The sequence below is a fragment of the Pseudomonas sp. REB1044 genome (assembly GCF_038813925.1).
Lineage (GTDB): Bacteria > Pseudomonadota > Gammaproteobacteria > Pseudomonadales > Pseudomonadaceae > Aquipseudomonas > Aquipseudomonas boreofloridensis.
The window spans coordinates 113,938-228,936 of sequence record NZ_CP046139.1 but is presented as its reverse complement, the minus strand read 5'-3'; the positions used below and the strand labels follow the sequence as shown (position 1 = coordinate 228,936).

Genomic DNA, 114,999 nt, shown 5'->3' with positions numbered 1-114,999 from the left:
GTGGCGGTGCCGGTGAGATTCGCGGCGGCGGTGCCGTCGTAGGTCTTGTTCACTGCCGTGATACCGACGATGCCCAGCGTGGCCCTGGCAATGTCCGCAGTGAGATTTGCTGGCTGCATCAGGTTGTAATTGCCGGCATCGGCGCCGACCAGCGAGTAACCCGTGACGGAAACCGTCTTTCCAAGACCGGCCTGCTTGTCAGCGAAGTTGCCGCTTGCATTGCCGACAACAGACACGGCATCTGCCCCGAGCGCCGAGACACTGGCGATCCCGCTCAGCGTGGCGGCGGTGGTGCCGTCGTAGGTTTTGCCGTTGGCGCTCAACCCGGTCAACGCCAAGTTCGCCTTGTCGATCGTGGCGGTCAACGCCACAGGTTGAAGCAGGTTGTAGTTGCCAGCGTCGGCACCGGTGAGGGTGTAGCCGTTGACGAGGACCGCTTTGCCAACGCCCGCATTCTTGTCGCTGAACGCAGCCGAAGCCGCGCCATTGAGGCTCAGCACATCGCTGCCGAACCCGCTCACCGTAGCGATACCCGACAAGGTCGCGGCGCTGGTGCCGTCGTACGTCTTGTTGGCGGCGCTCACGCCTGTGACGCTGATGTCAGCTTTGCCGATGCTGGCAGAGAGGCCGCTGGGCTGGAGCACGTCATAGTTACCCGCGTCGGCGCCGGACAGGGTGAAGCCGGTTACGGTGACAGCCTTGGCCGCGCCGACGTTCTTGTCGGTGAAGGACGCCGTGACTGGGCCGCCCACCGACACCACATCGCTAGCAAAGGCATTGACCGTGGCGGTGCCGGTGAGATTCGCGGCGGTGGTACCGTCGTAGGTTTTGTTTGCTGCCGAAATACCCACGATGCCGAGCGTGGCCTTGCCGATATCGGCCGTCAGGTTGCTTGGCTGCACCAGGTTGTAGTTGCCGGCATCGGCGCCGACCAATGAATAACCTGTCACGGAAACCGCTTTTCCGACGCCTGCTTGCTTGCTGGCGAAATTGCCGCTTGCAGTCCCGGCAATCGACACGACATCCGACCCAAGCGCCGTGACACTGGCGGTTCCGCTCAACGTAGCGGCCGTGGTGCCGTCGTAGGTCTTGCTGCTGGCCGCAAGGCCAGACAAGGCCAGATCGGCCTTAGCGATGGTGGCCGTCAGCCCGGTGGGCTGGCGCAAAGTGTAGTTGCCAGCGTCAGCACCGCTGAGGGTGAAGCCGTTGACGAGCACCGACTTGCCAACGCCCGCGTTCTTGTCGCTGAATGCAGCCGAAGCCGCGCCATTGAGGCTCAGTACATCGCTGCCGAATGGGGTCAACGAAGCGCTACCCGACAAAGTCGCGGCGGTGGTGCCGTCGTAGGTCTTGTCAGCGACGCTCAGTCCGCTGACGGTGATATCGGCCTTGTTGATGGTGGCCGTAAGGCCGCTGGGCTGGATCGCGTTGTAGTTGCCTGCGTCGGCGCCGACCAAGGTGTATCCGGTCACGCTCACAGCCTTGCCCGAGCCGGCATTCTTGTCGGCGAACTCGGCAGTGCCGGTACCGCCTACCGACACCACATCACTGCCCAGCGCGGCCACAGAGGCCGTTCCGTTCAGCGTCGCGGCGGTACCGCCATCGTAGGTTTTGTCACCTGCGGTGATTCCAGAAACGACCAGGCTGGTTTTGCCGATGTTGGCCGTGAGATTGCTCGGCAACACCAGGTTGTAGTTGCCGGCGTCAGCACCGCTCAGGCCGTAGCCGGTCACCGACACCGTCTTGCCAGCACCCGCGTTCTTGTCGACGAATTGACCGCTGCCGCTACCCGATACGGAGACGACATCGGCGCCAATCGGCTGAACCACGGCGAACCCGCTGAGGGTGGCCGCGCGGGTGCCGTCGTAAGTTTTGTCGCTGGCAACGATGCCCGACAGCGCCAGGTCCGCTTTGCTGATGGATGCGGTCAGGCCTGAGGATGGCGCCAGTTGGTAGTTGCCAGCATCCGCGCCCGACAGCGCGTAGCCGAACACGCTGACCGCCTTGTTGGCGCCGACGTTCTTGTCGGCGAAGCTGGCGCTGCCTGAGCCTGTCACCGACACCACATCGCCGCCAATCGGCGCGACCGTTGCGCTGCCGGCCAGCGACGCAGCCGTAGTGCCATCGTAGACCTTGTCGGCCACAGCGATGCCCGAGACGGCCAGGTTGGCTTTGCTGATGGTCGCCGTCACGCCGGTGGGCTGAACGATGTTGTAGTTGCCTGCATCGGTGCCAACCAGGGTATACCCACCCACAGTCACCGCTTTGCCCGAACCTGCGTTCTTGTCAGCGAAAGTGCCCGTGCCCGTGCCGGACACGGCCACGACATCACTGCCCAGCGCTGACACGGCAGCCGTGCCAGACAGCGTAGCGCCCGTACCGCCATCGTAGGTTTTACTCTGTGCGCTGACGCCCGATACCGCCAGGTTGGCCCTGGTGACATTGGCAGTCAGCCCCGTTGGCATGACCAGGTTGTAGTTGCCTGCGGATGCGCCGGAAAGCGTGTAGCCATTGAGGGTAACGGCCTTCGCGGTGCCCACGTTCTTGCTGTCGAAGCTGCTGCCTGCGCCAGAGCCCACGACCGAAACCGCATCCCCGGCAATGATGCCGTTGCTTGATGCAGTACCGCTGAGCGTGGCGGCGGTGGTGCCGTCATAGGTCTTGCTGTTCGCGGTAACGCCAGTGAGGGTGAGCGTCGCCTTGTTGATCGTGGCGGTCTTGCTGTCCAAGCCGTTGAGCGCGTATTTGCTTGCACCAGGGCCGCTGAGGGTCACACCGCTGATCGTGACCGCTTTGTTGGCCCCTGCATTTTTGTCTGCGAAGGACGCCGTAGCAGCACTGAAATCGACCGTGGCATCGGACGGGCCGCTCCCCAGCACCGCGAGGCCGCTGACAACACCAGCCGTTGTGCCGTCGTAGGTCTTGTTGGCAGCACTACCCACGACGTTGACCAGCATGTAGGCATTGAAATTACTCGCGTTGACAAGGTTGTTGCCGTAGTCCGGATCGATCAGGCTTTCATACGCGGTCGGCGAGGTGTAGCTGGTGGGGTTGTAGTAGAACTTGACCGAGCCAGTGTTGGCGTAGACCGTGCCATTGCGGCCCATGTCGATGGTGCCGACTCCACTGGCCATGTTGTCGGCACGCAACACGATGCTGCCGTTGCCGCCGCTGGCGTCGATGCTCGCCGAGCCTCGGAAGCTGATGTTGCGCAGAGCGCTCAGGGTCAAGGTAGTCGAACCGGTCCAGTAACCACTGCCGATGGAAATACCGTCCAGCAGGATGATGTCGCCATTACCCGAGACACCCGCGCTGCAGCCGACGCCGGCACACGACACGCTTTGACCGGTCTTGATGGTGACGTTGTTGTTGGCCAGTGCCTGCGAGATCTGGTCGTAGTTGATGTCGTACGGATCAGGAGAGAAACCACCGATCCTCAGGTCCTGAGGATCGAGCAACCATTCGCCTGCCTGGCCTTTGGACGCCTGGGTGGTCACCGCAGCCGCAGCGCCGACGCTCAACTGCTTGCCTGACGTCTCCACGGAACCGCCGTCGCCACCGTTGCGCCCGGCCTGGGCACTGATGGCGCCGTTGAACGTGGTGCTGCCATCGGACCACACCGCGACCTTGCCGCCCTTGCCTTGGCTGATGGCGTCGGCCTTGATGCGGCTGCCGGCCGCCACGGTGACCGCCTTGGCATTGCGCTCAGGCCCGGCGCCAAGAAAGTTGCCACCCACCAGTGCGGTGCCGCCCGCCAGGTCGCCGCTCACGTCGATCGCACTCTGGGCGGCCAGCGCCACCGTCTCGCCCAGCACCTTCACCGTGCCCCCGGTCTGGCCGACCTGCGTGCCGGACGCATCGAGGGTGCCGCTGTTGCTGACGGTACTGTCAGCGCCGCCGCCCAGCACGATGGTGCCGTTGATGTTCTGCACGCTGCGCGCCTGAACGATGCCGGTGTTGTTGACCACGCTGGCCAACACGGCGTCCTTGGCCCCGGCCGACATCAGCACGGTACCGCCATCGGCCTGCACCAGCCCACCATTACTCGCCAGCCCTTGCAGGGTGCTCTTGTCCACCTGAAGGTTGACCAGCTTGTCGCCGGTGAACGACAGCGTGACCTCGCTGCCCGCGGCCAGCGCGGCCGTGCCGCCGGGCGTATTGATGGTTCCCTGGTTATCGACCTTGTTGCCGAGGAAAGCGACGTAGCCGCCCTGCGCGGTGGTGATGGTGCCCTGGTTGACGATGCTGCCCGCACCGTTGCCGCTGAACGTGCGGGCCGGATCGGACAGCGACCGGTCGCTGATATCGAGTGTGGAGGCCACCAGTCCACCGACGTTCACCTGCGACCCCGCGCCGAACACGATGCCGTTGGGGTTGACCAGATAGACCTTGCCATTGGCGTCCAACTGGCCGAAGAACTGCGTGGGGTTCACATCGCTGATACGGTTGACGGCGATGGCGCTGCTCGAAGGCTGCACGAACTTGACCGATTCGGCACTGCTGGTGTTGAACGACTGCCAGTTGACCGAGAGGTTCTGCGTGCCCTGAGTGATGGTCGTGGTAGTGCCCGCCTGGCTGATGCTACCGGCACCCGCCGTGATTTCACCGCCTTGTGGCCCCGCATGCGCCAGGGGAGTAGCCGCGCTCGCCATCACCATCACGGCAACGGACAGCTTGCGCAGGGGTTTCTTGCCAGGCCCGAGGGTGAGCTCGGAGACTGCGATCAGAGCCTGTTGCGCCGGGCTCCAGACAAGACGGTAGACGTGATTCATGGTCGACTTCCCATGCGGATGCATACGCTCGTTGTTATAGGCCGATGCTTACTGCGCGATCGCATCGGGTTTGCTGGCATTGGCTAGATGCTCCGCCACTCGGCGGTCCAGCTCGGGTTTCCACTGCTCGGGCATTACGGCCAGGACCAGCTTTTCTATGCGCTCGATCTCGGCCAGTTGCTGCTGATTGTGCGTCGCCGATTTCGCGGCGCTGTTCCACATGTAGATCTTCGCCAGGTCCTTGGGCGTCAGCACACCTGTCTGAGGATCGACGGGTGCGTTGGCATACAGGATGGCGGTGGCGAGGTAGGCCGGTGCGTAGCCCTCCATCGCCGCATGCTCCAGCCAGAACCGGGCGTTCTGCGGATCGGCCTCCCCGCCCTGCCCCTCGCTCAACATCAGGCCGAGCTGAAATTGCGCCTCATGAACATGCCGTTGTGCAGCCTGCTCGTACCAGAACCTGGCCAGAGGCAGGTTCTGCGGCACTTCACTGCCTTTCTGGTAATACGCCGCCAACGTCATCATCGCGGGCGTCGACTGCGCCTGGGCGGTCGAGGTACAGAGGGCCAGACCGCGCGGGATGTCCTTGTCCACCAGTCGCCCTTCGATGTACAACTGCCCGGCTGCGCAGGCTGCCGCGACCAGTCCACCGTTCACTGCCGCCTGATACCACTTCAGTGCCGCCTGACCATCCACCGCAAGACCGATGCCTTGGGCGTAGCAGTCACCGTAAAATTGCTGGGCCGTCGGGATCGAGGCGTGCGCGGCACGACCGAACCATCCACAGGCTGCCGTGGGGTCGGCAGGCCGGCCCCAGCCCCGCTGTTCGATAAGCCCCAGGGCAAATTGGGCCAGTCCATTGTTATCGGCGTGCAGGGAATACTCTTGATAGGCCACCCGATAGTCGGCCTCGGCCATGGCCTTGTCCGCACGCTCCAGGCCCACCCGCAAATCACGTACCGGGGACGGCGCCAGGGCCGCGCTCGCGCCCGTACTCAACAAAAGCAATAACCACAGGATTGGACGCACGACGACTCCTTGTCCGAATCATGCGCCGGGACGCGCGGAGTCGCGCGCCCGGCGCCGAACGCTGACTAATTGTTCGAGGGGAAGATGCCACTGACGGCGATGAAATAAGGCATGACTAGGTAGGGCGGCATCGTCGGTACATCGGCACCGCCACCAATGGAGCCGGTCGCGCCACTCACCTGGGCGCTGCCGCTCAGCGTCGTGGTGGCATTGCCTGTCACCGTGACCGGTGCGGTGATACCGTTATTCACCGTCATCGTCAGGTCACCTGAGATGGACGCGGCATTGAGGACCGCGTCAGGCGTACCAGCGGTGCTGTAGAGGTTGCCCTGTGCGCCGCCGCTCTTGCCCAGAAGGTTCCCACCAGGAGTCCCGGTCCCGCCCGAGGAAGAACCGTTCAGCTTCAGGCCGGTGGTCGGCCCGACCAGCTTCACGCCAGACAGGTTGGCAGTGGCGCTGAGGCTGGAGAGCGTGGTGGTCGCCGTCACGGTGCTCATCGACACCGGCAGGTTGTTCAGCGGCAGCGCGTGCGGGGGCAATTGCGCGATGCTCAGCTTGAGCGACACGGCGCCCCCCGTTTTCCCGATCGGCTGCGAAGTGTTGCGGCTGTCGAAACCGACGATGACCCTGCCGCGCAGGTCAGGCAACATGAAGTTGGTTCGCCCATCTCCGCCGTACGTCGTGCCAATGAGTGCGAACAGCGCGTTGTACTGACTGATGTTGAGCGTCTGGCCTGCGGCCTGAACGTACTGGTTGTTGCCGAAGCCTTGCAGTTGAGGGGTTCCATTGCCTAACGCCATGACGCACACACTGGCGATGTAAGGCTCCATGTTGCAGGCGGAACTGGAAGGGCTCCAGGCCATGAAGCCGAGAGCACAGGACAGCGCTAGCGCAGAAACGGATTTCTGTGAGGAGAGTTTCATCTTGCTCAGATTCCTTTAGGCAAGTTGGGAGGGCACCACGGTTTCAAAGCACAGTCGTCGAATATCGAAGCGGCTGTAAGTCCATTTCTAAGTTGTCGAAACTCAGGCTCACCTGTGCGCCGAGACGCGCGAATGAGCCTCGGAGTGAGTCATGCAGGGGTTAAATCGGAACGGTAGAAACGATTGGAAAGACAGGGGCGGCTGGAATCAGCACCCGCGGATCGAGCTGAGCAACCACTACGCGATGGGTAAGCATCCTGTGCTCCTGTCCGCCGATCTGTCGACGGATATCCTGTATGACCTTTGCCGGACAACCCGAATGCTGCGGGCTGGCAGATGATCTGAACGCGCAAGGGAGCGCTTCACGCAGGAGATTAGCGCTTTAGTGGCAAGCGTGCACTTTTTTCTGATGGCATTATGACCACGCCTCTTTTTCCGGAGTTTCCCCATGCCCCCAGAAGGCAGCCTGCTGCAGACCGCCGTCATCTTCCTGCTTGCCGCCGTGGTCGCCGTGCCCTTGGCCAAACGCCTGCAACTGGGCGCGGTAATCGGTTACCTGCTGGCGGGGGTCGCCATCGGCCCGCAGGCACTGGGCCTGATTCGCGACACCGAAAGCGTGGCGCACATCTCCGAGCTGGGCGTGGTCCTGCTGCTGTTCATCATCGGCCTCGAACTCTCGCCGCGGCGCCTGTGGCTGATGCGCAAGGCGGTATTCGGCGCAGGCCTGGCGCAGGTGCTGCTGACCGGCTGCCTGATCGGCGCCATCGCCTGGTTCGGCTTCGGCCAGACGCTGTCTGCTGCGGTGGTGCTGGGCCTCGGCCTGGCGCTGTCGTCCACCGCGCTGGGCCTGCAGAGCCTGGCCGAAAGCCGGCAATTAAACGCCCCGCATGGCCGTCTGGCCTTCGCCATCCTGCTGTTCCAGGACATCGCAGCCATTCCGTTGATCGCCTTGGTGCCGCTACTGGCCAGCGGAGCGGACAACAGCCACGGCGACAACCTCGAACATGGCCTGCGCATCGTCGGCAGCATCGCCATCGTTATCGTCGGCGGGCGCTACCTGCTGCGCCCGCTGTTTCGTATCGTCGCTCGCACCGGGCTGCCAGAAGTGTCCACCGCCACAGCGCTGCTGGTGGTGATCGGCACCGCCTGGTTGATGGAAGAGGCCGGCATTTCCATGGCCCTGGGCGCCTTCCTCGCCGGCCTGCTGCTGGCGGACTCGGAGTACCGGCACGAACTGGAGTCGCAGATCGAACCCTTCAAGGGGCTGCTGCTGGGGCTGTTCTTCATCAGCGTGGGCATGGGCGCCAACCTCGGTCTGCTGCTCGACGCACCTGTCCTGCTGCTGGGCCTGACGCTGTTGCTGGTAGCGGTGAAACTGCCGCTGCTGATGCTGGTGGGACGCGCGGTCGGCGGGCTGAGCCGAGTCAGCGCGCTACGCCTGGGACTGGTGCTGGCCGCTGGCGGCGAATTCGCCTTCGTGGTGTTCAAGCTGGGCAAGGACGAGGGCCTGTTCGACGCCTACACCTACGACCTGCTGCTGATGACCATCACCCTGTCGATGGCCCTCACGCCGCTGTTGCTGCTGGCCAGCGCGCGGCTGATCAAACGCCCGGCGCCGGCCCGCGAGGTGCCCGAGCATTACCGCAGCATCCAGGCCGATACGCCACGGGTGGTAATCATCGGCATGGGCCGCATGGGCCAGATCGTGGCGCGGATCCTGCGCGCGCAGAAGGTGCCGTTCATCGCGCTGGACACCTCGGTGGATGCGATCGAAATGACCCGCTCCTTCGAGCAGGCGCCGGTGTTCTATGGCGACCCGTTGCGCCCGGAGGTGCTGCATGCGGCCAAGGTCGGCCAGGCGGAGTATTTCGTGATCACCATCGACGATGCCGAGGCCGCCGTGCGCATCGCCGAACGGGTAAAACAGGAATACCCGCACCTGAAAGTCATCGCCCGGGCGCGTAACCGCCAGCATGTGCACAAGCTGGTGGACGTGGGTGCCGAGCCGATTCGCGAGACGTATTACTCGAGCCTGGAGATGACCCGCCTGACCCTGATCGGCCTGGGCCTGAGCGAGGCCCAGGCGGCCGATCGCATCCAGCGCTTCACCGAGCACGACCAGCAGGTGCTGGAGGCCCAGGGGCGTGTGCGCGACGACCGCGCCAAGGTGATGCAGACCGCGCAGGAAGCCCGGGTCGAGCTGCAGCGCTTGTTCGAGTCCGACAACGACTGAACCTCAGAGGGCTGCTCGGCAGCCCTCATGAGCGGCAAGCGGACTCAAACGTCCGTCACCTTCTGCCAGACCTTGGGCCGGAAGAACAACGTCTCGCCGCGCGCCAGACCGGTGAGGCTGTCATGGTCCTTGACCACTTCGGCCTCGATCAGCTCGCTCTGCCCTTCGACCTTCAAGGTCACCCGCGTGGTCGCGCCCAGCGGGCGGATGTCGCGCACCTCGGCGGCGTGATGGCCTTCGGTCTCGTGGCGCGACAGCGACACTTCGTGCGGACGGAACAGCACGTGGTTGCCTTCGCTCAGGGCCAGGCGATTGGAGTCGCCCAGGAAGTGATAGACGAAGTCGTTGGCCGGCTGCTCGTACACATCGCCCGGCGAACCGATCTGCTCGATCACGCCCTTGTTCATCACCACGATGCGGTCGGCCACTTCCATGGCCTCCTCCTGGTCGTGGGTGACGAACACCGAGGTCAGGTTGATGTCCTCGTGCAAACGCGCCAGCCAGCGGCGCAGCTCCTTGCGCACCTTGGCATCCAGGGCGCCGAACGGCTCGTCGAGCAGCAGCACCTTGGGCTCCACCGCCAGGGCGCGGGCCAGGGCGATGCGCTGACGCTGCCCGCCGGACAACTGCTCGGGGTAGCGGTCGGCGAGCCAGTCGAGCTGCACCATGTTCAGCAGCTCATGGACCTTCTCGGCGATGCGGCTTTCGCTCGGCCGCTCGCCCTTGGGCTTCATGCGCAGACCGAAGGCGACGTTGTCGAACACGCTCATGTGACGGAACAGGGCGTAGTGCTGGAACACGAAGCCGACGTTGCGATCGCGCACGTCGTGGCCGGACACATCCTCGCCATGGAACACGATGCTGCCATCGTCCGGGGTTTCCAGACCGGCGATGATGCGAAGCAGGGTGGTCTTGCCGCAGCCGGACGGGCCGAGCAACGCCACCAGCTCACCGCTGTGGATATCCAGGTTGATGGCGTTCAGGGCCTGGAAACTGTTGAAGCGCTTGCTGACGTTACGAACTTCGATCGACATGACTCATTCCTCCGCGGCGCTGTGGCGCAGGCGGTTAATTCGGTTCTCGCTCCACTGCTTGAGCAGCAGGATGAAGAGCGCCAGGATCAGCAGCAGGCTGGCCACGCTGAAGGCCGCCACGTGGTTGTACTCGTTGTAGAGAATCTCCACGTGCAGCGGCAAGGTGTTGGTGACGCCGCGAATGTGCCCGGACACCACCGACACCGCGCCGAATTCGCCCATGGCCCGGGCGGTGCACAGCACCACGCCGTAGATCAGGCCCCACTTGATGTTCGGCAAGGTGACGTGCCAGAACATCTGCCAGCCGTTGGCGCCCAGCAGGCGCGCGGCCTCCTCCTCCTGGGTGCCCTGCTCCTGCATCAGCGGGATCAGTTCGCGAGCGACGAAGGGCACGGTGACGAAGATGGTCGCCAGGACGATGCCCGGCAGGGCGAAGACGATCTGGATATCGTGGTCCTGCAACCACGGCCCGAACAGGCCCTGGGCGCCGAACATCAGCACGTAGACCAGGCCGGCGATCACCGGCGAGACCGAGAACGGCAGGTCGATCAGGGTGACCAGCACGCTCTTGCCACGGAAGCTGTACTTGCTCACGCACCACGCAGCGCTGACACCGAACACCAGGTTCAAGGGCACCGAGATCACCACGGCGAGCAACGTGAGTTCAAGCGCCGCCAGCGCGTCGGCCTCGAAGATCGCCTCGAAGAAGGTGCCGAAGCCGTTTTTCAGCGCCTGCGACACCACGATCACCAGCGGCAGCAGCAGGAACAGCGCGAACACCAGCCAAGCGAGGCCGATCAGCACGCGCCGTGAGGTGGCGCTGCCACGGCGGGCGGCATTGGCGGCAGCGCTTGCGTTCAGAGTGGATGAAGACATGAACGGGCCTCCTTCAAGGGGTTTCGATGCGCCGCTGAAGCAGGTTGATCAGCAGCAGCAGGATGAAGGAAACCACCAGCATCAGCACGCCGATGGCGGTGGCGCCGGTGTAGTCGTATTGGTCGAGCTTGACCATGATCAGCAGCGGCAGGATCTCGGTCTTCATCGGCATGTTGCCGGCGATGAAGATCACCGAACCGTACTCGCCCACGCCTCGGGCGAAGGCCAGGGCGAAACCGGTGAGCCAGGCCGGCAGCAGCGCCGGCGCCAGCACATGACGGAACACTTGCAGCGGTTTGGCGCCCAGGCACGCGGCGGCTTCCTCGACTTCACGCGGGATGTCGGCGAGCACCGGCTGTACCGTGCGCACCACGAACGGCAGGGTGACGAAGGTCAGCGCCAGGGTGATGCCCAGCGGCGTGTAGGCGATCTTCAGGCCCAGGTCGGTGGCGAACTGACCGATCCAGCCGGACGGCGCATACAGCGCGGTCAGGGCGATGCCGGCCACGGCGGTGGGCAGGGCGAACGGCAGGTCGATCATCGCGTCGATGATCTTGCGGCCGGGAAATGTGTAGCGCACCAGCACCCAGGCCAGCAGGGTGCCGATCACACCATTGATGAGCGCGGCGCACAGGGCAGTGCCGAAACTCAGCTTCAGCGCAGCGAGCACGCGCGGTGCGCTGACGATGGTCCAGAACTGCTCCCAGGTGAGCTGGGCGGCATGAATGAACATGGCGGCCAGCGGTATCAGCACGATCAGGCTGAGGTACACCAGTGTGTAGCCCAGCGTCAGCCCGAAGCCGGGTATGACGGGGGAAATGCGACGTGACATAGGAATCCCTGGTTGAACGCACGCAGCCCGGGAGCGCTCCCGGGCCGCTGCAGGCTACTGAAGGGTGTTGCATTCGGGGGCCGCAACGCAGCCCCTGTGATTCATTGCGCCTGGTAGATCTGGTCGAACACACCGCCATCGTTGAAGAACTTCGGCTGTGCAGTTTTCCAGCCGCCGAAGTCCTTGTCGATGGTCACCAGGTCCAGTTTCGGGAACTGCTTGCCAAACTCGGCAGCCACTTTCTCGTCACGCGGACGGTAGAAGTTCTCGGCAGCGATTTTCTGCCCGGCCGGGCTGTACAGGTACTTGAGGTATTCGGTAGCGATCGCGGTATTGCCTTTCTTCTCGGCGTTCTTGTCCACCACCGCCACCGGCGGCTCGGCCAGGATCGACAGCGACGGCACGACGATCTCGAACTTGTCGCTGCCACCGTCTTCCTTGAGCGCCAGGAAGGCTTCGTTTTCCCACGCCAGCAGCACGTCACCCTGACCGTTGTTGACGAAGGTGATGGTCGAGCCGCGCGCACCGGTATCGAGCACCGGCACATGCTTGAACAGCTCCTGCACGTAGGCCTTCGCCTTGTCCTCGCTGCCGCCGCTTTTCAGGCCGTAGGCCCAGGCGGCCAGGAAGTTCCAGCGGGCACCGCCGGAGGTTTTCGGGTTCGGGGTAATGACCGAAACGTCCTTCTTGATCAGGTCGCTCCAATCCTTGATGCCCTTGGGGTTGCCCTTGCGCACCAGGAACACGATGGTCGAGGTGTAGGGGGTGCTGGCGTCCGGCAGGCGGGTCTGCCAGTTCTCGGGCAAGGTCTTGCCGAGCTTGGCGATTTCGTCGATGTCGCCCGCCAGCGCCAAGGTGACCACGTCGGCGCGCAGGCCGTCGATCACTGCCCGGCCCTGCTTGCCGGAACCGCCATGGGACTGCTGGATCTTCACCTTGTCGTCCGGATGCGCCTGTTGCCAGTGCTTGATGAACTCGGCGTTGTACTGCTGGTACAGCTCGCGGGTCGGGTCGTAGGACACGTTGAGCAGTTCGTAGTCCTTGGCGATCGCGGAACCGGCAAACACAGCGCTGGCCAGGGCGGCGAGCGCGTAACGGCGGATGGACATGCTGAAGCTCCTAAAAAGGGTGTTTTCTAATTAGAGGTGTTGGCGATCAGCCGGACTTCTGCCCTGGCTGCTGCAGGCGAAACTTCTCCTTGCGCTCGATCTGCACCACCTGGGCGTTGTGCACGGTGATCTCCACCGCGCCATAGCGCAGGTCGCGCAGGGCGCTCTGGATCTCACGCAGAATGGTGGCTTCGTCCTGTCCGTCGATGCTGCGCAGCGATGCACTCATGCTCGTTCTCCGTTGAGTCGGGGTGCCGGGCAGAGGGAAAGAATTGCGCCTGGCTTGGGGGCAATAGTAGTGAGGGCGGGATATTCTTAAAAATAATGTTTAAGAATGTTTATATAACTTTTAGCAAGGTCACATTCAGGCCTGACCCTGCGATCCCTGTAGGCGCGGCGCCAGTGCGCCTACAGGAGCGTGCAGCCCGCGGCCTCAGTGTTTTTCCTGCGGCTCGCGGATCTTGTACCAGGCCACGTACAGCGCCGGCAGGAACAGCAGGGTCAACAGCGTTGCGCTGATGATGCCGCCGATCATGGCGTAGGCCATCGGGCCCCAGAACACCTCGCGGGCAATGGGGATCATGCCCAGGCTGGCCGCCGCGGCGGTGAGCAGGATCGGTCGGCGGCGGTGATTGGTAGCCTCCACCACGGCATCCCACGGCGAGTAGCCATCGGCCTCGAAGGCATCGATCTGGGTCACCAGGATCACCGAGTTGCGGATGATGATGCCGATCAGCGCGAGTATCCCCAGAATCGCCACGAAGCCCATCGGCGTACCGGTCGGTACCAGTGCCAGGACCACGCCGATCAACCCCAGCGGCGCCACGCTGGCCACCAGGAACAGCTTCTGCACGCTGTGCAACTGGATCATCAGGAAGGTCGCCATGAGGAACAGCATCAGCGGCAGCACTTTGGCGATCGGACCCTGGGCCTTGCCGCTTTCCTCCACCGTGCCGCCGGTGGCCACTTCGTAGCCGACCGGCAGGGAACCGGCGAACTCGTCGATCTTCGGCTTGAGCTGGGCCACCAGGTCGGTGGGCTGGATGTCGCCATTGACCGAGGCCTTGATGGTGATGGTCGGTTTGCGATCACGACGCCACACCAGCGGCTGCTCCAGCTCGTAGCGCACCGTGGCGAACGACAGCAGCGGAATCGACACGCCACTGGGGCTGACGATCTGCAGGTCCTGCAGGGTGTCCGGCGAGCCGCGCTCGCTGTCCTTGGCGCGCGCCACCACGTCGATCAAGTAGATCTCGTCGTTGACCTGGGTGACGGGCGCGCCGCTGACGATGCTGTTCATCACATTGGCCACGTCCTCGGACGACAGCCCCAACTGCCGCGCCTTGTCCTGGGCGATCTCCACACGCAGCACTTTGCCCGGCTCGTTCCAGTCGTACATCATCTCGCCGATGTTGGGATTCTTGTCGAGCAGGGTGGCCAGGTCGATGGCGTGCTTGCGCACCTCGTCGATGTCCTTGCCACTCACGCGGTACTGGATCGGCCGGCCTACCGGTGGCCCCATTTCCAGCGATTGCACGTTGGTGCCGATGCCGACGAAGTCCTTGCGCAGGCGCTCCTGCAACTTGGCGATCAGCGCGTTGCGCTGCTCCAGGCCCGTGCTGACGATCACCAACTGGGCGTAATACGGGTTCTGCAATTGCTGGTCGAGCGGCAGGTAGAAGCGCACCGCGCCCTGGCCGATGTAGGTGCTCCAGTGGTCGATGTCCGGATCGTCCTTGAGCGTGGCTTCGAGGCGATCGACCACGCGACGGGTTTCCTGGATCGAGGCATTCTGCGGCAGGTTCAGGTCGAGCAGGATTTCCGGCCGGTCCGAGGACGGGAAGAACTGGTTCTGCACGAAGCGCATGCTCAACAGCGCCAGGGCGAACAGCAGCACGGTGCCGATGATGGTCAGCCAGCGATGGCGCATGCACCACAGCAGGCTGCCCTCGAAGGCGCGGCCAATGCGCCCCGGTTCTTCGTCATGGGGTTTGACCTTGCTGCTGAGGATGTGCACCCCGAGCACCGGGGCGAAAAACACCGCCACGACCCAGGACACCAGCAGCGCCACCGCGATCACCGCGAACAAGGTGAAGGTGTATTCGCCCGCCGAGCTGGCGTTGAGGCCGATGGGCACGAAGCCGGCCACCGTGACCAAGGTGCCGGTGAGCATCGGGAAGGCGGTCGAGGTATAGGCGTACGTGGCCGCCTCCTGCTTGCTCTCGCCCATTTCCAGGCGCGTGACCATCATCTCCACGGTGATCATCGCATCGTCCACCAGCAGGCCCAGGGCGATGATCAGCGCGCCCAGGGAAATGCGCTGCATGGTGATGCCGCTGTACTCCATGAACACGAAGACCATCGCCAATACCAGCGGGATCGAGCAGGCCACCACCAGCCCGGCACGGATGCCCAGGCTGATGAAGCTGACCACCAGCACGATGATCACCGCCTCGAACAACGCGCTGGTGAAGCCGCCGACGGCGTCCTCGACCACCCGCGCCTGGTTCGACACGGTATGCACGCCCACCCCGACCGGCAGTTCGGCGGTGATGGCGTCCATCTTCTCGCGCAGGACCTTGCCGAATTCCTGAATGTTGCCGCCCTTCTTCATGCCAATCGCCAGGCCGATGGCGGTCTGGCCGTTGTAGCGGAACATCGGCGCCGGCGGATCCTGGAAGCCGCGCTCGATGTCGGCGATGTCGGCCAGGCGGAAGAAACGATCGTTGATGCGCAGGTTGACCACTTGCAGGTCTTTCTCCGAGGCGAACTGGCCCGTGGTGCGCACCGAGATGCGCTCGGGACCGGCCTCGATCACCCCAGCCGGGGTCACCGCGTTCTGCGCTTGCAGGGCCTGCATGACCTGGCGTTGATCGATGCCCAGCGCCGCCAGCTTGCGGGTGGAGAAGTTCAGGTAGAGCACCTCGTTCTGCACACCGATGGTCTCGACCTTGCCGATGTTCGGCACTTCGCGTACCTCGGCGCGCACCTGCTCGACATAGTCGCGCAACTGGCGCAGGTCCAAACCATCGGTGGTGAAGGCGTAGATCGACCCGAACACGTCGCCGAACTCGTCGTTGAAGGCCGGGCCCTGCAAGCCTTGCGGAAACTCGCCACGGATGTCCTGGATCTTCTTGCGCACCTGGTACCAGATCTGCGGAATGTCCTCGGCCTGGGTGGTGTCGCGCAGGTACACGAACACCGTCGACTCGCCGGGGCGGGTGTAGCTCTTGACGTAGTCGAGCGAATCCAGCTCCTCGAGCTTTTTCTCGATGCGGTCGGTGACCTGGTACAGGGTTTCGTCCTGGGTCGCGCCCGGCCAGCGGGTCTGGATGACCATGGTCTTGATGGTGAAGGACGGATCTTCTTCGCGTCCCAGGTTCATGTAGGAGAACACGCCCATCAGCAAGGCGACGAACATCAGGTACCACACGAAGGACTGGTGCTTGAGCGCCCAGTCCGACAGGTTGAAGCGTCCTTTCATCGTGCGTCCTCGTCGACTTTGACCGGCTGGCCCGGTTTGAGGCTGTTGACGCCCGCAGTGACCACGCGCTCGCCCGGCTGCAAGCCACTGGCGACCACGATGCGCTTGGCGTCGCGGTCGATGAGCGTGACCTCGCGGGTCGCTACGCTGTGCTGTTGCGGATCGACCACCCACACCAGGGTCTTGCCCTCGCGCTCGATTAGCGCGGTGGCCGGCAGCTCGCTGCGTGGGCTGATGGCCGAGCTGAGGGTGACACTCACCGCAGTACCCAGGTGGAAGGCCGGCGGCGTGCTGGCCAGAGTCAGCCGCGCGCGGCGGGTACGGGTGGCGGCATCGGCCTGGGGCTCGAGCTCGCGCAGGGTGGCGGTGGTGGCGATGCTCGGGTCCAGTTGCGAGGCGACGGTGAACACCAGCGATGGGCTGAGCTGTTCGGCAACCGGGATCGGCAGGTCGATCACCGCCTCCTTGACGTCGGGGCGCGCCAGCGTGACCACTTCCTGGCCGGCACTGACCGTTTGCCCGGCCTCGGCGCGCCAGGCGGTGACCACAGCGGCGTGATCGGCCTTGAGCGTGCTGTAGCCCAACTGGTCACGGGCCTGGCTGACCGACGCGCGCGCCTGCTCCAGCGAGGCGCTGCTGGTCTTCAGGTCGGTCTGGGCGATGTCCAGTTGAGCCTGGGCGCCGACGCCACGGTCATACAGTTGCTGCTGGCGGCGGGCGTTGGCCTGGGCATTGATCCACTGCGCCTGGACCCTGGCCAGGTCGCCCTCGGCAGCACGCAGTTGGTTCTGTTGATCGGTGGGGTCGAGGGTGGCGAGGGTCTGGCCTGCCTCGACCTGCGCGCCGACATCCACCCAGCGACGGGCGATGCGACCGGACACGCGAAAGCCCAGCGTGCTTTCATAACGCGCCTCGATGTTACCGGCGAAGCGGCCCAACTGCGCCTGGGACAAAGGCTGCACCACGGTGGACAGCACCGGCCGCACCGGCTCGGGCTTATCGTCGTCGCCCTTGCAGCCGCCCAACAACACCAGGGCGCCCAGCATCATCAGCAGCACCTTCATGGCTGTACCTCCGGGGCCTTGGCATCGACGGTCTCGACCTGCATGCCTGGATGCAGCAGTTGCCCGCCGCTGACCACCACGGCTTCGCCGCCTTTCAGGCCTTCGCCGATCACCACGCGCCCGGTGAGATAACGCGCCACCTGTACCTTGCGCAACTCGACCTTGTCGCCGTCACCGACCACCCACACCGCCGGCGCGTGCAGGGCCTTGGTCAGGCTCGACCAGGGCAGCTCGACGCTGGGCCGGGCCTGGGCACGGGCAGTGGCGGTGACCGGCGAGCCCAGCTGCATGGCCGGCGGCACCTCGCGCAGGGCGACCTTGACCTGCACCGTGCCGCTCTGGGCGGACACCGTGGGCGTGACTTCGCGGATGCGCCCCTGGGCTTCGATTTTGGGGTTGTCCAGCAAGCGCACCGTCATGCTTTCGTCGCTGGACGGCGCCACCAGCAGTGATTCATAGACGTTGAACACGGCATCGCGGTCGCCATCGGCGGCCAGGGAGAAGATTGGCATGGTGGCCTGCACCACCTGCCCGACCTCGGCCTGGCGCGCAGTGATCACCCCGTCCGCCTCGGACACGAGCCCGGTGTAGCCCAACTGCTCACGGGCCGTGGCCAGTTGCGCCTGGGCAGCCTTGAGCGCGCTCTGGCTGCTGCGCAGGGCGGCCTCGGCCGAGTCGTACTCGCTCTGGCTGGTGTAGCCCTTGGGCAGCAGTTTCTGCTGGCGCACGAACGCGGCGCGTGTCTGGGTGACCCGCGCCTGCTCGGCGAACACGGCAGCCTTGGCCGAGTCCACGTTGTTCTGCAGATCCTTGGGGTCCAGGCGCGCAAGCACTTGCCCGGCCTTGACGTGGTCGCCCACATCGACGCTGCGGGCAATGATCTTGCCGCCCACGCGGAACGACAGGTCGGTCTGCACCCGTGCCTGGATATCGCCGGTGAGGGTGACGTTGGCGGCGAAGTCGCGCGATTCCACGCGCGTCACACCGACACGCGGCAGCTCCGCGGCGGGCGGTTTTTCCTCGCAGCCTGAAAGCACGCTCATCGCCCCCAGAAAGACGATCGACAGCGCACGCGTAAACGACATGCCGGCTCCTTGCTTGCGCGCAAATGATTCGTGTGATGCGACTGCTCAGGGTAGTTCAGGGTTCCACAAACAGTAACGACGTACAGCGGCCAAGCTTGCCGATGGACCATACTGCGCCCTCGCACCCGCGTCGAGGACTGCACATGCTCACCACATTGGCCATCGCCAACTACCGCTCGATCAACGAACTGGTCATGCCCTTGGGACCACTGAATGTGATCACAGGTGCCAACGGCAGTGGCAAATCCAATTTGTACAAGGCCCTGCGCCTGCTGGCCGAAACCGGTCGCGGTGGGGTGATCAATGCCCTGGCCGCCGAGGGCGGTCTGGACTCCACGTTCTGGGCCGGGCCGGAACACATCACCCGGCGCATGCTGTCGGGCGAGGTCGCGGTCGAGGGTGGCCCGCGTCAGGAGGTCAAGCGCCTGAAAATGGGCTTCGCCGGGGACGACTTCGGCTATGCCATCAGCCTGGGCTTACCGCCACCGACCCGCTCCAAGTTCGCCCTCGATCCGCAGATCAAGCATGAGGCGTTATGGGCAGGACCGGTGTGCCGACCCGCCAGCCTGCTGGTGCAGCGCAAGGCCGCGTTGGTCAAGGCGCGCGACGGGCGTCAGTGGCAGGTCCTGCACCAGCACCTGAGCGAGTTCGACAGCCTGTTCGACCAAGTGGGCAGCCTGCACGGCTCGCCCGAGGCGCTGCACTTGCGTGAGCGCATCCGCAGTTGGCGCTTCTATGACCACTTCCGCACCGACCCCGACGCCCCGGCACGTCAGTCGCGCCTGGGCACCCGCACCCCGGTGCTGCATCACGACGGCCGCGACCTGGCGGCGGCGTTGCAGACCATCGACGAGATCGGCGACCTGCAGGCGCTGAACGCGGCGGTCAGCGACGCCTTTCCCGGCGCCCAGGTCAAGGTCGACGCCGAGGCCGGTGGGCTGTTCAGCCTGCGCTTCTACCAGCCCGGCCTGCTGCGCCCGCTCAGCGCTGCAGAGCTGTCGGACGGCACGCTGCGCTACCTGTTGCTGGTGGCGGCGCTGCTCACGCCCAGGCCGCCGAGCATGATGGTGCTCAACGAGCCGGAAACCAGTCTGCACCCGGACCTGCTGCCGGCGCTGGCGCGGCTGATCGTGCGGGCCTCGCGCGACTGCCAGGTATGGGTGGTGTCCCACGCGCCGCGTCTGGTGGCGGCGCTGGAACAGGATGAACGGTGCAATTCGATCCAACTGGACAAGGCCCTGGGCCAGACCGTGCTGGTGGGCCAAGGCATGCTGGATCGACCGATGTGGCACTGGCCCGATTAGCCGAAGGTGCACGATCGGGTGATCGTGCGGCGTGGAGCGGATCGGTCGGCGTTGGCAGGGAGAGGCGGTCTGGCGTGGAGGCGCGGGCGTGCCGGTCGCGGGTAGATCGCAGCAGCGACTTACCCGCGACAGGCCCGGTCAGGTCGACGCAGCCGTCTGCACCGGACGCCGGACCTGGGGCTGGCCGACGTTCGCCGCAGCCCCTTCCTCGATGGCCTGCTGGATGGCCTTGCGGCGGCGCTCTTCGGCGCGACGGCTGAAGTACCACACCAGGAAGGTCACCAACGACACCGAGAGCAGGATCAGGCTCGCCACGGCGTTGATCTCAGGCTTCACGCCCAGGCGCACCGCCGAGAACACTTCCATCGGCAAGGTGGTCGAGCCGGGGCCGGACACGAAGCTGGCCAGCACCAGGTCATCCAGCGACAGGGCGAAGGACATCATGCCACCGGCCGCCAGCGACGGCGCGATCATCGGGATGGTGATCAGGATGAACACCTTCCACGGCTTGGCACCCAGGTCCATCGCCGCTTCCTCGATCGACAGGTCCAGCTCGCGCAAGCGTGCCGACACCACCACCGCCACATAGGCCGCGCAGAACGTAGTGTGGGCGATCCAGATGGTGACGATGCCACGCTCCTGCGGCCAGCCGATCATCTGCGCCATGGCCACGAACAGCAGCAACAGCGACAGACCGGTGATCACCTCGGGCATCACCAACGGTGCGGTGACCAGGCCACCGAACAGGGTGCGGCCCTTGAAGCGGGTGACCCGGGTCAGCACGAAGGCGGCCAAGGTGCCCAGCGCCACCGCGGCCACCGCCGTGTAGCAGGCGATTTCCAGCGAGCGCATGACAGAACCCATCAACTGGGTGTTGTCGAGCAGGCCGACGTACCACTTCACCGACCAACCGCCCCACACCGTCACCAGCTTCGAGGCGTTGAACGAGTAGATCACCAGGATCAGCATCGGCAAGTAGATGAACAGCAAGCCGAGCACCAGCATCAGCTTGGAGAAACCGAAGCGCTTCATGCCCTGCCCTCCATTTCCTTGGCCTGGCTGCGGTTGAACAGCAGGATCGGCACGATCAGGATCGCCAGCATCACCACGGCCAATGCCGAGGCCACCGGCCAGTCGCGGTTGTTGAAGAATTCCTGCCAGAGCACTTTACCGATCATCAGGGTTTCCGGGCCGCCGAGCAGTTCGGGGATGACGAACTCGCCCACCACCGGGATGAACACCAGCATGCAGCCGGCGATGATGCCGTTCTTCGACAGCGGCACGGTGATCTTCCAGAAGCTGTTGAAGGTGCTCGAGCCCAGGTCGCTGGCCGCTTCCAGCAGGCTCTGGTCATGCTTCACCAGGTTCGCGTACAGCGGCAGAATCATGAACGGCAGGTACGAATAGACCACGCCGATGTACACCGCCAGGTTGGTGTTGAGGATCTGCAGCGGCTGGTCGATCAGCCCGGTCCACAGCAGGAAGCTGTTGAGCAGCCCGTTGTTGCTGAGGATACCCATCCAGGCATAGACGCGGATCAGGATCGCGGTCCAGGTCGGCATCATGATCAGCAGCAGCAGCACCGTCTGGTACTCCTTCTGCGCCTTGGAGATGGCGTAGGCCATGGGGTAGCCGATCAGCAGGCACAGCAGGGTGCTGAAGAAGGCGACCTTGAGCGAACCCAGGTAGGCCGAGATGTACAGGTCGTCTTCGCTGAGCAGGCCGTAGTTGGCCAGGTTCAACACCAGTTGGATCTTGTCCTCGACGTAGGTGTAGATCTCGGTGTACGGCGGAATGGCCACGTCGGCTTCGGCGAAGCTGATCTTCAGCACGATGAAGAACGGCAGCATGAAGAACAGGAACAGCCAGATGAACGGCACGCCGATCACCAGGTGGCGTCCCTCCGGGACGATGCGCTTGAGGGCTCGTTTGAGCTTTCGTGGTTTCATGAGCGCAGTACCACGCCGCTGTCGTCTTCCCACCAGACGAACACTTCGTCGTCCCAGGTCGGCCGTGCGCCTTGGCGCTCGGCGTTGGCGACGAAGGACTGGACGATCTTGCCGCTGGGCAGTTGCACGTAGAACACCGAGTGACCGCCCAGGTAGGCGATGTCATGGACTTTGCCACGCGACCAGTTGTGCTCGAAATCGGGCTGGGTGGTGGTGACCAGCAGCTTCTCGGGACGCAGTGCGTAGGTGATGTGCTTGTCCTCGACCGAGGTGCTGACGCCGTGTCCGACGTAGATCTTGCGCTCCAGCTCCGGCGAGGCGATCAGCGCGTGGCCTTCGGCGTCGTCGATCACTTCACCTTCGAACAGGTTGACGTTGCCGATGAACTCGCAGACCAGGCGGCTGGTGGGGGTCTCGTAGATATCCACAGGCGAGCCGATCTGGGCGATCCAGCCCAGGTGCATGATGGCGATGCGCTGGGCCATGGTCATGGCCTCTTCCTGGTCGTGGGTGACCATCACGCAGGTCACGCCGACCCGCTCGATGATCTCCACCAGTTCCAGTTGCATCTGCGAGCGCAGCTTCTTGTCCAGCGCGCCCATCGGTTCGTCGAGCAGCAGCAGCTTGGGACGCTTGGCCAGCGAACGGGCCAGGGCCACGCGCTGACGCTGGCCGCCGGAGAGCTGGTGCGGCTTGCGCTTGGCGTACTGGGTCATGTGCACCAGTTTGAGCATCTCGGTCACGCGGGCTTCGATATCGGCCTTGGGCATCTTGTCCTGCTGCAGGCCGAAGGCGATGTTCTGCGCCACGGTCATGTGCGGGAACAACGCGTAGGACTGGAACATCATGTTGATCGGCCGCTCGTAGGGCGGCATGTCGGTGATGTCCACGCCATCGAGGAAGATCCGCCCTTCGGTGGGACGTTCGAAGCCGGCGAGCATGCGCAGCAAAGTGGACTTACCCGATCCGGAACCGCCGAGCAGGGCGAAAATCTCGCCCTTGCGGATCTCCAGGGATACATCGTCCACGGCGACGGTTTCGTCGAACTTCTTCGTGACCCGGTCGATCTTGACCAGCACCTGCTTGGGTTGCTGGCCACCCTCGAGGGCTTTCTTATAGGCACCGGAGGCAACTGCCATGAGTGAAACTCCCAACAAGATTTTGATGCCCGGACGGCCTGTGTGCAGGGCCGCGCCGGGTCTGGATGGTTACTTGCCCGACTTGACCTTGGTCCAGCTGCGGGTCATCAGACGTTGCACCTTGGGGGGCAACTCCGCGTTGACGAACATCTTGTCCAGCACTTCCTGCGGTGGGTAGACCGCGGCGTCAGTTCTCACAGCCTGATCCATCAGGTCGCCAGCCTTGAGGTTGGGGTTGGCATAACCGACGTAGTCACTGACCTGGGCGATAACCTCAGGTTTCAGCAAATAGTTGATGAAGGCGTGGGCCTGCTCGACGTTCTTGGCGTCCTTGGGGATGGCCAGCACGTCGAACCAGAGATTGCCGCCTTCCTTGGGAATGGCGTAGGCCAGGTTCACGCCCTTCTTGGCCTCGGCGGCGCGCGCCTTGGCCTGGAATACATCGCCGGAGAAACCGGCGGCCACGCAGATGTCGCCGTTGGCCAGGTCGGTGATGTATTTGGAGGAGTGGAAGTAGGTCACGTAGGGACGCACGGCCAGCAGTTTCTGCTCGGCCTTCTGGTAGTCCTTGGGGTTGCTGCTGTTGGGGTCCAGCCCCAGGTAGTTGAGCACCGCTGGCAGCATTTCGTCCGCCGAGTCGAGGAAGGCGACGCCGCATTTGGAGAGCTTCTTCATGTTCTCCGGCTCGAACAGCACCGCCCAGGAGTCGATGCGTTCCACACCCAGCGCGGCCTTGACCTTGTCGACGTTGTAGCCGATGCCGTTGGTGCCCCACAGGTAAGGCACCGCGTACTGGTTGCCCGGATCATTCTTGGTCAGACGCTTCATCAGCGCCGGATCGAGATTGGAATAGTTGGGCAGCAGTTGCTTGTCGAGCGGCTGGAAAGCACCCGCCTTGATCTGCTTGCCGAGGAAATGGTTGGACGGCACCACCACGTCATAGCCGGTGTTGCCGGCCAGCAGTTTGCCTTCCAGGGTTTCGTTGGAATCGAACACGTCCAGCACCGGCTTGATGCCGGTTTCTTTCTCGAAATCGGCCAGCGTGTTGGGGCCGATATAGTCCGACCAGTTGTAGATATGCACCGTGGGCGCCGCTTGAACGCTGAGGGCCAGCGTCAGACCTGCTCCAGCCATCATGGCCTTGCGCACTACAGAGATAGACAAGGGGTGGGTCCTCACAATCAGAGCCTTCGGTGGCGTCGGGGTGTGGCCGTACACGCGAAACGGCCGCGCAACTTACCTGCGTGGCGTCGATGCCGCAATCGACAATCGCGCTAAAAGCGCTCTGGACCGCGCTTCGGCGGCCCAGAGGTGACGCATCGGCGTTACTTGCCCGACTTGATCTTGGTCCAGCTGCGGGTGATCACGCGCTGAACAGAAGCCTCAGGCGCGGCGATCGCGTAGAGCTTCTTCTTGACGTCAGCCGGCGGATAAATGCTCGGGTCGCTGGTGATGTCCTTGTTCACGTACTGGGTAGCGGCCTTGTTGCCGTTGGGGAAGCGCACGGCGTTGGTGATCTCGGCCATGATTTCCGGCTGCAGCAGGAAGTTCATGAACTGATAGGCCGCGTCTTTGTGATCCGCGTCCTTGGGCATGGCCACCATGTCGTAGAAGGTACCGGCGCCTTCTTTCGGAATGATGTAGTCCAGTTTCACCTTGTCGCCCGCCTCATGGGCACGGGCCTTGGACTGCTCCAGGTCACCGGAGTAGCCAACGGCCAGGCAGATGTTGCCGTTGGCCAGGTCACCGATGTACTTGGACGAGTGGAAGTAGGTGATCGACGGACGAATCTTGAGGAACAGGTCCTCGGCCGCCGCCAGGTCTTCCTTCTTGGTGCTGTCGGTGGGCAGGCCCAGGTAGTGCAGTGCGGCCGGCAGCATCTCGGTCGGCGCATCCAGGAAGCTCACGCCGCAGCTCTTGAGCTTGGCGATGTTCTCGGGCTTGAACACCACGTCCCACGAATCGATCTTGTCGATGCCCAGCGCCGCCTTGACCTTCTCAGGGTTGTAGCCGATACCGATGGAGCCCCACATATAGGGGAAGGCGTATTTGTTGCCCTTGTCGCTGGCATCGCCGACGGCCTTGAGCAGGTCTTCGTCGAGGTTTTTCCAGTTCGGCAGCTTGGAGCGGTCCAGCTCCTGGTAGACGCCCGCCTTGATCTGCTTGGCCAGGAAGTTGTTCGACGGCACTACGATGTCGTAGCCCGACTTGCCGGCCAGCAGCTTGGCCTCGAGGGTTTCGTTGCTGTCGAAGACGTCGTACTTGACCTTGATGCCGGTCTGCTTCTCGAACTTGGCGATGGTGTCCGGTGCGATGTAGTCCGACCAGTTGTAGACGTTCAGCACCTTGTCTTCAGCCTGAACAGCGGTGGCCATGGCGCCCATCAGAGCGGCAGCCAGCAGCGTCTTGCCCATTTTCTTCATGCGTTGTGCTCCAGAATGTTCTTAGTAGCCATCTGTTCAGCGGCCAGGTCCCCGTGGTGCAAGACGGGCGACTGAAACAGCCGCTAGTCTGGCAAGTTACCAGGCGCCGTTTCAACAACGGCAAGGCCTGGCGAGCACTTAATGTCACATCGCTAACCTAGCAAAGGGCTAGCGGATGGCTTCCAGCGTCAGGTCCAGGCACTTGCGCGCCTTTTCCACCAGTTCGTCCACTTCGGCGTGGCTGATCACCAGCGGCGGAGCGATGATCATGGTGTCGCCCACCGCGCGCATGATCAGGCCGTTGTCGAAGCAGAAGTTGCGGCAGATCATGCCCACGCCCTGCCCCTCGTAACGGCTGCGGGTCGCCTTGTCCTTGACCAGCTCGATCGCGCCGAGCAGACCCAGGCCGCGCACCTCGCCCACCAGGGGTGGTCCTGCAGCTCACGCAGTCGTTTTTGCAAGTACGGTGCCACCTCTTCGCGAGCACGCTCGACGATGCCTTCTTCGCGCAGGATGCGCAGGTTTTCCAGCCCCACCGCCGCTGCCACCGGGTGACCGGAATAGGTGAAGCCGTGGTTGAAGTCACCGCCTTCGCTGAGCACCTGGGCCACCTTGTCGCGCACGATCACGCCGCCCATAGGGATGTAGCCGGAGGTCAGGCCCTTGGCGATGGTCATCAGGTCCGGCGCCAGGTCGTAGTAGTCGCTGCCGAACCACTGGCCGGTGCGGCCGAAGCCGCAGATCACTTCGTCGGCGACGAACAGGATGTCGTAGCGGGCGAGGATCTCTTTGATCTTCGGCCAGTAGGTGTCAGGCGGGATGATCACCCCGCCAGCGCCCTGGATCGGCTCGGCGATGAAGGCCGCGACGTTGTCTTCGCCGACTTCGAGAATCTTCTTTTCCAACTGCTCGGCCGCCCACACACCGAAGGCGTCGGGCGTCATGTCACCGCCTTCGCCGAACCAGTAAGGCTGCGGGATGTGGACGATGCCCGGGATCGGCAAGCCGCCTTGTTCATGCATGCCGCTCATGCCGCCCAGGCTGGCGCCGGCCACGGTGGAGCCGTGATAGCCGTTGACCCGGCCGATGAGGGTCTGCTTATGCGGCTTGCCCTTGAGCGCCCAGTAATGACGCACCATGCGCAGCACGGTGTCGTTGCCCTCGGAGCCGGAGCCGGTGAAGAACACATGGCTCATGCCCGCTGGCGCCACGTCGGTGATCGCCTTGGCCAGCTCCAGCGCCGGTGGATGGGCAGTCTGGAAGAACAGGTTGTAGTAGGGCAGCTCGCGCATCTGCCGCTCGGCCGCCTGGACCAGTTCCTCACGGCCGTAGCCAACCGCCACGCACCACAGGCCGGCCATGCCGTCGAGGATCTGCTGGCCTTCGCTGTCCCACAGATGCACGCCCTTGGCCTTGGTGATGATGCGCGGGCCCTTTTCCTTCAACTGCTTGTAGTCGCTGAACGGGGCCAGGTGGTGCTCGCCGCTCAACTGCTGCCATTCACGGGTTTGCGGATTGTTGACGCTCATCGGTTTCTCCAGGGTCCGAGAGCCGCGCGCTGGCGGCCGCAGGGTTGATCACACGGCGAACAGCAGGAACTCACGTTCCCAGGAGCTGATCACGCGCTTGAAGTTTTCATGCTCGGCACGCTTGGTGGCGACATAGCCGGTGATGAACTTCTTGCCCAGGTACGGCTCCAGCGCCTGGCTGTTTTCCATGCGCTCCAGGGCGTCCTCGATGGTCAGCGGCAGGCGCAGGTTGCGGCGCTCGTAGCCTCGACCTTGCACCGGCGCACTGGCCTCGATGCCTTCGACCATGCCGATGTACCCGCACAGCAGGCTGGCGGCGATGGCAAGGTAGGGGTTGGCATCGGCGCCCGGTAGGCGGTTCTCCACGCGGCGGTTCTGCGGGCCGGCATCCGGCACGCGCAGGCCGACGGTGCGGTTCTCTTCGCCCCACTCCACGTTCACCGGCGCCGAGGTGTCCGGCAGGAAGCGGCGGAACGAGTTGACGTTCGGTGCGAACAGCGGCAGCGCTTCAGGAATGAGCTTTTGCAGGCCACCGATGTGGTGCAGGAACAGCGTGCTCATGCTGCCGTCTTCATGGGAGAAGATATTCTTGCCGGTGGCGATGTCGATCACGCTCTGGTGCAGGTGCATGGCACTGCCCGGTTCGCCGGTCATGGGCTTGGCCATGAAGGTGGCGGCCACGTTGTGCTTGAGGGCGGCCTCGCGCATGGTGCGCTTGAACACCAGGATCTGGTCGGCCAGATGCAGCGCGTCGCCGTGACGGAAGTTGATCTCCATCTGCGCAGTGCCGTCTTCGTGAATCAAGGTGTCGAGGTCGAGTTGCTGCAGTTCGCACCAGTCGTAGACGTCCTCGAACAACGGGTCGAATTCGTTGGCAGCTTCGATGGAGAACGACTGGCGACCGGTCTCCGGACGGCCCGAACGGCCCACCGGCGGCTGCAACGGGAAGTCCGGGTCTTCGCTGCGCTTGGTCAGGTAGAACTCCATCTCCGGCGCGACGATCGGCTGCCAGCCCTTGTCGGCGTAGAGTTTGAGCACTTTCTTCAGCACGTTGCGCGGCGACAGCTCGACCGGATTGCCCTTCTTGTCGTAGGTGTCGTGGATGACCTGGGCGGTGGGCTCGATGGCCCAGGGCACCAGATAGACCGCGTCCTGGTCAGGGCGGCAGATCATGTCGATGTCGGCCGGGTCGAGCAGGTCGTAATAGATGTCGTCGTCGACGTAGTCGCCAGTCACAGTTTGCAACAAAACGCTTTCGGGCAGGCGCATGCCCTTTTCAGCGATGAATTTGTTGGTGGGCGAGATCTTGCCGCGAGTGATGCCGGTCAGGTCGCTAATCAGGCATTCGACTTCGGTGATCTTGTGTTCTTTCAACCAATCGGTGAGCTGGTCGAGGTTGTTGCTCATAAATACCTCAGGAGGTCGTTTGACCCAGGCCCTACGGGCCGGGCGCTACTGGCGCCTGGCGCGGCCCGAAGGCGGCACGCACGGCGCGGCCGAGCCCGAACGGGCCCGTGCATTGATTCTGGATGCAGTACGTTACCAAAGCAAAACCCTGGCGCAGGCAGCCAAGCGGTGTAAACGGTAACGGGCAGGAAGCAGGAAAAGCGTGCAGTAAACTGCTACGGAGCGAGGGCCGAGCGTGCCGGTCGTCAATTATTGCGGCCAGTGCACGGCGGGTGCGGCACTGACGGGCAGGGACCGGGCGGCAAGCGTCGAAAAGACCTGGCTGCACCGTGCAGACAGCGCTTTCAGGTCGCGGCTGGCGGACCATGTGACCCTCGTATTATTACTGTTATGGGTTGCGATCGAGCTTAGCCTCGTTCATTTTTTTTCACAACACCCCCGTAAAAAATAAAATACGGCGACATCGCCGTAGCCCTTTCATACGGACTTGGCGGATAATGGCACGCCCTCCAATGCAGCAAAAATGCCGTTGACGTGCCATTTCAGGGCATCTGGAGCGCCGCTTGACATCAGTTTGGCTTTTCGATTGACTGGGTCTGCAAGCTCTCCTTGATTGATATTTTTAACAACAAAGGTGTTGCATCATGTCGGTACCCCCGCGTGCCGTTCAGCTTAACGAAGCGAACGCGTTCCTTAAGGAACATCCTGAGGTTCTCTACGTTGACCTTCTGATTGCAGATATGAATGGTGTGGTTCGTGGCAAGCGGATCGAACGCACGAGCCTTCACAAGGTTTACGAGAAAGGCATCAACCTGCCTGCCTCCCTCTTCGCCCTGGACATCAACGGTTCGACCGTCGAAAGCACAGGCCTGGGCCTGGACATCGGCGATGCCGACCGCATCTGCTATCCGATTCCGGACACCCTCTCCAACGAACCTTGGCAGAAGCGCCCGACTGCGCAACTGCTGATGACCATGCACGAACTCGAAGGCGAGCCGTTCTTCGCCGATCCACGGGAAGTGTTGCGCCAGGTGGTGAGCAAGTTCACCGACATGGGCCTGACCATCTGCGCGGCGTTCGAGCTGGAGTTCTACCTGATCGACCAGGAGAACGTGAATGGCCGTCCGCAGCCACCGCGCTCACCCATTTCCGGCAAGCGTCCGCAGTCGACTCAGGTCTACTTGATCGATGACCTGGACGAATACGCCGACTGCCTGCAGGACATCCTCGAAGGCGCGAAAGAGCAGGGCATCCCAGCCGACGCGATCGTCAAGGAAAGCGCCCCGGCGCAGTTCGAGGTCAACCTGCACCATGTGCCCGATCCGCTGAAGGCCTGCGACTATGCCGTGCTGCTCAAGCGCCTGATCAAGAACATCGCCTACGACCATGAAATGGACACCACCTTCATGGCCAAGCCCTACCCGGGCCAGGCGGGCAATGGCCTGCATGTGCACATTTCCGTGCTGGACAAGGATGGCAACAACATCTTCACCAGCGAGGATCCCGAGCAGAACGCCGCGCTTCGTCACGCGGTCGGCGGTGTGCTCGAGACCCTGCCCGCCTCCATGGCGTTCCTGTGCCCCAACGTCAACTCCTACCGCCGCTTCGGCGCACAGTTCTACGTGCCGAATGCGCCGAGCTGGGGCCTGGACAACCGCACCGTGGCCTTGCGCGTGCCGACCGGCTCGCCGGATGCGGTGCGCATCGAGCACCGCGTGGCCGGTGCTGACGCCAACCCGTACCTGATGATGGCCGCGGTCCTGGCCGGTGTGCACCACGGCCTGACCCACCAGATCGAACCGGGCCAACCGATCGAAGGCAACTCCTACGAGCAGTTGGAGCAAAGCCTGCCGAACAACCTGCGCGATGCCCTGCGCGAGCTGGACGACAGCGAGATCCTGAACAAGTACATCGATCCGAAGTACATCGACATCTTCGTCGCGTGCAAGGAGAGCGAGCTGGAGGAGTTCGAACACTCGATCTCCGACCTCGAGTACAACTGGTATCTGCACACCGTGTAACTGAAAACGCCGCCCTCTGGGGCGTAACGCGGTTCACTTAAGATCTGTATTGCTGGAATTGGGGCTGCTGCGCAGCCCATCGCGGCACAAGGCCGCTCCCACAGGAGCCGTATAAACCCATATTTTTGGGTTCACGCGGACGTTGTGGGAGCGGCCTTGTGCCGCGAAAGGGCCGCGAAGCGGCCCCAGCACTCTTTAAGTGAACCGCATTAGCCCTATGGGGCGGCGTTTTTTCAGGTTTACAACGCCTTCTCGAAAATCTTCGAATTGCGCTGGAAGTTGTACAGCGAAGCCCGCGCTGCCGGGAGCCGCTCCACCCCACTGGGCTGGAAGCCGCGTTCGCGGAACCAGTGCGCCGTGCGCGTCGTCAGCACGAACAAGGTTTTCAGACCTGCCTGCCGCGCCCGCGTCTCGATGCGTTCGAGCAGGTCGTCGCCGCGCCCGCCGTGGCGGTATTCGGGGTTCACCGCCAGACACGCCAGCTCCCCCGCGTCGGACTCGGCGATCGGGTACAGCGCCGCGCAGGCGATGATCATGCCGTCGCGCTCGACCACGCTGAACTGCTCGATCTCACGCTCCAGCACCTCGCGCGAGCGCCGCACCAGAATGCCCTGCTCCTCCAGTGGGCTGATCAGTTCCAGCAAACCGCCGACGTCCTCGATGCTCGCCTCGCGGACGATCTCGAATTGCTCCTTGGCCACCAGCGTGCCGCCGCCGTCACGGGTGAACAGCTCGGTGAGCAGCGCGCCGTTCTCGGCATAGCTGACGATATGGCTGCGCGCCACACCGCCCTTGCAGGCTTCGGCTGCGGCGTCGAGCAGCTCGCCCTGGTAGTCGCTGCCCAGCCGTTGCAGGTGCGCCGGCACCTGTTGCGGGCGCAGTTCGCGCACCAGCTTGCCGTGCTCGTCGAGCAGGCCCGGCTCGGCACCGAACAGCAGCAGCTTGTCGGCGCCCAGCTCGATGGCCGCGCGGGTGGCGACGTCTTCACAGGCCAGGTTGAAGATTTCTCCGGTCGGCGAATAGCCCAGCGGCGACAGCAGCACGATGGTGCGCTCGTCCAGCAGGCGGCTGATGCCCTTGCGGTCGATGCGTCGCACCTCGCCGGTGTGGTGGTAGTCCACGCCCTCGAGCACACCGATGGGCCGTGCGGTGACCAGGTTGCCGCTGGCCACGCGCAGGCGCGAGCCCTGCATGGGCGAGGCGGAGATGTCCATCGACAAGCGTGCCTCGATGGCCAGGCGCAGCGCGCCGACGGCATCGATCACACAGTCCAGGGTCGGTGCATCGGTGATGCGCAGGCCGCGGTGGTAATGCGGGGCCAGACCACGCTCGGCCAGGCGGCTTTCGATTTGCGGGCGCGAGCCGTGGACCAGCACCAGGCGCACGCCGAGGCTGTGCAGCAGCACCAGGTCGTGGACGATGTTGCCGAAGTTGGGGTGTTCGACGCCATCGCCCGGCAGCATGACCACGAAGGTGCAGTCGCGGTGGGCATTGATGTACGGGGATGCATGACGCAGCCAGGTGACGTATTCGGGCATGACAGGGCCTGTGGCTAAGTGAACGAGACGGGTGAAGGCACACAACGGTGGAAAGTCATCGTCGGAACAGGCTTGCGGTCACGCGCGGTCTCCTCTGGGCAGGACGAATCTGGGCGTTGGATATTCAGCTCAGGCAATAGTGCCGGATCAGGTCGCGCAATACACGCACGGTAGGCTCGATACGTGACATTTCAAGGTACTCGCCGGGCTGGTGGGCGCAGGCGATGTCGCCAGGGCCGAGCACGATGGTCTGGCACCCGAGCTGCTGAAGATACGGCGCTTCGGTGCCGAAGGCCACGGCCTCGGCACGGTGGCCGGTGAGGCGTTCGGCCAGTTGCACCAGTTCGGTGTCAGCGGCCTGCTCGAACGGCGGCACCTCGGGGAACAGCGGCGCGTAATCGATGCGCACCTCATGCCGCTCGGCCAGCGGCACCAGCTTTTCGCGAATGGCCGCGCGCAGTTGCTCGACGTCCATGCCCGGCAGCGGGCGCAGGTCGAACTCCAGGGCGCACTGGCCGCAGATGCGGTTGGGGTTGTCGCCGCCATGGATGCAGCCCAGGTTCAGGGTCGGGGTGGGCACGCTGAACTGAGGGTTGCGGAAGGTCTGCTGCCACTGCTGACGCAGACCCATCAGTTCGCCCATCACCGCGTGCATGGCCTCCAGCGCGCTATGACCCAGGCTGGGATCCGACGAATGGCCGCTGCGCCCGAGAATGTCGATGCGGTCCATGAGGATGCCCTTGTGCATGCGGATCGGTTTGAGCCCGGTGGGCTCGCCGATCACCGCCGCCCGCCCGAGCGGCTGGCCGGCGTCGGCCAGGGCGCGAGCGCCGGACATGGAGCTTTCCTCGTCGCAGGTGGCGAGAATCAGCAGCGGCTGCTTGAAGTCGTGCTCCAGCAACGGCAGCACCGCTTCGATGACCAGGGCGAAGAAGCCTTTCATGTCGCAACTGCCCAGCCCAACCCAACGCCCGTCCACTTCCGTGAGCGTGAGCGGATCGGTTTTCCACAGTTGCTCGTCGAACGGCACGGTATCGCTGTGCCCCGCCAGCACTAGGCCGCCCGGCCCGCTGCCGCGGCTGGCCAGCAGGTTGAACTTGCCTGGGGTGACCTGCTGGATCTCGCAGCGAAAGCCCAGGTCGCCCAGCCAACCGGCCAGCAGGTCGATGACCGGGCGGTTGGACTGATCCAGCGCCTCCTGGGTGCAACTCACCGATGGCGCGGCGATCAGCGCGGCGAACTGGTCTTTGAGCGATGGCAACGGCATGCGCGGAATCCTCGGAAGCATGGCGGCCATCATAGCAATGCCGTCCCTTGACAGGGCAACTCCTGTAGACTCTGCGCCAACCACGCCTTCCTTCGAGCCAGCGATGCACACAGAAACCGAACTCAAGCTCCGCGCCAGCCGCGAGACCCTTGCCGCCCTGCGCGAGCACCCCTTGCTGAAGAAGCGCAACAAGTCCGGCTGGCAGACCCGCGAGCTGCTCAACCAGTACTTCGACACCCCCGAGCGCGACCTGGCGGCCGCGCGCGTGGCCCTGCGCCTGCGCCGCGACGGCGAGGTCATCATCCAGACCCTCAAGTGCCGCGGCCAGAGCGTCGCGGGGTTGTCGGAGCGCAACGAGTACGAGTGGCACCTGGACAAGGTCAAGCTGGACCTGAAGAAACTCGACGCCACCTGCTGGCCCGAGCAATTGGCCGAGCTGGACAAGAAGACCATCAAGCCGCTGTTCACCACCGACTTCACCCGTGAATATGCAGAAATCTCCTGGGGTCGCGGCAAGGCCAAGGTGGTGATCGAAGCCTCCCTGGACCAAGGCTTCGTGATCGCCGGCAAGCGCAAGGAAGCCATCTGCGAGCTGGAGCTGGAACTGCGCGAAGGCGCCCCGCAGGCCCTGCTGGAGCTGGCGGCCGAGCTGTCCGCCAGCCTGCCGCTGATGCCTTGCGACATCAGCAAGGCCGAGCGCGGCTATCGCCTGATGGAGCCGGACAGCTACGAGCTGGGCCTGCCGCAGGTGGAACTGGATGCCGAGATGAGCGTGGACGACGCTTACGCCGCGCTGGCCTGGCAACTGCTGGGCAGCAGCCAGCGTCTGGCCGAGCAATACCGCCACAACGGCCACTGGCGCCTGCTGCAGGACTGGGTGCAGTGCCTGGCCGAACTGCGGGCGCTGACCAGCAGCCTGGGTCAGGCCGCACCCCGCGCCAGCACCCGCGACCTGCGCAGCCGCCTGGACGCCCTGCTGGAAGACTGGCGGCCGCTGGTACAGGCCGGCAATCACGACGAAGACATTCGTCGCGCCGCGCCCGAGCAGTTCGCCGAAGAGCTCGAAGACACCCGCTGGGGCCAGTTCTCCCTGGAAACCTCGCGCTGGCTGCTGGCCCGTGCCTGGACCAGCGAGCGCAAGGGCCGCGGCGAGCGTCAGGGTTTGGCGCAGTTGGCCAGCTGGCTGCAGCATGAGCTGGGCGAGGAAGGCCGCGCGCTGAAGCTGCCGCTGTACATCCAGCGCCCGGAAGACCTCGGCGAGCAGTTGCCGCGCCTGGAACAACTGCTGGCCTGGCTGCGCCATGCGCGGCAGGTGCTCGAAGCCCCGCAACTGGATCGCCTGTACGGCGACCTGAAGAAGCTGCACGAGCTGGCCGAACAGCCGCTGGGCGAAACGGAGCCCGAGGCGCAGGATCAAGCGGCCGAAGACGCGCCTGCCCTGACCCTGCTCGAAGCGCGCATCGAACAGGCCCGCGCCATCGAGCAGAGCCGCGCCTGGAAGCATCTGCTCAAGGCCTGAGCCCCCGCCTTCGGGGCAGATCCTTTACTGGATCTGCTCCGGCGTGACGATCACCCAGTTCTTGTCCGCCGTCACCGGCAACCCTTCCTTGGCCTGCGCCGCCGCGTTCTTGGCAATCATGCCGTTCAACTGATCCATGTACTTGGCCTTGCGGTTGATCCACAAGTGGATGCCGCCCTTGTCCACGTCAACGCCATGAAACTGCATGTAGCCATCGCTGGTCGGGGTATCGCCGCCCACCAGCACCGGGCGCTTCCACTCGTCGATGTAGGTGAGGATCGCCGCCTGTTTACCGGCCATCCAGGTCGCCGGGGTCCACAGGTACGGGGTCAACTCCAGTCCTTCGTTGGCCTTGGCGTCGTAGTGACCGGCGCTGATCTGCTTGCGCGCCGTGGTCAGTGCGCCGCTGGCGCGGTCCTTGAGTAGCAGGCTGACGCCGATGACATTCTGCGGTTTGACGTTGTAGCCGTACTGGGGATCGGAGGCGACCATGCGCACCAGCTCTTCGGACGCCGCCGAGATCACGTAGACCTCGATGCCGTTCTCCATCAGCTTGTTGTACAGCTCGGCCTGACCCGCGAACACCTTGGGCGGCTGCACCTCGGTGGTCTTGCGCTGATCGCCTTCGAAATAGGTGGCCGGGATCGGCGTCTTCGACGCCATCAGCTCGTCCACCTGGACCTTCAGCTCTTTGAGCGTGAAGCCAGAGAACACCTGCGCCACCCAGGGGTAGCAGACCATGTCGTCGATTTCGCACAGGCGGTAGTAGTAACTGAACAGGCTCTCCTTGTGCTCGGCGGTGTCCTTGAACGGAATCAGCTTCAAGGAGGGGTCGAGCGTGTCGCGGGTCAGCAGGCCCTTGTTCTCCATGAACGGCAGCAGCGCTTCTTCAAGATCGTAGCGGTAGCTGGTGTTGTCCATGTCGAACACCGCGTAGTTGCCCTGGTTGGCATTGGCGGCGATCATCGCGTCGAGCTGTTTGGCGGCCTCGGCAGGCCAGTGCTTGAGCTCGGTGGCGGCCCAAGTGCTGGCGCTGAGCAGCAGGGCGAGGCTACCGGTTAGTAGTCGGGATACGGTCATGAGCTACGTTCTCCTGAGACGGGACCGCCGAAGCCTAATGCGGATTGATGACAGGCAGGCGTCTGACACCGACCTTTGAAAGGCTGCAAACGCCACGTTGATTGTCCATGAGCGACACCGCGTTATTCCATACGCGACTATGCACATTACCTTTAGGTATAAATTCGTTTGTTTTCAGCCTGTTAGCATTTCCGTTCGCAATCGCTCACAGAGGCGATCCCTACTTGTGCTTCACGGAGCTTCGATGAACCTGCCGCTTTCTCTCAACCTGCTGGCATTCCTGGCCTTGCTGCTGGGTCTGGCGCAAACCCGCCGTACCGACTGGAGCCTGGCCAAGAAGGTCCTCCTCGGCCTGGTGCTGGGCGTGCTGTTCGGCCTGGTGCTGCATACGCTGTACGGCGCCGGGCACCCGGTGCTCAAGGCCACCCTCGGCTGGCTGGACCTGGTCGGCAACGGCTACGTCGGCCTGCTGCAGATGATCGTCATGCCGCTGATCTTCGCGTCGATTCTCAGCGCCGTGGCGCGCTTGCACAACGCCTCGGCGCTGGGGCGGATCAGCGTCCTGAGCATCGGCACGCTGCTGCTGACCACCGCCATCGCCGCGCTGATCGGCATCGCCCTGACCAACCTGTTCGGCCTGAGCGCCGAGGGCCTGGTGGCCGGCGTGCAGGAAACAGCGCGCTTGCAGACCATCAACAGCGACTATGCCGGCAAGGTCGCCGACCTCGACATCCCGCGCCTGCTGCTGTCGTTCATTCCCAGCAATCCGGTGGGCGACCTGGCGCGGGCCAAGCCCACGTCGATCATCAGCGTGGTGATCTTCGCCGTGTTCCTCGGCCTGGCAGCGTTGCAGCTGATCAAGGATGACCAAGACAAGGGCCAGCGCGCGCTGTCGGCCATCGACGTGCTGCAGGCCTGGGTCATGCGCCTGGTGCGCCTGGTGATGAAGCTCACGCCCTACGGCGTGCTGGCATTGATGACCAAGGTGGTGGCCAGCTCCAACCTGGAGGACATCCTCAAGCTGGGCAGCTTCGTGGTGGTGTCCTACCTGGGCCTGGGACTGATGTTCGTGGTGCACGGGGTGATCCTGGCGCTGACCGGCGTCAGCCCGCTGCGTTTCCTGCGCAAGGTCTGGCCGGTGCTCACCTTCGCCTTCACCAGCCGCTCCAGCGCCGCCAGCATTCCGCTGAACATCGAGGCGCAGACCCAGCGCCTGGGCGTGCCGCCGTCGATCGCCAGCTTCAGCGCCTCGTTCGGCGCCACCATCGGCCAGAACGGCTGCGCCGGGCTGTACCCGGCGATGCTGGCGGTGATGGTCGCGCCGGCGGTGGGCATCGACACCTTCGATCCGCTGTGGATCGCCACCCTGGTGGCCATCGTCACCCTGAGTTCGGCCGGTGTGGCCGGGGTCGGCGGCGGCGCCACCTTCGCCGCGCTGATCGTGTTGCCGGCAATGGGTCTGCCCGTCGAGCTGGTGGCGCTGCTGATTTCGGTCGAGCCGTTGATCGACATGGGCCGCACGGCATTGAACGTGAACGGTTCGATGACCGCTGGCGTGGTCACCAGTCAGTTGCTCAAGCAGACCGACAAAGCCGTGCTGGCGGACGATGAACACGCCGAACTGAGCCATTCCTGAGCGTGAGCCTAGGGACGGCCATGCGCCGTTCCTAGCGCTTGTCCCACACCTCGAAGTGGTACACCGGTTTGCCTTCCTCGACCTGCCGCGCGGTCGAGGCGAGCGTCCACTGCGCCGGCTCGAACGCCGGGAACCAGGCATCGCCTGGCGGCGCCAGCTCCACCCGGGTCAGGTACATGCGACTCACCAAACCCTTTTCCAGCGCCTGCCCGTACAACTGCGCCCCGCCGATCAGCATCAGCTCTTCGACGCCCTGCTCGCGCGCCCACTGCTCGGCCCGTTGCACGGCCGCTTCCAGCGAGGCGAACACCTCGGCGCCCGGCAAGGTCAGCCCCGGCTGACGACTGACCACAAGGTTCAGCCGGCCCGGCAGTGGTCGGCCCAGCGAGTCCCAGGTCTTGCGGCCCATGATGATCGGCTTGCCCAGCGTGGTGGCCTTGAAATACTTGAAATCCCCCGGCAGGTGCCAGGGCATGGAGTTGTCGATACCGATCACGCGGTTCTCGGCGAGCGCCGCGATCAGGCTGAGGGGGAGTGATGTCTTCATGTCGGCGAGGATAGCACCCGGCGCCTGGGTTATGCTTGTGCCCGACCTGTGTACAGGAAGACCCCGTGACTGCACCCACCGAACTGGACCGCCGCTGGCTCACCGAAGCCGTGCGCCTGCGCGAAGAACAGGTCGGCCCCCTGGAAGACCAGGAGGCCAGCCGCCGCGCCCGCCAACAGGGCGGTGACCTGGCCACGCGCATCGAGACCCGTGCCCTATGGCTGGCCGAGCGCGACGGCATCAGCCAGGCCCTGCGCCACTGGAAACAAAGCGCGCGTTTGGCCCTGCTGGCGCTCATGCTCATCGCCGTGCTCAGCGGCGCCGGCCTTGGCCTGGCCGCTTTGGGCGATGGCCAACGACCAGTGAACGTGTTCTGGGCGTTGGGCAGCCTGCTGGGGCTGAACCTGGCACTGCTGCTTGGCTGGGCCTTGGGCTTTTTCTTCGCCGGCGAGCAGGGCGCCGCGCTCGGGCGGCTATGGCTGTGGCTCAGCGAACGCTTCGCCCGCGATGCCAAGGCTGCACACCTGGCGCCCGCCCTGCTGGTGCTGTTGCAGCGCCAACGCCTGAGCCGCTGGCTGCTGGGCCTGCTGGTGCATGGCCTGTGGCTGCTGGCCATGAGCGCGGCCCTGGGCATGCTGCTGGCGCTGCTGACGGCGCGGCGCTACGGCTTCGTCTGGGAAACCACCCTGCTCGCCCCCGAGCCTTTCATCGCCCTCACCCAAACCCTTGGCGCCCTGCCCTCGCTGCTGGGCTTCAGCGTGCCGGACGAGGCCATGATCCGCGCCAGCGGCGCGACGTCGCCGAGTCTGGACCTCGCCCGTCAGGCCTGGGCCAGTTGGCTGCTCGGCGTGGTGCTGGTGTACGGCTTGCTGCCGCGTCTGCTGCTGGCCAGCCTGTGTCTGTGGCGCTGGCATCAGGGGCGCCAACAGCTGACGCTGGACCTCGATCTGCCCGGTCATGCGCACTTGCGCGACGCGCTGATGCCGCACAGCGAGCGGCTTGGCGTACAGGACGCAGCGCCCGAACAGTTGCCGCAGTTCGCCGCCAGCCAACTGGAAGCCGGCAACAGTGGCGCCCTGCTGGTGGGCCTGGAGCTGGACGAACAGCGCACCTGGCCACCGACGCTGCCGGCAGCGATCACCGATGCCGGCGTGCTCGACTCCCGAGCCTCGCGCCACAAGCTCCTGGAGCAACTGAGCCGCTTCCCGCCCGCGCGCCTGCTGATCGCATGCGACCCGCAACGTTCGCCTGACCGCGGCAGCCTGGCGCTGCTCGCTGAACTGGCGCGCAACGCCGGCAGCACACGCATCTGGCTGCTGCCAACGCTTGCCGGACAAACCCCGGACGCCGCGCGCCTGGCCAACTGGCACGAGGCCCTGGATCGCCTCGGCCTGTCCCATACCGACACCTCCCCTTTGACCTGGCTGGAGCATGGCCATGACTGAGCCGCTGAAACTGGCCGTGGTCGGCCATACCAACGTCGGCAAGACCTCGCTGCTGCGCACGCTCACCCGCGATGTCGGCTTCGGCGAGGTGAGCCATCGGCCCAGTACCACACGCCATGTGGAAGGTGCGCGGCTGTCGGTGGAGGGCGAGCCGCTGCTGGAGCTTTACGACACCCCGGGCCTGGAAGATGCCATCGCCCTGCTCGATTACCTGGAGCGCCTCGAACGTCCGGGCGAACGCCTCGACGGCCCGGCGCGGCTGGAGCGTTTTCTGCAAGGCGCCGAGGCGCGCCAGCGCTTCGAGCAGGAGGCCAAGGTGCTGCGCCAGTTGCAGGCGAGCACGGCCGGGCTGTACGTGATCGACGCCCGCGAACCGGTCCTGGCCAAGTACCGCGACGAACTGGAAGTGCTGGCTGGCTGCGGCAAACCGCTGCTGCCGGTACTCAATTTCGTCGCCAGCGAGACGCACCGCGAGCCACAGTGGCGTGAAGCCCTGGCCCGCCTGGGGCTGCACGCGCTGGTGCGGTTCGACAGCGTGGCTCCGCCGGAGGATGGCGAGCGACGTCTGTACGAAAGCCTGGCCTTGATGCTGGAGGATGCACGTCCGGCCTTGCAGCGCCTGATCGACGACCAGCAGGCCCAGCGTGTGGCCCGCCAGCACAGCGGCAAGCGCCTGGTCGCTGAACTGCTGCTCGACTGCGCCGCCTGCCGACGCAGCGTCGAAGCCGAGACGGCCGCCGAAGCCAGGGCCATGGAAACCCTGCGCCAGGATGTGCGCCAGCGCGAACAGCGCTGCGTCGAGGCGCTGCTCAAGCTGTATGCCTTCCGCCGCGATGATGCCCACGCCAGCGACCTGCCGCTGCTCGACGGCCGCTGGGGCGACGACCTGTTCAACCCGGAAACCCTCAAGCTGCTGGGGGTGCGCCTGGGCAGCGGGGTAGCCGCTGGCGCTGCCGCCGGTGCCGGTGTCGACCTGCTGGTTGGCGGTCTGACCCTGGGCGCAGCCGCCCTGGCCGGCGCGATTGCAGGCGGCGCCTTGCAAACAGCGCGTAACTACGGCTCGCGCCTGATGGGCAAGTTCAAGGGCCGCCGCGAACTGACGGTCGACGACAGCGTGCTGCGCCTGCTGGCCCTGCGTCAGCAGCAACTGATGCAGGCGCTGGACAGCCGCGGCCATGCGGCCCAAGAGCGGGTGCACCTGGCCGAACTGGACGAGAAGGCCTGGCGTGAAGGCAAGCTGCCAGAGGCCCTGCGCCGAGCGCGGGCGCATCCGCAGTGGTCGACGCTCAATCCCGGGGCGCGGGTCAATCAGGCGGAGCGCCAGGAGCAGGTGGAAATCCTCAGCGGGCAGATCGCTTAGCGTCCGCACCTGATAATTCTGTCAGTAGCCGCCGAGCGCAGCGGGTTGCAGACTCCAAGCATCCACTCACGCCCTATGAGGTATGTGAAATGAGCCTGCATCTGAAGTCCAATGACCGTATGTTCGATGCGTACATCGCCGATTTCCAGGCGGACAAGGCTATCAGCCCACTGGAAAGCATCAAGATCCGTAACTCGGCCGACACCGAGATGGACACCTTGCTGGCGAGCCTCAAGAGCCACGTCAACGATGTGCTGAAAAAGGAACAGAAGCCTGAACTGGATTGGCCGCTGAAACGCCTGCAGATGAGCGCCGATATGCTGGTCGAGGACCTGCAGTTTCTGGCCAAGCTCATGCGCAATTCCAATCTGCAGCAGGACACTATCGACAACATCCGCACGGCGATCGAGCACCAACTGGTGTATGTGGTGTTCGCACACAACGCTTCGATCGACCGCGTGAAGGCCTTCAAGAAAAGCGGCTAAGGCGCCTGTTTCTCCGACTTGCCGTCATAACGCTTGCGCCATTCGGCCAAGATCTGGTCGCGATGCGTCGATGCCCAGACGAAGTCGTTCTTGATCAGACGCTGCTCATAGTCCGCTGGCAATTCGGTCTGTGGCTTGGCGATACCCGGCGCGGCGAGTACGGCGAAGTTTTCCTTGTACAGCGCCATCGCCACCGGGCTCGCCGAGAAGTCCGCCAGGCGCCGCGCCGCGTCGGCCTTGGGCGTGCCCTTGATCAGCGCGGTGGCTTCGATCTCCCAGCCCAGGCCTTCCTTGGGCAGCACGATGTCCAGCGGCGCGCCCTGGCGCTTGAGCTGCACGGCTGGGTATTCGAACGAGATGCCGATGGGGAATTCTCCTGCTGCTGCCAGCTTGCATGGCTTGGAGCCGGAATGAACGTACTGCCCGATGTTCTGGTGCAGCGCGTCCATGTACGCCCAGCCCTGCGCCTCGCCGAAGGTCTGCAGCCAGGCGCTGACATCGAGAAAGCCGGTTCCTGACGAGGCCGGGTTAGGCATGACGATCTTGCCCTTGTACTCAGGCTTGGTCAGGTCCTGCCAGCTCAGCGGTTTGCTCAGGCCCTGCTTTTCGGCCTCAACGGTGTTGAAGCACAAAGTTGCAGCCCAGACGTCCATGCCCACCCAGGCCGGAGGGTTGGCGGCATCGCGGTAGTTTGGCGCAATCTTGCCCAGGTCCTTGGGCGCATAGGGTTCGAGCATCCCGTGCTGGTCGAGAATGGCCAGGCTGGACGCCGCCAGGCCCCACACCGCGTCGGCCTGGGGGCGATCCTTTTCGGCCAGCAGCTTGGCGGTGATGATCCCGGTGGAGTCCCGCACCCATTTGATCTGAATATCCGGGTTGGCCTGTTCGAAGGCTTGCTTGTAGCGCTTGAGCTGCTCGGCCTCCAGCGCGGTGTAGACGGTCAGTTGAGTGGTCGCCGCCTGGGCCTGCAGGCTGAACACGGCGCAGACGACAGCGACAAGAGCGAGTGGCTTGAACATGAGTCGGTTCCTTGGAGTGGGCAGTCGGATCAGGGCATGGGGGGGCGCTGACGCCAGGCCTGGGAGCGGCGCAGCAACCCCCGTGAGGCGGCGGCCAGCAGCAGCGAGGCGCTGGCGCTGGTCAGCAGGATCAAAGTGGACATGGCGGCAGCGCCACCGACATTGCCGGCATCGTCCATGTTCAGCACGGCGACGGCGGCCAGAAGGGTGTCCGGGCTGTAGAGGAAGATCGCCGCCGACACCGTGGTCATCGCCGAGACGAACAGGTAGCGCACGATGTCCAGCAACGCCGGCAGGCAGATCGGCACGCTGACCCGCAGGAAGTGCCGGTACAGCGGCGCCTTGAGCGACAGCGCGGCGGCCTCGAACTCACCGTCGAGCTGACGCAGGGCAGTGCTGGCGGTCATCTGCGCAGTGGTCAGGTAGTGCGCGATGGTGCACAACACCAGCAGCGACAAGCTGCCGTAGAACACATGCAGTGGATTGCCCGGCAGATTGAAGAAGAAAACGTAGCCCAGCCCCAGCACCAGCCCCGGCACCGCCATGGGGATGAAGCTGAGCAGGCGCAGGCTCTGGGTGAGCAGGCGCTGGCCATGGGTCTTCTCCATGAGGTAGGCGCCGGTGAAGATCACCAGGCTGCCGATCAGCGCGCTGCACAGCGCCAGTGTCACGCTGTTGCGGTAGGCCAGCCAGCCACCGCCAGCGGTGTCCTCGAACAGGTAGTGCTTGAACGACAGGGTCAGGTTGTAGGGCCAGAAGGTGACCAGCGAGGCGTACACGGCCATGCCGATCACCGCCAACAGCGCCGCGCAGACCACCAGTACCAGCACCAGGAAGACGGCATCGCGCGCCCGCGACGGTGACGGCACGAAGACCTCGGCCCTCCCGCTCATGGCCTGGCTTTGCCGCCGACGCAGCCAGGCATCGACGGCAAAACTGAGCAGCGCGGGCACCAGCAGGACCATGCCGATCAGCGCACCGCGGCCGAACTGCTGTTGGCCGACCACCGCCTTGTAGGCCTCCAGGGCCAATACCTGATAGTCGCCGCCGACCACCACGGGCACGCCAAAATCAGTGATGGTCAGGGTGAAGACCAGGCAGAATGCGGCGAACACCGCTTGCCGCGTCGCGGGCCAGGTAATGCTGCGAAACGTCCGCCAGGGCCCTGCGCCCATGCTCGAAGCGGCATCGAACAGCCGCGCGTCGGCCAGCGACAAGGCCGACAGCAGAATCATCAGCGCATGCGGGAAGGTGTAGATGGCTTCGCCCAGCACGATGCCCCAGAAGCCGTAGATGTTGTCGTTCAGCAGCCCGCGCAGCAGGCCCTGGTTGCCGAACAGATAGACCAGCGCGATGGCCGACAGCATCGAAGGGGCCAACAGCGGCAACAGGGAGATGCCCCGCCACAGGCCCTTGGCCGGAATGAGCGTGCGTTGCAAGGCGTAGGCGAACAGGTAGGCCAGTGGCACCACGATCAGCGCCACACTCAGGCCTACCGTCAGGCTGTTGCCGATCAGCCAGTGGAAGTGGGCGCTGGCAAATAATTCACCCGCCGCCTGCAGGCCACCGCCCTGGCCCGCGTCGCCACTGAAGCCGCGCCAGAAGATCGCCAGCAGCGGCAGCAGCACCGCCAGCAGCAGAAGCACCAGCAGCAGAGCCTTGCCACCGACCACGAAGACCCGGTCACCGAGCGCGACACCCGCGCGCGCTCCAGCCTTGGCAGACGGCGAGGACACGGATATTGACAGGCCCATCTCAGGCGAACACCTGCAGGCTCTGAGGCGGCAATGCCACCCAGATGTCCTGCGAGCGCAGCCGAGGCATGACCTCAGGTGCCAGCTCGGCGAGCAAGGCATGGCCCGGCAGCGCCTGCAACTCGAAGCTCAGGCGGCAGCGATTACCGAGGAAGGTGATTTCGCGGACCTTGGCCGGAAACAGGTTTTCTTCATGCACGGCGGGGTTGACCGTGATCGTTTCCGGACGGCAGAACAGCCTGCCGCTACGAGCCTTGCCCGCGCCCGGCGCCAGGCGCAGGTTCAGGCCTCCGACCCGGGCGTGCTGGTCGTCGTGGCGCTGGAACGGCAGCCAGTTGCCCTGGCCGACGAACTCGGCGACGAAGGGTGTGGCGGGTCGGTCGTAGATGGCCTGCGCAGTGCCGTACTGCTCGACCTGGCCGTTGTTCATCACCGCAATACGGTCGGCCATCAGCATGGCTTCATCCTGGTTGTGGGTGACCATCAGCGTGGTGATGCCGAGCTGACGTTGCAGTTGGCGCAGTTCACCGCACAGGTGCTCACGCACCCGAGCGTCGAGCGCCGACATCGGCTCGTCGAGCAGCAACAGCGAGGGGGCTGGCGCCAGGGCGCGGGCCAGCGCCACCCGCTGCTGCTGGCCGCCGGACAACTGGCTGGGGTACTTCTTCTCGCTACCGGTCAGGCCGACCAGCGCGAGCATCTCCCCCACCCGTTGGCGTGACGCGCCCCGACCGCAACCGTTCAGGCCATAGGCGATGTTGGCTTCGACGGAGAGATTGGGAAACAGCGCATAGGACTGAAACAGGATGCCGTAGTCGCGCGCCTGGGGCGGCAGTTCGGAGATGTCCCGCTCGCCAATGGACAAGGTGCCCTGGTCCTGGTGTTCCAACCCGGCGATGCAGCGTAGCAGCGTGGTCTTGCCGCAGCCGGAGGGGCCGAGCAGGCACACCAGCTCGCCGGCGGCGACGTCCAGGCTGACGTCGTTCAGCGCGGTGAATGCGCCGAAGCGCTTGTGAATGCCGCGCACGTGCAGGTGCGTGCCGGGAGTTGCGAGGTTCATGGCAAGGCCTCATCGAAGATGATGGAGCCATGCTAGGAATGCCGTGCGAAGGTTGCGTGGCGGTTGGGGCAAAGTGAGCGATGGTGGTATTGGCAGATTTGGGTTGGCGCGGGCTTTTCACACCGCGTCTAGAACCCGACTCCCGCCACTTCCTGGGCAACGCCCAGAAACGCGGCCGGCAAGCGCGCCTGTCGACGCTCCTTCAGGCAGTACAGGTACTCGTGCATCACCGGCGCATGCTCCAGGGTGAGCACGCGCAGTTCCGGGGTCAGGGGCACTTCATGGCGGGCGATGACACTGACGCCGATATTGCGCAGCACCCCTTCACGGATCGACTCGCGACTGCCGATCTCCAGCAACGCGCCCGCCTTGACGCCAGCCTCGTCGAGCAGCCGTTCGGTAAGCTGACGCGTGGTCGAGCCGCGTTCGCGCATCAGCAGGCAGTGCCCGGCGAGCGCCTCGATGGTCACGTGCTGGCGCTGCGCCAACGGATGGCTACGGTGCACCGCCACCACCAGCGGATCGCTGCCCAACAGCCGCCGAACCAAGCGCGCATCCTCGACACACTGCGACGAGGCAGCGACATCCACGCGGTAGTCTTCGAGCATCTCCAGCACCTGCTGAGAGTTGCCGATCTCGACAGTCACCTCGACCTGCGGCAGCCGCTCACGAAAAACCTTCACCAGGTCGAGCATGTAGTACGGCGCCGTAGCCGCCAGACGCAGGCTGCCCTGCCCCTGGGCACCATTGCGCAGCTCGAACTCGATGTCCGCTTCCTGCTGCAGCAGCGCCTTGACCCGTGGCAGCAAGCGCACGCCTTCGTCGCTGAGCACCAGCCGCCGCCCGCCCCTGTAGAACAGTTCGATGCCGTACTGGCTTTCCAGGTTGCGCACCTGCGTGGTCACCGTCGGCTGACTCAGCCCAAGCTTCTTCGCCGCCTGAGTGATGCTGCCCAGACGCGCCACCATATAGAACGCCCTCAGCTCGGCGCTCAGCATAGGGGGCCGCCCCAGAGGGGCGGCCAGCCGCAAGCTCCGAGCGGCAAGCGGCAAGTCACAGCGGTCAGGCGTCGTCTCATCAATCGCACATTCCCCTCGATCAGCTTGAAGCTTGAGCCGCAAGTTTCGAGCTACAAGCGGCAAGTCACAGCGGTGCGGCGTCGCTTCATCAATCGCACATTCCCCTCGATCAGCTTGAAGCTTGAGCCGCAAGTTTCGAGCTACAAGCGGCAAGTCACAGCGGTGCGGCGTCGCTTCATCAATCGCACATTCCCCTCGATCAGCTTGAAGCTTGAGCCGCAAGTTTCGAGCTACAAGCGGCAAGTCACAGCGGTGCGGCGTCGCTTCATCAATCGCACATTCCCCTCGATCAGCTTGAAGCTTGAGCCGCAAGTTTCGAGCTACAAGCGGCAAGTCACAGCGGTGCGGCGTCGCTTCATCAATCGCACATTCCCCTCGATCAGCTTGAAGCTTGAGCCGCAAGTTTCGAGCTACAAGCGGCAAGTCACAGCGGTGCGGCGTCGCTTCATCAATCGCACATTCCCCTCGATCAGCTTGAAGCTTGCCGCTCAAAACTTGCCGCTGCTACTTACGTAGAAGTCGCAAGCCGTTGAAGACCACCAGCAGGCTCACGCCCATGTCGGCGAACACTGCCATCCACAGGGTGGCCAGGCCGGCGAAGGTCACGGCCAGGAAGATTGCCTTGACCCCCAGCGCCAGCACGATGTTCTGGATCAGAATGGCCGCGCTCTGGCGTGACAGCCTGACGAACGCCGGAATTTTGCGCAAGTCGTCGTCCATCAGCGCCACATCGGAGGTCTCGATGGCGGTGTCGGTGCCGGCGGCGGCCATGGCGAAACCGATCTCGGCGCGGGCCAGGGCCGGGGCGTCATTGATGCCGTCGCCGACCATGCCGACCCGATGCCCTTGGGCGTACAGGTCTTCGATGCTCTTGAGCTTATCGGCCGGCAGCAGATTGCCTTCGGCGCGGTCGATGCCGACCTGGGCGGCGATGGCCTGGGCCGTGTGCGGGTTATCGCCGGTCAGCATCAGCGTCTTGATACCCAGTTCATGCAGTTCAGCAATGGCCTGGCGGCTGCTGTCCTTGACCGTGTCGGCCACGGCGAACAGCGCCAGCGGACCGGAGCGGTCGAGCAGCAGCACCACGGTTTTGCCCTGACGCTCCAGCCGGTCCAGTTGTGCTTCCAGCGCAGAAGAGCACAGGCCCAGTTCCTCCACCAGGCGATGGTTGCCTAAGTGATAGACCTCACCGTCGATCTCGCCGCGCACGCCGCGCCCGGCCAGCGCCGCGAACTCGCTGACCGGGCTCAGGGCAATGTTCTGTTCGCGGCCATACTGGGCGATGGCGCGCGACACAGGATGGTCGGAGCGCTCACCGAGGCTGGCGGCGAGCGCCTGTGCACGGCTGTCGAAACGCGGGTCGAGCAGGGTGAAGTCGGTCTGCACCGGCTTGCCATGGGTGATGGTGCCGGTCTTGTCCAACGCCAGGTAATCGAGCTTGCGACCGCCTTCAAGGTAGATGCCGCCCTTGATCAGAATGCCCTTGCGCGCCGCCGCCGCCAGGCCGCTGACGATGGTCACCGGCGTGGAAATCACCAAGGCACAGGGGCACGCCACCACCAGCAGCACCAACGCGCGATAGACCCAGTCGAACCAGGCGCCGGCCATGAACAGCGGCGGAATCAACGCCACGGCCAGGGCGATGGCGAACACGGCCGGCGTGTAGACCCGCGAGAACTGATCGACGAAGCGCTGGGTCGGTGCCCGCGCGCCCTGTGCCTGCTCCACGGCCTTGATGATGCGCGCCAGGGTCGATTGCCCAGCGCCAGCCGTGACACGGTACTCGAGTGCCCCGGCCTGGTTGATGGTGCCCGCGAACAGCTTGTCGCCCAGGCCCTTCTCCACGGGCAGACTTTCGCCGGTGATCGGCGCCTGATCGACGCTGGACTGACCCTCGACCACCTCGCCGTCCAGCCCGATGCGCTCACCGGGACGCACCCGCACCCGCGCACCGATCGCCACCTCGCGCACCTCTACTTCACGCCACTGGCCATCGGCCTGCTGCACGGTGGCCATGTCCGGGGCGAGTTGCATGAGGCCGCTGATGGCGTTGCGCGCGCGATCCAACGAGCGCGCCTCGATCACCTCGGCGAGGGTAAACAGCACCATGACCATGGCCGCTTCCGGCCACTGACCGATCAGCACCGCACCGGTGACGGCAATGCTCATCAGCGCGTTGATGTTGAGGTTGCGGTTCTTCAGGGCGATCCAGCCCTTCTTGTAAGTGCCTAGGCCACAACCGAGGATAGCGGCCAGCGCCAGCGCGGCCACCAGCCACTCCGGCGCCAGACCGGAAAAGTGCACGACTTCTGCAGCGATGGCGGCCAATCCGGAGAGCACCAGCGGCCGCCAGCGGGTCTTGTGCGCGCCCGGCGCGCTGGCGCTACCGTCGTCTGCGTCGGCCAGGGGTTCGGCCTTCATGCCCAGGCTGTCGATGGCACGCACAATGGACGCGGTGTCGTCGAGAGTATGGCGCACGCCGAGGATACGGTTGATCAGGTTGAATTCCAGTTGCTCGATGCCGGCGAGCCTGCCCAGTTTGTCCTGGATCAGCGTCTGCTCGGTGGGGCAGTCCATGGCGTCGATGCGGAAGCGGCTCAGGTGCGCGCCGTCACTGGCTTTGTCGGTCAGTTGCACGAAGGCAGGCGCAGCCGCGCGGGTGCTGCAGCAACTGCCGCCGGGGCTGGCATGGGAGTGGCCATGGCCGCCGTGATCGTGCCCCTGGTGATCGTGTCCAAGATCGTGATCGTGCTCATGCGTATGGTGGTGACTGACCGGCTGGTTCATAGGTTGGCCCTGATCGAGAGTGCCCACTGACGGGGTGTTGTTGCCAAGTGAACACCCTGTAGCCACTATAGGGTCAAGCACTCAAGGGGGAACGCGCGATGAAGATCGGAGAATTGGCCAAGGTGACCGACTGCGCCGTGGAGACCATTCGCTACTACGAGCGTGAGGCATTGCTGCCCGAACCGGCCCGTAGCGAAGGCAATTACCGGCTGTATACCCAGGCGCACGTGGAGCGCCTGACCTTCATTCGCAACTGCCGCACCCTGGACATGACCCTCGACGAAATCCGCAGCCTGCTGCGCCTGCGCGACAGTCCCGAGGGCGCCTGCGGCAGCGTCAATGCGCTGATCGACGAGCATATCGAGCACGTACAGGCGAGGATCGACGGGCTGGCGGCGCTGCAACAGCAACTGGTGGAGTTGCGCCGGCAGTGCAATGTGCAGGGGGAGGAATGCGCGATTTTGCAGCAGTTGGAGGTCAATGGCGCGGTGACGGCGCTGGAGGTCGAGCATTCGCACGTGGGGCGTAGCCACGGGCATTGATCGGACTGGAGTCGGGATGTAGGAAGTCGCAGCGTTGCCGGGGATCGGTGCGCCCCGGCAGCGCGGTAGGAATCAGACCGCCATGGGCGCGGTCATCGGTGCATGGTGCTCATAGCCTTCGAGCCAGAAATCGCTCGGCTCGATCTTCTCCAGCCATTCGGGTTCGTACTTGCCCGTCTTGGCGAACTCCGGTACGCGCTCGCTGATCATCAGCTTCGGCGCTGCCAGCGGCTCACGCTTCATCTGCTCGTTGAGCATGTCCAGGTGGTTTTCGTACACATGGGCGTCGCCGATGAAGTAGGTGAACCAGCGTGGGGTATAGCCGGTGAGACGCCCGAACAGCGACAGCAGCGCCGCGCCCTCGGTGAGGTTGAACGGGGTGCCCAGGCCCAGGTCGTTGGAGCGGATGTACAGCGTCAGGGAGATTTCCCGGGTCTCGACATTGGGGTGGAACTGGTACAGCAGGTGGCACGGCGGCAAGGCCATTTCGTCGAGCTGGGCGCAGTTCCAGCCGTGGAACAGGATGCGTCGGCTGCCCGGATCGTTGGCGATGGTATCCAGGCACTGACGCACCTGGTCGATGGCCTTGTACAGGATGACGAACGCCTGGCCGTCCTCTTCGTCCTGGGCGATCTGACGGAATCCGGCCTGCTGCGCCTTTTCGATGGCGGCCGGGTTGCTCAGCGCGATGCGCTTGTAACCCGGCCACTGGCGCCATTGCACACCGTAGATTTCGCCGAGATCGTCATGGCCCTGACGGAACGGGTTGGCCAACCACTGGGCGTTTTCGTTGGCGTTCTGATCCCAGACCTTGCAGCCCAGCTCGCGGAACTCGCCGGCGTTCCTCACGCCGCGCAGGAAACCGACCATTTCGCCGATCGCCGACTTGAACGCCAGCTTGCGCGTGGTGATGGCCGGAAAGCCTTTCTGCAGATCGAAGCGCAGCATGGCGCCGGGCAGGCTGATGGTGCGGATGCCGGTGCGATTGCCCTGCAGCGTACCGTTGTCGATGACGTCACGGACCAGGTCTAGATACTGTTTCATGGCCTACCTGTGGCAAGCACGGCAGGGGGATCGCCCCTGCCGTGGGATTTCAGTGGGCGGGTGTCGCCGTGGGTTTGCGATTATAAGCCCACCAGATCAGGCCGAGGCCAGCGACGATCATCGGCACGCAGAGAATCTGACCCATGGTCAGCCAGCCCCAGGCCAGGTAGCCGAGCTGGGCGTCCGGCACGCGGACGAACTCGACGATGAAGCGGAAGATCCCGTAGAACAGCGCGAACATGCCGGAGACCGCCATGGTCGGACGCGGCTTGCGCGAGAACAGCCAGAGGATCGCGAACAGCGCCACGCCTTCGAGGGCGAACTGGTACAGCTGCGACGGGTGGCGCGGCAACTGCGCCGGGTCGCTGAACGGCGGGAAGATCATCGCCCACGGCACGTCGGTGGGCTTGCCCCACAGCTCGGCGTTGATGAAGTTGCCGATGCGCCCGGCCCCCAGGCCGATAGGCACCAGCGGCGCGACGAAGTCCATCAGCTCGAAGAACGACTTGTTGTTGCGCTTGCCGAACCACAAGGCCGCCAACATCACGCCGATGAAGCCGCCGTGGAACGACATGCCGCCCTTCCACACCTCGAAGATCAGGGTGGGGTTGGCCAGGTACTGGTGCAAGTCGTAGAACAGCACATAGCCCAGGCGCCCACCGACGATCACCCCCATCGACAGCCAGAACACCAGGTCGGACAGCTTTTCGCGGCTCCAGGTGGGATCGAAGCGGTTGAGTCGGCGGGTGGCGAGCAGCCAGGCGCCGCCAATGCCGATCAGGTACATCAGCCCGTACCAGTGGATTTTCAGCGGCCCGAGTGACAGGGCCACGGGGTCGATCTGCGGGTAAGGCAGCATGGAGGTTCCTCTAGATCAGAAAACTTAAGCCGACGCAGAACAGCAACGCGGCGAACAGACGCTTGAGCAGACGCGGCGACAACCGATGCGCCAGTCGTGCGCCGAAGCGGGCGAAAAACATGCTGGTGACGGCGATACCCATCAGCGCAGGCAAATACACATAACCCAGACTGTGCGCGGGCAGGTGCGGTTCGCCCCAGCCCAGCACCATGAAGCTCAGGGTGCTGGCCAGGGCGATCGGCAGACCGCAGGCCGACGAGGTGGCCACGGCCTGTTGCATGGACAGGCTGCGCCAGGTGAGGAAGGGTACGGTCAGCGAGCCGCCGCCGATGCCGAAGATCGCCGAGGCCCAGCCGATCACTCCGCCCGCACCGATCAGTCCAGGTTTGCCGGGGACACCGCCACGGCCCTTGGGCTTGAGGTCGAGCGTCATCTGCAGCGCCACCAGCAAGGCGAACACGCCGATGATCTTCTGCAACAGCGGGCCCTGGATCAACGAGGCGGTCTTGGCGCCGATCGCGGCACCGATGAGGATGCCGACCGTCATCCACAGGAACACCGGCCACTGCACGGCGCCCTTGCGATGGTGCTCGAGCACGGCGTTGATCGAAGTGAAGACGATGGTGGCCAGTGAGGTGCCGACGGCCAGATGGGTGAGAATCGACGCATCGAAGCCTTGCAGGGTGAAACTGAACACCAGCACCGGCACGATGATGATGCCGCCGCCCACGCCGAAAAGGCCGGCGAGCACACCGGCGCAGGCGCCCAACAGCAGATAAAGTACGAATTCCATTCGCAGGCCCAGAGAATGCGATCCGGCATGGTAACGGAAGCCGGGGCCACGGCTCTAGTGAACTCTGCGTCAGGTTGATGCGCGAGCGCCAGGCAGCCGCTACAGTGGCAGACTCAGCCAGAGGCCCCAGCATGTGCCTGATTCTATTCGCCTGGCGGCCGGGTCATGCCCAGCCGCTGATCGTCGCGGCCAACCGTGACGAGTTCTACGCCCGCCCTGCCCAGTCTCTGAGCGCCTGGGAAGACGCTCCGGGCGTGTATGCCGGTCGCGACCTGGAAGCCGGCGGCACGTGGCTGGGCATCGGCCCGGGTGGGCGCTTCGCGGCGCTGACCAATATTCGCGATCCGCGTCAGCCGCAGGGGGCGCGCTCGCGTGGCGAGTTGGTGGCGGCGTTTCTGCGTGGCGAGATGGTAGTGACGACGTACCTGCAGCAGGTCGCCGAACGCAGCAGCCACTATTCAGGGTTCAATCTGCTGGCCGGCGACGGCCAGGTGCTGGGCTATGTGAACGCGCACGAGGCGCTACCACGGCTGTTGCAGCCGGGCGTCTACGGGCTTTCCAACGCTGCGCTGGATACGCCGTGGCCGAAGCTGCTGAAGGCACGGCAAGCGTTCGCGGCGGCGTTGGAGACGCCCAGCGCGCAGTATTTTTTGGGAATATTGGCCGATGACGCGACGGCACCCGACGAGGCGTTGCCGGAGACGGGCGTTGGTCTGGCGACCGAGCGGCTGCTGTCGAGCGTGTTCATTGCCAGCCAGACCTACGGGACACGGGCGAGTACCGTATTGATCGTCGACGATCAGGGCAGAAGACGGATGATCGAGCGCAGCTATGGGCCGTTCGGCGGGCACTTGGGCGAAGTCGAAGTCAGCGCCTGACGCATCGGCGCCAGGCCGCGCTATCAGGGCGCTTTTCGCTCACAGGGTCTTGTTCGGCCCGATCATCCGCGCCAGACCGAGATTCTTCAACGCCAACTGCAACGAGCTGTGGATGACCTGCGGGTTGTCGTGGCTCATGGCTTCGCTGAGCAGTTCGCTGGCCTTGCTCAAGTTCACCTGGCGCAGCATCCATTTCACCTTCGGCAGGTTGGTGGCGTTCATCGACAGGCTGTCGAAACCCATGGCCATCAGCAAGATGGCGGCTGCCGGATCACCGGCCATCTCGCCGCAAATGCTCACCGGTCGCCCTTCGGCATGGGCATCGCGCACCACCGTCTGCAAGGCTTGCAGCACTGCCGGGTGCAGGTAGTCATAGAGGTCGGCGACCCGTGGGTTGTTGCGGTCCACCGCCAGCAGGTACTGGGTCAGGTCGTTCGAGCCGACCGAGAGGAAATCGACCTGCCGGGCCAGTTCGCGGGTCTGGTAGACCGCGGCCGGAATTTCCACCATCACCCCGACCGGTGGCATCGGGACATCGGTGCCCTCGTCACGCACTTCGCCCCAGGCGCGGTGGATCAGGTGCAGCGCCTCTTCCAACTCATGGATGCCGGAGATCATCGGCAGCAGGATGCGCAGGTTGTTCAGGCCCTCGCTGGCCTTGAGCATGGCGCGGGTCTGCACCAGGAAGATTTCCGGGTGGTCGAGGGTGACGCGGATACCGCGCCAGCCGAGGAAGGGGTTCTCTTCCTTGATCGGGAAGTAGGACAGTGCCTTGTCGCCACCGATGTCCAGCGTGCGCATGGTCACCGGCAGTGGATGGAAGGCGGCCAGTTGCTCGCGGTAGATCGCCAGCTGTTCCTTTTCGCTGGGAAAGCGCTGGTTGATCATGAACGGCACTTCGGTGCGATACAGGCCCACGCCCTCGGCGCCGCGCTGTTGAGCCCGGGCGACGTCGGCCAGCAGCCCAGTGTTGACCCATAGCGGCATGCGATGGCCATCGGGGGTGACGCAAGGCAGCTCGCGCAGGGCATCCAGGCCGCGAGCCAACTGGCGTTCTTCCTCGACCACGTCGCTGTACTGCTTGCGCAGCACTTCGCTGGGGTTGGTGTAGGCCTCGCCCTTGTAGCCGTCGAGAATCATCTCGATGCCATCGACCTTCGAATATGGCAGGTCGACCAGGCCCATCACCGTCGGGATGCCCATGGCCCGGGCCAGAATGGCCACATGCGAGTTGCCCGAGCCCAGCACCGACACCAGGCCCACCAGCTTGCCTTCCGGCACTTCGCCGAGCATCGCCGGGGTGAGTTCCTCGCTCACCAGAATGGTGTTGTCGGGGTAGACCAGGGTCTGCGAGCGCGCTTGCTGCAGATACGCCAACAGGCGCCGGCCGAGGTCCTTGACGTCGGAGGCGCGCTCGCGCAGGTAATCGTCGTCCATCAGCTCGAAGCGGTTGACGTGCTCGCCGACCACTTGGCGCAGTGCGCCCTGGGCCCACTGACCAGTCTTGATGACCTCGGCCACTTCGCCGCCGAGCGCGGCGTCTTCGAGCATCATCAGGTACACATCGAACAGCGCCCGTTCTTCGGGGCGCAACTGGGTCGCCAGCTTGGCCGACAGCTTGCGCATGTCGGCACGCACACCTTCGAGGGCGTTCTCGAACAGTTTCAGTTCGCCGTCGATGTCTTCGACGGTCTTGTCCGGCACCACTTCCAGGTCGGCGGGCGGCAACATGACCACCGCACGCCCGACAGCGGCACCGGGCGAGCCCGGCACACCGACGAAACGGGCTTCCTGGATGCCCTTGCCCTGACGGCCCAGGCCACGAATGGAGCCGGTGGCCTCGGCGTGGGCGATGACCCCGGCGAGCTGCGCGCTCATGGTCACCAGGAAGGCTTCCTCGCCCTCGTCGAACTGACGCCGTTCCTTCTGCTGGATGACCAGCACCCCGACCACGCGACGGTGGTGGATGATCGGTGCGCCGAGGAAGGAGGCGAAGCGCTCCTCGCCGGTCTCGGCGAAGTAGCGATAGCGCGGGTGATCGGCGGCGTTTTCCAGGTTCAGCGGTTCCTCGCGGGTGCCGACCAGGCCCACCAGGCCCTCGTTGGGCGCCATGCTGACCTTGCCGATGGAGCGCTTGTTCAGGCCTTCGGTGGCCATCAGCACGAAGCGGTTGCTCTCCGGGTCGAGCAGGTAGACCGAGCAGACCTGGCTGCCCATGGCTTCCTTGACGCGCAAGACAATGATCCCCAACGCCGTCTTGAGATCTTTGGCGGAGTTCACTTCCTGGACGATCTTGCGCAGCGTATTGAGCATGGCTCGGGGTCGAACTCCGTCGTCAGTCGCGCGTCAGCAGGCGCGGGGCTAGCTCTTTCAGCGCGCGGCGATACACCTCGCGCTTGAATGTCACCACCTGGCCCAGCGGATACCAGTAGCTGACCCATCGCCAGCCATCGAACTCCGGTTTTCCGGTCAGGTCCATTCTTACCCGCTGTTCGTTGCTCACCAGGCGCAGCAGGAACCACTTCTGCTTCTGGCCGATGCACAGCGGCTGGCTGTGCGTACGCACCAGGCGCTGAGGCAGACGATAACGCAACCAGCCGCGGGTGCAGGCAAGTATTTCCACATCCTCGCGTTCCAGGCCAACTTCTTCGTTCAGCTCGCGGTACAGGGCATCTTCTGGGGTTTCGTCAGGGTTGATGCCGCCCTGGGGAAACTGCCAGGCATCCTGGTTGATCCGCCGAGCCCATAGCACCTGTCCGGCATCATTCGTGAGAATGATCCCGACATTGGGGCGAAAACCATCCGGGTCGATCACGGCAGCAACCTCGAAAACGCATGTCGCCGCATTGTTCCACAAAGCTTGCGAGCGCAGCAACGCGCCCGCCATCGCTTATGGGCAGCGCGCTAAAAACTCCGTATTCTGCGGGACTTCTTCCCGGAGGCTTCTGCGAGAAAACCCCATGCGTTTGGCTTTATTCGACCTGGACAATACCCTCCTCGGCGGTGACAGCGATCACGCCTGGGGCGACTACCTGTGTGAACGGGGCATTCTCGACCCCGTCGCCTACAAAGACCGCAACGACGCGTTCTATCAGGACTACCTGAACGGCACCCTGGACCTGCAGGCCTACCTGGCCTTCTCCATGGAAATCTTCGCCGCCACCGAGCCGGCCCAGCTCGATCAATGGCACCGCGAGTTCATGCGCGACTGCGTCGAAGCGCTGATCCAGCCCAAGGCCCTGGCCCTGCTGCAACAGCACCGCGACGCCGGCGATCACCTGGTGATCATCACCGCCACCAACCGCTTCGTCACCGCACCCATCGCTCGCCGCCTGGGCGTGCGGACCCTGCTGGCCACCGAATGCGAGCGCGACGGCGAGCGCTACACCGGGCGTAGCACCGATATACCCTGTTTCCGTGAAGGCAAGGTGACGCGCCTGCAGCGCTGGATGCTGGAGAACGGCTACGACCTGCAGGACAGCTACTTCTACAGCGACTCGCTCAACGACCTGCCGCTGCTCGAGCAAGTCACCCACCCGGTGGCAGTAGACCCCGACCCCAAGCTCAAGGCAGAAGCCGAACGCCGTGGCTGGCCGGTGATTTCGCTGCGCGACTGACGAGCCCTCAGACCGGCTTGGCACCCATCAAGCCGGCGATCGACAGAAAGCACACGCCACTGAACACCGCCAGCGCCAAGGTCAGCCGCAGCCCCACGGGCTCGGCCTTGCGCAGGCGGTTCAGGCGCACCAGCAGCCACCAGACGGCCAGCGCCCCCAGGGTGTAGAGGATGCTCGAGGCCAGCACCCAGGTCTGCCCCAGCGGCCAGCCCACCAGGTGCACCAGCCACCAGCCCGTGAACGGCATGCTCAGCAGGCACACGCCCATGACCGGCCAGACGAACACCAGCGGACGACGCAGCAGCTTGGCGTAAGCCTGGGCATCGCCCTGGCGACGGGCACGCCAGGTCAGGATCGCCAGCCCCAGTGCACCGAGCAGCAGCAGCGCAGTGGCGAGGACGTGCAAGGTCTTGAGGGCGGTCAGGTGTTCCATGTCATGTCCTTCGGGCACTGGAGTCCGTGTGGCGGCAGCGCTCCGCCGCCGCGATCAGGCGCGTTCTGCAACCAAGCGTAGCCGCTCAGCCCAGGAACAGCGTGTACGCCGGGTTATCGGTTTCGTCCCAGTAGGGGTAGCCGATCTTGGCCAAGGCATCGGGCAGCAGGTGACGCTCGTCTTCCGGCACCTGCAAACCCGCCACCACCCGACCATCGGCCGCCCCGTGGTTGCGGTAGTGGAACATCGAGATGTTCCAGCGACCGCCCAGCTTGTCGAGGAAATTGAACAGCGCGCCGGGACGCTCGGGGAATTCGAAGCGCAGCACCCGCTCGTCGCTGGCGGCTGCCGAGTGGCCACCGACCATATGGCGGATGTGCAGCTTGGCCAGTTCGTTGTCGGTGAGGTCGGTGACCGGGAAACCTTGGTCGATCAGGTGCTGCACCAGCGCTGCGCGCGGGTCGGTCTCCGGGTGGGTCTGCACGCCGACGAAGATGTGCGCCTGCTTGTCGGCGTGGTAGCGATAGTTGAATTCGGTGATCTGGCGCTTGCCGATGGCCTCGCAGAAGGCCTTGAAGCTGCCCGGGCGCTCCGGGATGGTCACGGCGATGATCGCCTCGCGCTTCTCGCCCAGTTCGGCGCGCTCGGCCACATGCCGCAGGCGGTCGAAGTTGACGTTGGCGCCGGAGTCGATGGCCACCAGCGTCTGCCCGCTTACGCCGGTCAGCTCCACGTAGCGCTTGATGCCCGCCACGCCCAAAGCGCCAGCAGGTTCGGTGATCGAGCGGGTATCGTCGTAGATATCCTTGATGGCCGCACAGATTTCGTCGGTGCTGACGGTGATCACCTCGTCCACGTGGTGCCGGCAGATGTCGAAGGTGTGCTGGCCGATCTGCGCCACGGCCACCCCATCGGCGAACAGCCCGACCTGTGGCAGCACCACGCGCTCGCCTGCAGCCATGGCCGCCTGCAGACAATTGGAGTCGTCCGGCTCCACGCCGATGACCTTGATCTCGGGACGCAGGTACTTCACGTAGGCGGCGATGCCGGCGATCAGGCCGCCGCCGCCGACCGGCACGAAGATCGCGTCGAGTCGCCCAGGGTGCTGGCGCAGGATCTCCATGGCCACGGTGCCCTGCCCGGCGATGGTGTGGGGGTCGTCATAGGGGTGGATATAGACGAAGCCCTTTTCGTCGACCAGCTTCAGCGAGTAGGCCAGGGCTTCGGGGAAGGAGTCGCCATGCAGCACCACCTTGCCTCCGCGCGAACGCACGCCCTCGATCTTGATTTCCGGGGTGGTCTTGGGCATCACGATGGTCGCTTTGATGCCCAGCTCGCGGGCCGCCAATGCCAGGCCCTGGGCATGGTTGCCCGCCGAGGCGGTGACCACGCCACGGGCCAGTTCCTCGGCGCTCAATTGCGCCAGCTTGTTGTACGCCCCGCGGATCTTGAAGGAGAACACCGGCTGCAGGTCTTCGCGCTTGAGCAGGACCTGGTTGCCCAGGCGCTTGCTCAGTTGCCCGGCGCTGTGCAGCGGGGTTTCGACCGCGACGTCGTAGACGCGCGAGGTGAGGATCTTCTTGACGTACTGTTCGAGCATGTTGAACACATCACTGGGCCGCGGGACAGGGGCTGGAAGTCTACCCCAGCGCCCGGTCGGGCGACCACAGCAAAGCCTGTGGAGTGGCTATACTAGCGCCCTTCAGAAAACCTCCCGCCCCTCCGGAGCCCGCATGACCCAGGACCAACTCAAACAGGCCGTCGCCCAGGCCGCCGTCGACTTCATTCTGCCGCGGCTGGATGACAAGAGCATCGTCGGCGTCGGCACCGGCTCGACCGCCAACTGCTTCATCGACGCCCTGGCCCAGCACAAAGGCGCCTTCGACGGTGCGGTCGCCAGCTCCGAGGCCACCGCCGAGCGCCTCAAGGGCCATGGCATCCCGGTCTATGAGCTGAACAGCGTGGGCGAACTGGAGTTCTACGTCGACGGCGCCGACGAGAGCGATGCGCACCTGAACCTGATCAAGGGCGGCGGTGCCGCGCTGACCCGCGAGAAGATCGTCGCAGCGGTGGCCCGCACCTTCATCTGCATCGCCGACGCCAGCAAGCTGGTGCCGGTCCTCGGCGCCTTCCCGCTGCCGGTGGAAGTCATTCCCATGGCCCGCAGCCATGTCGCGCGCCAATTGGTCAAGCTGGGCGGCGACCCGGTCTACCGCGAGGGCGTGCTGACCGACAACGGCAACGTCATTCTCGACGTACACAACTTGCAGATCACCAACCCGGTGCAGCTCGAAGCGCAAATCAACGCCATCGTCGGCGTGGTCACCAACGGCCTGTTCGCGGCGCGGCCCGCCGACCTGCTGCTGCTGGGCACCCCGGAAGGCGTCAAGAGTCTGAAGGCGGAGTAAGCAGCCCCTGCTCAGTCGGCGGCCGGCTTGAACACGTAGAACAGGTTCGGCTCGCTGACCAGGTACAGCGTCCCGGCATCGTCCATGGCGATGCCCTCGGCCTGCGGCACCGTGCGCTCAAGCCCTTGATAACCCTTGCGCAACGATAAGGTACTCAGCGGCCGCCCCTCCACGTCCAGCTCCAGCACCAAGCGCGACTCGTCGGACAGCGCCAGCAGGTGACCGCTGCGCTCGTCGAACTGCAAGCTGGACAGGTCGCGCACGAACAGCCGCCGATCCCGTTTACGGTCCTGCACCACCTGCACGGCGTAGGGTTGGTCGGGCTGGTCGTGGGGAAAACCGCGGACTTCGTAGATCAGCATCGGGTCGCGCTCCTTGGCCACGAACAACCGCTTGCCGGCCGAGTCGTAGGCCAGGCCCTCGAAGCCCTTGTTGCCGTTCAGGCCGATCCCCAGGGTCAATTGCTCGGCCTGGCTGGCGTCGAGCGTGCGCGTGTCATCGTCTAGGCGCACGCGGATCAGGCGCTGCTGGCGCTCATCGGTAATCACGTAGCTGTTGGGGCCGACGTACTCCACCGCCTCTGGATCGCCGAAGCCGACCAGCGTCACGCGCCGCAGGATGCGACCCTCCAGCGACAGCTCGATGAGCTCGGAGCGGGCGTTGGTGACGGTGAACAGGGTCTTGCGCTCGGGATCGAAGGTCAGCGCGGACACGTCGTCGTCCAGCCCATCGATAGGCTGGGCTTGAATCACCGCGCGATAGCGATCCAGGCCCATCCCCTGATCGCTGGGCTGCCACCAGGTGCGCAGGTTGAACCAGCCGCGCTCGAACAGGCGAAACTCATGGGCCGCCGCCGCCAGCAGGGCCACAGACAGGAAAGCCACGAAAATCAAGGGAAGACGTAGGTGACGGCGCATGCTCAGGACTCGACGAAAGGTCGCGGATTTTAACCACGTCCCGCTGAAACAAAGCTTAATGCCATCATCGCCCGGTGCGCCCTCAGGACTTCTTGAAGCGGTAGAACAGCGCCGGCTCACTGATGATGTACAGATTCCCTTGATCGTCCATGGTCACGCCTTCGGCGCGTGGAATGCGACTTTTCAGCCCGTTGAAAGCTCCCAGCAGGCTGATGAAGCTGACCTGCTGGCCCTTTTCGTCCAACTCAAGCAGCAGGTGAGAGTCCGCCGAGAGCACCAGCAGATGCCCGGTACGCGGATCGACCGCCAGTGCCGAAAGGTTGCGCAGGTCCAGTTGATCGTTGGGCAAGGGCTGCTTGCTGCCCACCAGTGGGCCACGTCCATCGGTGTTCCAGGTATAGAGACGCGGCGGGCGCTCTTCGCCGATCACCAGACGCTGGCGTTGCGGGTCCCAAGCGATGGCCTCGAAGCCCTTGTTGCGCTCATCTGATTCACCCAGGTCGTAGTTGGGGAAGTCGGCGCGGGTGAGCGAGGTGGTGCCCGGATCGACCTTGACCACGGTCAGGTCATGGTTGCGCTCATCGACGATGGCGATCTGACCGTTATCGAGCACGGCCACGCCCTCAGGGTTGGTCCAGCCCAACAGCGGGATCTGGCGCAACACATCACCCTCGAGGGTGAGCTCGACCAGGAAGGGATTCTTGCCCATGACCGCGAACAGCGTGCGCGTCTGCGGGTTGAAGGACAGGTCCGAGGCTTCGTCGTCCGCCATACCTGGCAAGTGCTTGGCGTCGATGTCCACCCGGTAGTCCGGCAGCCACACGCTCTGCTGGCGTTCGGCCTTGCTGCCGAAGCGCTCCTTGATCCACAGCACCGCGCGGTCGTCCCAGTGCATGGCGATCGCCACGCCATAGGCGATGACCGCCATCGCGGCGAAGGCGAACGACCAGCGTCGGTAGAACGGACGTTTGCGGCGGGTGGAAGCGTGGGAGACAGCGGGCATGCGCGGTTCCTGATGCGGGCGAGGACGCGCGCATTATCCGCACGGGGTGTGAAAAAATGGTCAATCGCCCAGGCTGGCTGCAGCCGCAAACGCGTGCGCAGCCCGCCTGGATGGGTCCATTCAGAGCACGCGGCTCTCGAAACGGCTCGCGCCTGGCAGTTCCAGCACCAGTTCGTCACCGACGTTCAGCGGCCCGACGCCAGCCGGGGTGCCGGTGAGGATCACGTCGCCGGCCTGGAGCGAGAAATGCGCGGCGATGTGCTGGATGATCGGCACGATGGGGTTGAGCATCATCGCGCTGCTGCCATCCTGGCGCACCTCGCCGTTGATGGTCAGGCGCACCGGGATATCGGTCACGTCGGCAAAACTCGACGCCGCCACGAAGGGCGCCAGCACGCAGCCACCGTCGAAACTCTTGGCCAACTCCCATGGCAGGCCCTTTTCCTTGAGCTTGGCCTGCAGATCGCGCAGGGTCAGGTCCAGCGCCGGGGCATAGCCGGAAATGGCATCGAGCACCTCCTCGACGGTGGGCTGAGTGGACAGCGGCTTGCCCAGCAGCACCGCGATCTCGGCCTCGTAGTGCACCGAACCGCGCTCGGCGGGGATCTTGAAGCCGCCTTCCAGAGGCACCACGCAACTGCCCGGCTTGATGAACAGCAGCGGCTCGCTGGGGATGGGGTTGTCCAGTTCCTTGGCGTGCTCGGCGTAGTTGCGGCCGATGCACACCACCTTGCCCAGCGGGAAATGAATACGCGTACCGTCTACGTACTGGTGCTGATAACTCATGGCCGACTCCTCTGGAACTGCTTTTATTCGGGAGCGAAGATCTTACCCGGATTCATGATGCCGTTCGGATCGAACACCGCCTTAATCGCTTTCATGCAGGCGATTTCCGCCGCCGAGCGGCTGTAGCCCAGGTAATCGCGCTTGGTCATGCCCACGCCATGCTCGGCGGAGATCGAGCCGTGGTAACGCTCGACGATCTCGAAGACCCACTTGTTGACCGTGGCGCAGGAGGCGAAGAACGCGTCCTTGCTCATGTGTTCGGGCTTGAGGATGTTCAGGTGCAGGTTGCCGTCGCCGATATGGCCGTACCAGACCACTTCGTAATGCGGATAGTGCTCGGCCACCACCGCGTCGATGTCGCGCAGAAACGCGGGCACCTTGGAGACGGTCACCGAAATGTCGTTCTTGTACGGGGTCCAGTGGGAGATGGTCTCGGACAGGAACTCGCGCAGCTTCCACAGGTTCTTTAACTGCGTCTCGCTCTGGCTCATCACGCCATCGAGCACCCAGCCCTGTTCCACGCAGTGCTCGAACGTGGCCAGTGCTTCGTTGGCCACCTCATCGGTGCTGGCTTCGAATTCCAGCAAGGCATAGAACGGGCACGGCGTCTCGAACGGTGCAGGCACGTCGCCGCGCTCGAGGATTTTGGCCAGGCCCTTGTCGGAAAAGAATTCGAAGGCGGTGAGGTCGAGCTTGCCCTGGAAGGCATGCAGCACCGGCATGATCGAGTCGAAATCCGGCGTGCCCAGCACCATCGCCGTGAGGTTGCGCGGGGCGCGGTCCAGGCGCATGGTGGCCTCGACCACGAAGCCCAGGGTGCCCTCGGCGCCGATGAACAGTTGGCGCAGGTCGTAGCCGGTGGCGTTCTTGATCAGGTCGCGGTTGAGCTCCAGCAACTCGCCGGTGCCGGTCACCACCTTCAGTCCCGCCACCCAGTTGCGCGTCATGCCATAGCGGATGACTTTGATACCGCCGGCGTTGGTGCCGATGTTGCCGCCGATCTGGCTCGACCCACTGGAGGCGAAGTCCACCGGGTAGTACAAACCCTGCTCTTCGGCGAACTGCTGGAGCTGGCGGGTGATCACGCCCGGCTCACAACGCACGGTGCGGTCGAAGGGGTTGAAGTCGAGAATGCGGTTCATGCCGTCGAACGCCACCACCACCTCGCCATTGGCCGCCACGGCAGCGCCGGACAGCCCGGTGCGGCCGCCCGAAGGCACCAGCGCGAACTGATGGCGATTGGCCCAACGGACGATGGCCTGGACCTGCTCGACGGTCTTGGGCAGCACGATGGCCGTGGGCGCGGGTGGGTAGTGCTGGGTCCAGTCCTTGCCGTAGGCCTCCAGCGAGGCGGGGTCGGTGAGGACCTTCCCAGGGTCTACCAGGGTCTTCAGCTCATCAATTACCGCGTGGTCGGTCATCGGCAGAACTCTCGAACGATTCATGGTCACCCTGAGCACTCTTCACCTGTCGGGATAAGCTCAGACGGTGTCGCGTATGCTAGCATAGCGCCCCCGCCGATCGTGCTAAGGCCCGTCCAAAGCCCGTCGCCGCGCCGCTTTGCCCCTCTTCGCCATTTTTTCTCCGGGATACAGGTTTACGCAGATGAGCAAGACTTCTCTCGACAAGAGCAAGATCAGGTTCCTTCTTCTCGAAGGTGTCCATCAGAACGCCGTGGACACCTTGAAAGCTGCTGGCTACACCAACATCGAGTACCTCACGGGCTCGCTGCCGGATGCCGAACTGAAGGAAAAGATCGCCGATGCCCACTTCATCGGCATCCGCTCGCGCACCCAGCTGACCGAAGAGGTCTTCGACTGTGCGAAGAAACTGGTCGCGGTCGGTTGCTTCTGCATCGGCACCAACCAAGTCGACCTGGGCGCGGCGCGCGAGCGCGGCATCGCGGTATTCAACGCGCCGTACTCCAACACCCGGTCGGTGGCCGAACTGGTGCTGGCCGAAGCCATCCTGCTGCTGCGCGGCATCCCCGAGAAGAATGCCTCCTGCCACCGTGGCGGCTGGATCAAGAGCGCGGCCAACTCCTTCGAGATCCGTGGCAAGAAGCTGGGCATCGTCGGCTACGGCTCGATCGGCACCCAGTTGTCGGTCCTGGCCGAGAGCGTGGGCATGCAGGTGTACTTCTACGACCCGCTGACCAAATTGCCGCTGGGCAACGCCACCCAGGTCACCAGCCTGAACGAACTGCTCGGCCTGGCCGACATCGTGTCGCTGCACGTGCCTGAGCTGCCCTCCACCCAGTGGATGATCGGCGAGAAGGAAATCCGCGCGATGAAGAAGGGCTCGATCCTGATCAACGCCGCGCGCGGCACCGTAGTCGAGCTCGACCACCTGGCCAACGCGATCAAGGACAAGCACCTGATCGGCGCCGCCATCGACGTCTTCCCGGTGGAGCCGCGCTCCAACGACGAAGAATTCGAAAGCCCGCTGCGTGGCCTGGACAACGTGATCCTGACCCCGCACATCGGCGGCTCCACCGCCGAGGCGCAGGCCAACATCGGCCTGGAAGTGGCCGAGAAGCTGGTCAAGTACAGCGACAACGGCACCTCGGTGTCCTCGGTCAACTTCCCTGAAGTGGCCCTGCCGGCGCACCCGGGCAAGCACCGTCTGCTGCACATCCACGAGAACATTCCGGGCGTGCTCAGCGAGATCAACAAGGTGTTCGCCGAAAACGGTATCAACATCTCCGGCCAGTTCCTGCAGACCGACGAGAAAGTCGGCTATGTGGTGATCGACGTCGACGCCGAGTACTCGGACCTGGCGCAAGAGAAGCTGCAACAGGTCAAAGGCACCATCCGCTCGCGCGTACTGTTCTGATCGATAAGACCGGTCCGGGAAACCGGACCGGTCGCAAACAGGCTGCGCACTCGCCTACCGCCTGTTCAGAAATATCCCTACTGAAAAATTCCCCGCCTGCCTCAAACATACGCCCGATATCGGGGTCATAGGCAGCGTTCGACCCTGGCCGACCCAAAAGCCTTGGCGAGCTGACTTCATCTGCCGAGAATCAGAAGGGAATTCCATGCGTTTGACCACTGGCCTGCTGCTGGCAGCCCTCATCAGCCCACTGGCCCAAGCCGAGCTGATCGACGAAATCAACGACCGGGGCGAGCTGCGCATCGCCGTGCAGGCCGACAACGCCCCTTACGCGTTCAAGAAAGACGAGCAGTTGACCGGCTTCGATATCGAGTTCGGCCAGGAACTGGCGCGTGAACTCGATGTGCGCGCGCAGTTCGTCGAAGCGCCGGCCAACGAGGTGCTGCCCGGCGTGCAAAGCGGCATGTACGATATCGCCCTGACACCGGTAGCAGGTCAACCCGCCAGCCAAGGCGCGCTCGACCTGAGTCAGCCGTTCGCCGAAAAGACCTTGGTCATCCCCTTCCAGAAAGACAACCCTGCGTTCCAGAGCGCGTTGAACAATGCATTGCAGCGGCTCGAGGACAGCGGACGAACCGCCGAGCTGGAACACAAGTGGCTCGACCCCGAGACGGCGCCGTCCGTCACTCCAGCGCCTGCCGAGCCTCCTCCAGCTCCAGCTCACTGAACACCCGCACGCCCTCACGGCGCAACAGTGCAGCCACCACCCCTTCGCCCGGCACCTTCACACCGCTGAAGGTGCCATCGTAGGTCAGTTGATTGCCGCAGGACGGGCTGCCGGACTTGAGCACCGCTACCTTGATCGCATGCCGTCGCACCAGCGCCAGCGCCTGTTGGGCGCCGCCGAGAAACGCCGCGCTGACATCCTCGCCGCTGACCGTGATCACCTGGGTCTGCCCGTCCAGCACCTGGCCACCTTGCCCACCGCGAATCTCCGCCGCCGGCCGTGGCGTGGGCAGCCCGCCAGCCACTTCCGGACACAGCGGCACCACCCGGCCTTCGGCCTGCCAGCGCCTGAGCACCTGCGGATGGCCACTGGCGCGCCCGTCGTAGCGCACCGGCTGGCCCAGCAGGCAGGCGCTGACCAGGACCTTCGGCAAATCAGAACGGATCATTGCCACGCCGCCTGAACCAGCCGGTCAGCGACAGGCGTTCGCGCGTCGCTGGCAGCACTTCGTGGGGTATCTCGCCGGACAGGAACACCACCAGGCTGCCCGCTTGCGGCTGCACGTCACGCTCGACGCCATCGGCGAGGTACATGCGCAACTGCCCGCCCTCGGTCGGTTGCCAGTCGTGGTTGAGGTAGAGCACCGCCGAGACCATGCGCCGATCGTCGTCGCGAAAGCGGTCCAGGTGCTTGAGGTAGAACGCCCCGGGCGGATACAGGGCGAAATGGCACTCGAAATCCTCGAGCCCGAGGAACAGGCCGCGATTGATGGCCAGGCGCAGGGTGTCCATCAGTTCCAGGTAGCGGTCGCACGGCTCGGCCTGGCCGGGATCGATCCACTGGATCTGGTCGCCGCGAATCGCTTCGCGCACTTCCTGGCTCGCGCCCCTGCCGACGCCGGCGGGATTGAGCTCGCCCTCGGCATGACGGCGACGGCATTCGGCCGCCAGCGCACGGGCCAGCGCGTCGGGCAGGAAAAGCGGCTGTTGCGACCAGCCACGGGTGGCCAGGTCGTCGACCACGGCCGACAGCAGGGGATGTTCAAGGGGATTAGGCATGGCGCGCATCATATCCATTCGCCCCGAGCGCGCACAGCGCCGCTTGGCCGAGAAGCGCGCGGATATCTCGACAAGGCCTGCCGCCCCACGGACAATGGCGGCCTGCCGACAGGAGTCCTGAATGCGCCGTCTGTTTTCCCTGCTTCTGCTGATGATCTGCACCATGCCTGTCTGGGCAGACAGCCTCGACCAGTTGTACAAGGCCGCGGGTTGGCCTGAGCAACGCGCCCACTTCAACGACGCCCTCGGCGCCGCCCAGTTGCGCTACCGCAACAGCCTGCCTCCGGCGCTGTTCCAGGCCCTGGTCAACAACAGCAATCAGCGCTTCCAGGCCCAGGCCATGGACACCCGCGCCCAGGCCCAACTGCGCGCCAAGCTGAAGAACCCGGCGCCCGCGCTGGCGTTCTTCCAGTCCTCGGTCGGGCGCAAGGTGGTCGCCGCCGAGTTGCTGGCCACCCGCAAGGATCAGTTGGCCAAGAACGCCAAGGGCCTGCCCAGGATCCAAGCCAGCGACAACCGCCTGCTGGCCATCGGTCACCTGGCCCAGGCGCTTCCGGCCCGCGAAGCCGGCGCGGAAGTGAGCCTGGCCATCGCTGGGGTCGCCGCCGACAGCCTCAGCTCGATGATTCCCGGCCTGCTCGGCAACGGTCAGGCCCAAGGTTTGCTCGACGGCCAGCGCCAGCGCCTGATGAACGAAATCGGCGAAGACCTCAACAACACGCTGCTGTACGTCTACCGCGACCTGAGCGACGACGAGCTGGAGCGCTTCGTCGAATTCGCCGAGTCGGCGCCAGGCAAGGCCTACTATCAAGCCGCCCTGGCCGCCGTGCGCGCGGGCCTGGCCGTGGGGCAGAGCAGCGCCGAGCTCAACTGATCAGGCGCTGGTCGAGAAAGGCGAAGTAGCACCGGCGGATGTCCGGCAGCTCATTGGCCAGGTGATGCCGAGCCTGGGGCAGCAGCAGGATGTCCGGTTCGTCGAACTTGTCCTTGAGCACCTTGAGGTTGTACGGCCAGTCCACCGTGCCGTCGGCCTCGCCCTGCACGACCAGCAGCCGACGCCCACTGTGCGGCGCCGCCTCGATGCGCCGGACCCAAGCCATCAATGCGCCGACCCACGCCGTGGGCAAACGCCGGGGCTGTAGCGGGTCGTCCTGCAGGAAGGCGAGAAACGCCGGATCGTTGGTGTTGGCGGTGAAGCGCCGCTCGATGCCATCGACGAAATGACGCAGCACCCGGTAGCTCAACTTCGACCAGCCCCAGGCCCGTGGCCGCACCAAGGGTGCCAGCAGGATCACCTGGCCGTCGGCCGGGCTCTGCTCGGCGCAATGCAGCAGGTGATCGATCACGATGGCGCCGCCAGTGCTTTGTCCACAGAGATGCCAGGGCCGCGGCAGGTCGAGCAGACGCGCCTGCTCGAACAGCGCGTGGAGCACCTGCTGATACACGGCGAAGTCGGCGATGCTGGCGCGTGCGCCGCTGGACAGGCCGTGCCCGGGCAGGTCGCAGGCGATCACTGCGAAGCCTTGGCCCAGCGCCCAGTCGATCACGTGGCGGTACAGACCCATGTGGTCGTAGTAGCCATGCAGCAGGAACAGCGTCGCCACCGGTGCCTGCGGCAGCCACACCTGCCCTGCCAGGTCGAAGCCCGCCACGCTGAAGCCGCCCAGCCATGACGTCACCGGCAGGTCGAGCCCATAGAAGCGCTGGTAGTCCTGGGCCTGCGGCGACAGCGGCGGGCGAGTGGCCAAGGGGGCGAAGCTGGCGCGCAGCAGGTCGGGGTGAAAGGTCGGCAGCATCGAAAAGTCCGCAGTCGCGCAAGTATTGATCTGCGATATTCAGCTCTGCGCCCGGCCATGGCAAGCTGACGACTTCGCCCGGCGCTCGATCCAGTGTGCCGCCGCCCCATAGCGGACACTCCATGAAGACCCTCAGTACCCTGCTTGCCGCCCTGCTCTGCGCCGCCGCCCTGTGGTGGGCCTACGACAGCTTCCAGTCTCGCTACCTGCGCACCTTCGACGATTCCGCCACGCTGTTCGAGGGCGGCACACTGCGCCTGCCGGCCGGGCTCGCCGGGCCGGGAGCGATCCGGGTGGTGCACTTCTGGGACCCGGCCTGCCCGTGCAACGTCGGCAACCAGCAGCACCTGGCCGAGCTGGTCGAGCACTTCGCGCCCCAGGGCGTGACCTTCCATGTGCTGCGCAAGCCCGGCAGCCATGGCCAGCTTCCGGCCAACCTCGACGCCCTGCAACCCCTGGCCGAGCTGCCCGGCAGCGAGCAGCTTCCCGCCTCGCCTGCCGTGGCCATCTGGGACCGCGAAGGCCGGCTCGCCTACTTCGGCCCCTACAGTGCAGGGGCGGTGTGCAATTCGAGCAACAGCTTCATCGAACCGGTACTGCGCGCGCTGCTGCAAGGACGCCACGTCGATGCCTCCAACGCCCTGGCCAGCGGCTGCTACTGCCCCTGGCGGTCCTGATCAATCGCGCACCCGCGCCGGATTGCCCACCACCACCGCACCGGCCGGCACATCGCGGGTGACCACGCTACCGGCGCCGACCACGGCGTCGTCGCCGATGGTGACGCCTGGCAGGATGATCGCCCCACCGCCGATCCACACGTTGTTGCCGATCGTCACCGGCCGCCCGCTTTCCAGGCCCGTGCGGCGCATGGCCGGATCCAGCGGATGGTCAGCGGTATAGATCTGCACCGAGGGCGCGATCTGGCAGTCGTCGCCGATGCGCACCGGCAGCACGTCGAGGATCACCACGCTGAAGTTGATGAACGTGTTGCTGCCCACGCTGATGTTGTAGCCGTAGTCGCAATAGAACGGCGGGCGGATCACCACGCCCTCGCCGACCTCGGCGAAATGCGCTTGCAGCAAGGCATGGCGCGCCTCCTTGGACAGCAAGGCGCTTTCGCTGTAGCGCTGCATCCAGCGCTTGTTGGCCATCTGTTCGGCCTGAAGCTCGGGGCAGCCAGCGTGATAGAGCTGCCCGGCCAGCATTTTCTGTTTTTCGCTCAGGGACATGGAAACTCCTGCGGGGGTCTGTTCTTCGAGACGCTTTTGCGCTGATCATCTGACCTCGCACACAGCGCAAAATCACAGGGAGCCCCATGAAACGTCGTCTGATGCTGCTGACGGTGGTCGTGGCCAGCGCCGCGGGCGCCGGCTACTGGTACGTACACGCCAAGCTGCCACAACGTGCCGGCGAAGCGACCGTGCCCGGCCTGAGCGCACCGGTGGCCGTGCGCTACGACGGACGCGGCGTGCCGCACCTGCAGGCCGCCAACGAAACCGACCTGTATCGCGCCCTGGGCTACGTACACGCCCAGGACCGACTGTTCCAGATGGAGCTGATACGGCGCCTGGCCCGTGGCGAGCTGGCCGAGGTGCTGGGCAGCAAGCTGGTGCCCACCGACACGCTGTTTCGCAGTCTGCGCATTCGCGAGCAGGCGGCCCGCATGGCCGCACGCGCAGACCCTCAATCGCGGTCCTGGCAGGCGTTGCAGGCTTACCTCGACGGTGTGAACAGCTGGCAAAGCAGCCATCCGCGGCCAGTGGAGTTCGACCTGCTGGGCATCGCCGAACGCCCCTTCACCGCCGAAGACACCCTGAGCGTCGCCGGCTACCTGGCCTACAGCTTCGCCGCCGCATTCCGCACCGAACCGGCATTGACCTACATCCGCGACCAACTCGGCCCCGACTACTTGAAGATCTTCGACCTCGACTGGCATCCGGACGGCGCACTGCGCCCGGCCCTGGCCGCCAGCGACTGGCGCAGCCTGGAAAACCTGGCGCGGCTGAGCCACGAAGCATTGGGCGATGCGGGTATGGCCCAGTTCGAAGGCAGCAACGCCTGGGCCGTGGCCGGCAGCCGCACGCGCAGCGGCCGAGCGCTGTTGGCCGGCGATCCGCACATTGGCTTCGCGGTGCCGGCGGTATGGTACGAGGCCGAACTGTCGGCCCCCGGCTTCAACCTGTACGGTCACTTCCAGGCGCTGAACCCGTTCGCCCTGCTGGGGCACAACCGCGACTTCGGCTGGAGCCTGACCATGTTCCAGAACGACGACGTCGACCTGATCGCCGAAAAGCCCCATCCGGATGACGCCAATCAGGTGCTGGTCGATGGCCAGTGGCACAGACTCGAACGCACCGAGCAGCAGATCGCGGTCAAGGGCGAGGCGCCGGTGAGCATCACCCTGCGCCGCTCGCCCCACGGCCCGATCGTCAACGACGTGCTCGGCGACACCGCTGGCGCTACGCCGGTCGCCCTGTGGTGGGCCTTCCTGGAGACCGATAATCCGATTCTGGAGGCCTTCTACCAGATCAATCGCGCCGACAGCCTGGACAAGATGCGCGCCGCCGCCGCGCAGATCCACGCACCGGGCTTGAACCTGGTGTGGGCCAACGCCGCGGGCGACATCGGCTGGTGGGCAGCCGCGCAATTGCCGATCCGTCCACAGGGCGTCAACCCCACGTTCATCCTCGACGGCAGCAGTGCCCAGGCCGACAAGCTTGGCTTCTATCCCTTCAGCGCCAACCCCCAGCAAGAGAACCCGGCCAGCGGCTATATCGTCTCGGCCAACTATCAACCCCCGGCGGCGATGCCCATTCCCGGCTACTACAACCTGCCCGACCGTGGTCGACAACTGGAGCGCCAACTGTCCGCTGCGCACGTCAAATGGGACCTGGACAACAGCCAGGCCCTGCAGCTCGATACGCGTACCGACTACGGCCCACGCACTCTCGCGCCGCTGCTGAATACCCTGCGGCAGGTGGCCGAAGGCGTCGAGCAGCAGGAGTTGGTCGAGCAACTGGCCGCCTGGGGTGGCGACTATCCGCTGGAGTCCACCAGCGCCACGCTGTTCAACCAGTTCCTCTACGAGCTGGCCTACGCTGCGCTGCACGACGAACTGGGCGATACCTGGTTCCAGGCGCTGATCAACACCCGCGCCATCGATGCCGCGCTGCCGCGCCTGGCCGCCGAGGTGGACTCACCCTGGTGGACGCTGCGCGGTAGCCCGCAACCCACCGACCGCACCGCCATCGTACGCCTGGCCTGGCAGCGCAGCCTGGCGCATCTGCGCGAGCTGTACGGCGACGATCCGGGCCTCTGGCAATGGGGCAAGGTCCACGCCCTCAGCCACAATCACCCGCTGGGGCAGCAGAAGCCGTTGAACCTGCTGTTCAACGTCGGCCCCTTTGCCGCGCCCGGCAGCCATGAAGTGCCGAACAACCTCTCGGCGAAGATCGGCCCGGCGCCCTGGCCAGTGAACTACGGGCCTTCGACCCGGCGCCTGATCGACTTCGCCGACCCGGCCCAGGCCCTGACCATCAACCCCGTGGGCCAGAGCGGCGTGCCGTTCGACCGGCACTACGCCGACCAGGCCGAGGATTACGTGCAAGGGCGCTACCGCAAGGTACAGATGGGCGTGATCCCGGCGCAGAGCACCTTGCGCCTGGTGCCGGCGCGCTAGGGGCTTGAATGGGCGATCAGCCCTGCCACTTGCCGCCTTCGACGATCACGCTTTCAGGTGGGGTATCGTCGCTCAGCTCCTTGCGCACGTACTGGTCATAGAGCTTGAGCAGGAATTTCTCCTCGCCGAGCCTGGCCAGCTCGGCATTGACCCAGTCGCGCAGCTCGGTGTTGCCCTTCTTCACCGCCGGCGCGATGGGCGCTTCCTCGCCCAGCAATTGCGGCAACACGCGATAGCCGGGGTTCTGCTTGGCCCAGCTGAACAGGATCAGGTTGTCCTGGGCATAGGCATCGCCGCGCCCATTGGCCAAGGCCTGCAGCGATTCGCTGTTTTTCTCGAACTTGAGCAGCTTCCAGTCGGGGTGGTTTTTGCTCAGCCAGATATCAGCGGTGGTCCCAGTGGTGACGATGATGGTCTTGTCCGCCAGGTCGTCGAGGGCCTTTATCGGGCTACCGTCGGCGACGATGGCCTGCACCGCCACCCGCAGGTTGGGGTTGGTGAAATCCACCGCTTCCTTGCGCTCCGGGGTGACGGTCATGTTGGCCAGGATCAGGTCGACTTTATCGCTCTGCAGAAATGGAATGCGGCTGGCTGGCTCCACGGCCACGAACTCGACCTTGTTCTCGTCACCGAGCAGGTCCTTGGCGAAGCGGCGGCCGATGTCGGTATCGAAGCCCACATAGCGGCCTTTTTCATCGACGAAGCCGAACGGCGGCTTGTCGGTGAAGACCCCGACGATCAGTTTGTCGCGGGCCTTGATGGTGTCCAGGTAGCTGGCCGAGGCAGCGGGTTTGGCTGCCGCCGAGGAATCGGCCGGCTTGTCGCAGCCGGCCAGCAGCGCCAGGCCGAACAGCGGTGCCAGCAGCTTGGTGAGGTGGGCAGTTTTCATGACAGCTCCTTGTGCGTTGTCTTCGGCAGGCTTTCGACGAAGGAGAACTTGTCCAGGAACTGCTGCGCGCGTGCGGTTTGCGGTCGACTGAAAAAACTCTCGGGGTCGTTCTGTTCAAGGATCCTGCCGGCCTCCATGAACAGGATGCGATCGGCCACCGCGCGGGCGAAGGCCATTTCGTGGGTGACGATGAGCAGGGTCATGCCGTCGCGGGCCAGGCCCTGGATCACTTGCAGCACTTCCTTGACCATTTCCGGGTCGAGGGCAGCGGTGACCTCGTCGAACAGCATCACCTGGGGATTCATGCACAGCGCGCGAACGATGGCGATACGCTGCTGCTGGCCGCCTGAGAGCTGGCGCGCGAAGGCATCGCGCTTGTCCAGCAAGCCGACCCGCGCCAGCAGCGTCTCGGCCTGGGCCTGGGCTTCGGCACGTGGACGTTTCTGCACCTTGAGCGGGCCGAGCAACAGGTTGTCGATCACGCTCATGTGACCGAACAGGTGGTAACTCTGAAACACCATGCCGACCCGCTGACGCACTTGGCGCCAGTCGGTGCCGGGCTGCAACAATTCCTTCCCGTCCAGGCGCAAACTGCCACTGTGCGCAGCTTCAAGACCATTCAGGCAACGCAGCAGCGTGCTTTTGCCGCAGCCGCTGGGACCGAGAATCACCACCACTTCGCCGGCCTGCACCTGCAGGTCGATGTCCTTGAGCACCTGGTGCTCGCCGAAAAACTTGTTGAAACCCCGGAATTCGATCAATGCATTCATGAATGTGCCCAGCGGCGCTCCAGCGCGCGCGAGGCGGCCGAAAGCGGATAGCAGACGAAGAAGAAGAACAGGAACAGAGCGCCGTAGATCAATACCGATTCGTAGGTGCGCTCGATGATCTGCTGGCCGGCCTTGATCACCTCGACCACGCCGATCAGCACGGCCAGCGAACTGGTCTTGACGATGCGGGTGTAGAGGTTGATGGTCGGCGGCGTCATGCGTTTGAGCGCCTGGGGCAGCAACACGTAGCCATACAGCTGCAGCCCGGACAGGCCGATCGACAGCCCTGCCTCACGCTGTCCGCGCGGCAGCGAGGTAAGCGCACCGCGCACCACCTCGCCGATCTCGCTGGCGCCCCACAGTCCCAGCACCAGCACGGCGCACCAGAAGCTGGGAATGCTTACGGAAAAGACGATCGGCAGACCGAAGAACACCAGGTACAGCCAGACCAGTACCGGAATGGCGCGAAACAGCTCCAAGTAGACCTGCAGGGCGATGTTCAGCGTACGTCTACCGAGCGTGGCCAACACGCCATACAACACCCCGCCCACGGTCGCGAAAACGATGCCCAACCCCGAGATGGCCAAGGTCTGCGCCGCGCCCCTGGTCAGTTGCGGCAAGGACACCAGCAACAGCTCAATTGCCGAACTGGCCATGTTGCAGCCTCCTTTCCAGTGCCCTTAGCAGCAGCGACAGGGGCAGGAACAGCAGCACGCACAGCAGCGTCAGCACCGTGAGCATCTCGTAGGTCTTGTAGTACAAAGCGATGTAGTTCTTGGTGGTGTAGAGGATTTCCGGCACCGCCACCGCCGACACCACGGTGGTCTCCTTGAGCAGGAAGATGAAGTTGGCGAACAGTGCCGGCAGGCTGAGAATGCTGGCCTGGGGCAGGATCACATGGCGCAGCAACTGGCCCTCGGACAGGCCGATGGCGCGCCCGGATTCCAGTTGCGCACGCGGTACCGCTTCGACGCCGGCACGCAGCACCTCGGTGAGGTAAGCGCCGCCCATGAAGGTCAGGGTGATGATCGCCGCCGCGAAGCCGGAAACCTTCAGGCCCAGGCTCGGCAGTGCGAAGTAGACGAAGAACAGTTGGATGAGCAACGGCGTGTTGCGAGCCAACTCCACGTAGCCCTTGACCATGCGCCACAGGTAGGGCGTGCGCAGCACCAGAAGTGCGGCGTTGAACAGGGCCACCAGCAGCGACGTGGCGATGGCGATCAACCCGACCTGAAGGGTCACGCCGACGGCGCTGACGAAAGCGGGCAAGGTGCTGAGCAAGAAGGCGGTATCGAACGTCATGGACGACGTCTCGGTGCAGGTTCTACGGGGTACGACATGGCGAACATTCCCTGTGCGGCGCGAGGTTCGCTCAGCGGCGCGGGTCATCGTGGAGGGCGCCGGTGGGCACCATGGGTAGACTCTAAAGGCATAAAAAATTTTCTCTAAATACCTTTATTGCATATTGATATCACCCACTTGCCGGCTTGGAAATTTCATCTGCCCTCTCCGGATCTTTCCTCGTCCCAAGCCCTCAAACAGCTCCCGGACGACAGGCACTTCGGCCTTGAGCGATGATCCCATGCCCCACACCACTCCCCCTCCCACCCCTGAACAACTGCAATGGCTGCTGGCCCTGTACAAGGCGCTGAACGGCGCGCGCTGAGTATCACCCGCCCTGTCTTTCCACAAACGAAAACGCCGACGCAAAAGCGTCGGCGTTTTCCGGTGGAGCGCTGAAGCGGCGAATCAGAACGCTGGCAGCACTGCGCCTTGGTACTTTTTCTCGATGAAGGCTTTCACTTCCGGGCTGGTCAGGGCCTTGGCCAGCTTCTGCATGGCATCGCTGTCCTTGTTGTCAGGACGGGCGACCAGGAAGTTGACGTAAGGCGAGTCGCTGCCCTCGATCACCAGGGCGTCCTTGGCCGGATTCAAGCCCGCTTCCAGCGCATAGTTGGTGTTGATCATGTCCAGGTCGACCTGATCCAGCACACGCGGCAGCATGGCCGATTCGAGCTCGAGGAACTTGAGCTTCTTCAGGTTCTGGGCAATGTCCTTCGGTGTGGCCAGGGCGTTGCTCGGGTCTTTCAGGGTGATCAGCCCGGCCTTCTGCAGCAGCAGCAAAGCGCGGCCACTGTTGCTGCCCTCGTTGGGGATGGCGACGGTGGCGCCGTCTTTCAGCTCGGAGAGGCTCTTGACCTTTTTCGAGTAACCGCCGAAGGGCTCGACGTGCACACCGACCACGGTTTCCAGATGGGTGCCTTTGCCTTCGTTGAAGTTCTTCAGGTACGGCAGGGTCTGGAAGTAGTTGGCATCCAGGCGCTTCTGGTCCACCTGTACGTTCGGCTGCACATAGTCGGTGAAGACCTTGATCTCCAGATCCACCCCTTCCTTGGCCAGGGTCGGCTTGATCAGCTTGAGGATTTCGGCGTGGGGCACGGGCGTGGCTGCCACCACCAGTTTCTCGGCCGCCTGGGACAGGCCGGACAGGGACAGCGCAGCGGCGAACGCCGTGGTCAGCAGGGTCTTCTTCATGGTGATCCTTGTTCTTGAGCCTAGGCCATCAACGATGGCGAATTCAGGTGCCGCACCGCAAGCGGCGGGCGTGGAGCGGACAATACCGGTAATTTTTATGCCCTAACAATATCTTTTAATTCAGTGCTTATTCCAAAAACAAAAAGCCATCATGGCTTTCGCTTCTGAGCACTCTGAATCCCCTCTAGCCCGCGCCAGGCTTGAGCTCGGTCAGATATTTCTGCAGCAGTGCACGCAGTGCGGCGAGCGTCTGCGGCTCGCGGCTGCGGCCCAATTGGGCCAGCCGCGTCTCCAGGCTGGCCAGAGGCGAACGGTCCGGCAGGTCCAGGTGCTGCGGCAGGATTTCCTCACCCTCGGCCTGCAGCAAGGCGAAGTGAATGACGTTCTCCAGCTCGCGGGTATTGCCCGGCCAACTGTGCGCCTCCAGCGCCTGCTGCGCGGCCTCGCTGATCAGCGCTACGCCCCGCTCCAGGCGGGCGCTGTAGATACCGACGAAATACTCGGCCAACGGCAGGATGTCACCGACCCGATCGCGCAGCGGCGGCAGCTCGAGCTCACCTTCGTGCAGGTACAGGTACAGCCGTTCATTGAAGCGCCCGGCGCGTACCGCTTGAGCCAGGTCGATGCTGGAGGCGGCGACCAGGCGCACGTCCACCGCCTGCGGCTGCTGCGCGCCGACCCGCGTCACCTCGCGATTCTCCAAGGCGGCCAGCAGCTTGCCCTGGATCGTCAGTGGCAAATCGCCGATCTCGTCCAGGTACAAGGTGCCGCCGTTGGCCGAGCCGAACCAGCCGGCACGGCTGCTGGCGCTGCCGCCATGAATGCCGGCGCTGTAGCCGAACAGCTCGGCGTCGGCGTAGGTGTGGCTGATGCCTGCGCAGTTGACCGAAACGAACAGCCCGGCACGGTCGCTGGCGCGGTGAATCTGCCGCGCCAACAGCTCCTTGCCGGTGCCGGTCTCACCGCGGATCAACACCGGCAGCGGCTGTGGCGCCAGGCGCTCCAGCGCCTCACGCAGTTGCTGCGAGCGCGGATCGACGAACACCAGCGCCTTGGCGCGGATGCTCAATGGGCTCTTGTCCAGCTCGGGAAAGGTCAGCAACGGCTGGCCAAAAGGGTGATTGAAACTCATGGCAGACTCCCGCCCCGCAGCGCGCGGTGCAACGGTGAAAAGCGTGTTCAGGCGCGACGCAGGGCCTGCTGGTCGATACGCCCTTGCAGCCGGAAAAGATAGGCGAAGCCCTGCTCCCAACGTTCGTGGCCGGACTTGACGTTGATGTGCCCGGCATTGCTCAGCAGCCCGACCTCCGCGCCCCAGGCGCTGGCCAAGGCGAGTGCGCGCGGCACACTCACGGCCGGGTCGTTGTCCGAGCTGACCACCTGGCTGGGGAACGGCAACGGCTGCGTGGAAATGGGTGCGAAATTGCGCAACGCCGCCGCGCAGGTCGGCCGCTCCACATCCGCCGGCGCCACCAGCAGGGCGCCGTGGACCTGACGTAGCGCGCTCGGGCTGGCCTGCGCCGCCCAATGGGCCACGGTGATGCAACCCAGGCTGTGGGCGATCAGGATCACCGGCGAACGCTCGGCGACGATGGCCTGGTCGAGCGCCGCCACCCAATCGCCGCGCTGCGGCGTCAGCCAATCCAGTTGCTCGACCCTGACGCTGTTGGGCAGGCTGCGCTGCCAATGGCTCTGCCAGTGATTGTCTGGCGATCCTTGCCAGCCCGGCACAATCAGGTAACGAATGGATGCACTGCGCATGGGGTCGCCTCCTTGGAACTGGGGTGTCTTGGGGCACCAGTATAAGGAGACAGTTATATTCTCAAAGGAATAAGAAGCTATTTATTAATAACCAAAATCATTATTCACCTACAGCACGACCCGCAGACACTGCCCCGCGTGATACAGCGAGAAGCCTGATTCGTAGAACAATGTACGCAACGACGGCACGCTGACCGGCTTCATCGGCGAGAAGGGAATGGGCAGGTGTTGGTGGTCGCCCTTGAACAGAAACTCGGCGAAGGCGCGCCCGATCACCGTGCCCGTGGTGTTGCCCCGACCGTTGTAGCCGGTCACCGCCACCACCCCCGGCGCCGGCTCGAATAGGCGCATCAGGTGATCGGGGGTGAAGTCGATGCAGCCGGTCCAGTGCATCTCCCACGGCACCTGGCCCAGTTCCGGGAAGTAGTGACGCTGGATGCGGTCGGCCCAGCGGCGCACGAACCAGGCTGGCTTGTTGTCGACCCGCCCGAGGCTGCCGAGCAGCAGGCGGCCCTGGTCGTCGCGACGGATGCTGCTGAGCACGGTGCGGGTGTCCCACGAACCCTGACCGTGGGGCAGGATCTGGTCCGCCGCCGCCCCCTGCAGCGGTTTCGAGGCGATCTGGTAGTAGTAGCCGCGAAAGAACTGCTTGCGCAGCACGTTCCAGTCGCCTTCGGTGTAGGCGCCGGTCGAGATCACCACCTGCTGCGCCCGCACGCTACCGCCGGCAGTCGTCACCTGCCAGCCGTCGCCGTCACGCACCAGCGCCTGCACCGGCGACTGCTGCAACAGCACGCCGCCCAGCCGCTGCACGGCGTCGGCTAGCCCTTGGGTGTAGGCCATGGGATTGAGAGTGCCGGCGCGGCGGTCGAGCAGCGCGGCGGCAATCTGCTCGGTGCCGCAGTATTCGCGGCAGGCGGCGCCGGTCAGCAGTTGCACATCGGCGCCGCGTCGCTGCCATTGCGCCTGGCGCGCCTGCAGATCGGCAATGCCGGCCGCGTTGTGCGCCATGTGCAGGGTGCCCTGGTGCCTGGCCTGGCACTCGATGCCCAGGCGCTGGATCAGGGCGAAGACCTCGGCCGGCGCCTGGCCGAGCACCTGGTTCAGTCGCCCGCCACGTTCGGCCCCCAGGGTCGCCTCGACATCGTCGGGACGAATCCACGTGCCCGCGTTGACCAGGCCGACATTGCGCCCGGAGCCGCCACGCCCGACTTCGTGCGCTTCCAGCACCACCACCGAACGGCCTTGCTCGAGCACGTGCAACGCCGCTGACAACCCGGTGATGCCAGCGCCGATCACGCAGACATCGGCCCGCCGCTCGCCGGCCAGAGGCTGGACGGCGACGCTTGGCCGGGTGATCGTTTCCCACAGACAGGCTTGACGCAGATCGGACATGGCCCGGCTCCTGCAATGTTGTTCTTGTCGTAGCCTTGCAGGGGCGCGGACCGACGCCGGGCCCCGTATTCAGATCGCTCAGTCGAAGACGATGCCCTGCGCCAGCGGCAACTCGCGGGAGTAGTTCACGGTGTTGGTCTGCCGGCGCATGTAGCCTTTCCAGGCATCCGAGCCGGACTCGCGTCCACCACCGGTTTCCTTCTCACCGCCGAAGGCGCCGCCAATCTCGGCGCCGCTGGTGCCGATGTTGACGTTGGCGATGCCGCAATCGCTGCCGGAGGCGCTCTGGAAGCGCTCGGCCTCGCGCACGTCGGTGGTGAAGATGCACGACGACAGGCCCTGCGGCACGGCGTTGTTCAGGTGCAAGGCCTGGTCGAAATCGTCGTAGGCCAGCACGTAGAGAATCGGCGCGAAGGTTTCGTGACGCACCACCGCGCTCTGGGTCGGCATCTCGACGATGGCCGGCGCCACGTAGTAGGCATTCGGGTAGCGCTCGGCCAGTTGCCGCTCGCCGCCGAACACGGCCCCCCCCTCGTCACGGGCTTGGGCCAAGGCGCCCTGCATGGCGTCGAACGATTGCTGGTCGATCAGCGGACCGACCAGGTTGTCCTGGCGCGGATCACCGATACGCACCTTGGCGTAGGCGGCCTTGAGGCGAGTGAGCACTTCGTCCTTGATCGAACGGTGGACGATCAGTCGGCGCAGGGTGGTGCAGCGTTGACCTGCGGTGCCCACGGCGGAGAACAGGATGCCGCGCACGGCCAGGTCCAGGTCGGCGCTGGGGGCGAGGATCATGGCGTTGTTGCCACCCAGTTCCAGGATGCAGCGACCGAAGCGCGCGGCCACCCGTGGCGCCACTTCGCGGCCCATGCGGGTGCTGCCCGTGGCGCTGATCAACGCGACACGCGGGTCGTCGACCAGGGCCTCGCCGGCTTCACGGGCGCCGATCACCAGTTGGCTCAGTCCCTGGGGCGCATCGGCGAAGGCGTCCAGCGCCTTGCCCAGCAGCGCCTGGCAGGCCAAGGCAGTCAGCGGGGTCTTCTCCGAAGGCTTCCATACCACGGCGTTGCCCGCCACCAGCGCCAGCGTGGTGTTCCACGCCCACACCGCCACCGGGAAGTTGAACGCGCTGATCACCCCCACCACACCCAACGGGTGCCAGGATTCACGCATGTGGTGGCCGGGGCGCTCCGAGGCGATGGTCAGGCCGTACAGTTGACGCGACAAGCCGACGGCGAAATCGCAGATGTCGATCATCTCCTGCACTTCGCCCAAGCCTTCCTGGGTGATCTTGCCCGCCTCGATACTCACCAGTTCGCCCAATTCGGCCTTGTGCGCCCGCAGCACCTCGCCGAACAGGCGCACCAACTCGCCCCGACGCGGAGCCGGCACATCGCGCCAGCGCTCGAAGGCTTGCTGCGCACGGTCGATGCAGGCCACGGTCTGGTCCTTGCCCAGCAGTGTCACCGAAGCGATGCGGCTGCCGTCGATCGGCGTGTGGACAGGATGGTCGCCCTGGGTGTAATCCGCAGCGGCAACGCCGAGACGCTCGAGCAATCCAGCAACCATGGTGCTTCTCCTGGAATCGTTTGGACGGTTGAAAAGTGACGGGCAATCAGTATTAATCCGATTGCTTCGCTGCCACAAATGACCTTTATTCCACTAATCATTCCCCTAGGGAATGGTTGACTGCCTCGAGAAAAACCATGTCCAAGCGCCTGGTCCCGTCGATGACGGCCCTGCAGTGTTTCGAGGCGGCGGCTCGCCACCTGAACTTCACCCGTGCCGCGCAGGAGTTGCACCTGACCCAGAGCGCGGTGAGCAAACAGGTGGCGCAGCTCGAAGAGCTGCTGCGCCATCACCTGTTCCTGCGTATCCGCCGGCGCTTGCAGCTCACCCCGGCCGGCGCGTTGTACCTGGCCGAGGTGAACAAGATCCTCACTCAGCTGGACATGTCCAGCCGCTACGTCCTGACCTACGGCGAGCAGACCGAAGTGCTCAAGGTCGCCACCCAGCCGAGTTTCGGCGTGCGCTGGCTGATCCCCCGGCTCAAGGGCTTCGGCAAGCGCCACCCGAACATTCACCTGGACATCCGCAACGAGATGGAGCCCTTCGCCTTGCTGCAAGGCTCGGCCGACGTGGTGTTCTTCTATGGACGAGGGACTTGGCCCGGCGCGACCTGTATCGAGTTGTTCGGCGAGGAGGTGGTGCCGGTGTGCGCGCCGGAGCTGCTCAGCGAGGGCGCGCTGAAGGGGCCGGCCGATGTAGCGGCAAGGGTATTGCTGCAAAGCACCTCGCGGCCCGAGGCCTGGCATGAATGGTTCCTGGAGCAGGGCCTGCACACCGACAACAGCTACCAGGGGCCGCGCTTCGATACCTTCTACATGGCGCTCAGTGCCGCTCAGTCGGGCTGCGGCGTCGCGCTGGTGCCGCGCTACCTGGCCAGCCGCGAATTGGCCGAAGGCAGCCTGGTGATCGCCTGGGAGCATGCGATGCAAAGCCCGGGCAAGCACTATCTGGCCTACGCCGAGCATGCTGCTGAAGTGCCCAAGGTGCGGGCACTGGTGGAGTGGATCGGCGTCGGCCAGTGAGCTTCAGGCGTGGCGGGCGTCGTGGCAGCGTTGGAAACGCGCCTCCAGGCCACGGTCGGGCATCTGGTGCGTGCGCAGGGCCTTGAGCGTCTGTTCCACGTAGTCGCGCGTGGTGCCGAAGCGGCCCTTGGCATTGGCGAGGATCTGGCTGAGCAGGCTGTCGGGCAGGTTGCCGGCGTAGCACGGCAGGTGGCGCTCGAGTACGAAGCCCAGCGCCTGTACCTTGCTGCTGTCGTCCAGGCGGCAAGTCAGCCAGTGCGGACGATACGCCGGGAAAGGCATCTCGCGTTGCCACAAGGCGCGCAAGGAGTCTTCCAGGCAGCGCTCTTCCAGGCGATAGGCGAAGCCGCTGCACGAGCCGCCGCGGTCGAGCCCGAACACCAGGCCTGGGCATTCCGGCGTGCCGCGGTGCTCGTGGGACCAGAGGTACAAACCGCGGTGATAGCCATGCACGCGCGCGCGCCGGCGCTCCACCGAATCGCATTCCGGACGCCAGATCAGCGAGCCATAGGCGAACAGCCATACCGGCCCGCCTTCATGACGGGACATGGTCGCCTGCATCGAAAGATGCAGTTGATCGGGAGTCAGTTGCTGGCCGAAATCCAGCGAAGGGGGATAGGACACTTGCCACTTAGAACTTTCAAGTACCGACATAGGCTGCCGCCGTTGTTTCCTGTGCAAAGCATGGACTGGGGTCTGTTTGAAAAGTCTTGAGACGAAGGTCAGGCAAGACGAAAACCGCCGAGGAAGCGGAGTTTACGGGTTGTAAATGAGCATTCCGAGGCGGTTTTCAACGCAGCATCACCGAGTATCAAGACTTTTCAGACAGAGCCTAGGGTCTATTTGAACGCAGTATGGGCAAGTGCAGATACCGTTCGGACAAAGCCCACGAACTTGCACCGCCAGCGCCCGCTGGCCGTCTGGGTCAGCGCATACGACGCTGGGTGAAGTCCATGCGCTTAACTTAAGGCAATCGCGCAGAGTATCTCAAGCCCCGAGAACACAGTTTTATGCACAATACCGACAGCCGGAGCGACGGTTATGAATAGATTAAAAGTTATTCATGCATTCAGTAATAATGGCGACCTTATAATCGACGCCTGCAACTTTGGTTATTACTGCGGACGTGTCATTGCGACACGTCCGTCGCTTCAATTGCGCGGGGCGTAGGCGAAGACGTCGGCGCGCATGCGGTGCGCATCCATACCCGCTTCCACCAGGGCATCGAGCGTGGCATAGACCATGTTCGGCGAGCCGCTGGCATACACATGCACGCTGTTGAGGTCGGCGATGTCTTCGCGCACCGCCTCGTGCAACAGCCCGCAGCGTCCCTCCCAGCCACACAGGTCGCTGACCACCTTGTGCAGGAACAGATTGGGCAGGCGCTGCCACTGCGCCCAGTGCTCGATGGCGTAGAACTCGTCCGGGCGCCGCACGCCCCAGTAAAGGTGGACCGGGTGCTCGAAGCCGTGGGCACGGCAATGCTCGATCAGGCTGTGCATCTGGCCCATGCCGGTGCCGGCGGCGATCAGCACCAACGGACCGTCTGGCAGCTCGGCCAGATGGGCATCGCCGAACGGCAGCTCGACGCGCGCCATGCCCGTGCGTTGCAACTGCTCGATCAGTTGCACGGCGCTGCGCTCGCGGGCCAGCACGTGCAGTTCGAGATCCCGTCCGGCGTGGGGCGCCGAGGCCAGGGAAAACGCGGCCTTGTCTGCACCTTCGCGCTCGATCAGCAGGTACTGCCCGGCGTGATAGCGCGGCAGCTTGCCAGCCGGCGCGCGCAGGCGCACGCGCCAGACATCGCCGCCGACCTCGACGCACTCGCTGACGCTGCAGGCCAGCGCGCGCACGGGCAGTTCACCGAGGGCCAACACCCCATCCCACAACAGCACGCAGTCTTCCAGCGGCTCGGCGATGCAGGTGAACAGCTCACCCTGATCGCGGACCTCGCCTTCCTGGCGTACCCGCCCTTCCACCAGCAATGCCGCGCACACATGGCAGTTGCCGTTGCGGCAACTGCTCGGGCACTCGTAACCCAAGCGCCGCGCTGCTTCCAGAATCCTTTCGCCCGGCTGCACGGACAGTACCGCGCCGGACGGCTGCAAGGTCACCTGCATCACTCTATATTCCCAACTGGTCCCACAGCTCATCGATGCGGCGGGTGACGGCCTCGTCCTTGACGATGACCCGGCCCCATTCGCGTGTCGTCTCGCCCGGCCACTTGTGGGTGGCATCCAGGCCCATCTTCGACCCCAGGCCCGATACCGGCGACGCGAAGTCGAGGTAGTCGATCGGCGTGTTGTCGATCATCACCGTATCACGCTTGGGATCCATGCGCGTGGTGATGGCCCAGATCACGTCGTTCCAGTCGCGGGCGTTGATGTCGTCGTCGGTGACGATAACGAACTTGGTGTACATGAACTGTCGCAGGAACGACCACACGCCCAGCATGACGCGCTTGGCGTGCCCCGGATACTGCTTCTTCATGGTCACGACGGCCATGCGGTACGAGCAGCCTTCGGGCGGCAGGTAGAAGTCGACGATCTCGGGGAACTGCTTCTGCAGGATCGGTACGAACACCTCGTTCAGCGCCACGCCGAGAATCGCCGGTTCATCCGGCGGACGGCCGGTGTAGGTGCTGTGGTAGATCGGCTTGTGCCGATGAGTGATGCGCTCGACGGTGAACACCGGGAAGCTGTCCACTTCGTTGTAGTAGCCGGTGTGGTCGCCATAGGGGCCTTCGGGGGCCATCTCGCCCGGATGGATCACGCCCTCGAGAATGATCTCGGCGGTGGCCGGCACCTGCAAGTCGTTGCCACGGCACTTGACCAGTTCGGTACGGTTGCCGCGCAGCAGGCCGGCAAAGGCGTATTCCGACAAGGTATCGGGCACCGGTGTCACCGCGCCGAGGATGGTCGCCGGGTCCGCACCCAGCGCCACGGCGACCGGGAACGGCTGGCCCGGATGCTTTTCGCACCATTCGCGGTAGTCCAGCGCACCGCCACGGTGGCTCAGCCAGCGCATGATGACCTTGTTGCGACCGATCACCTGCTGGCGGTAGATACCCAGGTTCTGCCGGTCCTTGTTCGGACCACGGGTGACGGTCAGCCCCCAGGTGATCAGCGGCGCGACGTCACCCGGCCAGCAGTGCTGGATCGGCAGTTGAGACAGGTCGACGTCTTCACCCTCGACCACCACCTCCTGGCACACCGCGTCCTTGATCACCTTCGGCGCCATGGACACGACCTTCTTGAAGATCGGCAGCTTCGACCAGGCATCCTTCAGGCCTTTCGGCGGCTCGGGCTCCTTGAGGAAGGCCAGCAACTTGCCGATCTCACGCAGCTCGCTCACCGACTCGGCGCCCATGCCCATGGCCACACGCTCGGGCGTGCCGAACAGGTTGCCGAGCACCGGCATGTCGAAGCCGGTGGGCTTTTCGAACAGCAGCGCCGGGCCCTTGGCCCGCAACGTGCGGTCGCAGACTTCGGTCATTTCCAGAATGGGCGAGATCGGAACCTGGATGCGCTTGAGTTCGCCGCGCTGCTCCAGGCCGCGAATGAAGTCGCGTAGATCGCGATACTGCATGCGTGAGCCTCATGTTGGCCGTATCGGTCGGGGTGCAGAGTGTAACGTGTTTGGCTGAAATGAGTGGGGGCCGCTACCTGCTTCGTCGCCGGTGAACCGCCCCGTCAGGAGCAGGTTCACCGGCGATGAAACACGTAGCGGCCCCCACTTTTGCCGCGATGAAACGCTTACTTGCGCTTCATCGACAGGAAGAACTCATCGTTGGTCTTGGTCTGCTTGAGCTTGTCGATGAGGAACTCGATGGCCGCCACTTCGTCCATCGGGTGCAGCAACTTGCGCAGGATCCACATGCGCTGCAGCTCGTCGTCGGCAGTCAGCAGTTCTTCGCGGCGGGTACCGGACTTGTTGATGTTGATGGCCGGGAACACACGCTTCTCGGCGATGCGACGGTCCAGCGGCAGTTCCATGTTGCCGGTACCCTTGAACTCTTCGTAGATGACCTCGTCCATCTTCGAGCCGGTCTCGACCAGCGCGGTGGCGATGATGGTCAGCGAGCCGCCTTCCTCGATGTTACGGGCCGCGCCGAAGAAGCGCTTGGGCTTTTCCAGGGCATGGGCGTCGACACCACCGGTGAGCACCTTGCCGGAGCTCGGAATCACGGTGTTGTAGGCACGGGCCAGACGGGTGATGGAGTCCAGCAGGATGACCACGTCCTTCTTGTGCTCGACCAGGCGCTTGGCCTTCTCGATGACCATTTCGGCGACCTGCACATGGCGGGTCGGCGGCTCGTCGAAGGTCGAGGCGACCACTTCGCCGCGCACGGTGCGCTGCATCTCGGTCACTTCTTCCGGGCGCTCGTCGATCAGCAGGACGATCAGGTGGCACTCGGGATTGTTGCGGGTGATGTTGGCCGCGATGTTCTGCAACATGATGGTCTTGCCCGCTTTCGGCGGGGCGACGATCAAGCCGCGCTGACCTTTGCCGATGGGCGCGCACAGGTCGATGACTCGACCGGTGAGGTCTTCGGTGGAGCCGTTACCCGCTTCCATCTTCAGGCGATGGTTGGGGAACAGCGGCGTCAGGTTTTCGAAGAGGATCTTGTTCTTCGCGTTTTCCGGACGGTCGAAGTTGATGGTATCGACCTTCAGCAGCGCGAAGTAACGCTCCCCTTCCTTCGGCGGACGGATCTTGCCGACGATGGTATCGCCGGTGCGCAGGTTGAAGCGGCGGATCTGGCTGGGCGAGACGTAGATATCGTCAGGGCCGGCCAGGTACGAGGCGTCTGCCGAACGCAGGAAACCGAATCCATCCTGGAGAATCTCCAGCACGCCGTCACCCGAGATTTCTTCGCCGCTCTTGGCGTGTTTTTTCAACAGGGCGAAAATCACGTCCTGCTTGCGCGAACGGGCCATGTTTTCGATGCCCATCTGTTCGGCCATTTCCAGCAGATCGGTAATCGGCTTTTGCTTGAGTTCTGTCAGGTTCATAAGGGGAGTGACGTAATCATGTAAGAAGGGGGGAATTAAGCTTCTGGCTTAATGAAGCCGCGCCGCTAGATTGGCGACAGGATCGCGTACTGATTCGAATTGGGAGTGCGTCGGCGACGGCATGTAGAGGGCACTGGAGAAACAGTGCGAGGCCGAATGTAACACTTGCTTTTTTGGGCGTCTAGTGGTTTTGACGGTGGAAACCGGACCCAGGGGACGGGAGACGCGGTTCACCCAAGACTGCCACGAAGCAGCCCCGACACGCTCATGCGCACAGCATCAAGCGTCGGCGGGGCGCTTCACATCACAGGTGGGCGTCGATGAACGCAGTCAGTTGCGACTTGGACAGCGCGCCTACCTTGGTCGCTTCGACGTTGCCGTTCTTGAACAGCATCAGCGTCGGGATACCACGCACGCCGTGCTTGGCGGGTGTTTCCTGGTTATCGTCGATATTCAGCTTGGCGACGGTCAGCTTGCCATCGTAGCTCGAAGCGATGTCGTCCAGCACCGGGGCGATCATCTTGCAGGGGCCGCACCATTCAGCCCAGTAATCCACCAGTACAGGGCCTTCGGCCTTGAGCACTTCGGCCTCGAAAGTGGCGTCGGTGACGTGTTTGATCAGATCGCTGCTCATGGCGTTCTCCAGGTCGAAAGCGAAAAAAGTGGCCCATCATAGCCGTACCCACGGCCTATCGGAAGTCGCGAGCGATTGAGTGTCACTATAGTGGAGCAAGACGCTGTGAATGAAACTGTCATACAAGCGTCATAGGATCCGTTCCAGGCCTTCATCGAGCAGTCATGCAGGCCATCCGCACATTGCCTTGCGTCAACCCTTGCCATGCCGCGCGTTGGCGTCAGCCTGCGATCATGTCAGGATTGCCGGGTTATCGACCGAGAACAACCAGATATGCCGCATACCACCGCGAAGAACCTGTCCCTGATCGCCGCCATCGACCTTGGCTCCAACAGCTTCCACATGGTCGTGGCCAAGGCCCACCATACCGAGATCCGCATTCTCGAACGGTTGGGGGAGAAGGTTCAGTTGGCCGCCGGCATCAGCGAAGACCGCCTGCTCAGCGAAGAAGCCATGCAGCGCGGCCTCGAGTGCCTCAAGCGCTTTGCCCAGTTGATCAACGGCATGCCCGCCGGTGCCGTGCGCATCGTCGGCACCAACGCCCTGCGTGAAGCGCGCAACCGCAACGCGTTCATCCAGCGCGCTGAGGCCATCCTTGGCCATCCGGTGGAAGTCATCTCCGGTCGTGAAGAGGCCCGCCTGATCTACCTGGGTGTGTCGCACACCCTGGCCGACACGCCGGGCAAACGCCTGGTGGCCGACATCGGCGGCGGCAGCACCGAGTTCATCATCGGCCAGCGCTTCGAACCCTTGCTGCGCGAGAGCCTGCAGATGGGCTGCGTGAGCTTCACCCAGCGCTATTTCCGCGACGGCAAGGTCACTCCGGCACGCTATGCCCAGGCCTACACCGCTGCGCGCCTGGAGCTGATGAGCATTGAAAACGCCTTGCACCGCCTGACCTGGGACGAGGCCATCGGCTCTTCCGGCACCATTCGGGCCATCGGTGCGGCGATCAAGGCGAACGGCCAGGGCAGCGGCGAAGTCAACGCCGAAGGGCTGGCCTCGCTCAAGCGCAAGCTGTTCAAGCTCGGCGAGGTCGACAAGATCGACTTCGAAGGGGTCAAGCCTGACCGCCGTGCGATCTTCCCGGCGGGCCTGGCGATTCTCGAAGCGATCTTCGACGCCCTGGAACTGCAGCGCATGGACCACTGCGACGGCGCCCTGCGCGAAGGCGTGCTGTTCGACCTGTTGGGGCGCCATCACCACGAGGACGTGCGCGAGCGCACCCTGAACTCGCTGATGGAGCGCTACCACGTCGATCAGGGTCAGGCCGCGCGCGTGGAGCGCAAAGCTGTGCACGCCTTCGACCAAGTGGCCAAGGCCTGGGACCTGGAAGACGGCAACTGGCGCGACTTGCTGGGCTGGGCGGCGAAGGTGCATGAAATCGGTCTGGACATCGCCCATTACCACTATCACAAGCACGGCGCCTACCTGATCGAGCACTCCGATCTGTCAGGCTTCTCCCGCGAAGACCAGCAGATGCTGGCGCTGTTGGTGCGTGGCCACCGCCGCAACATTCCCAAGGACAAGTTCGCCGAATTCGGCGACGACGGCGTGAAGCTGATCCGCCTGTGCGTGCTGCTGCGCTTCGCCATTCTCTTCCACCATATTCGCGGCACCCAGCAGATGCCCAAGGTGGAACTCAAGGCTGACGACGACAGCCTGGAAGTGGTCTTCCCCGAAGGCTGGCTGGAACAGAACCAACTGACCCAGGCCGACTTCGCCAACGAAGCCGAGTGGCTGGCGCGGGTGGGGTTCATTCTCAGCGTTCGCTGAACCTGTGCAAGCGGCCGGGTGCCGCGAACACCGGCCTGGCCGGTGTCAGGCCCCGCGACGCGCCTTGCTGGATATCAGTCGCAGCGGCAAAGCGCCGCTGCCACCGCCCGACCGCTGCGCGGCTAGCGTACGTTCAACACCGGATTGCTCAGGCGCTCCAGCAATGTCGCCTGGGCGCTGCGCGGGTTCTGGTTGCCGGTCGGCGTGCTGCGGACATAGCGCCCGTCGGACTGCAGGGTCCAGGCCTGGGTGTTGTCGGTCAGGTAGCTTTCCAACTCCTTCTTCACCCGCAGCAGCAGCTTCTTGCCCTCGACCGGGAAGCAGGTCTCGACGCGCTTGTCGAGGTTGCGCTCCATCCAGTCGGCGCTGGAGAGGTAGATCTGCTCGTCGCCGCCATTGAGGAAGTAGAACACCCGGGTGTGCTCCAGGAAACGACCGATGATCGAGCGCACCGTGATGTTGTGCGACACCCCGGCGATGCCTGGCCGCAGGCAGCACATGCCGCGCACAACCAGGTCGATCTTCACACCCGACTGGCTGGCCTTGTACAAGGCCTTGATCACCTTGGCATCGGTCAGCGAGTTGAACTTGGCGATGATGTGCGCCGGCTTGCCGTCGAGGGCGAACTGCGTCTCGCGGGCGATCATGTCGAGCATGCCCTTCTTCAGGGTGAACGGCGCATGCAGAAGCTTCTTCATACGCAACGTCTTGCCCATACCGATCAGCTGACTGAACAGCTTGCCGACGTCCTCGGTGAGGGCGTCGTCGGAGGTCAGCAGGCTGTAGTCGGTGTACAGACGCGCGTTGCCCGCGTGGTAGTTGCCCGTACCCAAGTGCGCATAGCGAACGATCTCGCCCTGCTCGCGGCGCAGGATCAGCATCATCTTGGCGTGGGTCTTGAACCCGACCACACCGTAGATCACCACGGCACCCGCGGCCTGCAAGCGGCTGGCCATCTGCAGGTTGGACTCTTCGTCGAAGCGCGCGCGCAGCTCGATCACCGCCGTGACCTCCTTGCCGTTACGCGCTGCGTCGACCAGTGCATCGACGATCTCGGAGTTGGCGCCGGAGCGATACAGCGTCTGGCGCACGGCGAGCACGTGCGGATCCTTGGCGGCCTGGCGCAGCAGGTCGACCACCGGGGTAAAGGACTCGAACGGGTGCATCAGCAGCATGTCCTGCTTGCTGATCACGCTGAACAGGTTGTCGGCGTTCTGCAGGGTCTTGGGAATGGCCGGGGTGAACGGCGCGTACTGCAGCTCCGGGTGGCTGTCCAGGCCGGTGATGCTGAACAGGCGGGTCAGGTTGACCGGTCCATTGACCTGATACAGCTCGCTCTCGCTCAGGCTGAACTGCTTGAGCAGGTAGTCCGACAGGTGTTTCGGGCAGGTGTCGGCAACTTCCAGGCGCACGGCGTCACCGTAGCGACGCGAGAACAGCTCGCCACGCAGCGCGCGGGCCAGGTCGTCGACCTCTTCGGAATCCAGTGCCAGGTCGGCGTTGCGGGTCAGGCGGAACTGGTAGCAGCCCTTGACCTTCATGCCCTGGAACAGGTCGTCGGCATGGGCGTGGATCATCGACGACAGGAAGACGTAATTGGCGCCCGCACCACCCACTTCTTCCGGCACACGGATCACCCGCGGCAGCAGACGCGGCGCCGGGATGATGGCCAGGCCCGAGTCGCGACCGAAGGCATCGACGCCTTCGAGCTCGACGATGAAGTTCAGGCTCTTGTTCACCAACAGCGGGAACGGGTGGGTCGGGTCGAGGCCGATGGGCGTGATGATCGGCGCGATCTCGTCGCGGAAGTAGCGGCGCACCCAGGTCTTGAGCTTGGGCGTCCAGTAGCGGCGACGAATGAAACGAATCTGGTGTTTCTCCAGCTCCGGCAGCAGCACATCGTTGAGGATCGCGTACTGACGGTCGACCTCGATGTGCACCAGTTCGCTGATCCGCGCCAGCGCCTGGTGCGGCTGCAAGCCATCGGCGCCGGCCTGTTCGCGGGCGAAATTGATCTGCTTCTTCAGGCCCGCAACGCGGATCTCGAAGAATTCGTCGAGGTTGCTGGAGAAGATCAGCAGGAACTTCAGACGCTCCAGCAGCGGGTAGGACTCGTCCAGCGCCTGTTCCAGCACGCGGATGTTGAACTGCAGCTGCGAGAGTTCACGATGAATGTACAGGCTGCTGTCGTCCAGGCTCGGCACCGCAATGGCCGGAGCCGGGGCCGGCGCCGGCGCGGCGGCCTCGACAGCCGGTTCCGGCTCCGGCTCAGGCGCCGTCGGCAGGTCCGGCGGGGTCTGCACCAGCTCCTCCGGCAAGGCCTTGGCGTGTTTGATCTCGACAGCGGTGAGCACTTCGTTATTCATCTGAGTTCCTGTGAGGGCGTTACTGCCCTCTCAACAATTGAGCGGCACGCACGGCGAAGTAGGTGAGGATGCCATCGGCGCCGGCCCGTTTGAAAGCGGTGAGGGATTCGAGAATGACCGCTTCGCTGAGCCAGCCGTTCTGGATGGCGGCCATGTGCATGGCATATTCGCCGCTGACCTGATACACGAAGGTCGGCACGCGGAATTCGGTCTTCACCCGGTGAACGATGTCCAGGTAAGGCATGCCTGGCTTGACCATGACCATGTCGGCGCCTTCGGCGAGGTCGGTGGCCACTTCGTGCAGGGCCTCGTCGCTGTTGGCCGGGTCCATCTGGTAGGAGGCCTTGTTGGCCTTGCCCAGGTTCAGCGCCGAGCCGACCGCGTCACGGAACGGGCCATAGTAGGCACTGGCGTACTTGGCCGAGTAGGCCATGATGCGCACGTTGACGTGCCCGGCCAGCTCCAGGGCTTCACGGATGGCCTGCAGGCGGCCGTCCATCATGTCCGACGGTGCCACTACCTGGGCGCCCGCATCGGCGTGCGACAGCGCCTGACGTACCAGCGCATCGACGGTGATGTCGTTCTGTACGTAGCCTTCCTCGTCGAGGATGCCGTCCTGGCCGTGGGTGGTGAACGGGTCGAGGGCGACGTCGGTGATCACCCCCAGTTCCGGGAAGCGCGCGCGCAGGGCACGGGTGGCACGCTGGGCGATACCTTCCGGGTTCCATGCCTCGGCACCGTCGAGGGTCTTCTTCTCCACCGGCGTGACCGGGAACAGCGCCAGCGCCGGAATGCCCAGCTCCACCCAGCCTTGCGCCGCTTCGAGCAGCAGGTCGATAGACAGACGCTCGACGCCGGGCATCGACGGCACGTCCTCGCGACGGTTCTCGCCGTCCAGGACGAACACCGGCAGGATCAGGTCATCGACGGTCAGGGTGTTCTCGCGAACCAGCCGACGGGAGAAATCGTCCCGGCGGTTGCGACGCAGGCGGGTGGCAGGAAACAGACGGTTAGCGGGGGTAAAGCTCACGGCAGACTCCTGAAGCCCGCGCAGGCGGGCTAGCGCGACAGTTATAAGCGTCCATTATGACGCCTAGGTTACAGGGAAGGGCAACCCTGCGACCTGTAACCGCAGGGCACTTGCGTGTAGGAAATGTTCACTTCGAGACACATTTGGACACTTTCCCCCGAACGCGTGAAGGGGTAGGCTGCGCGTTCATTTCGCCAGCATCTCAGAACATGCTTCAACAATTCCTGCATGATTTCGGCTATTTCGCCCTCTTTCTAGGCACCTTCTTTGAAGGCGAGACCATCCTGGTGCTTGCAGGATTTCTCGCGTTCCGTGGGTACATGGACATTTCCCTGGTGGTGCTGGTGGCGTTCTGCGGCAGTTATGCCGGGGATCAGTTGTGGTACTTCATGGGTCGTCGTCACGGGCGCAAGATTCTCGCCCGCAAGCCGCGCTGGCAGGCCATGGGCGACCGCGCCCTGGAGCATATCCGACGTCATCCGGACATCTGGGTGCTGAGCTTCCGTTTCGTCTATGGCCTGCGCACGGTGATGCCGGTGGCCATTGGCCTGTCCGGCTACCCACCCCGGCGTTACCTGCTGCTCAACGGCATCGGTGCGGCCATCTGGGCCCTGGCCCTGGGCGCGGCCGCCTACCATTTCGGCGCCATCCTCGAAGGCATGCTGGGCAACATCAAGCGCTACGAACTGTGGGTGCTGGGCGCCCTGCTGGTGCTCGGTGCGCTGCTCTGGCTACGTCGTTATGTGCGCAATCGCCGCGCCGAGCGCAAGGCCGCCGCGCTGGCCAGCCAGGCGGAGCCGGCAACCGAGCCGCGCAACGAACAGCGCTGAAGCCTTTGCCTCTGACGTCATTGCAATCGCCCGCGACCTCCCGCGCCGAATGAACACCGGGCCGCGCGTGCGATCCAATGCGTCACACGACAGGATTTCGAGCGTCTCGACACGGGAGTAACGAACATGACAAAAAAAGTCGCGGTGATTCTATCGGGCTGCGGCGTCTACGACGGCGCCGAGATCCATGAAAGCGTGATCACCCTGCTGCGCCTCGACCAGCGCGGCGCCCAAGTGCAATGCTTTGCCCCGGACGTGGCACAGTTGCACGTCATCAATCACCTGACCGGCGAAACCATGCCCGAGTCGCGCAACGTACTGGTGGAGTCGGCGCGCATCGCCCGCGGCGAGGTCAAGGACGTGCGCGAAGCCAAGGCCGAGGACTTCGACGCGCTGATCGTGCCGGGCGGCTTCGGCGCTGCGAAGAACCTGTCCAACTTCGCCGTCGAAGGCGCCAACTGCACTGTGCATCCCGATGTGCTGGCGCTGGCTGAAGCCTTCGCCGCCGCCTGCAAGCCGGTCGGTCTGATCTGCATCTCGCCGGCGCTGGCCGCGAAAATCTATGGTCCAGGCGTAGTCTGCACCATCGGCAACGACGCCGACACCAGCGCTGCGGTAGTGCAGATGGGCGGCACCCATGAAGACTGCGATGTGCACGACATCGTCGAAGACACCCAGCGCAAGTTGGTGAGCACCCCGGCCTACATGCTGGCCACCTCGATCAGCGAGGCGGCGAGCGGTATCTACAAGCTGGTCGACCGTGTGCTCGAACTGACCCACGAAGACGATCAGTAAATGCCCGGGGGCGCTAGACGCCCCCTGTCTGTTCAGCCTTTGCACAGCCGCGTCAGGATGCGATCCAGGGCGTTGGCGAAGGCCTGCTTCTCGCGCTCTCCATAGGGCGCTTGCCCGCCCCCCACCTGCCCCTGCTCGCGCAATTCGGTGAACAGATTGCGCACGGCCAGACGCTCGCCCATGTTGCGCTCGTCGAACTCACGCCCCCGTGGATCGAGCACCGCGACGCCCTTCTTGATCAGCCGATCGGCCAGAGGCACGTCGCTGCAGATCGCCAGCTCACCGGGCACGGCATGCTCGACCAGATAATCGTCGGCGGCATCCATGCCGCTGGGCACCACGATTAGGCGCACGATGGCGAACGCCGGCTTGGCCACCGCCTGGCCGGCCACCATCACCACTTCCAGCTTGCGCTTGAGGGCGAATTTGACGATCAGGTCCTTGGCCGCCTTGGGGCAAGCGTCGGCGTCGATCCATATGCGCATGGGGGGAGTTCCGTCGTTCAAAAGGACACTAGTGTCGGACCCAACTGGACACAGGGCAAGCGCCACCTCAATCCGCCGCCGCCCGACGCTTCTCGGCCATCCACGAGCGTCCGTACAGCAGCACGACCGCTAGCAAGGCCACGGCCTGCGCAGCCAACGAATAGGCATCGGCATGAATGCCCAGCCAGTCGAATTCGAAGAACGGCACTGGCCGCGTGCCCAGCACGCCGGCTTCCTGCAACGCCTTCACGCCATGTCCGGCGAACACCACCGACAGCGCGCAGAGCAACGCGGCGTTGATGCTGAAGAACAGCGACAGCGGCAAGCGCGCCGAACCACGCAGGATCACCCAGGCCAACCCCACCAGCAGTACCATCGCCGTGGCGCCACCGGCGAGCACCGCCTGATGCCCTGCAGGACCGGCCTGCAACCACAAGGTCTCGTAGAACAGGATCACCTCGAACAGCTCGCGGTACACCGAGAAGAACGCCAGCAGGGCGAAGCCGAAGCGCCCACCACCGCCGAGCAGGCTGCGCTTGATGTAGTCCTGCCAGGCGTCGGCGTGGCGCCGGTCATGCATCCACACCCCCAGCCACAGCACCATGACGGCGGCGAACAGCGCCGTACAGCCCTCGAGCAGCTCGCGCTGGGCGCCGCCGACGTCGATTACGTAAGCCGCCAGCGCCCAGGTGGCAAAGCCGGCGAGCAACGCCAGGCCCCAGCCGATGTTCACGCTGCGCACCGCCGATTGCTGGCCGGTGTTGCGCAGGAAGGCCAGGATCGCCGCCAGCACCAGGATCGCTTCCAGGCCTTCGCGCAGCAGGATCAGCAGGCCGGAAACGTAGCTCAGCGACCAACTCAGGCCATCGCTGCCCAGCAGCTTGGCGGCCTGCGTCAGTTTCACCTTGGCTTCGTCCAGGCGCTGCACCGCCTGCTCCACCGGCAAGCCGTCCTGCAGCGCCTGGCGGTAAGCCATCAGCGACTTCTCGGTGTCCTTGCGCACCTGCGCGTCGATGTTGTCGAGCGAGCTTTCTACCAGCTCGAAGCCTTCCAGGTAGGCCGCCACCGACAGGTCATAGGCCTGGTCGTGATCGCCCTCGCGATAGGCCGCCAGGCTCTTGTCCAGGGTGCTGGAGGTGTAGTCGAGCAACTGCGCCGGCCCGCGCTTGACCTGCGGCGGCTGGGCACGCTGGGCGCGGAATGCCGCCACGGCCTCGGCGCCTTGGCTGGCGGCGACTTCGGCCGGGGTCTGACGCGCCAGATCGGCGATGTTCCAGGTGACGTCGCCCTTGCCAGCCTGAGGGTCGGCGCTGAGGCTGGCGATGTAGGCGGCCACATCCCAACGCTGACGCTCGTCGAGCTGATCGGCGAACGACGGCATTTCAGTGCCTTCGATGCCCAGCCCCAGGGTGTTGTACAGGTCGAACAGGCTCAACTGGTCGAGCCGCTCGACGTTGCGCAGGTTGGCCGGCGCAGGCTCCAGGCCGACGCCCGCAGGACCGTCGCCGGCGCCCGTGTCGCCATGGCAGATCGCGCAGTTCTGCGCATACAGCGATGCGCCGCGCGCCGGGTCCGGGGTGATCACCGGGGCCTGGCTGACCTCGTAGGCCACCGCCAGGCGCGCGCCCAACTGTCGCGCCTGATGGGCCACCGCTGCGCCCGCTTGACGCTGGTCGATGGCCTGGCGCAGCGCCTGCACACCCTGCACCAGCGCATCGCGCTCGGGATGGGCCGGCAAGCCTGCGAGCAGCTCCGCCAGCACTGCGCCGAACTCCTGCTGCTCGCGGTACTCCGGGTCGTCCAGCACCTGGCCATCGCGCACCGTCGACGGGTAGTCGGCGCTGATGTAGTCCAGTAGATGCAGGGCCTTGGTGGCTTCTGCGGGGGACTCGGCCACAGCCAGGCAACTGCACAGCGCCAGCACCGGCAACAACAGCCAGGCCAGCAGAGAAGAGCGGGAATTCATGGCGAATCTCGGCGGGAATACGAAAGCGAACATTGTTCACTTCCACTTCGCGCCACTCAAGCGGCGCGCAGGGATTTCATGAAAAATCTTGCGACAAATCAGTAGGACATCGCGTCATCAACGCCATCAACCCGCGTCAAGGATTTCCACGTCCGGCAGGTCCATCGACGCGGCTTCCTCCTGCAGGAAGGCGCTCAAGCGCCGCAGACGCTCACCACCGGGCCGCGTGCGTGGCCATACCAGGTAGTAGTCCAGCCCGCTGGGCACAGCGGTGGGCCAGGGCAGGCTCAGGCGGCCGGCGGCAACGTCCTCGGCCACCATCAGCAGGTCGCCCATCGACACACCGTAGCCACGGGCGGCGGCGATCATGCCCAACTCCAGGGTGTCGAACACCTGCCCACCTGTGATCGGCACCGTTTCGCTCAGGCCCATGCGCGCCAACCAACTGCGCCAGTCGCGGCGGTCGGGGTGGGGTGCAGCAGCTCGGTCCCGGCCAGCCGCCGCGCATCCCAAGGGGCCTCGACCTGCAATTGCGGTGCACCGACCGGAATCAACAGCTCGGCGAACAGTCGACGCACTTCCCAGTCGGCGGAGAAGTTGCCGTCGCTGAGCAGCACGGCGCAATCGAAGGGCTCTTGGTTGAAGTCCACATGGTCCACGTCCATCCAGGCACTGGTCAGTTGCACCTCGTTGCCCGGCTGCAAGTGGCGAAAACGACTCAGGCGCGCCAGCAGCCAGCGCATGGTCAAGGTCGAGGGCGCCTTCATGCGCAGCATGTCGTCCTCGCCACGCAGGGTGTTGCAGGCGCGCTCCAGGGCTGCGAAGCCGTCGCGTACGCCGGGCAGCAGCAGGCGCGCGGCTTCGGTGAGCTGCAAGCTGCGACCGTGGCGGATGAACAGGCGGCAGCCGAAGTGCGCTTCCAGGGTGCGGATATGCCGGCTGACCGCGCTCTGGGTGATGGACAGCTCTTCGCCCGCGCGGGTGAACGAGCACAACCGCGCTGCGGCTTCGAATGCGCGCAACGCATAAAGGGCAGGCAACTGACGAGACATGCGGCTCCCGTAAAAAGGACATGGCGTGACCGAAGTGGATCTTAGCTGCATGAGTTCAACTCATGCTAAGCATCGCATTTATCCTTTTGTGCAAACCTGACCGAGGCCGCAGAATCGTCCACTTTCATCGCCGCGCCCACACCGAAGGACTCTGCCCCATGCACGTCGCGCCCACCACCGAACTCAAGGCCTTGCTGCGCCTGGCAGGCCCTCTGGTCGCCTCGCAACTGGCGCACATGCTGATGGTGCTCACCGACACCCTGATGATGGCCCGCATCAGCCCGCAGGCCTTGGCCGGCGGCGGGCTGGGCGCGGCCAGTTATTCGTTCGTGTCGATCTTCTGCCTGGGCGTGATCGCCGCCGTCGGCACCCTGGTGGCCTTCCGCAAGGGCGCAGGCGACATCGCCGGTGCCACGCGCCTGGCGCAGAACGGGCTGTGGCTGGCCTGGGGCCTGGCCTTGGCTGCCGGCCTGGCGCTGTGGAACCTCAAGCCGCTATTGCTGCTGTTCGGCCAGCGCCCGGACAACGTCGAGATGGCCATGCAGTTCCTCACGCTGCTACCCCTGGCGCTGCCCGGCTACCTCACCTTCATGGCCCTGCGCGGCTTCACCAGCGCTTTGGGCCATTCCACCCCGGTGATGGTCATCAGCCTGGTGGGCACGGTGCTCAACTACCTGATCAACCATGCACTGATCGAGGGGCTGTACGGCTTGCCGAAGCTCGGCCTGATGGGCATCGGCCTGGTCACCGCCGTGGTGTCGCTGGGCATGGCGGTCGCCCTGGCGCTATACATCCGCTGGCACCGCGCCTACGACGCCTATCCCCTGCGCCAGGGCCTGTCGCGGCCGTCGCTGGAGGCGCTGCGCGAACTGTGGCGACTGGGCCTGCCGATCGGCGGCACGTATATCGTCGAAGTGGGCCTGTTCGCCTTCGCCGCCCTGTGCATGGGCGTGCTGGGCAACACGGAGCTGGCCGCGCACCAGATCGCCCTGCCGATCATTTCGGCAGCGTTCATGGTGCCGACCGGGTTGTCGTACGCGGTGACCATGCGGGTCGGGCTGTACTACGGCGCCGGCAACCTGCTGGCGGCCCGCAGCGCCGGACGGGTGGGCATCGGCATGGGCGCGGTGATCATGTTCGCCTTCGCCGTGCTGTTCTGGTTGTTCCCGGACACCCTGGTCGGCTGGCTGGTGGACCGCCATGATCCGGCCTTCGCCGACATTTTCACGCTGGCCGTGCAACTGGTGATGGTGGCGGCGTGGTTCGAGCTGTTCGACGGAACCCAGACCATCGCCATGGGCTCGATCCGTGGCTTGAAGGATGCCAAGACCACCTTCGTCATCGGCTTGCTGTGCTACTGGCTGGTCGGTGCCCCCGCCGCTTGGCTGTTCGCGTTCACCCTCGGTGGCGGCGCCGTGGGCATCTGGTGGGGACTGGCGCTGGGTCTTGCGTGCGCCGCGGTGGCACTGACCTTGGCGTTCGAGTGGCGGATGCGGCGGTTGCTGGACAGGGCCGGTGCTGGCCAGCCGCTAGCCTCGCGGATCTAGCGGCGTTGATCCATGGGCGCGGGTTCACGCGCGCTCCGTTCATGGGGGAGCCTGACCCGCACGCTCCCCGCCGCACGCCTCCAGCAGGTACTCCATCAGTTCGTCCACCGGTAGAGGCCGACTCACCAGGAAGCCCTGCACCTGGTCGCAGCCAAACTCGCGCAGCAAGGCCATCTGTTCCTCGCTTTCCACGCCTTCGGCCACCACCTCCAGGTTGAGGTTGTGCGCCAGGTTGATCATCGCGTGCACCAGCTTGCGGTTTTCTTCGCGCTGCTCCATGCCGGCGACGAAGCTGCGGTCGATCTTGAGCAGCGCGATGGGCAGGCTGTTCAGGTGCACGAACGACGAGAAGCCCGTGCCGAAATCGTCCAGCGAGAAGCGCACGCCCAGCCGCCCGAGGGCATCCATGGTCTGGCGCACCACCTCGTTGCGGCGCATCACCGCCGTTTCCGTCAGTTCGAACTCCAGCCAGCGCGCATCGACGCCATGCTCGACGATCAGCCGACTCAGGGTGGCCAGCAGTTGGCTGTCCTGGAACTGGCGGAAGCTCAGGTTCACCGCCATGTGCAAGGGATCGAGGCCGCGCAGTTGCAAGATCTGCATATCGCGCAGGGCGCGGCAGATCACCCAGTAGCCCAGCGGCACAATCAGCCCGCTCTGCTCGGCCAGCGGTACGAACTCGTTCGGTGCCAACAGGCCACGCTGCGGATGGCGCCAGCGCACCAGCGCTTCCAGACCGACGATACGTCCCGCGCCCAGGTCCAGGCGCGGCTGGTAGTGCAGCTCCAGCTCATCGCGGCGCAGCGCCCGCCGCAGCTCGCTTTCCAGGTCGGCCAGGCTGCGGGCATGACGATTGATCCGCTCGTTGAACACATGGTACGTGCAGCCCTGGACGCCCTTGGCCTGGCGCATGGCAATGTGCGCATGCCACATCAGCGGGTCGGCGCCCGCCTGGGCGCGGGCGTGGGCCAGGCCCAGGCTGCACCCCAGCAACAGGCTTTCACCATCGACCCAGTAGGGCTCGGCCAGGGCTTCGACGATGGCCTCGGCAATGCGCTCGGCGCGGCCGGTGTCGTGGCGGGTATCGATCAGCAGGGCGAACTCGTCGCTACCCAGGCGCGCCAACTGATCGTCAGCCCCCAGCAACTGCTTGAGCCGGTGCACCACCTGCAATATCACCCGGTCGCCGCCCTGATGGCCGAGCGCGTCGTTGACGTGGCGGAAGGTGTCCAGGTCCAGGTGACCGAGGGCCAGGCCACGACCGCCATGCTGGGTCAAGCGTGCGGCCAGCAGCGCCTGGAAGCCCTGGCGGTTGGCGATGCCGGTGAGCGGGTCCTGCTCGGCCAGGCGCTGCAACGAGGCCACCAGCGCGCCGCGCTCGCGCACATGGCGCAGTGAGCGACGCAGCGTATCGCTGCTCAACTGGTCACGCACCAGCCAATCGCTGACGCCTTCCGGCGCGTTATCCGGCTCGGCGTCGAGCAGCAGGATGACCGGCAACGCGCAGCGGCCCACCGCTGGCTGCAACTCCGGCGTGGCCAGCACCACCGCCTGGCGGTCATGGGTGAAGAGGCTGTCCACTGCCTCCCAGCTCGGCGCGGTCAGCAACACGGCGCTGTCGGCCAACGGTCGCGCACAGTCGCGCAACAGGGCAGCCCAAAGCGGCTCCTCGGCCAACAGCAGCAGACGCAAGGGTTCGGTGGGCGTGGACAAGCGGGCTCCTTAGGCCGTGGACCGATGATGTCGAGTAGCCATATGCTAACCGACAATTAGCAATGATTCTCACTTTTAAACGTGGCGGTCCCTGCCCGGCTTTACGACGGATTTCGGGGTGCATCCTGCGCCAAACGCGCCGCCTGGGCAATTGTGTCGAAACCCGACAGTGCCCGGTCGGACGGTCGCGCCACAACCCCCCATGCCTGCTAGAATGCGCGGCTATTTTTCTGGTCACCCCCGGTTTCTAGCATGTCCCGACTCAATCCCCGGCAACAGGAAGCCCGAGACTACGTCGGCGGCCCTCTCTTGGTGCTCGCCGGTGCAGGCTCCGGCAAGACCAGTGTGATCACGCGCAAGATCGCCCACCTCATCCAGAACTGCGGCATCCGTGCTCAGTACATCGTCGCCATGACCTTCACCAACAAGGCCGCGCGCGAGATGAAGGAGCGGGTCGCCACCCTGCTGCGCCCGGGCGAGGGCCGGGGCCTGACGGTGTGCACCTTCCACAACCTGGGCCTGAACATCATCCGCCGGGAACACCAGCGCCTGGGCTACAAGCCAGGTTTCTCGATCTTCGACGAGTCCGACATCAAGGCGCTGCTGTCGGACATCATGCAGAAGGAATATTCCGGCGACGACGGCCTGGACGAGATCAAGAACATGATCGGGTCGTGGAAGAACGACCTGATCCTGCCCGCCGAAGCCCTGGAAAAGGCGCGCAACCCGCGCGAGCAGACCGCCGCCATCGTCTATACCCACTACCAGCGCACGCTCAAGGCGTACAACGCGGTGGACTTCGACGACCTGATCCTGCTGCCGGTCAAGTTGTTCCAGGAGCACCCGGACGTGCTCGACCGCTGGCAGAACCGTGTGCGCTACCTGCTGGTCGACGAATACCAGGACACCAACGCCAGCCAGTACCTGCTGGTGAAAATGCTCATCGGCCTGCGCAACCAGTTCACCGTGGTCGGCGACGATGACCAGTCGATCTACGCCTGGCGCGGCGCGCGCCCGGAAAACCTGATGCTGCTCAAGGAGGACTACCCGTCCCTGAAGGTGGTGATGCTCGAGCAGAACTACCGCTCCACCAGCCGCATCCTGCGCTGCGCCAACGTGCTGATCGCCAACAACCCCCACGACTTCGAGAAGCAGTTGTGGAGCGAAATGGGCGTGGGCGACGAAATCCGCGTGATTCGCTGCAAGAACGAGGAAGCCGAGGCCGAACGCGTGGCCATGGAAATCCTTACCCTGCACCTGCGCACCGACCGTCCCTACAGCGATTTCGCCATCCTCTACCGCGGCAACTACCAGGCCAAGCTGATCGAGCTGAAGCTGCAGCACCACCAGGTGCCCTATCGCCTCTCCGGCGGCAACAGCTTCTTCGGACGCCAGGAGGTCAAGGACCTCATGGCCTACCTGCGCCTGCTGGTCAATCCGGACGACGACAACGCCTACCTGCGGGTGATCAACGTGCCACGCCGTGAAATCGGCTCGACCACCCTGGAGAAGCTCGGCAACTACGCCACCGAGCGCGGTGTGTCGATGTACGCCGCCAGCGAGGAGATGGGCCTGGGCGAGCACCTGGACGCGCGCTACACCGAGCGCCTGCAGCGCTTCAAGCACTGGCTCGACGGTGTGCGCCACAAGGTCGCCCTGGACGACCCGATCGCCGCGCTGCACGAGATGGTCAAGGACATCGACTACGAGAACTGGATTCGCCAGAACACCGCCAGCGACAAGGCCGCGGATTTTCGCATCGGCAACGTCTGGTTCCTCATCGACGCCCTGAAGAACACCCTGGAGAAAGACGAAGAGGGTGACATGACCATCGAGGACGCCATCGGCAAGCTGGTGCTGCGCGACATGCTCGAACGCCAGCAGGAAGAGGAAGAAAACGCCGAGGGCGTGCAGATGATGACCCTGCATGCCTCCAAGGGCCTGGAATTCCCCTACGTGTTCATCATGGGCATGGAAGAAGAAATCCTGCCCCACCGCTCCAGCATCGAAGCCGACACCATCGAGGAAGAACGCCGTCTGGCCTACGTGGGCATCACCCGCGCGCGCCAGACCCTGGCGTTCACCTTCGCCGCCAAGCGCAAGCAGTACGGCGAGATCATCGATTGCACCCCCAGCCGCTTCCTCGACGAGTTGCCACCGGACGACCTGGCCTGGGAAGGCCTGGACGACGCCCCGGTGGAGGTCAAGGCCGCGCGAGGCAACAACGCACTGGCCGACATTCGGGCCATGCTCAAACGCTGAATCACCCCTACTCTTTCAACCTGTGCCGCGACCCTTGGATGCGGCGACTTTTGCTACATCGAGGAATACACAGTGCAAGCACTGCATCAGAAGATTCGCGAAGAAGGCATCGTGCTTTCCGATCAGGTTCTCAAAGTCGACGCGTTTCTCAATCACCAGATCGATCCTGCCCTGATGCAGCTGATCGGTGACGAGTTCGCCCGCCTGTTCGCCGATGCCGGCGTGACCAAGATCGTCACCATCGAAGCCTCCGGCATCGCGCCGGCCGTGATGACCGGCCTGAAACTGGGCGTGCCGGTGATCTTCGCCCGCAAGCACCAATCGCTGACCCTGACCGAGAACCTGCTGACTGCGTCGGTGTACTCGTTCACCAAGCAGACCGAGAACACCGTGGCCATTTCGCCGCGCCACCTGAACAGCAGCGACCGCGTGCTGGTGATCGACGACTTCCTGGCCAACGGCAAGGCCTCGCAGGCGCTGATCTCGATCATCAAACAGGCCGGTGCCACCGTGGCAGGCCTGGGCATCGTCATCGAGAAGTCGTTCCAGGGCGGCCGCGCCGAGCTGGACAGCCAGGGCTACCGTGTCGAGTCGCTGGCGCGGGTGCAGTCGCTGGCAGGCGGTGTGGTTACCTTCATCGAGTGACCACTTGCTACGGGCGGGTCGCGTGCAGGCCCGCCAGCAGCAAGCGCTGGTACAGCTCCTCCTTCAGGCCTTCGGGCTGGGCCAGGTTCATTCGCGCCAGGTGCGCCGGATACGCCTCAGGCTCGGGCGCATCCAGCGCTGCCTTGCCCAGCGACAGCGCTTCGCTCAGCTTGAATTTGCTCTTGAGCCAATTCAGCGCACGCAGCACGTCCTGCTCTTGAGCCGTGAAGTCGCTGCCCAGCGGGTACTCGGCGAACATCGACGCATGCCGCGCCCTGATCGCCTCCAGGCGTTCGGGCGTGTTATCGGTGAAGCGGGCGTCCAAGGCGAAATCCTGCGCCAGTTTGCCGGCCTTCTTGGCCTGGGCCATCAGCGTTTGCTGGAAACGTGAGTCGCTGATCGCCAACAGCCGTGCGATAACCTCGCTGTCGGTCTGCCCGCGCAGGTCGGCGATGCCGTATTCGGTGATGACGATGTCGCGCAGATGGCGCGGGATGGTGCAATGCCCGTACTGCCAATACAGGTTCGAGCTCACTTCGCCACCGGCTTCACGCCAACTGCGCAGCAGCAGGATCGAGCGCGCGCCTTGCAATGCGTGGCCCTGGGCGACGAAGTTGTATTGCCCACCGACGCCGCTGAGCACCCTGCCGTCTTCCAACTGGTCGGCCACCCCGGCACCCAGCAAGGTCATGCCGAACACCGTGTTGACGAACCGCGCGTCGCGCCGCTGTCGGCGCTTGAGCGCTTCGTCGCCGTACAACTCGTTGATGAAGCTGATGGCCGTCATGGAAAAACGCGCGCGCTGCTCCAGCGACATGTGCCGCAGGCGCTGGTAGAAATCGGCCGGGCCGAGGAAGAAGCCGCCGTGCACCAGCACGCCGTGCTCGTCAGCCGGACGCCGCACCACGCCCGCCTCGGCCAGCGTCAGCAGGCCGTTGACGAACATCTCGCTGCAGCCATACAGGCCCTGGGCGAAGTCGTCCTGCCCGCCCTCACGGTCGATCAGGCTCCGCCAGGGGCTGAGGTCGAAGTCGTCCAGCAGCGCCCGGTAGGCGGCGTTGTCGGCCTGGCGCGCCAGAAGAGCCGCCGCCACCGCATCGCCCATGGCACCAATGCCGATTTGCAACGTACCGCCATCGCGCACCAGCGTGCTGGCGTACACGCCAATGCAGTGGTCCTGGACGGTGACCGGCATGTTCGGCGTGCTGAACAGGCGCCGCTGCTCGACTTCGTCGATCAGCAGGTCGAAGGCCTGGATGTGCAACTCGGCATCGCCCGGCATGTAGGGCAGTTCGGCATGCACCTGGCCGAGCATGAGCACGGTCTCGCCAGCTGCGCGGCGTGCGGCGACCATCGGCAGCAGGTCCAGGGTGATGTCGGGGTTGCAGGCCAGGCTGAGGTGCTCCGGGCGCTCCGGCGTGGCGGCGACCAATTGGGCGATCAGGTTCAGGCCCTTGGCATTGATGTCACGGGCGGCGTGGCTGTAGTTGCTACTGACGTAGTCCTGCTGGGCAGACGCGCTGTGCAGCAAGGAGCCGGGCTGCATGAAGAACTGCTCGACGCGGATGTTGGCCGGCAGTGTGTCGTCGCGCAGGTCCTTGAGGTAGTCGAGCTCTTCGTAATCGGCGAACACCCGTTCGAGGAAGGGTTCGAGAAAGCGCTGCTGCAGGCCCTCGCCGAGCGACGGTCGGCCCAAGCTAAGGGCGGTGTAGATCGTCAGGCGGCGCTCGGGCAGCGCGCGGATGCGGGCGTAGAGCGCATTGACGAAGGCATTGGGCTTGCCCAGCCCCAGCGGCAGGCCCATGCGGATATGGGCCGGGAGACGGGCCAGGGCCTGGTCGACGGCGTGGTCGATCGAGCAACGGTGGGGCATTGGAAGCTCCTGCGGCGTGTGAGGCGTACAGGATGTGACCATTGCCGGGAGCGGGTGGCTCCCGACCTGTCGTGCAAATGCTACGACGACCCGCGTTCGTTGCGACCGGTTCGCGGCACGAGGCCGCGTCTACACCACCGTCTTCTGGCGTGGGATCAGAGCCCGGACATCTTCTTGATAGCGCCCTTGAGCTCGTCGTCCGAGCAGTCGCCGCAGGTGCCCTTGGGCGGCATGGCGTTCAGGCCGGTGATGGCCTTGGCCAGAATGCCGTCCAGACCACCCTGGTGATCGGCGCGCTCTTTCCAGGCCGCCGTGTCGCCGATCTTCGGCGCGTTCAGCAGGCCAGTGGCATGGCAGGCGTTGCAGTGCTTGGCGACGATGTCGTCGGCGCTTCTGGCGCCAGCGCCGGCGGCCGCAGCGGTGACGGCCATGCCTTGGCATTCCTGGCCCTGAATGCACACCTTGCCGACTGGCTCCAGGCGCTTGGCGATGTCGTCGTTGGTCGCTGCGGTCGCACTCAGCGCCCACACAGCGAACAGGGCTGCTGGTACGGCCAGCATCTTCTTGATTGGGTTCACGCGTACACCCTCATGGTGGCTGATCAGGCTCGCGGCCACGGTTGGCGAGCGCGGCCGAGTATAGCGACAAGCCCTGAGGGCGTGAACGACCCTACTGCGTAAAGGGGTATTGGCGACGCAATAGCCTGAGCTGGATCAAAAATTCGAGGGGGTGGCGGCGCTGATGAGCCGGGCGGGCTCGTCGAACGGATTGCGGAAACGGTGCGGGCGGGTGCTTTCGAAGTAGTAGCTGTCGCCGGCTTCGAGCAGGAAGGTTTCGGTGCCCACCACCAGCTCCAGGCGACCTTCGAGCAGGATGCCGGTCTCCTCGCCGTCGTGGGTGAGCATTTCTTCACCCGTGTCGGCGCCGGGCGGGTACACCTCGTTGAGAAAGGCGATGGCGCGGTTGGGGTGCGACTTGCCGACCAGCTTCATGGTCACCGCGCCGTCGGAAATGTCGATCAGCTCGTGGGCCTTGTAGACGATCTGCGTGGGACTTTCCGGCGCCAGTTCGACGGAGAAGAACTCCACCATCGACATGGGAATGCCGCTGAGCACCTTGCGCAGCGAGCTGATCGAGGGGCTCACGCTGTTTTTCTCGATCATCGAGATGGTGCTGTTGGTCACCCCCGCCCGTTTGGCGAGTTCGCGCTGGGACAGGCCCTTGAGCTTGCGGATGGCTTGCAGTCGTTCGCCAACGTCCAAAGCGTGGGTCTCCAGAAACGGTCGTGGGGAGGCAAAGTGTGAACGATATCATGGCAATGCCGTTCAGTATTTACAACACGACCGCGTCTCACCGCCGCGAACGACCTTATTGGCCCTGGTACTCCAGCGGCACCCGGCGCAGGTTGCAGAAAATCTGATAGGGGATGGTGCCCGCCTGCTGCGCCACATCGCTGGCCAACACCTGCTTGCCCCACAACTCCACCGGGCTGCCGACGGTCGCCTCAGGCACCTCGGTGAGGTCGACGCAGAGCATGTCCATCGACACCCGGCCGATCAGTTGCGTGCGCTTGCCCGCGACCACCACCGGCGTGCCGCTGGGGCATGTCGCGGATAGCCATCGGCATAGCCCATGGCGACCACGCCGACGCGGGTCGGGCGCGTGCTGGTGAACCGCGCGCCATAGCCCACCGGCTCACCGACGGGCAGCTCACGCACACTGATGATGCGCGATTGCAGGGTCATCACCGGCTGCAGGCGCGCCGCCTGGGCCTGCTCGACCTCGAAGGGCGAGGCGCCGTACAGCATGATGCCCGGTCGTACCCAGTCGCTCGGCGTGTTCGGCCACGCCAGCACGCCCGGGGAATTGCGCAGGCTGCACTCGGCGGTCAGGCCCTGGCGCGCGGCCTCGAAGGCGGCAACCTGCTGTTCGGTGGTCGCCGCGTCCAGTTCGTCGGCCCGAGAGAAATGGCTCATCAGCACGATGCGCGCCACTTTGCCGCTGGCCAGCAGACGCTGATAAGCCTCGTGGTAGTCCTTCGGGTGTAGGCCGACACGGTGCATGCCGCTGTCGAGCTTGAGCCAGATGTTCAATGGCTTGGGCACCGGATGCTGTTCGATGGCCTCGAGCTGCCACAGCGAATGGACCACGCACCACAGGTCATGCTCCGCGATCAGCGCCAGCTCGCTGGCCTCGAAGAACCCTTCGAGCAGCAGCACCGGCGCCTTGATGCCCGCGGCGCGCAGCTCCAGCGCCTCCTCGATGCAGGCCACGGCAAAGCCGTCGGCATCGGCCTCAAGGGCCAGGGCACAGCGCACCGCACCATGGCCGTAAGCATCGGCCTTGACCACGGCCAGGGCCTTGGCACCGGCCAGTTCACGGGCCAGACGGTAGTTGTGACGCAGCGCTTGGAGGTCGATCAGGGCACGGGCGGGGCGCATGGGGCAGCCTTCTGGTGGATCTGGTTATGGGCAGATGGGGCATTCATCGCGGTTGAGCCCGCGCCTACCGGGGCGGGCTCAACCGGTCATCGTCGTTACTGATGGGCCGACAGCGGACGGCCCTGCCGAGCGACCTCAGCGGCATGGCCATAGCGCGAGATGTCCAGACCTTCGGCACTGATCTGCGGCTTCTTGCGCGCGATCAGGTCGGCCAGCAGGCGACCGGAGCCACAGGCCATGGTCCAGCCCAAGGTGCCGTGACCGGTGTTCAGGTACAGGTTGCTCAGCGCGGTGGCGCCGACGATCGGCGTGCCATCCGGGGTAGCCGGGCGCAGGCCGGTCCAGAAACTGGCCTGGCTCAGGTCGCCGCCGCGAGGATAAAGGTCGTTGACGATCATCTCCAGCGTTTCGCGCCGACGCGGGTTCAGAGAGAGGTCGAAGCCGGCGATTTCAGCCATGCCGCCGACCCGGATACGGTTGTCGAAGCGGGTGACGGCGACCTTGTAGGTTTCGTCGAGGATGGTCGAAGTCGGCGCCATGGCCGCGTCGGTGATCGGCACGGTCAGCGAGTAGCCCTTGAGCGGGTACACCGGGGCCTTGATGCCCAGCGGCTTGAGCAACTGCGGCGAATAGCTGCCCAGCGCCAGGACATAGCGGTCAGCCGTTTCCAGCTTGCCGTCGATCCACACGCCGTTGAGTCGGTCGCCGGCCTGATCCAGGCGCTGGATGTTCTGCCCGAAGCGGAACTCGACACCCAGTTTCACGGCCATTTCCGCGAGTTGGGTGGTGAACAGCTGGCAGTCGCCGGTCTGGTCGTTGGGCAGGCGCAGGGCACCGGCCAGCAGGTGCTTGGCCCCTGCCAGGGCGGGTTCGACCCGGGCGATGGCGTCGCGGTCGAGCAATTCGTAGGGCACGCCGGACTGTTCGAGCACGGCGATGTCCTTGGCCGCGGCATCCACCTGGGCCTGGGTGCGGAACAACTGGGTGGTGCCCAGGGTGCGGCTTTCGTAGGCGATGCCGGTTTCGGCGCGCAGTTCGTCGAGGCAGTCGCGGCTGTATTCGGACAGTCGCACCATGCGCTCCTTGTTCACCGCATAACGGCTGGCGGTGCAGTTGCGCAGCATCTGCGCCATCCACAGGTACTGATCGACATCGCCGGTGAGCTTGATGGCCAGCGGGGCGTGCCGCTCGAGCAGCCATTTGATGGCCTTGAGCGGAACGCCCGGTGCAGCCCAGGGCGAGGCGTAGCCGGGCGAGATCTGGCCTGCGTTGGCGAAGCTGGTTTCCATGGCCACCGCCGGCTGGCGATCGACCACCGTGACCTCGAAACCTTGCCGGGCCAGGTAGTAGGCACTGGCGGTACCGATCACACCGCTACCAAGTACCAGAACTCGCATCGTCTATCCCTCATGCGCGGCGCACCGCTGTGTTGTTCGAAATGGCATGGATGCGCGCAGTATAAGAATCTCAGGCCAGTGCATTTCACTATATAAGCGCCTATATTTGGCGAGAATTCTCGGCACGAACGCCTTAGACGGAGGGGCATCCCCTATGAGAACCCAGCACCAGAGCAAGCGGGAACTGGACAAGATCGACCGCAACATCTTGCGCATCCTGCAAAGCGACGGGCGCATCTCGTTCACCGAACTGGGCGAGAAAGTCGGGCTGTCCACCACGCCCTGCACCGAGCGCGTGCGCCGTCTGGAACGCGAGGGGATCATCATGGGCTACAACGCCCGGCTCAACCCGCAGCACCTGAAGGGCAGCCTGCTGGTGTTCGTCGAGATCAGCCTGGACTACAAGTCGGGCGATACCTTCGAGGAGTTCCGCCGCGCCGTGCTCAAGCTGCCCCATGTGCTGGAATGCCACCTGGTTTCCGGCGACTTCGATTACCTGGTCAAAGCACGCATCTCGGAGATGGCGTCGTACCGCAAGCTGCTCGGCGACATCCTGCTCAAGCTGCCCCATGTGCGGGAATCGAAAAGCTACATCGTGATGGAGGAGGTGAAGGAGAGCCTCTGCCTGCCGATTCCGGACTGACCCTCAGACCAGCACCTGGCGGGTACTGGCGATGTAACCATGAATCAGTTGCTCGGCCTGCGGCTCGATCGGCGTCTGCGGCCCGCGACCGCGCGGACAGGCCAGGCGCGGGGTGGTGCCGAACAAGCGGCAGATCAGCGGACGCTCTGCATAGACAGTGCAACCTTGAGGACCGAGGTGCACGCAATCCAGGCGCTGCAAGGCAGCCTCCTGCTCGGCCGCGGTCTTGCGCGGCAGACGCGCCATCTCCGCGCTGGAGGTGGTGACCGGACCGCAGCAGTCGTGGCAGCCGGGCTCGCATTCGAACGAGGGGATGAGTTCGCGCAGGAACTGGATCTTGTGGGCGCAGGTCATGGTCGGCGTGTCATTGAGAGGCCGGGCATTATAGGGCCATTGCCGCCCCCGCGCGCCCCGCTTATCCTCGCAGCTTTTCGCCCAGCCCCAGGAACCCGGCCATGATCCACAGCGCCCAGCACGCTGCCTCCTACTATGCCGCCAGCCGCCTGCCGCAACCGGACTACCCGTGCCTGGAAGGCGAGCACAGCGCCGACGTGTGCATCGTCGGCGGCGGCTACTCAGGGCTCAATACCGCCATCGAACTGGCCGAACGCGGCTTCTCGGTGGTCCTGCTCGAGGCCCGGCGCATCGGCTGGGGCGCCAGCGGGCGCAATGGCGGGCAGTTGATTCGCGGCGTGGGCCACGACGTCGAGCAGTTCCTGCCGGTCATCGGCGCAGACGGCGTACGCAGCCTCAAGCTGATGGGCCTGGAAGCCGTGCAGATTGCCCGCGAACGTATCGAGCAGCATGCCATCGCCTGCGACCTGACCTGGGGCTACAGCGACCTCGCCTACAAGCCGGCCGAGCTCGACGGGTTCGCCGCCGACGCCGATGAGTTGCGCAGCCTGGGCTACCGCCACGAGGTGCGCGTGGTGCCCGCATCGCAGATCCGCAGCGTGGTCAATTCGGCCTGCTTCGTCGGCGGCCTGGTGGACATGGGCTCAGGCCACGTGCACCCGCTGAACCTGGCCATCGGCGAGGCGGCCGTCGCGGCGCGCCTGGACGTGAAGCTGCATGAAGGCTCCGAGGTGACCCGCATCGACTACGGCCCGCAAGTGCAGGTGCACACGGCGCGCGGCCGGGTGCGCGCCAACACCCTGGTGCTGTGCACCAACGCCTATCACAACGACCTGAACCGCGAACTGGGCGGCAAGGTGCTGCCCGCCGGCAGCTACATCATCGCCACCGAGCCGCTGGGCGAGGCCCGCGCTCGCGATTTGCTGCCACAGAACATGGCGGTGTGCGACCAACGCGTGGCGCTGGACTACTTCCGTCTGTCCGCCGACCACCGCTTGCTGTTCGGCGGCGCCTGCCACTATTCCGGGCGTGACCCCAAGGACATCGCCGCCTACATGGGCCCGAAGATGCTCAAGGTGTTCCCGCAACTGGCCGGGGTGCGTATCGACTACCAATGGGGCGGCATGATCGGCATCGGCGCCAATCGCCTGCCGCAGATCGGTCGCCTGCCCGAGCAGCCCAATGTGTACTACGCCCAGGCCTATTCGGGTCACGGCCTCAACGCCACGCACCTGGCCGGACGGTTACTCGGCGAAGCCATCGGCGGTCAGCACAGCGGCCGCTTCGACCTGTTCGCCCAGGTGCCCCATGCCACCTTCCCGGGCGGCAAGTTGCTGCGCTCGCCGCTGCTGGCCTTGGGCATGCTCTGGTACCGGCTCAAGGAACTGCTCTGATCAACCGCGCCAGAATGGCTTGCAGCCTTCTTCCCAGGCCTGCTCGCGGCTCAGACCGATGTCCAGCAACTGCTGGTCGCTGAGTTCGCGCAACAGCTTGCGCGACTGCCAGCGGTGCAGCATCAATCTCCATGAGCCAAGGTCTACCGGAGCGCAGGACAGCCTTGAGGGCTGTCCTGCTGCACATTCGTCGGCCTGCAGCCTCAATCGCACATCGCTCATTCCGGTCATCGCCGCTTCTCCTTGTGATCGAAACCTGGTGCTAGCATGCGCTGGCGGGTTAGCGACGATACAGATCCAAACAAATCTTATTATTCCAATACAGAACTGGCGCAGCCGCAGCTGAATGGCGTATTTTCAGCCGATCTGTATGGTCGCGCCGATTAGCCTGCGCAGGAGTATGCCTGTGAACCTGTACATGAACTTGGCCGAGCTGCTCGGCGCGCGTATCGAACAGGGCCTGTACCGCCCCGGCGAGCGCTTGCCCTCGGTGCGGGCGTTAAGCCTGGAGCACGGGGTCAGCCTGAGCACGGTGCAGCAGGCCTATCGGCAGTTGGAAGATGCGGGCCTGGTATCGCCACGGCCCAAATCAGGTTATTTCGTGGCCGAGCACCTGAGCGTGCCGGCGCTCCCGGCGATCAGCCGCCCGGCGCAGCGACCGGTGGATATCTCGCAATGGGAGCAGGTGCTGGACCTGGTTCGCGCCAACCCTCGGCCCGACGTGATCCAGCTCGGGCGCGGCATGCCGGACATCGAAAGCCCCACCCTCAAACCACTGCTGCGCAGCCTCGCCCAGCTCAGCCGGCGCCTGGACATGCCGGGGCTGTACTACGACAACATCCACGGCAACCTGGGCCTGCGCGAACAGATCGCGCGCCTGGCGCTGGACTCCGGTTGCACCCTGGCAGCGGGCGACCTGGTGGTCACCACGGGCTGCCATGAGGCGCTGTCGACCAGCATCCGCGCGGTGTGCGAGCCCGGCGACATCGTCGCGGTGGATTCGCCAAGCTTCCACGGCGCCATGCAGACCCTCAAAGGGTTCGGCATGAAGGCGCTGGAGATTCCCACCGATCCAGTCACCGGCATCAGCCTGGAGGCCCTGGAATTGGCGCTGGAACAATGGCCGATCAAGCTCATCCAGATCACGCCCAACTGCAACAACCCGCTGGGCTACATCATGCCCGAGGCGCGCAAGAAGGCGCTGCTCACCCTGGCCCAGCGCTATGACGTGGCGATCATCGAGGACGATGTGTACGGCGACCTGGCCTATACCTACCCGCGTCCGCGCACGCTCAAGTCGTTCGACGAGGACGGGCGCGTGCTGCTGTGCAGTTCGTTTTCCAAGACCCTCGCCCCTGGCCTGCGGGTCGGCTGGGTGGCGCCGGGGCGCTACCTGGAGCGGGTGCTGCACATGAAGTACATCAGCACCGGCAGCACGGCCTGCCAGCCGCAACTGGCAATCGCCGACTTCATCGCCGAGGGCCATTACCAGCCGCATTTGCGGCGGGTGCGTGCGCAGTATCAGCGTGCCCGCGACCAGATGAGCGACTGGGTCACCCGCTATTTCCCACCCGGCACCCGCGCCAGTCGGCCCCAAGGGGGATTCATGCTGTGGGTCGAGCTGCCGGAGCGTTTCGATACCTTGCGTCTGAACCGCGCCTTGCTCGATCAAGGCGTGCAGATCGCCGTGGGCAGCATCTTCTCGGCCTCGGGCAAGTACCGGCATTGCCTGCGCATGAATTTTGCCGCACGGGCCACGCCGCAGATCGAGGCGGCCGTGCGCAAGGTCGGTGAAACCGCGTGCCGGCTACTGGCGCAGGACGACAACGGCGGGTAACTTTGCACGACCTTGCATGGTCCAAGGTTTTCACGTGACCCGTCGCACAGGACGATCCCCTTGAGTCTCCAGCGAGCCTTGCCCCTGCTGCTGGCGCTGCTGCTCGGCCTGCAGGGCTGCGCCAGCGTCGATACCCCGCGCGATGTCAGCCAGGCGCTGCCTGCCGCCGACTCCGCCTTCGGCCGCTCGGTGCAGCGCCAGGCCGCGCCCTACGAGGGGCGCTCCGGCTTTCGCCTGCTGCCCAACAGCAGCGAGGCGTTTCGGGCCCGCGCCGAACTGATCCGCCATGCCCAGACCAGCATCGACCTGCAGTACTACATCGTCCACGACGGGCTCAGCACCCGCGCCCTGGTCCACGAACTGCTGCGTGCCGCCGACCGCGGCGTGCGCGTGCGCATCCTGCTCGACGACACCACCAGCGATGGCCTGGACAGCCTGATCGCCACCCTGGACGCCCACCCGCGCATCCAGATCCGCCTGTTCAATCCGCTGCACCTTGGCCGCAGTACGGGCCTGACCCGCACACTCGGACGGCTGTTCAACCTGTCGCTGCAACACCGGCGCATGCACAACAAACTGTTCTTGGTCGACAACAGCATGGCCATCGTCGGCGGCCGTAACCTGGGCGATGAGTACTTCGATGCCGAGCCCAACCTCAACTTCACCGACATCGACCTGCTCGGCGTCGGTCCGGTGGCCGAACAGCTCGGACACAGCTTCGACCAGTACTGGAACAGCGCCTTGAGCCGGCCGATCGGTGATTTTCTCTGGCGCACCCCGGACGCCGACGACCTGCACAGCAGCCGGCAACGGCTGGAGGTCTGGCTGGCGCAGGCGCG

Annotated in this window: 95 protein-coding genes and 3 pseudogenes (2 of these 98 cut by a window edge); 29 read left to right on the top strand and 69 right to left on the bottom strand. The window is 64.7% G+C overall.

Features of this window, described 5'->3' with window-relative positions; genetic code table 11:
• The 3 genes from GKC70_RS01050 to GKC70_RS01040 form a co-directional block, all read right to left on the bottom strand.
• A protein-coding gene (locus GKC70_RS01050; RefSeq protein WP_342650188.1) for a YDG domain-containing protein crosses the window boundary here: on the bottom strand, nt 1-4,772 show its 5' portion. Its footprint begins 1,525 nt before the window's first position; only the first 4,772 of its 6,297 coding nucleotides appear in the window; its start codon is at nt 4,770-4,772; its stop codon lies off the left edge, out of view.
• A gap of 48 nt (nt 4,773-4,820) precedes the next feature.
• Nucleotides 4,821-5,801 (bottom strand): tetratricopeptide repeat protein, encoded by a 981-nt coding sequence (locus GKC70_RS01045; protein WP_342650187.1) that lies wholly within the window; start codon nt 5,799-5,801, stop codon nt 4,821-4,823.
• A gap of 65 nt (nt 5,802-5,866) precedes the next feature.
• A complete protein-coding gene (locus GKC70_RS01040; protein WP_342650186.1) occupies nt 5,867-6,724 on the bottom strand; it encodes a tail fiber protein in 858 nt (285 codons plus the stop codon).
• 448 nt (nt 6,725-7,172) lie between these two features.
• On the opposite strand from GKC70_RS01040, the gene GKC70_RS01035 reads away from it, so the two are divergent.
• Complete coding sequence (locus GKC70_RS01035; protein ID WP_342650185.1) at nt 7,173-8,957, top strand: monovalent cation:proton antiporter-2 (CPA2) family protein; 1,785 nt, start codon at nt 7,173-7,175, stop codon at nt 8,955-8,957.
• Between the two features lie 44 nt (nt 8,958-9,001).
• On the opposite strand, the gene GKC70_RS01030 is transcribed toward GKC70_RS01035, so the two are convergent.
• The 8 genes from GKC70_RS01030 to GKC70_RS00995 all read right to left on the bottom strand — a co-directional run bounded on the left by GKC70_RS01030 (nt 9,002) and on the right by GKC70_RS00995 (nt 18,441).
• Entirely contained in the window at nt 9,002-9,991 is a 990-nt protein-coding gene (locus tag GKC70_RS01030) for a sulfate ABC transporter ATP-binding protein (RefSeq protein ID WP_342650184.1), read from the bottom strand.
• A 3-nt stretch (nt 9,992-9,994) separates the two neighbouring features.
• On the bottom strand, nt 9,995-10,867 hold the full coding sequence (cysW, locus tag GKC70_RS01025; RefSeq protein ID WP_342650183.1) for a sulfate ABC transporter permease subunit CysW: 873 nt from the start codon (nt 10,865-10,867) through the stop codon (nt 9,995-9,997).
• Nucleotides 10,868-10,880: 13 nt separating this feature from the next.
• Nucleotides 10,881-11,699 (bottom strand): sulfate ABC transporter permease subunit CysT, encoded by an 819-nt coding sequence (gene cysT / locus GKC70_RS01020; RefSeq protein ID WP_342650182.1) that lies wholly within the window; start codon nt 11,697-11,699, stop codon nt 10,881-10,883.
• A 101-nt stretch (nt 11,700-11,800) separates the two neighbouring features.
• Complete coding sequence (locus GKC70_RS01015) at nt 11,801-12,808, bottom strand: sulfate ABC transporter substrate-binding protein (protein WP_342650181.1); 1,008 nt, start codon at nt 12,806-12,808, stop codon at nt 11,801-11,803.
• Nucleotides 12,809-12,854: 46 nt separating this feature from the next.
• A complete protein-coding gene (gene oscA, locus GKC70_RS01010; protein ID WP_029615266.1) occupies nt 12,855-13,037 on the bottom strand; it encodes a sulfur starvation response protein OscA in 183 nt (60 codons plus the stop codon).
• Between the two features lie 204 nt (nt 13,038-13,241).
• Nucleotides 13,242-16,292: an efflux RND transporter permease subunit gene (locus GKC70_RS01005; protein WP_304482895.1), complete on the bottom strand. Its 3,051-nt coding sequence runs from the start codon at nt 16,290-16,292 to the stop codon at nt 13,242-13,244.
• On the bottom strand, nt 16,289-17,356 hold the full coding sequence (locus GKC70_RS01000) for an efflux RND transporter periplasmic adaptor subunit (RefSeq protein WP_317872122.1): 1,068 nt from the start codon (nt 17,354-17,356) through the stop codon (nt 16,289-16,291). Before GKC70_RS01000 ends, GKC70_RS01005 begins: the two co-directional genes overlap by 4 nt.
• Nucleotides 17,353-18,441, bottom strand: coding sequence for an efflux RND transporter periplasmic adaptor subunit (locus tag GKC70_RS00995; protein ID WP_116889766.1), 1,089 nt, complete (start codon nt 18,439-18,441; stop codon nt 17,353-17,355). The genes GKC70_RS01000 and GKC70_RS00995 overlap by 4 nt, the downstream gene beginning before the upstream one ends.
• A 143-nt stretch (nt 18,442-18,584) precedes the next feature.
• On the opposite strand from GKC70_RS00995, the gene GKC70_RS00990 reads away from it, so the two are divergent.
• A complete protein-coding gene (locus GKC70_RS00990; RefSeq protein ID WP_342650180.1) occupies nt 18,585-19,745 on the top strand; it encodes an AAA family ATPase in 1,161 nt (386 codons plus the stop codon).
• Nucleotides 19,746-19,883: 138 nt separating this feature from the next.
• Here GKC70_RS00990 and GKC70_RS00985 read toward each other — a convergent pair whose 3' ends face one another.
• The 7 genes and pseudogenes from GKC70_RS00985 to GKC70_RS00955 all read right to left on the bottom strand — a co-directional run bounded on the left by GKC70_RS00985 (nt 19,884) and on the right by GKC70_RS00955 (nt 28,192).
• Entirely contained in the window at nt 19,884-20,777 is an 894-nt protein-coding gene (locus tag GKC70_RS00985; protein WP_029614921.1) for an ABC transporter permease subunit, read from the bottom strand.
• Nucleotides 20,774-21,694: an ABC transporter permease subunit gene (locus GKC70_RS00980; RefSeq protein ID WP_342650179.1), complete on the bottom strand. Its 921-nt coding sequence runs from the start codon at nt 21,692-21,694 to the stop codon at nt 20,774-20,776. Before GKC70_RS00980 ends, GKC70_RS00985 begins: the two co-directional genes overlap by 4 nt.
• On the bottom strand, nt 21,691-22,833 hold the full coding sequence (gene potA, locus GKC70_RS00975) for a polyamine ABC transporter ATP-binding protein (protein ID WP_029614919.1): 1,143 nt from the start codon (nt 22,831-22,833) through the stop codon (nt 21,691-21,693). The genes GKC70_RS00980 and potA overlap by 4 nt, the downstream gene beginning before the upstream one ends.
• Before the next feature lie 69 nt (nt 22,834-22,902).
• The gene (locus tag GKC70_RS00970; protein ID WP_029614918.1) at nt 22,903-23,997 is read right to left on the bottom strand and encodes a polyamine ABC transporter substrate-binding protein; all 1,095 of its coding nucleotides are present in this window, start codon (nt 23,995-23,997) and stop codon (nt 22,903-22,905) included.
• Between the two features lie 161 nt (nt 23,998-24,158).
• Nucleotides 24,159-25,256 carry a polyamine ABC transporter substrate-binding protein gene (locus tag GKC70_RS00965; RefSeq protein WP_342650178.1) on the bottom strand — a complete coding sequence of 366 codons (1,098 nt, stop codon included), beginning with the start codon at nt 25,254-25,256 and terminating at the stop codon, nt 24,159-24,161.
• Between the two features lie 168 nt (nt 25,257-25,424).
• A pseudogene (locus GKC70_RS00960) lies at nt 25,425-26,785 on the bottom strand (aspartate aminotransferase family protein).
• Nucleotides 26,786-26,833: 48 nt separating this feature from the next.
• Nucleotides 26,834-28,192 carry a glutamine synthetase family protein gene (locus GKC70_RS00955; RefSeq protein WP_039581747.1) on the bottom strand — a complete coding sequence of 453 codons (1,359 nt, stop codon included), beginning with the start codon at nt 28,190-28,192 and terminating at the stop codon, nt 26,834-26,836.
• A 644-nt stretch (nt 28,193-28,836) separates the two neighbouring features.
• Between GKC70_RS00955 and GKC70_RS00950 the strand changes: the two genes are divergently transcribed.
• On the top strand, nt 28,837-30,213 hold the full coding sequence (locus tag GKC70_RS00950; RefSeq protein ID WP_029614915.1) for a glutamine synthetase family protein: 1,377 nt from the start codon (nt 28,837-28,839) through the stop codon (nt 30,211-30,213).
• A 239-nt stretch (nt 30,214-30,452) separates the two neighbouring features.
• On the opposite strand, the gene argA is transcribed toward GKC70_RS00950, so the two are convergent.
• Together argA and argE are read right to left on the bottom strand one after the other, a co-directional pair.
• Nucleotides 30,453-31,751: an amino-acid N-acetyltransferase gene (gene argA, locus GKC70_RS00945; RefSeq protein WP_342650177.1), complete on the bottom strand. Its 1,299-nt coding sequence runs from the start codon at nt 31,749-31,751 to the stop codon at nt 30,453-30,455.
• Between the two features lie 124 nt (nt 31,752-31,875).
• Complete coding sequence (gene argE / locus GKC70_RS00940) at nt 31,876-33,018, bottom strand: acetylornithine deacetylase (RefSeq protein ID WP_039581751.1); 1,143 nt, start codon at nt 33,016-33,018, stop codon at nt 31,876-31,878.
• A 103-nt stretch (nt 33,019-33,121) separates the two neighbouring features.
• On the opposite strand from argE, the gene GKC70_RS00935 reads away from it, so the two are divergent.
• The gene (locus GKC70_RS00935; protein WP_342650176.1) at nt 33,122-34,537 is read left to right on the top strand and encodes a CYTH domain-containing protein; all 1,416 of its coding nucleotides are present in this window, start codon (nt 33,122-33,124) and stop codon (nt 34,535-34,537) included.
• 24 nt (nt 34,538-34,561) lie between these two features.
• On the opposite strand, the gene GKC70_RS00930 is transcribed toward GKC70_RS00935, so the two are convergent.
• Nucleotides 34,562-35,617, bottom strand: coding sequence for a phosphorylcholine phosphatase (locus GKC70_RS00930; protein WP_039581757.1), 1,056 nt, complete (start codon nt 35,615-35,617; stop codon nt 34,562-34,564).
• 244 nt (nt 35,618-35,861) lie between these two features.
• Between GKC70_RS00930 and GKC70_RS00925 the strand changes: the two genes are divergently transcribed.
• Nucleotides 35,862-37,253 carry an L-cystine transporter gene (locus tag GKC70_RS00925; RefSeq protein ID WP_295486464.1) on the top strand — a complete coding sequence of 464 codons (1,392 nt, stop codon included), beginning with the start codon at nt 35,862-35,864 and terminating at the stop codon, nt 37,251-37,253.
• A 31-nt stretch (nt 37,254-37,284) separates the two neighbouring features.
• Here the strand turns inward: GKC70_RS00925 and GKC70_RS00920 are convergent, their stop codons facing one another.
• Complete coding sequence (locus GKC70_RS00920; RefSeq protein ID WP_342650175.1) at nt 37,285-37,800, bottom strand: dihydrofolate reductase; 516 nt, start codon at nt 37,798-37,800, stop codon at nt 37,285-37,287.
• A gap of 65 nt (nt 37,801-37,865) precedes the next feature.
• Here GKC70_RS00920 and GKC70_RS00915 point away from each other — a divergent pair, with 65 nt between their 5' ends.
• From GKC70_RS00915 to GKC70_RS00905, 3 genes are all read left to right on the top strand, one after another.
• Entirely contained in the window at nt 37,866-39,245 is a 1,380-nt protein-coding gene (locus tag GKC70_RS00915) for a DUF2868 domain-containing protein (protein ID WP_342650174.1), read from the top strand.
• Nucleotides 39,238-40,605, top strand: a complete 1,368-nt coding sequence (locus GKC70_RS00910; protein WP_342650173.1) for a GTPase/DUF3482 domain-containing protein — start codon at nt 39,238-39,240, stop codon at nt 40,603-40,605. The genes GKC70_RS00915 and GKC70_RS00910 overlap by 8 nt, the downstream gene beginning before the upstream one ends.
• Nucleotides 40,606-40,694: 89 nt before the next feature.
• The gene (locus GKC70_RS00905; protein ID WP_342650172.1) at nt 40,695-41,090 is read left to right on the top strand and encodes a hypothetical protein; all 396 of its coding nucleotides are present in this window, start codon (nt 40,695-40,697) and stop codon (nt 41,088-41,090) included.
• Here GKC70_RS00905 and GKC70_RS00900 read toward each other — a convergent pair.
• The 4 genes from GKC70_RS00900 to GKC70_RS00885 form a co-directional block, all read right to left on the bottom strand.
• On the bottom strand, nt 41,087-42,109 hold the full coding sequence (locus GKC70_RS00900; RefSeq protein ID WP_342650171.1) for a putative 2-aminoethylphosphonate ABC transporter substrate-binding protein: 1,023 nt from the start codon (nt 42,107-42,109) through the stop codon (nt 41,087-41,089). The two genes, GKC70_RS00905 and GKC70_RS00900, sit on opposite strands and share 4 nt — an antisense overlap.
• A 29-nt stretch (nt 42,110-42,138) precedes the next feature.
• The gene (locus GKC70_RS00895) at nt 42,139-43,863 is read right to left on the bottom strand and encodes a putative 2-aminoethylphosphonate ABC transporter permease subunit (protein ID WP_342650170.1); all 1,725 of its coding nucleotides are present in this window, start codon (nt 43,861-43,863) and stop codon (nt 42,139-42,141) included.
• 1 nt (nt 43,864) lies between these two features.
• Nucleotides 43,865-44,923 (bottom strand): putative 2-aminoethylphosphonate ABC transporter ATP-binding protein, encoded by a 1,059-nt coding sequence (locus GKC70_RS00890; RefSeq protein ID WP_342650169.1) that lies wholly within the window; start codon nt 44,921-44,923, stop codon nt 43,865-43,867.
• Nucleotides 44,924-45,051: 128 nt separating this feature from the next.
• Complete coding sequence (locus GKC70_RS00885) at nt 45,052-45,921, bottom strand: LysR substrate-binding domain-containing protein (protein ID WP_317872136.1); 870 nt, start codon at nt 45,919-45,921, stop codon at nt 45,052-45,054.
• 105 nt (nt 45,922-46,026) lie between these two features.
• Here GKC70_RS00885 and GKC70_RS00880 point away from each other — a divergent pair, with 105 nt between their 5' ends.
• Complete coding sequence (locus GKC70_RS00880; protein WP_342650168.1) at nt 46,027-46,518, top strand: hypothetical protein; 492 nt, start codon at nt 46,027-46,029, stop codon at nt 46,516-46,518.
• Here the strand turns inward: GKC70_RS00880 and GKC70_RS00875 are convergent.
• Nucleotides 46,507-48,789, bottom strand: a complete 2,283-nt coding sequence (locus tag GKC70_RS00875) for a heavy metal translocating P-type ATPase (RefSeq protein WP_342650167.1) — start codon at nt 48,787-48,789, stop codon at nt 46,507-46,509. The two genes, GKC70_RS00880 and GKC70_RS00875, sit on opposite strands and share 12 nt — an antisense overlap.
• 98 nt (nt 48,790-48,887) lie before the next feature.
• On the opposite strand from GKC70_RS00875, the gene cadR reads away from it, so the two are divergent.
• A complete protein-coding gene (gene cadR / locus GKC70_RS00870) occupies nt 48,888-49,331 on the top strand; it encodes a Cd(II)/Pb(II)-responsive transcriptional regulator (RefSeq protein ID WP_342650166.1) in 444 nt (147 codons plus the stop codon).
• Between the two features lie 72 nt (nt 49,332-49,403).
• Here cadR and GKC70_RS00865 read toward each other — a convergent pair whose 3' ends face one another.
• Genes GKC70_RS00865 through GKC70_RS00855 form a run of 3 tightly spaced genes read right to left on the bottom strand, consistent with a single transcriptional unit; the run spans nt 49,404 to nt 52,027 of the window.
• A complete protein-coding gene (locus tag GKC70_RS00865) occupies nt 49,404-50,375 on the bottom strand; it encodes a thymidylate synthase (protein ID WP_342650165.1) in 972 nt (323 codons plus the stop codon).
• Nucleotides 50,376-50,424: 49 nt separating this feature from the next.
• Nucleotides 50,425-51,234: a prolipoprotein diacylglyceryl transferase gene (gene lgt, locus GKC70_RS00860; RefSeq protein ID WP_116889794.1), complete on the bottom strand. Its 810-nt coding sequence runs from the start codon at nt 51,232-51,234 to the stop codon at nt 50,425-50,427.
• 10 nt (nt 51,235-51,244) lie between these two features.
• The gene (locus tag GKC70_RS00855) at nt 51,245-52,027 is read right to left on the bottom strand and encodes a sulfite exporter TauE/SafE family protein (RefSeq protein WP_342650164.1); all 783 of its coding nucleotides are present in this window, start codon (nt 52,025-52,027) and stop codon (nt 51,245-51,247) included.
• A 131-nt stretch (nt 52,028-52,158) separates the two neighbouring features.
• Between GKC70_RS00855 and GKC70_RS00850 the strand changes: the two genes are divergently transcribed.
• The gene (locus GKC70_RS00850; RefSeq protein WP_342650163.1) at nt 52,159-52,905 is read left to right on the top strand and encodes an NRDE family protein; all 747 of its coding nucleotides are present in this window, start codon (nt 52,159-52,161) and stop codon (nt 52,903-52,905) included.
• A 39-nt stretch (nt 52,906-52,944) separates the two neighbouring features.
• On the opposite strand, the gene ptsP is transcribed toward GKC70_RS00850, so the two are convergent.
• Entirely contained in the window at nt 52,945-55,218 is a 2,274-nt protein-coding gene (gene ptsP / locus GKC70_RS00845) for a phosphoenolpyruvate--protein phosphotransferase (protein WP_029614756.1), read from the bottom strand.
• 22 nt (nt 55,219-55,240) lie between these two features.
• Nucleotides 55,241-55,720, bottom strand: a complete 480-nt coding sequence (locus tag GKC70_RS00840; protein WP_029614755.1) for an RNA pyrophosphohydrolase — start codon at nt 55,718-55,720, stop codon at nt 55,241-55,243.
• 145 nt (nt 55,721-55,865) lie between these two features.
• Between GKC70_RS00840 and GKC70_RS00835 the strand changes: the two genes are divergently transcribed.
• Nucleotides 55,866-56,522: an HAD family hydrolase gene (locus GKC70_RS00835; protein WP_029614754.1), complete on the top strand. Its 657-nt coding sequence runs from the start codon at nt 55,866-55,868 to the stop codon at nt 56,520-56,522.
• A gap of 7 nt (nt 56,523-56,529) precedes the next feature.
• On the opposite strand, the gene GKC70_RS00830 is transcribed toward GKC70_RS00835, so the two are convergent.
• Both GKC70_RS00830 and ilvA read right to left on the bottom strand, forming a co-directional pair.
• On the bottom strand, nt 56,530-56,955 hold the full coding sequence (locus GKC70_RS00830) for a DUF2269 family protein (RefSeq protein WP_342650162.1): 426 nt from the start codon (nt 56,953-56,955) through the stop codon (nt 56,530-56,532).
• Nucleotides 56,956-57,040: 85 nt separating this feature from the next.
• Complete coding sequence (gene ilvA / locus GKC70_RS00825; protein ID WP_039581850.1) at nt 57,041-58,555, bottom strand: threonine ammonia-lyase, biosynthetic; 1,515 nt, start codon at nt 58,553-58,555, stop codon at nt 57,041-57,043.
• Nucleotides 58,556-58,688: 133 nt separating this feature from the next.
• On the opposite strand from ilvA, the gene rpiA reads away from it, so the two are divergent.
• A complete protein-coding gene (gene rpiA / locus GKC70_RS00820) occupies nt 58,689-59,363 on the top strand; it encodes a ribose-5-phosphate isomerase RpiA (protein WP_039581854.1) in 675 nt (224 codons plus the stop codon).
• Nucleotides 59,364-59,374: 11 nt separating this feature from the next.
• Here the strand turns inward: rpiA and GKC70_RS00815 are convergent, their stop codons facing one another.
• The 4 genes from GKC70_RS00815 to GKC70_RS00800 all read right to left on the bottom strand — a co-directional run bounded on the left by GKC70_RS00815 (nt 59,375) and on the right by GKC70_RS00800 (nt 63,490).
• Nucleotides 59,375-60,280 carry an SdiA-regulated domain-containing protein gene (locus GKC70_RS00815; RefSeq protein ID WP_342650161.1) on the bottom strand — a complete coding sequence of 302 codons (906 nt, stop codon included), beginning with the start codon at nt 60,278-60,280 and terminating at the stop codon, nt 59,375-59,377.
• Nucleotides 60,281-60,362: 82 nt separating this feature from the next.
• On the bottom strand, nt 60,363-61,283 hold the full coding sequence (locus tag GKC70_RS00810; RefSeq protein ID WP_342650160.1) for an SdiA-regulated domain-containing protein: 921 nt from the start codon (nt 61,281-61,283) through the stop codon (nt 60,363-60,365).
• 120 nt (nt 61,284-61,403) lie between these two features.
• Nucleotides 61,404-62,069, bottom strand: a complete 666-nt coding sequence (locus GKC70_RS00805) for a fumarylacetoacetate hydrolase family protein (RefSeq protein WP_342650159.1) — start codon at nt 62,067-62,069, stop codon at nt 61,404-61,406.
• 23 nt (nt 62,070-62,092) lie between these two features.
• Nucleotides 62,093-63,490, bottom strand: a complete 1,398-nt coding sequence (locus GKC70_RS00800; protein ID WP_342651573.1) for an FAD-binding oxidoreductase — start codon at nt 63,488-63,490, stop codon at nt 62,093-62,095.
• Between the two features lie 184 nt (nt 63,491-63,674).
• Here GKC70_RS00800 and serA point away from each other — a divergent pair, with 184 nt between their 5' ends.
• Together serA and GKC70_RS00790 are read left to right on the top strand one after the other, a co-directional pair.
• Nucleotides 63,675-64,904, top strand: coding sequence for a phosphoglycerate dehydrogenase (gene serA, locus GKC70_RS00795; RefSeq protein ID WP_039581865.1), 1,230 nt, complete (start codon nt 63,675-63,677; stop codon nt 64,902-64,904).
• Between the two features lie 205 nt (nt 64,905-65,109).
• A complete protein-coding gene (locus tag GKC70_RS00790; RefSeq protein ID WP_342650158.1) occupies nt 65,110-65,631 on the top strand; it encodes a transporter substrate-binding domain-containing protein in 522 nt (173 codons plus the stop codon).
• Here the strand turns inward: GKC70_RS00790 and GKC70_RS00785 are convergent.
• Nucleotides 65,588-66,079 carry a DUF523 domain-containing protein gene (locus tag GKC70_RS00785; RefSeq protein ID WP_116889812.1) on the bottom strand — a complete coding sequence of 164 codons (492 nt, stop codon included), beginning with the start codon at nt 66,077-66,079 and terminating at the stop codon, nt 65,588-65,590. The genes GKC70_RS00790 and GKC70_RS00785 overlap by 44 nt on opposite strands.
• The gene (locus GKC70_RS00780; RefSeq protein WP_342651572.1) at nt 66,066-66,698 is read right to left on the bottom strand and encodes a 2OG-Fe(II) oxygenase; all 633 of its coding nucleotides are present in this window, start codon (nt 66,696-66,698) and stop codon (nt 66,066-66,068) included. Before GKC70_RS00780 ends, GKC70_RS00785 begins: the two co-directional genes overlap by 14 nt.
• A gap of 112 nt (nt 66,699-66,810) precedes the next feature.
• Between GKC70_RS00780 and GKC70_RS00775 the strand changes: the two genes are divergently transcribed.
• Complete coding sequence (locus tag GKC70_RS00775) at nt 66,811-67,563, top strand: hypothetical protein (protein WP_342650157.1); 753 nt, start codon at nt 66,811-66,813, stop codon at nt 67,561-67,563.
• On the opposite strand, the gene GKC70_RS00770 is transcribed toward GKC70_RS00775, so the two are convergent.
• Entirely contained in the window at nt 67,556-68,485 is a 930-nt protein-coding gene (locus GKC70_RS00770; protein ID WP_342650156.1) for an alpha/beta hydrolase, read from the bottom strand. The two genes, GKC70_RS00775 and GKC70_RS00770, sit on opposite strands and share 8 nt — an antisense overlap.
• A 122-nt stretch (nt 68,486-68,607) precedes the next feature.
• Here GKC70_RS00770 and GKC70_RS00765 point away from each other — a divergent pair, with 122 nt between their 5' ends.
• Nucleotides 68,608-69,162 carry a DUF6436 domain-containing protein gene (locus GKC70_RS00765; RefSeq protein ID WP_039581874.1) on the top strand — a complete coding sequence of 185 codons (555 nt, stop codon included), beginning with the start codon at nt 68,608-68,610 and terminating at the stop codon, nt 69,160-69,162.
• Here the strand turns inward: GKC70_RS00765 and GKC70_RS00760 are convergent, their stop codons facing one another.
• Nucleotides 69,163-69,714: a sugar O-acetyltransferase gene (locus GKC70_RS00760; protein ID WP_029614743.1), complete on the bottom strand. Its 552-nt coding sequence runs from the start codon at nt 69,712-69,714 to the stop codon at nt 69,163-69,165. It lies immediately after the preceding gene.
• A gap of 86 nt (nt 69,715-69,800) precedes the next feature.
• On the opposite strand from GKC70_RS00760, the gene GKC70_RS00755 reads away from it, so the two are divergent.
• Nucleotides 69,801-72,164, top strand: a complete 2,364-nt coding sequence (locus GKC70_RS00755; protein WP_342650155.1) for a penicillin acylase family protein — start codon at nt 69,801-69,803, stop codon at nt 72,162-72,164.
• Between the two features lie 16 nt (nt 72,165-72,180).
• Here GKC70_RS00755 and GKC70_RS00750 read toward each other — a convergent pair whose 3' ends face one another.
• From GKC70_RS00750 to GKC70_RS00710, 9 genes are all read right to left on the bottom strand, one after another.
• Complete coding sequence (locus tag GKC70_RS00750; RefSeq protein WP_342650154.1) at nt 72,181-73,053, bottom strand: transporter substrate-binding domain-containing protein; 873 nt, start codon at nt 73,051-73,053, stop codon at nt 72,181-72,183.
• Nucleotides 73,050-73,823 carry an amino acid ABC transporter ATP-binding protein gene (locus GKC70_RS00745; protein WP_342650153.1) on the bottom strand — a complete coding sequence of 258 codons (774 nt, stop codon included), beginning with the start codon at nt 73,821-73,823 and terminating at the stop codon, nt 73,050-73,052. The genes GKC70_RS00750 and GKC70_RS00745 overlap by 4 nt, the downstream gene beginning before the upstream one ends.
• On the bottom strand, nt 73,820-74,479 hold the full coding sequence (locus GKC70_RS00740) for an amino acid ABC transporter permease (protein WP_029614740.1): 660 nt from the start codon (nt 74,477-74,479) through the stop codon (nt 73,820-73,822). The genes GKC70_RS00745 and GKC70_RS00740 overlap by 4 nt, the downstream gene beginning before the upstream one ends.
• The gene (locus GKC70_RS00735; protein ID WP_039581882.1) at nt 74,460-75,125 is read right to left on the bottom strand and encodes an amino acid ABC transporter permease; all 666 of its coding nucleotides are present in this window, start codon (nt 75,123-75,125) and stop codon (nt 74,460-74,462) included. Before GKC70_RS00735 ends, GKC70_RS00740 begins: the two co-directional genes overlap by 20 nt.
• 447 nt (nt 75,126-75,572) lie before the next feature.
• On the bottom strand, nt 75,573-76,358 hold the full coding sequence (locus tag GKC70_RS00730) for a MetQ/NlpA family ABC transporter substrate-binding protein (RefSeq protein ID WP_342650152.1): 786 nt from the start codon (nt 76,356-76,358) through the stop codon (nt 75,573-75,575).
• A gap of 184 nt (nt 76,359-76,542) precedes the next feature.
• Complete coding sequence (locus GKC70_RS00725) at nt 76,543-77,490, bottom strand: sigma 54-interacting transcriptional regulator (protein ID WP_304482944.1); 948 nt, start codon at nt 77,488-77,490, stop codon at nt 76,543-76,545.
• A gap of 47 nt (nt 77,491-77,537) precedes the next feature.
• Nucleotides 77,538-78,119 (bottom strand): alpha/beta hydrolase, encoded by a 582-nt coding sequence (locus GKC70_RS00720; protein ID WP_039581886.1) that lies wholly within the window; start codon nt 78,117-78,119, stop codon nt 77,538-77,540.
• Between the two features lie 108 nt (nt 78,120-78,227).
• Entirely contained in the window at nt 78,228-79,514 is a 1,287-nt protein-coding gene (locus GKC70_RS00715; RefSeq protein WP_342650151.1) for an FAD-binding oxidoreductase, read from the bottom strand.
• A gap of 78 nt (nt 79,515-79,592) precedes the next feature.
• Complete coding sequence (locus GKC70_RS00710; RefSeq protein ID WP_342650150.1) at nt 79,593-81,083, bottom strand: aldehyde dehydrogenase family protein; 1,491 nt, start codon at nt 81,081-81,083, stop codon at nt 79,593-79,595.
• A gap of 137 nt (nt 81,084-81,220) precedes the next feature.
• Between GKC70_RS00710 and GKC70_RS00705 the strand changes: the two genes are divergently transcribed.
• Complete coding sequence (locus GKC70_RS00705; protein WP_304482949.1) at nt 81,221-82,105, top strand: LysR family transcriptional regulator; 885 nt, start codon at nt 81,221-81,223, stop codon at nt 82,103-82,105.
• A 3-nt stretch (nt 82,106-82,108) separates the two neighbouring features.
• Here GKC70_RS00705 and GKC70_RS00700 read toward each other — a convergent pair whose 3' ends face one another.
• The 5 genes from GKC70_RS00700 to trxA form a co-directional block, all read right to left on the bottom strand.
• The gene (locus GKC70_RS00700) at nt 82,109-82,759 is read right to left on the bottom strand and encodes a gamma-glutamylcyclotransferase (RefSeq protein ID WP_342650149.1); all 651 of its coding nucleotides are present in this window, start codon (nt 82,757-82,759) and stop codon (nt 82,109-82,111) included.
• Nucleotides 82,760-83,256: 497 nt separating this feature from the next.
• Nucleotides 83,257-84,225: a CDP-6-deoxy-delta-3,4-glucoseen reductase gene (locus GKC70_RS00695; protein ID WP_342651571.1), complete on the bottom strand. Its 969-nt coding sequence runs from the start codon at nt 84,223-84,225 to the stop codon at nt 83,257-83,259.
• A gap of 4 nt (nt 84,226-84,229) precedes the next feature.
• Nucleotides 84,230-85,693, bottom strand: a complete 1,464-nt coding sequence (gene ubiD, locus GKC70_RS00690; RefSeq protein ID WP_039581901.1) for a 4-hydroxy-3-polyprenylbenzoate decarboxylase — start codon at nt 85,691-85,693, stop codon at nt 84,230-84,232.
• Between the two features lie 167 nt (nt 85,694-85,860).
• Nucleotides 85,861-87,120 (bottom strand): transcription termination factor Rho, encoded by a 1,260-nt coding sequence (gene rho, locus GKC70_RS00685; protein WP_039581904.1) that lies wholly within the window; start codon nt 87,118-87,120, stop codon nt 85,861-85,863.
• A gap of 304 nt (nt 87,121-87,424) precedes the next feature.
• On the bottom strand, nt 87,425-87,754 hold the full coding sequence (trxA, locus tag GKC70_RS00680; RefSeq protein WP_317872153.1) for a thioredoxin TrxA: 330 nt from the start codon (nt 87,752-87,754) through the stop codon (nt 87,425-87,427).
• A gap of 273 nt (nt 87,755-88,027) precedes the next feature.
• Here trxA and ppx point away from each other — a divergent pair, with 273 nt between their 5' ends.
• Nucleotides 88,028-89,530 (top strand): exopolyphosphatase, encoded by a 1,503-nt coding sequence (gene ppx, locus GKC70_RS00675; protein ID WP_295484063.1) that lies wholly within the window; start codon nt 88,028-88,030, stop codon nt 89,528-89,530.
• A gap of 122 nt (nt 89,531-89,652) precedes the next feature.
• Here the strand turns inward: ppx and ppk1 are convergent, their stop codons facing one another.
• Both ppk1 and hemB read right to left on the bottom strand, forming a co-directional pair.
• The gene (gene ppk1, locus GKC70_RS00670; RefSeq protein ID WP_029614731.1) at nt 89,653-91,896 is read right to left on the bottom strand and encodes a polyphosphate kinase 1; all 2,244 of its coding nucleotides are present in this window, start codon (nt 91,894-91,896) and stop codon (nt 89,653-89,655) included.
• Between the two features lie 19 nt (nt 91,897-91,915).
• Complete coding sequence (hemB, locus tag GKC70_RS00665; RefSeq protein ID WP_039581910.1) at nt 91,916-92,926, bottom strand: porphobilinogen synthase; 1,011 nt, start codon at nt 92,924-92,926, stop codon at nt 91,916-91,918.
• A gap of 209 nt (nt 92,927-93,135) precedes the next feature.
• Between hemB and GKC70_RS00660 the strand changes: the two genes are divergently transcribed.
• Together GKC70_RS00660 and elbB are read left to right on the top strand one after the other, a co-directional pair.
• Nucleotides 93,136-93,756, top strand: coding sequence for a DedA family protein (locus GKC70_RS00660; protein ID WP_342650148.1), 621 nt, complete (start codon nt 93,136-93,138; stop codon nt 93,754-93,756).
• 126 nt (nt 93,757-93,882) lie between these two features.
• A complete protein-coding gene (elbB, locus tag GKC70_RS00655; protein ID WP_342650147.1) occupies nt 93,883-94,551 on the top strand; it encodes an isoprenoid biosynthesis glyoxalase ElbB in 669 nt (222 codons plus the stop codon).
• A 32-nt stretch (nt 94,552-94,583) separates the two neighbouring features.
• Here the strand turns inward: elbB and GKC70_RS00650 are convergent, their stop codons facing one another.
• The 3 genes and pseudogenes from GKC70_RS00650 to GKC70_RS00640 all read right to left on the bottom strand — a co-directional run bounded on the left by GKC70_RS00650 (nt 94,584) and on the right by GKC70_RS00640 (nt 98,054).
• A complete protein-coding gene (locus tag GKC70_RS00650) occupies nt 94,584-95,036 on the bottom strand; it encodes a YaiI/YqxD family protein (RefSeq protein WP_342650146.1) in 453 nt (150 codons plus the stop codon).
• A 67-nt stretch (nt 95,037-95,103) separates the two neighbouring features.
• The gene (locus GKC70_RS00645) at nt 95,104-97,035 is read right to left on the bottom strand and encodes a cytochrome c/FTR1 family iron permease (RefSeq protein ID WP_342650145.1); all 1,932 of its coding nucleotides are present in this window, start codon (nt 97,033-97,035) and stop codon (nt 95,104-95,106) included.
• A 93-nt stretch (nt 97,036-97,128) separates the two neighbouring features.
• Nucleotides 97,129-98,054 (bottom strand): annotated as a pseudogene (locus GKC70_RS00640) (LysR substrate-binding domain-containing protein).
• A 158-nt stretch (nt 98,055-98,212) separates the two neighbouring features.
• On the opposite strand from GKC70_RS00640, the gene GKC70_RS00635 reads away from it, so the two are divergent.
• Nucleotides 98,213-99,601, top strand: coding sequence for a NorM family multidrug efflux MATE transporter (locus tag GKC70_RS00635; protein WP_342650144.1), 1,389 nt, complete (start codon nt 98,213-98,215; stop codon nt 99,599-99,601).
• A 39-nt stretch (nt 99,602-99,640) separates the two neighbouring features.
• Here the strand turns inward: GKC70_RS00635 and GKC70_RS00630 are convergent, their stop codons facing one another.
• Nucleotides 99,641-101,314 carry a bifunctional diguanylate cyclase/phosphodiesterase gene (locus GKC70_RS00630; protein ID WP_342650143.1) on the bottom strand — a complete coding sequence of 558 codons (1,674 nt, stop codon included), beginning with the start codon at nt 101,312-101,314 and terminating at the stop codon, nt 99,641-99,643.
• Between the two features lie 252 nt (nt 101,315-101,566).
• Here GKC70_RS00630 and rep point away from each other — a divergent pair, with 252 nt between their 5' ends.
• Both rep and GKC70_RS00620 read left to right on the top strand, forming a co-directional pair.
• On the top strand, nt 101,567-103,576 hold the full coding sequence (gene rep, locus GKC70_RS00625) for a DNA helicase Rep (protein ID WP_029614721.1): 2,010 nt from the start codon (nt 101,567-101,569) through the stop codon (nt 103,574-103,576).
• 72 nt (nt 103,577-103,648) lie between these two features.
• On the top strand, nt 103,649-104,221 hold the full coding sequence (locus tag GKC70_RS00620; RefSeq protein WP_029614720.1) for a xanthine phosphoribosyltransferase: 573 nt from the start codon (nt 103,649-103,651) through the stop codon (nt 104,219-104,221).
• A gap of 7 nt (nt 104,222-104,228) precedes the next feature.
• Here GKC70_RS00620 and GKC70_RS00615 read toward each other — a convergent pair whose 3' ends face one another.
• The 5 genes and pseudogenes from GKC70_RS00615 to dadA all read right to left on the bottom strand — a co-directional run bounded on the left by GKC70_RS00615 (nt 104,229) and on the right by dadA (nt 109,932).
• The gene (locus GKC70_RS00615; RefSeq protein ID WP_342650142.1) at nt 104,229-106,094 is read right to left on the bottom strand and encodes an acetyl-CoA hydrolase/transferase C-terminal domain-containing protein; all 1,866 of its coding nucleotides are present in this window, start codon (nt 106,092-106,094) and stop codon (nt 104,229-104,231) included.
• Nucleotides 106,095-106,249: 155 nt separating this feature from the next.
• On the bottom strand, nt 106,250-106,672 hold the full coding sequence (locus GKC70_RS00610; protein ID WP_240326934.1) for a c-type cytochrome: 423 nt from the start codon (nt 106,670-106,672) through the stop codon (nt 106,250-106,252).
• A gap of 135 nt (nt 106,673-106,807) precedes the next feature.
• Entirely contained in the window at nt 106,808-107,356 is a 549-nt protein-coding gene (locus GKC70_RS00605) for a cupin domain-containing protein (RefSeq protein ID WP_039581939.1), read from the bottom strand.
• 106 nt (nt 107,357-107,462) lie between these two features.
• Nucleotides 107,463-108,535 (bottom strand): annotated as a pseudogene (gene alr / locus GKC70_RS00600) (alanine racemase).
• A 95-nt stretch (nt 108,536-108,630) separates the two neighbouring features.
• On the bottom strand, nt 108,631-109,932 hold the full coding sequence (gene dadA, locus GKC70_RS00595) for a D-amino acid dehydrogenase (protein ID WP_342650141.1): 1,302 nt from the start codon (nt 109,930-109,932) through the stop codon (nt 108,631-108,633).
• A 154-nt stretch (nt 109,933-110,086) separates the two neighbouring features.
• On the opposite strand from dadA, the gene dadR reads away from it, so the two are divergent.
• Complete coding sequence (gene dadR, locus GKC70_RS00590; RefSeq protein ID WP_039581953.1) at nt 110,087-110,575, top strand: transcriptional regulator DadR; 489 nt, start codon at nt 110,087-110,089, stop codon at nt 110,573-110,575.
• Between the two features lie 3 nt (nt 110,576-110,578).
• Here dadR and GKC70_RS00585 read toward each other — a convergent pair whose 3' ends face one another.
• Nucleotides 110,579-110,929 carry a YkgJ family cysteine cluster protein gene (locus tag GKC70_RS00585; RefSeq protein ID WP_342650140.1) on the bottom strand — a complete coding sequence of 117 codons (351 nt, stop codon included), beginning with the start codon at nt 110,927-110,929 and terminating at the stop codon, nt 110,579-110,581.
• A 101-nt stretch (nt 110,930-111,030) separates the two neighbouring features.
• Between GKC70_RS00585 and GKC70_RS00580 the strand changes: the two genes are divergently transcribed.
• Nucleotides 111,031-112,323, top strand: coding sequence for an FAD-binding oxidoreductase (locus GKC70_RS00580; protein WP_342650139.1), 1,293 nt, complete (start codon nt 111,031-111,033; stop codon nt 112,321-112,323).
• On the opposite strand, the gene GKC70_RS00575 is transcribed toward GKC70_RS00580, so the two are convergent.
• Nucleotides 112,324-112,554 (bottom strand): DUF1127 domain-containing protein, encoded by a 231-nt coding sequence (locus GKC70_RS00575; protein WP_039581959.1) that lies wholly within the window; start codon nt 112,552-112,554, stop codon nt 112,324-112,326. It lies immediately after the preceding gene.
• 175 nt (nt 112,555-112,729) lie between these two features.
• On the opposite strand from GKC70_RS00575, the gene GKC70_RS00570 reads away from it, so the two are divergent.
• Both GKC70_RS00570 and GKC70_RS00565 read left to right on the top strand, forming a co-directional pair.
• Nucleotides 112,730-114,160 (top strand): PLP-dependent aminotransferase family protein, encoded by a 1,431-nt coding sequence (locus GKC70_RS00570; RefSeq protein WP_342650138.1) that lies wholly within the window; start codon nt 112,730-112,732, stop codon nt 114,158-114,160.
• A gap of 60 nt (nt 114,161-114,220) precedes the next feature.
• A protein-coding gene (locus GKC70_RS00565; protein ID WP_295484126.1) for a phospholipase D family protein crosses the window boundary here: on the top strand, nt 114,221-114,999 show its 5' portion. Its footprint extends 781 nt past the window's final position; 779 of the gene's 1,560 nt are visible here — the first part of the coding sequence; it begins with the start codon at nt 114,221-114,223; its stop codon lies beyond the right edge, outside the window.

Bases quoted from the DNA above. Each gene is read 5' to 3' on its own strand.
- GKC70_RS01040 (WP_342650186.1), bottom strand. From the start codon at position 6,724: ATGAAACTCTCCTCACAGAAATCCGTTTCTGCGCTAGCGCTGTCCTGT.
- GKC70_RS01035 (WP_342650185.1), top strand. From the start codon at position 7,173: ATGCCCCCAGAAGGCAGCCTGCTGCAGACCGCCGTCATCTTCCTGCTT.
- GKC70_RS01030 (WP_342650184.1), bottom strand. From the start codon at position 9,991: ATGTCGATCGAAGTTCGTAACGTCAGCAAGCGCTTCAACAGTTTCCAG.
- cysW (WP_342650183.1), bottom strand. From the start codon at position 10,867: ATGTCTTCATCCACTCTGAACGCAAGCGCTGCCGCCAATGCCGCCCGC.
- cysT (WP_342650182.1), bottom strand. From the start codon at position 11,699: ATGTCACGTCGCATTTCCCCCGTCATACCCGGCTTCGGGCTGACGCTG.
- GKC70_RS01015 (WP_342650181.1), bottom strand. From the start codon at position 12,808: ATGTCCATCCGCCGTTACGCGCTCGCCGCCCTGGCCAGCGCTGTGTTT.
- oscA (WP_029615266.1), bottom strand. From the start codon at position 13,037: ATGAGTGCATCGCTGCGCAGCATCGACGGACAGGACGAAGCCACCATT.
- GKC70_RS01005 (WP_304482895.1), bottom strand. From the start codon at position 16,292: ATGAAAGGACGCTTCAACCTGTCGGACTGGGCGCTCAAGCACCAGTCC.
- GKC70_RS01000 (WP_317872122.1), bottom strand. From the start codon at position 17,356: ATGAAGGTGCTGCTGATGATGCTGGGCGCCCTGGTGTTGTTGGGCGGC.
- GKC70_RS00995 (WP_116889766.1), bottom strand. From the start codon at position 18,441: ATGTCGTTTACGCGTGCGCTGTCGATCGTCTTTCTGGGGGCGATGAGC.
- GKC70_RS00990 (WP_342650180.1), top strand. From the start codon at position 18,585: ATGCTCACCACATTGGCCATCGCCAACTACCGCTCGATCAACGAACTG.
- GKC70_RS00985 (WP_029614921.1), bottom strand. From the start codon at position 20,777: ATGAAGCGCTTCGGTTTCTCCAAGCTGATGCTGGTGCTCGGCTTGCTG.
- GKC70_RS00980 (WP_342650179.1), bottom strand. From the start codon at position 21,694: ATGAAACCACGAAAGCTCAAACGAGCCCTCAAGCGCATCGTCCCGGAG.
- potA (WP_029614919.1), bottom strand. From the start codon at position 22,833: ATGGCAGTTGCCTCCGGTGCCTATAAGAAAGCCCTCGAGGGTGGCCAG.
- GKC70_RS00965 (WP_342650178.1), bottom strand. From the start codon at position 25,256: ATGAAGAAAATGGGCAAGACGCTGCTGGCTGCCGCTCTGATGGGCGCC.
- GKC70_RS00955 (WP_039581747.1), bottom strand. From the start codon at position 28,192: ATGAGCAACAACCTCGACCAGCTCACCGATTGGTTGAAAGAACACAAG.
- GKC70_RS00950 (WP_029614915.1), top strand. From the start codon at position 28,837: ATGTCGGTACCCCCGCGTGCCGTTCAGCTTAACGAAGCGAACGCGTTC.
- argA (WP_342650177.1), bottom strand. From the start codon at position 31,751: ATGCCCGAATACGTCACCTGGCTGCGTCATGCATCCCCGTACATCAAT.
- argE (WP_039581751.1), bottom strand. From the start codon at position 33,018: ATGCCGTTGCCATCGCTCAAAGACCAGTTCGCCGCGCTGATCGCCGCG.
- GKC70_RS00935 (WP_342650176.1), top strand. From the start codon at position 33,122: ATGCACACAGAAACCGAACTCAAGCTCCGCGCCAGCCGCGAGACCCTT.
- GKC70_RS00930 (WP_039581757.1), bottom strand. From the start codon at position 35,617: ATGACCGTATCCCGACTACTAACCGGTAGCCTCGCCCTGCTGCTCAGC.
- GKC70_RS00925 (WP_295486464.1), top strand. From the start codon at position 35,862: ATGAACCTGCCGCTTTCTCTCAACCTGCTGGCATTCCTGGCCTTGCTG.
- GKC70_RS00920 (WP_342650175.1), bottom strand. From the start codon at position 37,800: ATGAAGACATCACTCCCCCTCAGCCTGATCGCGGCGCTCGCCGAGAAC.
- GKC70_RS00910 (WP_342650173.1), top strand. From the start codon at position 39,238: ATGACTGAGCCGCTGAAACTGGCCGTGGTCGGCCATACCAACGTCGGC.
- GKC70_RS00905 (WP_342650172.1), top strand. From the start codon at position 40,695: ATGAGCCTGCATCTGAAGTCCAATGACCGTATGTTCGATGCGTACATC.
- GKC70_RS00900 (WP_342650171.1), bottom strand. From the start codon at position 42,109: ATGTTCAAGCCACTCGCTCTTGTCGCTGTCGTCTGCGCCGTGTTCAGC.
- GKC70_RS00895 (WP_342650170.1), bottom strand. From the start codon at position 43,863: ATGGGCCTGTCAATATCCGTGTCCTCGCCGTCTGCCAAGGCTGGAGCG.
- GKC70_RS00890 (WP_342650169.1), bottom strand. From the start codon at position 44,923: ATGAACCTCGCAACTCCCGGCACGCACCTGCACGTGCGCGGCATTCAC.
- GKC70_RS00885 (WP_317872136.1), bottom strand. From the start codon at position 45,921: ATGCTGAGCGCCGAGCTGAGGGCGTTCTATATGGTGGCGCGTCTGGGC.
- GKC70_RS00875 (WP_342650167.1), bottom strand. From the start codon at position 48,789: ATGAACCAGCCGGTCAGTCACCACCATACGCATGAGCACGATCACGAT.
- cadR (WP_342650166.1), top strand. From the start codon at position 48,888: ATGAAGATCGGAGAATTGGCCAAGGTGACCGACTGCGCCGTGGAGACC.
- GKC70_RS00865 (WP_342650165.1), bottom strand. From the start codon at position 50,375: ATGAAACAGTATCTAGACCTGGTCCGTGACGTCATCGACAACGGTACG.
- lgt (WP_116889794.1), bottom strand. From the start codon at position 51,234: ATGCTGCCTTACCCGCAGATCGACCCCGTGGCCCTGTCACTCGGGCCG.
- GKC70_RS00855 (WP_342650164.1), bottom strand. From the start codon at position 52,027: ATGGAATTCGTACTTTATCTGCTGTTGGGCGCCTGCGCCGGTGTGCTC.
- GKC70_RS00850 (WP_342650163.1), top strand. From the start codon at position 52,159: ATGTGCCTGATTCTATTCGCCTGGCGGCCGGGTCATGCCCAGCCGCTG.
- ptsP (WP_029614756.1), bottom strand. From the start codon at position 55,218: ATGCTCAATACGCTGCGCAAGATCGTCCAGGAAGTGAACTCCGCCAAA.
- GKC70_RS00835 (WP_029614754.1), top strand. From the start codon at position 55,866: ATGCGTTTGGCTTTATTCGACCTGGACAATACCCTCCTCGGCGGTGAC.
- GKC70_RS00830 (WP_342650162.1), bottom strand. From the start codon at position 56,955: ATGGAACACCTGACCGCCCTCAAGACCTTGCACGTCCTCGCCACTGCG.
- ilvA (WP_039581850.1), bottom strand. From the start codon at position 58,555: ATGCTCGAACAGTACGTCAAGAAGATCCTCACCTCGCGCGTCTACGAC.
- rpiA (WP_039581854.1), top strand. From the start codon at position 58,689: ATGACCCAGGACCAACTCAAACAGGCCGTCGCCCAGGCCGCCGTCGAC.
- GKC70_RS00815 (WP_342650161.1), bottom strand. From the start codon at position 60,280: ATGCGCCGTCACCTACGTCTTCCCTTGATTTTCGTGGCTTTCCTGTCT.
- GKC70_RS00810 (WP_342650160.1), bottom strand. From the start codon at position 61,283: ATGCCCGCTGTCTCCCACGCTTCCACCCGCCGCAAACGTCCGTTCTAC.
- GKC70_RS00805 (WP_342650159.1), bottom strand. From the start codon at position 62,069: ATGAGTTATCAGCACCAGTACGTAGACGGTACGCGTATTCATTTCCCG.
- GKC70_RS00800 (WP_342651573.1), bottom strand. From the start codon at position 63,490: ATGACCGACCACGCGGTAATTGATGAGCTGAAGACCCTGGTAGACCCT.
- serA (WP_039581865.1), top strand. From the start codon at position 63,675: ATGAGCAAGACTTCTCTCGACAAGAGCAAGATCAGGTTCCTTCTTCTC.
- GKC70_RS00790 (WP_342650158.1), top strand. From the start codon at position 65,110: ATGCGTTTGACCACTGGCCTGCTGCTGGCAGCCCTCATCAGCCCACTG.
- GKC70_RS00785 (WP_116889812.1), bottom strand. From the start codon at position 66,079: ATGATCCGTTCTGATTTGCCGAAGGTCCTGGTCAGCGCCTGCCTGCTG.
- GKC70_RS00780 (WP_342651572.1), bottom strand. From the start codon at position 66,698: ATGCGCGCCATGCCTAATCCCCTTGAACATCCCCTGCTGTCGGCCGTG.
- GKC70_RS00775 (WP_342650157.1), top strand. From the start codon at position 66,811: ATGCGCCGTCTGTTTTCCCTGCTTCTGCTGATGATCTGCACCATGCCT.
- GKC70_RS00770 (WP_342650156.1), bottom strand. From the start codon at position 68,485: ATGCTGCCGACCTTTCACCCCGACCTGCTGCGCGCCAGCTTCGCCCCC.
- GKC70_RS00765 (WP_039581874.1), top strand. From the start codon at position 68,608: ATGAAGACCCTCAGTACCCTGCTTGCCGCCCTGCTCTGCGCCGCCGCC.
- GKC70_RS00760 (WP_029614743.1), bottom strand. From the start codon at position 69,714: ATGTCCCTGAGCGAAAAACAGAAAATGCTGGCCGGGCAGCTCTATCAC.
- GKC70_RS00755 (WP_342650155.1), top strand. From the start codon at position 69,801: ATGAAACGTCGTCTGATGCTGCTGACGGTGGTCGTGGCCAGCGCCGCG.
- GKC70_RS00750 (WP_342650154.1), bottom strand. From the start codon at position 73,053: ATGAAAACTGCCCACCTCACCAAGCTGCTGGCACCGCTGTTCGGCCTG.
- GKC70_RS00745 (WP_342650153.1), bottom strand. From the start codon at position 73,823: ATGAATGCATTGATCGAATTCCGGGGTTTCAACAAGTTTTTCGGCGAG.
- GKC70_RS00740 (WP_029614740.1), bottom strand. From the start codon at position 74,479: ATGGCCAGTTCGGCAATTGAGCTGTTGCTGGTGTCCTTGCCGCAACTG.
- GKC70_RS00735 (WP_039581882.1), bottom strand. From the start codon at position 75,125: ATGACGTTCGATACCGCCTTCTTGCTCAGCACCTTGCCCGCTTTCGTC.
- GKC70_RS00730 (WP_342650152.1), bottom strand. From the start codon at position 76,358: ATGAAGAAGACCCTGCTGACCACGGCGTTCGCCGCTGCGCTGTCCCTG.
- GKC70_RS00725 (WP_304482944.1), bottom strand. From the start codon at position 77,490: ATGAGTTTCAATCACCCTTTTGGCCAGCCGTTGCTGACCTTTCCCGAG.
- GKC70_RS00720 (WP_039581886.1), bottom strand. From the start codon at position 78,119: ATGCGCAGTGCATCCATTCGTTACCTGATTGTGCCGGGCTGGCAAGGA.
- GKC70_RS00715 (WP_342650151.1), bottom strand. From the start codon at position 79,514: ATGTCCGATCTGCGTCAAGCCTGTCTGTGGGAAACGATCACCCGGCCA.
- GKC70_RS00710 (WP_342650150.1), bottom strand. From the start codon at position 81,083: ATGGTTGCTGGATTGCTCGAGCGTCTCGGCGTTGCCGCTGCGGATTAC.
- GKC70_RS00705 (WP_304482949.1), top strand. From the start codon at position 81,221: ATGTCCAAGCGCCTGGTCCCGTCGATGACGGCCCTGCAGTGTTTCGAG.
- GKC70_RS00700 (WP_342650149.1), bottom strand. From the start codon at position 82,759: ATGTCGGTACTTGAAAGTTCTAAGTGGCAAGTGTCCTATCCCCCTTCG.
- GKC70_RS00695 (WP_342651571.1), bottom strand. From the start codon at position 84,225: ATGCAGGTGACCTTGCAGCCGTCCGGCGCGGTACTGTCCGTGCAGCCG.
- ubiD (WP_039581901.1), bottom strand. From the start codon at position 85,693: ATGCAGTATCGCGATCTACGCGACTTCATTCGCGGCCTGGAGCAGCGC.
- rho (WP_039581904.1), bottom strand. From the start codon at position 87,120: ATGAACCTGACAGAACTCAAGCAAAAGCCGATTACCGATCTGCTGGAA.
- trxA (WP_317872153.1), bottom strand. From the start codon at position 87,754: ATGAGCAGCGATCTGATCAAACACGTCACCGACGCCACTTTCGAGGCC.
- ppx (WP_295484063.1), top strand. From the start codon at position 88,028: ATGCCGCATACCACCGCGAAGAACCTGTCCCTGATCGCCGCCATCGAC.
- ppk1 (WP_029614731.1), bottom strand. From the start codon at position 91,896: ATGAATAACGAAGTGCTCACCGCTGTCGAGATCAAACACGCCAAGGCC.
- GKC70_RS00660 (WP_342650148.1), top strand. From the start codon at position 93,136: ATGCTTCAACAATTCCTGCATGATTTCGGCTATTTCGCCCTCTTTCTA.
- elbB (WP_342650147.1), top strand. From the start codon at position 93,883: ATGACAAAAAAAGTCGCGGTGATTCTATCGGGCTGCGGCGTCTACGAC.
- GKC70_RS00650 (WP_342650146.1), bottom strand. From the start codon at position 95,036: ATGCGCATATGGATCGACGCCGACGCTTGCCCCAAGGCGGCCAAGGAC.
- GKC70_RS00645 (WP_342650145.1), bottom strand. From the start codon at position 97,035: ATGTTCGCTTTCGTATTCCCGCCGAGATTCGCCATGAATTCCCGCTCT.
- GKC70_RS00635 (WP_342650144.1), top strand. From the start codon at position 98,213: ATGCACGTCGCGCCCACCACCGAACTCAAGGCCTTGCTGCGCCTGGCA.
- rep (WP_029614721.1), top strand. From the start codon at position 101,567: ATGTCCCGACTCAATCCCCGGCAACAGGAAGCCCGAGACTACGTCGGC.
- GKC70_RS00615 (WP_342650142.1), bottom strand. From the start codon at position 106,094: ATGCCCCACCGTTGCTCGATCGACCACGCCGTCGACCAGGCCCTGGCC.
- dadA (WP_342650141.1), bottom strand. From the start codon at position 109,932: ATGCGAGTTCTGGTACTTGGTAGCGGTGTGATCGGTACCGCCAGTGCC.
- dadR (WP_039581953.1), top strand. From the start codon at position 110,087: ATGAGAACCCAGCACCAGAGCAAGCGGGAACTGGACAAGATCGACCGC.
- GKC70_RS00585 (WP_342650140.1), bottom strand. From the start codon at position 110,929: ATGACCTGCGCCCACAAGATCCAGTTCCTGCGCGAACTCATCCCCTCG.
- GKC70_RS00580 (WP_342650139.1), top strand. From the start codon at position 111,031: ATGATCCACAGCGCCCAGCACGCTGCCTCCTACTATGCCGCCAGCCGC.
- GKC70_RS00575 (WP_039581959.1), bottom strand. From the start codon at position 112,554: ATGACCGGAATGAGCGATGTGCGATTGAGGCTGCAGGCCGACGAATGT.